The sequence below is a fragment of the Pedobacter nyackensis genome, assembly GCF_900176505.1.
Classification (GTDB): Bacteria; Bacteroidota; Bacteroidia; order Sphingobacteriales; family Sphingobacteriaceae; genus Pedobacter; species Pedobacter nyackensis.
The window spans coordinates 55,618-162,957 of sequence record NZ_FWYB01000013.1 but is presented as its reverse complement, the minus strand read 5'-3'; the positions used below and the strand labels follow the sequence as shown (position 1 = coordinate 162,957).

88 protein-coding genes, 1 tRNA gene and 2 rRNA genes (1 of these 91 only partly in view) are annotated in these 107,340 nt (G+C 39.6%); 64 read left to right on the top strand and 27 right to left on the bottom strand.

Annotated elements, in window-relative coordinates:
• The 4 genes from B9A18_RS19855 to B9A18_RS25205 form a co-directional block, all read left to right on the top strand.
• Positions 1-260, top strand: a 23S ribosomal RNA gene (locus B9A18_RS19855); the annotation flags it as partial.
• A gap of 130 nt (positions 261-390) precedes the next feature.
• Positions 391-502, top strand: a 5S ribosomal RNA gene (gene rrf, locus B9A18_RS19850).
• A gap of 426 nt (positions 503-928) precedes the next feature.
• Positions 929-2,515, top strand: a complete 1,587-nt coding sequence (abc-f, locus tag B9A18_RS19845) for a ribosomal protection-like ABC-F family protein (protein ID WP_084291288.1) — start codon at positions 929-931, stop codon at positions 2,513-2,515.
• A 6-nt stretch (positions 2,516-2,521) separates the two neighbouring features.
• Positions 2,522-2,662: a hypothetical protein gene (locus tag B9A18_RS25205; protein ID WP_159452707.1), complete on the top strand. Its 141-nt coding sequence runs from the start codon at positions 2,522-2,524 to the stop codon at positions 2,660-2,662.
• A 144-nt stretch (positions 2,663-2,806) separates the two neighbouring features.
• On the opposite strand, the gene B9A18_RS19840 is transcribed toward B9A18_RS25205, so the two are convergent.
• From B9A18_RS19840 to B9A18_RS19830, 3 genes are all read right to left on the bottom strand, one after another.
• Positions 2,807-3,679: a pirin family protein gene (locus B9A18_RS19840; protein WP_084291287.1), complete on the bottom strand. Its 873-nt coding sequence runs from the start codon at positions 3,677-3,679 to the stop codon at positions 2,807-2,809.
• 403 nt (positions 3,680-4,082) lie between these two features.
• Positions 4,083-4,955, bottom strand: coding sequence for an urea transporter (locus B9A18_RS19835; protein WP_084291286.1), 873 nt, complete (start codon positions 4,953-4,955; stop codon positions 4,083-4,085).
• An 80-nt stretch (positions 4,956-5,035) separates the two neighbouring features.
• Positions 5,036-5,108 (bottom strand) — tRNA-Thr (locus B9A18_RS19830).
• A 203-nt stretch (positions 5,109-5,311) separates the two neighbouring features.
• Between B9A18_RS19830 and B9A18_RS19825 the strand changes: the two genes are divergently transcribed.
• Entirely contained in the window at positions 5,312-6,082 is a 771-nt protein-coding gene (locus tag B9A18_RS19825; RefSeq protein ID WP_084291285.1) for a dienelactone hydrolase family protein, read from the top strand.
• Here the strand turns inward: B9A18_RS19825 and B9A18_RS19820 are convergent.
• The 3 genes from B9A18_RS19820 to B9A18_RS19810 all read right to left on the bottom strand — a co-directional run bounded on the left by B9A18_RS19820 (position 6,079) and on the right by B9A18_RS19810 (position 7,824).
• A complete protein-coding gene (locus tag B9A18_RS19820) occupies positions 6,079-6,810 on the bottom strand; it encodes an outer membrane beta-barrel family protein (RefSeq protein ID WP_159452706.1) in 732 nt (243 codons plus the stop codon). The genes B9A18_RS19825 and B9A18_RS19820 overlap by 4 nt on opposite strands.
• Before the next feature lie 61 nt (positions 6,811-6,871).
• On the bottom strand, positions 6,872-7,336 hold the full coding sequence (locus tag B9A18_RS19815; protein WP_084291283.1) for a MarR family winged helix-turn-helix transcriptional regulator: 465 nt from the start codon (positions 7,334-7,336) through the stop codon (positions 6,872-6,874).
• The gene (locus B9A18_RS19810; RefSeq protein ID WP_084291282.1) at positions 7,333-7,824 is read right to left on the bottom strand and encodes a GNAT family N-acetyltransferase; all 492 of its coding nucleotides are present in this window, start codon (positions 7,822-7,824) and stop codon (positions 7,333-7,335) included. The genes B9A18_RS19815 and B9A18_RS19810 overlap by 4 nt, the downstream gene beginning before the upstream one ends.
• Before the next feature lie 192 nt (positions 7,825-8,016).
• Here B9A18_RS19810 and B9A18_RS19805 point away from each other — a divergent pair, with 192 nt between their 5' ends.
• From B9A18_RS19805 to B9A18_RS19775, 7 genes are all read left to right on the top strand, one after another.
• Positions 8,017-9,543 carry a malate:quinone oxidoreductase gene (locus B9A18_RS19805; protein ID WP_317048254.1) on the top strand — a complete coding sequence of 509 codons (1,527 nt, stop codon included), beginning with the start codon at positions 8,017-8,019 and terminating at the stop codon, positions 9,541-9,543.
• A 108-nt stretch (positions 9,544-9,651) separates the two neighbouring features.
• A complete protein-coding gene (locus B9A18_RS19800) occupies positions 9,652-12,084 on the top strand; it encodes an AsmA family protein (RefSeq protein ID WP_084291280.1) in 2,433 nt (810 codons plus the stop codon).
• Between the two features lie 42 nt (positions 12,085-12,126).
• Positions 12,127-12,540: an OsmC family protein gene (locus B9A18_RS19795; RefSeq protein WP_084291279.1), complete on the top strand. Its 414-nt coding sequence runs from the start codon at positions 12,127-12,129 to the stop codon at positions 12,538-12,540.
• A 106-nt stretch (positions 12,541-12,646) separates the two neighbouring features.
• Positions 12,647-13,681 (top strand): glutamate 5-kinase, encoded by a 1,035-nt coding sequence (gene proB, locus B9A18_RS19790; protein ID WP_084291278.1) that lies wholly within the window; start codon positions 12,647-12,649, stop codon positions 13,679-13,681.
• A 3-nt stretch (positions 13,682-13,684) separates the two neighbouring features.
• Positions 13,685-14,932 carry a glutamate-5-semialdehyde dehydrogenase gene (locus B9A18_RS19785; RefSeq protein WP_084291277.1) on the top strand — a complete coding sequence of 416 codons (1,248 nt, stop codon included), beginning with the start codon at positions 13,685-13,687 and terminating at the stop codon, positions 14,930-14,932.
• Between the two features lie 178 nt (positions 14,933-15,110).
• Positions 15,111-16,187, top strand: a complete 1,077-nt coding sequence (locus B9A18_RS19780) for a sensor histidine kinase (protein ID WP_235005386.1) — start codon at positions 15,111-15,113, stop codon at positions 16,185-16,187.
• Between the two features lie 48 nt (positions 16,188-16,235).
• A complete protein-coding gene (locus tag B9A18_RS19775; protein WP_084291275.1) occupies positions 16,236-16,676 on the top strand; it encodes a response regulator in 441 nt (146 codons plus the stop codon).
• An 8-nt stretch (positions 16,677-16,684) separates the two neighbouring features.
• Here B9A18_RS19775 and B9A18_RS19770 read toward each other — a convergent pair whose 3' ends face one another.
• On the bottom strand, positions 16,685-18,421 hold the full coding sequence (locus tag B9A18_RS19770) for a phospho-sugar mutase (protein ID WP_084291274.1): 1,737 nt from the start codon (positions 18,419-18,421) through the stop codon (positions 16,685-16,687).
• Positions 18,422-18,593: 172 nt separating this feature from the next.
• Here B9A18_RS19770 and B9A18_RS19765 point away from each other — a divergent pair, with 172 nt between their 5' ends.
• The gene (locus tag B9A18_RS19765) at positions 18,594-19,907 is read left to right on the top strand and encodes an aspartate kinase (protein ID WP_084291273.1); all 1,314 of its coding nucleotides are present in this window, start codon (positions 18,594-18,596) and stop codon (positions 19,905-19,907) included.
• A gap of 192 nt (positions 19,908-20,099) precedes the next feature.
• A complete protein-coding gene (gene lysA, locus B9A18_RS19760; protein WP_084291272.1) occupies positions 20,100-21,254 on the top strand; it encodes a diaminopimelate decarboxylase in 1,155 nt (384 codons plus the stop codon).
• Between the two features lie 64 nt (positions 21,255-21,318).
• Here the strand turns inward: lysA and B9A18_RS19755 are convergent, their stop codons facing one another.
• Positions 21,319-21,699 (bottom strand): SRPBCC domain-containing protein, encoded by a 381-nt coding sequence (locus B9A18_RS19755; protein WP_084291271.1) that lies wholly within the window; start codon positions 21,697-21,699, stop codon positions 21,319-21,321.
• Between the two features lie 5 nt (positions 21,700-21,704).
• Positions 21,705-22,895: an acyl-CoA dehydrogenase family protein gene (locus B9A18_RS19750; RefSeq protein ID WP_084291270.1), complete on the bottom strand. Its 1,191-nt coding sequence runs from the start codon at positions 22,893-22,895 to the stop codon at positions 21,705-21,707.
• Positions 22,896-22,994: 99 nt separating this feature from the next.
• Here B9A18_RS19750 and B9A18_RS19745 point away from each other — a divergent pair, with 99 nt between their 5' ends.
• Complete coding sequence (locus B9A18_RS19745) at positions 22,995-23,369, top strand: dihydroneopterin aldolase (RefSeq protein WP_084291269.1); 375 nt, start codon at positions 22,995-22,997, stop codon at positions 23,367-23,369.
• Here the strand turns inward: B9A18_RS19745 and B9A18_RS19740 are convergent.
• A complete protein-coding gene (locus B9A18_RS19740; RefSeq protein ID WP_084291268.1) occupies positions 23,366-23,854 on the bottom strand; it encodes an acyl-CoA thioesterase in 489 nt (162 codons plus the stop codon). The two genes, B9A18_RS19745 and B9A18_RS19740, sit on opposite strands and share 4 nt — an antisense overlap.
• Before the next feature lie 75 nt (positions 23,855-23,929).
• On the opposite strand from B9A18_RS19740, the gene B9A18_RS19735 reads away from it, so the two are divergent.
• Positions 23,930-24,364, top strand: a complete 435-nt coding sequence (locus B9A18_RS19735; RefSeq protein ID WP_084291267.1) for an Hsp20/alpha crystallin family protein — start codon at positions 23,930-23,932, stop codon at positions 24,362-24,364.
• Positions 24,365-24,466: 102 nt separating this feature from the next.
• Here B9A18_RS19735 and B9A18_RS19730 read toward each other — a convergent pair whose 3' ends face one another.
• The 6 genes from B9A18_RS19730 to B9A18_RS19705 form a co-directional block, all read right to left on the bottom strand.
• Complete coding sequence (locus B9A18_RS19730; RefSeq protein WP_084291266.1) at positions 24,467-26,014, bottom strand: serine/threonine protein kinase; 1,548 nt, start codon at positions 26,012-26,014, stop codon at positions 24,467-24,469.
• A gap of 9 nt (positions 26,015-26,023) precedes the next feature.
• Complete coding sequence (locus B9A18_RS19725) at positions 26,024-26,818, bottom strand: FHA domain-containing protein (RefSeq protein WP_084291265.1); 795 nt, start codon at positions 26,816-26,818, stop codon at positions 26,024-26,026.
• Positions 26,819-26,823: 5 nt separating this feature from the next.
• Positions 26,824-30,822, bottom strand: coding sequence for an FtsW/RodA/SpoVE family cell cycle protein (locus B9A18_RS19720; protein WP_084291264.1), 3,999 nt, complete (start codon positions 30,820-30,822; stop codon positions 26,824-26,826).
• Between the two features lie 57 nt (positions 30,823-30,879).
• Positions 30,880-32,244, bottom strand: coding sequence for a PP2C family protein-serine/threonine phosphatase (locus tag B9A18_RS19715; protein WP_084291263.1), 1,365 nt, complete (start codon positions 32,242-32,244; stop codon positions 30,880-30,882).
• A 98-nt stretch (positions 32,245-32,342) separates the two neighbouring features.
• Positions 32,343-33,293 (bottom strand): hypothetical protein, encoded by a 951-nt coding sequence (locus B9A18_RS19710; protein ID WP_084291262.1) that lies wholly within the window; start codon positions 33,291-33,293, stop codon positions 32,343-32,345.
• A gap of 222 nt (positions 33,294-33,515) precedes the next feature.
• Entirely contained in the window at positions 33,516-34,907 is a 1,392-nt protein-coding gene (locus tag B9A18_RS19705) for an arginine decarboxylase (protein WP_084291261.1), read from the bottom strand.
• 102 nt (positions 34,908-35,009) lie between these two features.
• Between B9A18_RS19705 and B9A18_RS19700 the strand changes: the two genes are divergently transcribed.
• Together B9A18_RS19700 and argS are read left to right on the top strand one after the other, a co-directional pair.
• Entirely contained in the window at positions 35,010-35,960 is a 951-nt protein-coding gene (locus tag B9A18_RS19700; RefSeq protein ID WP_084291260.1) for an arginase, read from the top strand.
• A gap of 22 nt (positions 35,961-35,982) precedes the next feature.
• Entirely contained in the window at positions 35,983-37,764 is a 1,782-nt protein-coding gene (gene argS / locus B9A18_RS19695; RefSeq protein ID WP_084291259.1) for an arginine--tRNA ligase, read from the top strand.
• Positions 37,765-37,806: 42 nt separating this feature from the next.
• Here argS and B9A18_RS19690 read toward each other — a convergent pair whose 3' ends face one another.
• On the bottom strand, positions 37,807-38,940 hold the full coding sequence (locus B9A18_RS19690; protein ID WP_084291258.1) for an AI-2E family transporter: 1,134 nt from the start codon (positions 38,938-38,940) through the stop codon (positions 37,807-37,809).
• A gap of 94 nt (positions 38,941-39,034) precedes the next feature.
• Here B9A18_RS19690 and mnmE point away from each other — a divergent pair, with 94 nt between their 5' ends.
• Positions 39,035-40,405: a tRNA uridine-5-carboxymethylaminomethyl(34) synthesis GTPase MnmE gene (mnmE, locus tag B9A18_RS19685; RefSeq protein WP_084291257.1), complete on the top strand. Its 1,371-nt coding sequence runs from the start codon at positions 39,035-39,037 to the stop codon at positions 40,403-40,405.
• Between the two features lie 108 nt (positions 40,406-40,513).
• Here mnmE and B9A18_RS19680 read toward each other — a convergent pair whose 3' ends face one another.
• Complete coding sequence (locus B9A18_RS19680) at positions 40,514-40,933, bottom strand: cupin domain-containing protein (RefSeq protein ID WP_084291256.1); 420 nt, start codon at positions 40,931-40,933, stop codon at positions 40,514-40,516.
• A 266-nt stretch (positions 40,934-41,199) separates the two neighbouring features.
• Here B9A18_RS19680 and B9A18_RS19675 point away from each other — a divergent pair, with 266 nt between their 5' ends.
• The 6 genes from B9A18_RS19675 (at position 41,200) to ric (ending at position 46,318) form a co-directional block, all read left to right on the top strand.
• Positions 41,200-41,796, top strand: coding sequence for a Crp/Fnr family transcriptional regulator (locus tag B9A18_RS19675; protein ID WP_084291255.1), 597 nt, complete (start codon positions 41,200-41,202; stop codon positions 41,794-41,796).
• A gap of 126 nt (positions 41,797-41,922) precedes the next feature.
• The gene (azu, locus tag B9A18_RS19670) at positions 41,923-42,453 is read left to right on the top strand and encodes an azurin (protein ID WP_084291254.1); all 531 of its coding nucleotides are present in this window, start codon (positions 41,923-41,925) and stop codon (positions 42,451-42,453) included.
• A gap of 377 nt (positions 42,454-42,830) precedes the next feature.
• Positions 42,831-43,646 (top strand): DUF2249 domain-containing protein, encoded by an 816-nt coding sequence (locus tag B9A18_RS19660; protein ID WP_084291252.1) that lies wholly within the window; start codon positions 42,831-42,833, stop codon positions 43,644-43,646.
• The gene (locus B9A18_RS19655) at positions 43,643-44,935 is read left to right on the top strand and encodes a hypothetical protein (protein ID WP_084291251.1); all 1,293 of its coding nucleotides are present in this window, start codon (positions 43,643-43,645) and stop codon (positions 44,933-44,935) included. The genes B9A18_RS19660 and B9A18_RS19655 overlap by 4 nt, the downstream gene beginning before the upstream one ends.
• Positions 44,922-45,257, top strand: a complete 336-nt coding sequence (locus B9A18_RS19650; RefSeq protein WP_084291250.1) for a metal-sulfur cluster assembly factor — start codon at positions 44,922-44,924, stop codon at positions 45,255-45,257. The genes B9A18_RS19655 and B9A18_RS19650 overlap by 14 nt, the downstream gene beginning before the upstream one ends.
• Positions 45,258-45,355: 98 nt before the next feature.
• Positions 45,356-46,318, top strand: a complete 963-nt coding sequence (gene ric, locus B9A18_RS19645) for an iron-sulfur cluster repair di-iron protein (protein ID WP_084291249.1) — start codon at positions 45,356-45,358, stop codon at positions 46,316-46,318.
• A gap of 57 nt (positions 46,319-46,375) precedes the next feature.
• On the opposite strand, the gene B9A18_RS19640 is transcribed toward ric, so the two are convergent.
• Positions 46,376-47,608 (bottom strand): hypothetical protein, encoded by a 1,233-nt coding sequence (locus tag B9A18_RS19640; RefSeq protein ID WP_084291248.1) that lies wholly within the window; start codon positions 47,606-47,608, stop codon positions 46,376-46,378.
• A gap of 162 nt (positions 47,609-47,770) precedes the next feature.
• On the opposite strand from B9A18_RS19640, the gene B9A18_RS19635 reads away from it, so the two are divergent.
• The 8 genes from B9A18_RS19635 to B9A18_RS19600 all read left to right on the top strand — a co-directional run bounded on the left by B9A18_RS19635 (position 47,771) and on the right by B9A18_RS19600 (position 56,160).
• Positions 47,771-48,250: a c-type cytochrome gene (locus B9A18_RS19635; protein ID WP_084291247.1), complete on the top strand. Its 480-nt coding sequence runs from the start codon at positions 47,771-47,773 to the stop codon at positions 48,248-48,250.
• Positions 48,251-48,262: 12 nt separating this feature from the next.
• Entirely contained in the window at positions 48,263-50,257 is a 1,995-nt protein-coding gene (gene nosZ, locus B9A18_RS19630) for a Sec-dependent nitrous-oxide reductase (RefSeq protein ID WP_084291298.1), read from the top strand.
• Positions 50,258-50,320: 63 nt separating this feature from the next.
• A complete protein-coding gene (locus B9A18_RS19625; protein ID WP_084291246.1) occupies positions 50,321-51,355 on the top strand; it encodes a nitrous oxide reductase accessory protein NosL in 1,035 nt (344 codons plus the stop codon).
• On the top strand, positions 51,352-52,590 hold the full coding sequence (gene nosD, locus B9A18_RS19620) for a nitrous oxide reductase family maturation protein NosD (protein ID WP_084291245.1): 1,239 nt from the start codon (positions 51,352-51,354) through the stop codon (positions 52,588-52,590). The genes B9A18_RS19625 and nosD overlap by 4 nt, the downstream gene beginning before the upstream one ends.
• Complete coding sequence (locus B9A18_RS19615; RefSeq protein ID WP_084291244.1) at positions 52,587-53,291, top strand: ABC transporter ATP-binding protein; 705 nt, start codon at positions 52,587-52,589, stop codon at positions 53,289-53,291. The genes nosD and B9A18_RS19615 overlap by 4 nt, the downstream gene beginning before the upstream one ends.
• 3 nt (positions 53,292-53,294) lie before the next feature.
• Complete coding sequence (locus B9A18_RS19610) at positions 53,295-54,062, top strand: ABC transporter permease subunit (RefSeq protein WP_084291243.1); 768 nt, start codon at positions 53,295-53,297, stop codon at positions 54,060-54,062.
• Between the two features lie 25 nt (positions 54,063-54,087).
• Positions 54,088-55,362 (top strand): acetyl-CoA hydrolase/transferase family protein, encoded by a 1,275-nt coding sequence (locus B9A18_RS19605; RefSeq protein WP_084291242.1) that lies wholly within the window; start codon positions 54,088-54,090, stop codon positions 55,360-55,362.
• A 609-nt stretch (positions 55,363-55,971) separates the two neighbouring features.
• A complete protein-coding gene (locus tag B9A18_RS19600) occupies positions 55,972-56,160 on the top strand; it encodes a hypothetical protein (protein WP_084291241.1) in 189 nt (62 codons plus the stop codon).
• A 227-nt stretch (positions 56,161-56,387) separates the two neighbouring features.
• Here the strand turns inward: B9A18_RS19600 and B9A18_RS19595 are convergent, their stop codons facing one another.
• Positions 56,388-56,918, bottom strand: coding sequence for a DUF4142 domain-containing protein (locus tag B9A18_RS19595; RefSeq protein WP_159452705.1), 531 nt, complete (start codon positions 56,916-56,918; stop codon positions 56,388-56,390).
• A gap of 250 nt (positions 56,919-57,168) precedes the next feature.
• Between B9A18_RS19595 and tal the strand changes: the two genes are divergently transcribed.
• Entirely contained in the window at positions 57,169-58,260 is a 1,092-nt protein-coding gene (gene tal / locus B9A18_RS19590) for a transaldolase (RefSeq protein ID WP_084291239.1), read from the top strand.
• A gap of 84 nt (positions 58,261-58,344) precedes the next feature.
• Here tal and B9A18_RS19585 read toward each other — a convergent pair whose 3' ends face one another.
• Entirely contained in the window at positions 58,345-58,722 is a 378-nt protein-coding gene (locus B9A18_RS19585) for a hypothetical protein (protein WP_084291238.1), read from the bottom strand.
• Positions 58,723-59,450: 728 nt separating this feature from the next.
• On the opposite strand from B9A18_RS19585, the gene B9A18_RS19580 reads away from it, so the two are divergent.
• The 11 genes from B9A18_RS19580 (at position 59,451) to B9A18_RS19530 (ending at position 71,797) form a co-directional block, all read left to right on the top strand.
• Positions 59,451-59,813 (top strand): hypothetical protein, encoded by a 363-nt coding sequence (locus tag B9A18_RS19580; protein WP_084291237.1) that lies wholly within the window; start codon positions 59,451-59,453, stop codon positions 59,811-59,813.
• 31 nt (positions 59,814-59,844) lie between these two features.
• The gene (locus tag B9A18_RS19575) at positions 59,845-60,354 is read left to right on the top strand and encodes a hypothetical protein (RefSeq protein ID WP_200816404.1); all 510 of its coding nucleotides are present in this window, start codon (positions 59,845-59,847) and stop codon (positions 60,352-60,354) included.
• A gap of 148 nt (positions 60,355-60,502) precedes the next feature.
• Positions 60,503-61,087, top strand: coding sequence for an RNA polymerase sigma factor (locus B9A18_RS19570; RefSeq protein WP_084291235.1), 585 nt, complete (start codon positions 60,503-60,505; stop codon positions 61,085-61,087).
• A gap of 75 nt (positions 61,088-61,162) precedes the next feature.
• Entirely contained in the window at positions 61,163-62,263 is a 1,101-nt protein-coding gene (locus B9A18_RS19565; RefSeq protein ID WP_084291234.1) for a FecR family protein, read from the top strand.
• A gap of 177 nt (positions 62,264-62,440) precedes the next feature.
• Positions 62,441-65,887 carry a SusC/RagA family TonB-linked outer membrane protein gene (locus B9A18_RS19560; RefSeq protein WP_084291233.1) on the top strand — a complete coding sequence of 1,149 codons (3,447 nt, stop codon included), beginning with the start codon at positions 62,441-62,443 and terminating at the stop codon, positions 65,885-65,887.
• A 16-nt stretch (positions 65,888-65,903) separates the two neighbouring features.
• Complete coding sequence (locus B9A18_RS19555; RefSeq protein ID WP_084291232.1) at positions 65,904-67,322, top strand: RagB/SusD family nutrient uptake outer membrane protein; 1,419 nt, start codon at positions 65,904-65,906, stop codon at positions 67,320-67,322.
• A 17-nt stretch (positions 67,323-67,339) separates the two neighbouring features.
• On the top strand, positions 67,340-68,134 hold the full coding sequence (locus tag B9A18_RS19550) for a DUF4843 domain-containing protein (RefSeq protein ID WP_084291231.1): 795 nt from the start codon (positions 67,340-67,342) through the stop codon (positions 68,132-68,134).
• 4 nt (positions 68,135-68,138) lie between these two features.
• A complete protein-coding gene (locus B9A18_RS19545; RefSeq protein ID WP_084291230.1) occupies positions 68,139-69,653 on the top strand; it encodes a PKD-like family lipoprotein in 1,515 nt (504 codons plus the stop codon).
• Between the two features lie 3 nt (positions 69,654-69,656).
• Entirely contained in the window at positions 69,657-70,850 is a 1,194-nt protein-coding gene (locus B9A18_RS19540; RefSeq protein WP_084291229.1) for a TlpA disulfide reductase family protein, read from the top strand.
• A 119-nt stretch (positions 70,851-70,969) separates the two neighbouring features.
• Positions 70,970-71,464, top strand: coding sequence for an SRPBCC family protein (locus B9A18_RS19535; RefSeq protein ID WP_084291228.1), 495 nt, complete (start codon positions 70,970-70,972; stop codon positions 71,462-71,464).
• A gap of 102 nt (positions 71,465-71,566) precedes the next feature.
• Entirely contained in the window at positions 71,567-71,797 is a 231-nt protein-coding gene (locus B9A18_RS19530) for a hypothetical protein (RefSeq protein ID WP_084291227.1), read from the top strand.
• A gap of 65 nt (positions 71,798-71,862) precedes the next feature.
• On the opposite strand, the gene B9A18_RS19525 is transcribed toward B9A18_RS19530, so the two are convergent.
• Both B9A18_RS19525 and B9A18_RS19520 read right to left on the bottom strand, forming a co-directional pair.
• A complete protein-coding gene (locus tag B9A18_RS19525) occupies positions 71,863-72,303 on the bottom strand; it encodes a carboxymuconolactone decarboxylase family protein (RefSeq protein ID WP_084291226.1) in 441 nt (146 codons plus the stop codon).
• A 66-nt stretch (positions 72,304-72,369) separates the two neighbouring features.
• Positions 72,370-72,945: a Crp/Fnr family transcriptional regulator gene (locus tag B9A18_RS19520; protein ID WP_084291225.1), complete on the bottom strand. Its 576-nt coding sequence runs from the start codon at positions 72,943-72,945 to the stop codon at positions 72,370-72,372.
• A 258-nt stretch (positions 72,946-73,203) separates the two neighbouring features.
• Here B9A18_RS19520 and B9A18_RS19515 point away from each other — a divergent pair, with 258 nt between their 5' ends.
• The 13 genes from B9A18_RS19515 to B9A18_RS19455 all read left to right on the top strand — a co-directional run bounded on the left by B9A18_RS19515 (position 73,204) and on the right by B9A18_RS19455 (position 92,934).
• Positions 73,204-75,519, top strand: coding sequence for a hypothetical protein (locus B9A18_RS19515; RefSeq protein ID WP_084291224.1), 2,316 nt, complete (start codon positions 73,204-73,206; stop codon positions 75,517-75,519).
• 184 nt (positions 75,520-75,703) lie between these two features.
• The gene (locus B9A18_RS19510) at positions 75,704-76,285 is read left to right on the top strand and encodes an RNA polymerase sigma factor (RefSeq protein ID WP_084291223.1); all 582 of its coding nucleotides are present in this window, start codon (positions 75,704-75,706) and stop codon (positions 76,283-76,285) included.
• Between the two features lie 100 nt (positions 76,286-76,385).
• On the top strand, positions 76,386-77,555 hold the full coding sequence (locus B9A18_RS19505; protein WP_084291222.1) for a FecR family protein: 1,170 nt from the start codon (positions 76,386-76,388) through the stop codon (positions 77,553-77,555).
• A 201-nt stretch (positions 77,556-77,756) separates the two neighbouring features.
• Positions 77,757-81,209 (top strand): SusC/RagA family TonB-linked outer membrane protein, encoded by a 3,453-nt coding sequence (locus B9A18_RS19500; RefSeq protein ID WP_084291221.1) that lies wholly within the window; start codon positions 77,757-77,759, stop codon positions 81,207-81,209.
• An 11-nt stretch (positions 81,210-81,220) separates the two neighbouring features.
• Positions 81,221-82,729, top strand: coding sequence for a RagB/SusD family nutrient uptake outer membrane protein (locus B9A18_RS19495; protein WP_084291220.1), 1,509 nt, complete (start codon positions 81,221-81,223; stop codon positions 82,727-82,729).
• Positions 82,730-82,740: 11 nt separating this feature from the next.
• Positions 82,741-83,589 carry a DUF4843 domain-containing protein gene (locus B9A18_RS19490; protein WP_084291219.1) on the top strand — a complete coding sequence of 283 codons (849 nt, stop codon included), beginning with the start codon at positions 82,741-82,743 and terminating at the stop codon, positions 83,587-83,589.
• A gap of 22 nt (positions 83,590-83,611) precedes the next feature.
• Positions 83,612-85,033, top strand: a complete 1,422-nt coding sequence (locus tag B9A18_RS19485) for a PKD-like family lipoprotein (protein WP_159452704.1) — start codon at positions 83,612-83,614, stop codon at positions 85,031-85,033.
• Between the two features lie 36 nt (positions 85,034-85,069).
• A complete protein-coding gene (locus B9A18_RS19480; RefSeq protein WP_084291217.1) occupies positions 85,070-86,212 on the top strand; it encodes a TlpA disulfide reductase family protein in 1,143 nt (380 codons plus the stop codon).
• Between the two features lie 106 nt (positions 86,213-86,318).
• Entirely contained in the window at positions 86,319-88,034 is a 1,716-nt protein-coding gene (locus B9A18_RS19475) for a trypsin-like peptidase domain-containing protein (RefSeq protein WP_084291216.1), read from the top strand.
• Between the two features lie 211 nt (positions 88,035-88,245).
• A complete protein-coding gene (locus tag B9A18_RS19470) occupies positions 88,246-88,545 on the top strand; it encodes an ArsR/SmtB family transcription factor (protein WP_084291297.1) in 300 nt (99 codons plus the stop codon).
• 13 nt (positions 88,546-88,558) lie between these two features.
• Entirely contained in the window at positions 88,559-89,665 is a 1,107-nt protein-coding gene (locus tag B9A18_RS19465; RefSeq protein WP_084291215.1) for an NADH:flavin oxidoreductase, read from the top strand.
• A gap of 136 nt (positions 89,666-89,801) precedes the next feature.
• A complete protein-coding gene (locus B9A18_RS19460; RefSeq protein ID WP_084291214.1) occupies positions 89,802-90,161 on the top strand; it encodes a DUF2200 domain-containing protein in 360 nt (119 codons plus the stop codon).
• Between the two features lie 217 nt (positions 90,162-90,378).
• Positions 90,379-92,934: an adenosylcobalamin-dependent ribonucleoside-diphosphate reductase gene (locus tag B9A18_RS19455; protein ID WP_084291213.1), complete on the top strand. Its 2,556-nt coding sequence runs from the start codon at positions 90,379-90,381 to the stop codon at positions 92,932-92,934.
• Between the two features lie 84 nt (positions 92,935-93,018).
• On the opposite strand, the gene B9A18_RS19450 is transcribed toward B9A18_RS19455, so the two are convergent.
• Positions 93,019-94,011 carry a Gfo/Idh/MocA family protein gene (locus B9A18_RS19450; protein ID WP_235005385.1) on the bottom strand — a complete coding sequence of 331 codons (993 nt, stop codon included), beginning with the start codon at positions 94,009-94,011 and terminating at the stop codon, positions 93,019-93,021.
• On the bottom strand, positions 93,995-94,210 hold the full coding sequence (locus B9A18_RS19445) for a DUF6965 family protein (protein WP_084291211.1): 216 nt from the start codon (positions 94,208-94,210) through the stop codon (positions 93,995-93,997). Before B9A18_RS19445 ends, B9A18_RS19450 begins: the two co-directional genes overlap by 17 nt.
• A 149-nt stretch (positions 94,211-94,359) precedes the next feature.
• On the opposite strand from B9A18_RS19445, the gene B9A18_RS19440 reads away from it, so the two are divergent.
• The 5 genes from B9A18_RS19440 (at position 94,360) to B9A18_RS19420 (ending at position 102,332) form a co-directional block, all read left to right on the top strand.
• A complete protein-coding gene (locus tag B9A18_RS19440) occupies positions 94,360-94,923 on the top strand; it encodes an RNA polymerase sigma-70 factor (RefSeq protein ID WP_084291296.1) in 564 nt (187 codons plus the stop codon).
• A 69-nt stretch (positions 94,924-94,992) separates the two neighbouring features.
• On the top strand, positions 94,993-96,126 hold the full coding sequence (locus B9A18_RS19435; protein ID WP_159452703.1) for a FecR family protein: 1,134 nt from the start codon (positions 94,993-94,995) through the stop codon (positions 96,124-96,126).
• A 121-nt stretch (positions 96,127-96,247) separates the two neighbouring features.
• Positions 96,248-99,775 (top strand): SusC/RagA family TonB-linked outer membrane protein, encoded by a 3,528-nt coding sequence (locus B9A18_RS19430; protein WP_084291209.1) that lies wholly within the window; start codon positions 96,248-96,250, stop codon positions 99,773-99,775.
• 28 nt (positions 99,776-99,803) lie between these two features.
• Entirely contained in the window at positions 99,804-101,186 is a 1,383-nt protein-coding gene (locus B9A18_RS19425; protein ID WP_159452702.1) for a RagB/SusD family nutrient uptake outer membrane protein, read from the top strand.
• 30 nt (positions 101,187-101,216) lie between these two features.
• Positions 101,217-102,332 (top strand): TlpA disulfide reductase family protein, encoded by a 1,116-nt coding sequence (locus B9A18_RS19420; protein WP_084291207.1) that lies wholly within the window; start codon positions 101,217-101,219, stop codon positions 102,330-102,332.
• An 85-nt stretch (positions 102,333-102,417) separates the two neighbouring features.
• Here the strand turns inward: B9A18_RS19420 and hepC (B9A18_RS19415) are convergent, their stop codons facing one another.
• Positions 102,418-104,397, bottom strand: a complete 1,980-nt coding sequence (gene hepC, locus B9A18_RS19415; protein ID WP_084291206.1) for a heparin-sulfate lyase HepC — start codon at positions 104,395-104,397, stop codon at positions 102,418-102,420.
• A gap of 14 nt (positions 104,398-104,411) precedes the next feature.
• Positions 104,412-106,394: a heparin-sulfate lyase HepC gene (hepC, locus tag B9A18_RS19410; RefSeq protein ID WP_084291205.1), complete on the bottom strand. Its 1,983-nt coding sequence runs from the start codon at positions 106,392-106,394 to the stop codon at positions 104,412-104,414.
• A 240-nt stretch (positions 106,395-106,634) separates the two neighbouring features.
• Here hepC (B9A18_RS19410) and B9A18_RS19405 point away from each other — a divergent pair, with 240 nt between their 5' ends.
• Positions 106,635-107,340: the start of a PNGase F N-terminal domain-containing protein gene (locus tag B9A18_RS19405; protein WP_084291204.1), read on the top strand. Its footprint extends 974 nt past the window's final position; 706 of the gene's 1,680 nt are visible here — the first part of the coding sequence; the start codon lies at positions 106,635-106,637; its stop codon lies beyond the right edge, outside the window.

Here is a 107,340-nt window from a genome sequence, read left to right as displayed (position 1 = left end):
CGTAGGAATTTTGAGTGGGGCTGACCTTAGTACGAGAGGACCGGGTTGGACTAGCCTCTAGTGAATCTGTTGTTCCGCCAGGGGCATTGCAGAGTAGCTACGCTGGGAATAGATAAGCGCTGAAAGCATCTAAGTGCGAAACTAGCCACGAGATGAGAATTCCATATAGGACCGTAGCAGACTACTACGTTGATAGGTTACAGATGTAAAGGTGGTGACATCAAAGTCGAGTAATACTAATCATCCGAAGCTTTCAAGAGCAGTAAACTGTTGTTTGTTCTTCCTAACTTAACTTCTTTCAATAATATGTCATTTGTTTAGTGTAACAGCATGCAAGGCGAGAGCTGCGCAATAAAAGCGAAAAGATATATACTAAATGATTAAAAATATTTAGGTGCCTATATCGGTGGTGTCCACCTCTTCCCATTCCGAACAGAGAAGTTAAGCCCACCAGAGCCGATGGTACTGCGGTAACACGTGGGAGAGTAGGTCGGTGCCAAATCTTAAAGAAAGCCGGTAGTCAATAGACTATCGGCTTTTCTTGTTTATAACATTTTGATGTTATAGGGATTTTTTACAGGTCTTGATTCTTCTGGAAATTACTGGGGTAAAAATTTTCCTGGATGCCGTGAATTACCTCTGAGTCTCTAGGATTTTTTCTATATACAGAATTTTCTGGAAATCAAAGCTCCTAGTTTAAAATCGCTAGCGGTTTTTTTGAATATCAGTAAAAATTGTAGCTTGGTTCAATTCTCCTGAATACAACTCTGGATAAGTACCAGGTATTTTTTGTTTACAACATAGTTTTTTCTATTTTTGTTTTAATAATCAAAAGCAGGCACATTAATGTAGGATATCATTTTTTTTTAGAAAATAACAGGTTCGGATCAGTATGTTTCGATAGTTTTTAATTTTTAAAGAAATAAATATGATACTACAAAGTGTTTCTTATATTCATTCAGATAGAGATTTATTGTTTTCTGATATAGATCTTAAGATAAATAAAAATGATAAAGCAGCCTTAATTGGCAACAATGGTGTTGGAAAATCCACGCTTCTTAAAATTTTAGCCGGGTATTTAGTGGCTTCAAACGGGGTTGTAAGCTCCGATTCACAACCTTATTATGTGCCGCAGGTTTTTGGGCAGTTTAATGACCATAGTGTTACCCAAGCACTTAAAATTGAAGATAAAATAAAGGCATTAAAGGACATTCTGGATGGTCATGTTACAGATGAAAACATGAGCCTTCTTGATGATGACTGGACAATTGAAGAGCGTTGTCGGGAAGCTTTGGAGGGCTGGGGACTTGGTGATTTAGACTTAACTCAAAAGATGGGTAGGCTAAGTGGTGGCCAGAAGACAAGAGTTTTTTTGGCAGGAATACTTATTCATCGTCCTGAATTAGTTTTGTTGGATGAGCCTAGTAATCATTTAGATACCATTGGTAGAAGCCTCCTGTATGATTATATCAGGTATACTAAAAGTAGCGTGCTGGTGGTAAGTCATGACAGAACCTTATTAAATCAGGTTAATATGGTTTACGAGCTCAGCAAAAATGGAATTACTGCTTATGGTGGAAATTATGATTTCTATGCCGCGCAAAAAAGGATTGAAAGTGATGCCTTAAGTCATGATGTGAAGAGCAAAGAAAAGGCCTTGCGCAAAGCCAGAGAAATAGAAAGAGAATCCCTGGAACGGCAACAAAAGCTTGATGCCAGGGGAAAGAAAAAGCAAGAAAAGGCTGGTCTACCCACAATTTCTATGAACACGCTAAGAAATAACGCGGAGAAAAGCACTTCCCGTTTAAAGGGCGTTCATACTGAGAAAGTTGGGACTATTTCACAAGAGTTGACTCAATTACGTGCTAACTTGTCTGATCTGGATAAGATGAAAATGGATTTTGACAATTCTGCTTTGCATATAGGAAAGATATTGGTTACAGGAGCGAATATTAACTTTGGTTATGGTGAAACTTTGCTCTGGAAAGAGCCTTTGAGTTTCCAGATTACAAGCGGCGAGCGTATTGCTATAAAAGGGCTCAATGGTTCTGGTAAATCAACTTTGATTAAAATGATTTTAGGCGCAGTTCAACCCAGGCTCGGAAACATGGATAGGGCTGATGTAAGGGCAATTTACATTGATCAAGATTACTCATTAATTAACAAAGACCTCAGTGTTTACGAACAGGCACAAGAGTATAATAGCGGGGAATTGCAAGAACATGAAATCAAGATTCGTTTAAACCGATTCCTGTTTAGTAAAGCATATTGGGATAAGCCCTGCAGCGCACTTAGCGGGGGTGAAAAGATGAGGTTGATTCTTTGTGCTTTAACGATTAGTAATCAAGCGCCAGACATCATGATATTGGATGAACCGACAAATAATCTGGATATACAGAGTGTTGAGATCTTGACTATCTCCGTGAATGAATATAAGGGGACATTAATAGTCGTATCACATGATGAATATTTTTTGAAAGCAATTAATTTTGAGCGTTCAATTGATGTAAATTAATTGGTTGTGGGAGAGGAAAGTGGGTGCCTACCTTTTGATAAGGCATATGCCAAAATTGATGCTGAAGTACAGTATGATGGATCAAATAAGTTCGGTATCATTCATCCACATGATCAGAACGAAACTGATTTGTTGGCGCCTGGATAGTATCTGATTGAGGTTAAACTAGTCCGTGACCCTGATTTCAGAGTAGAAACAAAGATTATAAAAGAATAATTTAAAACAGAACTCCGTCCGGAAAATATGGATTCCGGACGGAGTTCTGTTTTAATTGAATTATTGATGAGGCTATTAATCGGCTAGCACACCAAATTTACCCATGTTAAAATCCGCGATAGCTTGATGGATTTCTTCTTCTGTGTTCATTACGAAAGGACCATAGCTTACGATTGGTTCATTAATTGGCTCACCGCTCAGCAATAAGACAACGCTTTTCTGATTGGCTTTGATATGAATTTCTTCACCCTCATTTTTAAATAAGATAAAACTATGTTCAATTGCCATTTCACCATTTACTTCTACACTACCATTCACCACTAATAAAGCAGTATTGTGTCCGAATTGGATAGACGTTGTTACTTCAGCGCCTTCATTCAATTTGATATCAAACAAATTAACAGGGCTATAGGTTGCAGCTGGACCTGCTACGCCATTAAAGTTACCGGCGATCACATTCACTACCCCTGCATTGTCTGGCAGTTCTACTTTACCCATACCTGCAGCTGTTAGCTCCTGATAATGTGGAGTAACTGATTTATCTTTTTTAGGAAGATTTACCCATAATTGCACCATCTCGAAAGGTCCGCCTTTTTTAGAAAATGCTTCCTCATGGTATTCTTTGTGTAAGATACCATTACCTGCTGTCATCCATTGTACATCGCCGGAATTGATAATTCCTTGACTGCCAGTGCTATCATGATGTGCTACCGAACCTTTGTAAGCAATAGTTACGGTTTCAAATCCTTTGTGCGGGTGAACGCCCACGCCTCTAAGATGATCTGAAGGACCGAAATCATATTCAGGATTAAAGTCCAATAGTAAAAACGGACTTATTCTCTCCTGAGGAATACCTGCACCTGGAATGTAGTTAAACACCCTGAATCCGTCACCAACCATGTGTGGCTTGCCAGAATTTGTCACGATTTTTTCAATTAGCTTTTTCATTTTATTTCTCTTTTTTTAAGCAATATTAAAACAACCTCTTTTGTTTGATTCAAAACAAATTTCTATATAAGTAGTCGTTTCATTTATTGTACACAAAGATACTCTGGTTTAATAATCGCGGTATTGATGTAGGATAAGATCTGCTTCAGCATCAAAGGTGTAGAATCCTAAACTTACAGATCCGGAGGTGGCGTCTGTTACGATTACAGCAAATCAGGTGGATATTTTGGCCAAATTGAAATCTAAGAATGCAGAACTTCTTAAGTTCGCGGAAACCATGTCCACCGATCATAAGCAATAATTGCTCAGGTTGTTGCTTTGGTAACCAAATTGAAAGTAACCCCTAAAGACAATGCCGTAAGTAAAAAGTAGTATTGAGGATGATTACAATTTTTTGGGGTTTTTAATTTGATGGGGCAGAGGCGCTGAGTTTATTTTTCAATAAGAGTGTAATGCAGGTTGCAGCTACAAATGGAAAAGTGAGTTGGGTAAGTCCCTTTGCCGACATCAATAAGCCTATAGCTAAAGTTAAAGCTACAGAAATACCTACCCAGATTCCGTCTCTGACTCTATCTCCTGCAAAAAAAATAGCACATAACACCGCATTATAGCCAAACAAGCCCATTTCTATGGTCTCTGCAGGAATAGCGAACTGCATAGCAATCATCCCACCAAATATGGATGCAGCGAGCGCATACAAAGCCGAAATCGGTGCATTAATAAATACACCAATAAAAAATGCGATACCTGCAAATAGACTGCCCTGGAATATAACCTGGCCAAAGCCTTTTGTCGCAGCGCTGAAATCATAAGTTATGTTTGTTTTTATATTGAGTAAGGCAGAGGTTGGTACCGGATATACCTCATAAAATATATACAACAGTATCCAGGTAACCAATACAAAAGGCAAGGTGAAAACGGGTATTTTTTTAACGATAAAAAAGTGCTGTATGATGGTTGCCAGCATGGAGCCAACTACCACGGCCACCCAGGTGATTACTACAGGTTCAAAGTAAAAAGGAAGCGCTACGCCAACCAGTGCTGCACTAAAACCATATAAGCCCTGTTGTATTTCTTCTCTATTGTACTGAAGGGCTTTTGCTGTCATTGTGCCGCATACTCCTGCTAGAATGGCGCCAAGGCCCATAAATATAGAACCGTAAAAGATTCCGGCTAAAAAAAGGATGCCAGTTATTGCATTTTCCTGAAGCATGATTTGTCCGATACCTTTTAAAACCGCTAATATAAAAGGGAACCTTTGTTCGATTTCTTTCATAGAAATAAATCTACGTAAAATTATAACAGAAAATCGAATATGAAAATGTAGGGTTTTTACAATGTTGAAGAAATTTAAAGAGCCTCCTATCGGAATCGAACCAATGACCTACTGATTACAAGTCAGTTGCTCTACCAGCTGAGCTAAGGAGGCTTTTAATATTTCAAATTTGCTATCGGATAAGTTAATTATTCCTTGTTAGCAATGAGGCTGCAAAATTAGAACTTTATTGGTTTATACCAAATTGTTTTTGAAAATATTTTGGTGTTTTTATGGATGATATTCTGCGTCAGGTAGATAAGTTTTTTGGGGCTAAACATTTCCATATTTAATATGTTGTTCCTTTAAAATTTGTTATGAAACCTTTAATTTGTCTCACTGTACTGTTATTCATTACTATGCAAAGCAACGCACAGTTAAAAGCCAGAAGCTATACTGATGGAGCGCAGAAGTTGAATGGTTTGGCTATTGGCCCATCAGGTCAATCTAAAAGTAAGGGTGGAATACTGATTCTGCCAGCCTGGAAAGGAATTGACCAGCATTCAAAAAACGTAGCGTTGGAATTATCAAAGTTAGGCTATCATGTATTTATTGCCGATATATATGGTGAAGAGAACTATCCTACAGATGTAAATAGTGCCGGAAAGATGGCTGGATATTACAAAAGTCATATAGATGAATACCGTAAGCGTATTAGCCTTGCCCTGGAGCAGCTTGTCAAAACAGGAGCCACACCATCAAAAATTGTTGCGATTGGTTACTGCTTTGGTGGGACGGGAGTGCTTGAAGCTGCCAGAGCTAACTTTCCCATTAGGGGAGTTGTTTCCTTTCATGGCGGACTTGACAGGGATACCTCGAAAGCAATTGTTCCAATAAAACCGGAAATACTGGTTTGCCATGGAGCAGATGATCCTTTTGTACCACCTACTCAGGTAGCAAGCTTTCAGCAGGAAATGAGAGACGCTAAAGCAGATTGGCAAATGATTTATTATGCAAATTCAGTACATGCTTTTACTGAACCTGAAGCGGGTAATGATAGTAAGGGTGCTGCATATAATGAAAAGGCTGATAAACGCTCCTGGCAACATTTTATGTTGTTTTTGAAAGAAGTTTTAAAGGGAGATTAACTTCCCCCTTTAACTCTGTTTTGAATATCTTCACTTGCGCTTTTGCGCTCTTTTTTGCTCAGGTTTTGATTCCCAAATCTGTAGGAGAAGGATAACATAATCCGGCGACTGTCGGGCCTTTTGTCCGTTTGCATATCAATGTTCTGAAACAGTGTTTGCTCTTTGTATCTGTTGCTTTGAAAAATATCATTCACCATCAGCTTTATACTGACTTTATCATTCCATATCGTTTTTAGTGCACCGGTTGACACCGCGTAATTTGCTTTATAGCTTGATATCCAATAAACTGAACCAGAATAATAATAGCCACTTAGCTCAAAACTATAGCTACCCGCTTTAAAAGAGTTCTGTGAATTAAAGCTATAACTGGTTACCTTGTTGTCCAGGTTCCCATTTTCTACACTTCCTTTGTATTCATTACGGAGTACATTGGCAAAGTGAGAACCTGTCCACCAGTCGAAAATAGCAGTTGAGGCTGTAAAGCTAACACCGTAATTGATGAGTTTACTCAGATTTTTCGGCATCTCGAAAGTTGTATTTATCGCATCAATCTGACCACTTATCCAGGTGATTACATCAGTAGTTTGATTATAGCTTACTGCTGTGGTATACTTGCCTTTAAAGGTGTGGCTCAATTGGAAGGTATTGATCAGTTCCGGTTTTAAAAACGGATTACCTTGATAATATAGTAATGGATCTCTGAATAGTATAGATTTGCTTTCAGACAAGACTCGTTTGTGGTTTGTTCGGCAGCAAATTTAGATTATTTGTAATTAATCTAATGAATCTTTATTTTTTAGTCCTGTCCATAAAGCTTTTGTCATTCAGCTGTGCTTCCACTTCTTCTATGGCCTTCATGATGTTGTTGCTGGTATTTGTTAATTCCGTTAAAGCATCAACCATAGTTTGCCATACCGGTTGCATTTGCTGCAATAGCTTTTTCCCCTTTTCCGTGAGCAATATCAGCCGCTTACGCTCATCCTGCTTGTCTTTTTTCGAACGGATAAGCTTCTCTTTTTCAAGTTCTTTCAACAGGCTAATGGTAGATGGGTGGGTATAGCCAATTTCAGCAGCAAGTTCAACAACACTCAACACAGGTTTGAAGTGCAGGGTATAAATCACCGGAAACCATTTAGGTTCAAAGTCGATACCATTTGCTTTATAAATCTGGAAGCCATCTCTTCTTAACTGCTCACTAAGTCGCTGGAGCCGGGTAGATATACCCAAAATACCCGATTCATTTATAACGTTCATATGTGAAAATGATAAAATACATCATCGGCCTTCATTCTGGGGAAATAGGGAGGGAGTGCATCAGCGCTGATTTTACTAAAGCCATTCTTTTCATAAAAGCGGTGAGCTGCTTTAAGCATACTTACAGTGCCCAGATAAATATCGGTAATGTCATTTGCCGAGCAGAACTGAATCAGGTTATCTAATAATAGTTGCGCTATGCCGTGTTCTTTCCCTCTGAACTCCTTTTTCACAAACATTTTGCGTAGCGCGCAGGCCTGATGACCGGTATTGATCAGCGCAATCGTACCTACCAGTTCATCTCCATACTTTGCGCCAAGAAAGGCACCGCCGCCCTGGAGATAGTTTGCCTCAATGTCCAATAGATCAGGTTGATCTGCTAAAGTTACAGGGACATTAAATTCAATCTGCTGTATTGGTAAAATCAGGTTGATGATTTGCTCACAATACGAATTATTTAAGGGTTCGATGGTGACGGTAATGCTCATTTTATACTGGGGTTATGTACAAGTATACGTAGTTAGCTACATATATTGAAGATTTTGTAATAAAATTTAAAAATCATTTTTATGTAATAAAATCAGGGAAAAAGTAGTACGTATTTCAAAACGAGCGAGTTGATTTCAATAAAAGTGTAAAAAATGTAGATTATATTTTGAGATTGCATGTAAAATTTAATTTTGTGTTGTACTTTTGCGGAAAATTTCAATGAAATGACTCGAAAAAATAGTAATCCAGACAAAACTGTGGATGTTGTGTTAATTGGAGCTGGTATTATGAGCGCTACCCTAGGTATGCTACTTAAGGAACTCCAGCCGGATATCACTATCGAAATTTTTGAAAGACTTGATGTAGCTGCTGCCGAAAGTTCTGATGCATGGAACAATGCCGGTACAGGGCATTCGGCTTTTTGCGAATTAAATTATACACCTCAACAGGAAGATGGATCTGTTGAAACTAAAAAAGCGATTTCAATTGCTGAATCATTCGAAGTATCTAAGCAATTCTGGTCCTTCCTTGTTAAAAGCAAGCTGGTAAATAGTCCTGAAACATTCATCAAAAGCATTCCTCATATGAGCTTTGTGTGGGGAGAGGAGAATGTAGATTTTTTGCGTAAACGCTATGAGAAATTGCAGGAAAGCGACTTGTTTAAAGGGATGATTTATTCTGAAAATTTTAAACAGCTTGCAGAGTGGATGCCTTTAGTAATGAAAGACCGTAGTGCAACTGAAAAGGTTGCTGCAACAAGAATGGAATTGGGTACTGATGTTAATTTCGGTGCACTAACCAGAATGATGTTCAGTAAATTACAAACCAAACCTGATGTTAAACTTCATTTTCACCATGACGTGAAAAAGTTGAAACAAAAGAATAATTTGTGGGAGGTAAAAGTTAAGGATGAAACAACCGGACAAAAGAGAACAGTAAAAGCAAAATTTGTATTTATTGGTGCCGGTGGTGGATCATTACCTTTGCTTGAAAAAGCAGGTATCCCCGAAGGAAATGGCTTTGGTGGTTTCCCTGTTAGCGGACAATGGCTTAAATGTGTTAACCCAGATATTATTGAGCAACACAATGCAAAAGTGTACGGGAAAGCTTCAGTAGGAGCACCTCCAATGTCGGTACCGCATCTTGATACCAGGATGATCGACGGCAAGAAAGCATTGCTTTTCGGTCCGTATGCCGGATTCTCAACCCGTTTTTTAAAACATGGTTCATTGTTGGATCTACCTTTATCGATCAAAGCAAATAATATCCGTCCGATGATCTCGGCAGGATTAGATAATATCCCTTTAACAAAATATCTGATTGGTCAGGTTCGTCAATCACCTGAAGATCGCATGGCTGCTTTAAGGGAATATTTCCCGGGAGCAAAAATGGAAGATTGGGAACTTGAAACTGCAGGACAGCGTGTGCAGGTAATTAAAAAAGACGAAAAGCATGGCGGTATTCTTGAGTTCGGTACAGAAGTAGTAACTGCTGCAGATGGTTCTATTGCTGCTCTTTTAGGTGCTTCACCAGGTGCTTCAACAGCGGTTTCAATTATGATTACCTTGATGGAGAGTTGCTTTAGCGATAAAATTAAAACACCTCAATGGCAGCAGAAGCTTAAACAGATGATCCCGTCATATGGTGAATCTTTAAACGGTAATTTGCAGCTTACAGATAATATTCGAACGCAAACTACGCATGCATTGGGCTTGTAGATATTAAAATCTAATTATATTCAAAGGCTATCCTCAACAGGGTAGCCTTTTTTATTTGTATATTTAGAAATATCTGATCAATTATTAAGCTAAATTTAATCATTGAATATGCCTCGCTGGTCTAAAATTATCCTCAAAATATTCGCAGTACTTATTGTATTGATCCTGCTCCTTTATGTTGCCGTAGCCCTGTATGTAAATGCCAATAAAAAAAGTCTGCTGACCAGCATAACCAAACAACTCAATAAAAACCTAAACGGTACGATGAGTATAGGAAGTATGGATCCGACTTTCCTTAAGGGTTTCCCCGGGGTATCGTTAACCCTCAAGGATGTGATGCTGAGAGACAGTTTATGGCATACGCATAAGCATGATTTGCTTAATGCTAAGGCACTTGATATCTCGGTAAACTTATTTGGCTTGTTAAAAGGTAATGTACAGATCAGTAAAATAAGCACTAGTAATTCTAGTATTTACCTTTTTACGGATACCAATGGATATAGCAATACCACGGTTTTTAAAAAGAAAGGCCCTAAAGAGAAGACTACAGCCGATGGATCATCCCCGGCAGAAATCAATAAATTCGTTTTGAATCATGTAGATTTTGTAGTAGATAATAAAAGAGGGAACAAGCTTTTTCACTTCGTCATAGATGATTTAAAAGGGAAAATCGATTATCCTTTTGGAGGCGGATGGGATGCCGATATTAAATTAAAAGCCCTCGCGAAAAGTCTAGCATTCAATACCCTCAAAGGAAGTTTTATAAAAGACAGATCATTGGAAGGATCGTTTAAGGTGAGTTATAATGAAAGTAATGGTATTGTTGATGTAGCTCCTAATAAGTTACTTATTGGAGAAGATACTTTTATTATAGGAGGCAGATTTGATACCTCAAAAGAGATTACTGATTTTACCATTAATATTGAAGCACCAAATATTCTTTGGAGAAGTGCCTCTGCAAACCTGGCTGCTAATATTACGGAAAAACTCAATATGTTTAACCTTGATAAGCCAATCTATGCCAAATGTACGCTTAAAGGAAATATGGGCCCCGGTGGTGATCCAGAGATCAACGTTGAAGCTTTGATTAAGGACAATGTGCTCACGGTACCGGGAGGTGTGATTGATGATTGTAATTTTAAAGGGACATTTACTAATAATCACATCAAAGGGCAAGGCTTTAGCGATGAGAATTCGGTAATTAAGCTCTATGGTTTTGAAGGTCGTTATAAAGAAATGCCTTTTTCTATAGATACTGCTTTCATCAATAATCTGGTAAAACCAATTGCTACCGGTATCTTTAAATCACAGTTCGAAATCGCTAAGTTAAATCCTGTAATTGGCAACGAAACTTTAAGCTTTAGCAGGGGGACTGCAAATGTGAACCTGGCTTATAAAGCAGACATTGTAGATTTTAAATTGAACAAGCCTTTGGTCTCGGGATCGGTTACTGTTAATGGTGCCGACATAAGCTATATTCCAAGGAAGCTTAATTTTAAGAACACCTCTGTTCTACTGAATTTTACAAATAACGACCTGTTTATAAAAAACATACGTCTGCAAAGTGGTAAAAGTGTTGTTTTTATGGATGGGGTAGTTCGTAACTTTCTGAATCTCTATTATACTGCACCTGAAAAGATTTTATTGACCTGGAAAATTAGGAGTCCACAAGTGCATCTGGGCGAATTCCTAGGTTTTCTTGGCGGTAGAAGGTCGGGGGCTAAAGGGAAAAATAAAAAGAAAAGCACCTTCTCCGACGACTTGAATGAAGTGTTTGATAAAAGTAACGTGAATATGCATGTTACAGTTGATAAACTCTATTACAATAAGTTCTTAGCTACCCACGCCAATGCTGAATTGCTTCTTTCGGAATCTGGTATATCCTTAAAGAACGGAAGTGTAAAACACGCTGGTGGCTCGCTTAAAATCAACGGACACCTTAGTCAGAAAGGTAATTTGAACAGGTTTACTATGAATACTATTTTGAGTAACATTGATGTACGTGATTTCTTCTATTCATTTAATAATTTTGGGTTGACAAGCCTCACATCAAAAAACTTAAAGGGTTATCTGTTCTCAAAAACAAACCTTTCCGGAGGCATAACAGATCAGGGAAATCTTGTTGCAAATTCGATCCAGGGCGACCTGGTGTTTGACCTTAAAAAAGGAGCCTTGCTTAATTTCGATCCGATTATCAATGTGGGGAAATTTGCTTTTCCTTTCCGCGACCTCAACAACATTACTTTTGATAACCTGAATGGTAAATTCAATATTAAAGGTCATAAGATTACCATTAGCCCTATGCAAATTAATTCAAGCTTGTTAAATATGGATGTTGCAGGCGTTTACTCCTTGTCCACAGGGACAAACATATTGGTAGATGTTCCTTTAAGAAATCCTAAAAAGGATGCTGAAATAACTGATGTTGATGAGAAAAAATCCCGCCGTATGAAAGGGATAGTATTACATTTGCTAGCCACTGATGGTGAGGATGGAAAGATTAAAATTAAACTGAATAGAAAGCGGGAACAAAGTAAGTAAAGAATTATATTTGAGTAAATCTATAACCCCAAATTATACAATATGAAACGTAATGCAACTGCCGTTTGGAATGGCACAATCAAAGAAGGTTCCGGTCATATTACTACTGCCAGTAAAGTGCTCGACCAGACTCAGTATTCTTTTAATAGCAGATTTGCCGATGGTATTGGTACAAATCCTGAAGAATTGATGGCGGCAGCGCATGCAGGCTGCTTTACCATGAAGTTAAGTTTAGATTTAACTGAAGCCGGATTTACACCAGGTACCCTAGAGACAACAGGTACAGTTACCATAGATAACGGTGTAATTACCAGTTCAAAATTGGTGTTAAAAGCAAGTATTCCTGATATCAGTGAAACTCAGTTTCAGGAAATTGCAGCAGGAGCAAAAGCAACCTGTCCGGTAAGTAAAGCCTATGCCAGTATCGACATTACATTAGAAGCATCGCTGGTTTAAAAAATATTTCTATAAAATCTATCAATTATCCTCCTGTTTATTTCATAGATAGGAGGATTTTTAGTTATTTTCGGGCTTCATTACTCATTTTCAACCCGAACCACAAATGAACAAGCCAATACTTGTTTTGAAATTAGGTACTGCCTCCATAACCACAGCGAAAGGTGAACTTGACGAGGAGGTAATTGCTGATGTTGCCAGTCAGGTAGCTAAAATTGCAAAAGATTACCATCTGATCCTTGTATCATCAGGCGCAGTAGCCGCCGGAAAACAGTACATTAAAAACTATAAAGGAAAAATTTCTGAGCGTAAAGCTGCTGCCTCCATTGGCAACCCGCTATTGTTAAATACCTACTCTAAACATTTCAACCCCTACGGCATATCTATCGCTCAAAGTCTTTGCGAAAGACAACATTTCTCTAACAGAAAGCAGTTTTTGCAATTAAAGGAGACCTATGAAGAGTTATGGAAGAACGATGTTATTCCTATTGCTAACGAAAATGATGTAGTTAGTAGTCTGGAATTGAAGTTCTCTGATAATGATGAGTTAGCGACGCTACTTGGTGTTGGTTTTGGTGCTTCTGTGATTTTATTGGGTACTTCCGTTCCCGGAGTACTGGATAGGGAAGGTAAGGTGATTGACAGGATTGAAAGCATCAACAACGATATATTCTCACTGGCCGATAAGAACAAATCAGATCTTGGTCTGGGTGGGATGATATCTAAGCTTACTTTTGCCCATCTGGCCTCTGTTATGGGTATTAAAGTGGTTATCTTTGGTGTTCGCACACCGGAAGGTATTGTTAAGGCTGTTCATGAGCAAACGGGTACAGTATGTGCGCCAAAAAACTGTAGCATATCTGCCAGAAATAAATGGCTGGCCAGCGGTAGTCTGGTTACCGGACGCATAATGGTAGATAGTGGTGCCTGTGAAGCCATAAGAAAGCGTAAAAGCCTGCTTGCCGTAGGTGTGCTTCAGGTGATCGAAAAATTCAGTGATGGCGAGATCTTCGAGATCACAGATGATCAGCTGAATATAGTTGCCGTTGCCCGGGCCAAAACTTCTTCGGAAGCAATTGTTAAAGATTCAAAACAACATAACCTGGAAATTGCAAACGCCAGTGATATTGTAATACTATAAATAATGGAAAACATTCAACAACAGTTAATTAATGCAAAGAAAGCACAGCAGTCTATTTCTTCGCTAAGCGATGAGGGCAAACAAAACCTCATCAATAGCCTTGCTGTACTGATTAAGGCTCAGTCTGAACAGATTATTACAGAAAATCTAAAAGATTTAGAAAAAATGCCCGCATCAGATCCCAAAAGAGATCGCCTGTTGTTAAATGAATCCCGCATACTTGATCTTGCATCCAGTCTTAATGATGTAGCGCTGCTTCCGGATCCAACCAATAAGGTGCTTTCTGAATACACCCTCGCCAATGGCTTGTTTATTCAAAAGAAAACAGTACCTCTGGGGGTAGTAGGTGTCATCTATGAATCCCGACCAAATGTTACGATCGACGTTGCTGCTTTGTGCATCAGATCAGGGAATGTTTGCCTATTGCGTGGTGGTCAGGATGCTTATCATACCAATCTGTTTATCGTATCCTTAATTCAACGTGTTTTAGTAGAACAAGGCCTTGATAAAAATGTAGTACAGCAACTTCCGGCAGATAGAAAGTATATTTTAGATATTCTTCAAGCCGAAAAATATATCGATGTGATCATCCCACGTGGCTCAAATCAATTGATAGAATATGTACGCAAAAATTCGCTGGTTCCGGTTATCGAAACCGGAGCAGGAGTTTGCCATACGTATATAGAAAAGACGGCAAACCTAACCGAAGCCGCGGCCATTGTAGTAAACGCCAAGGTATCCAGACCTTCAGTTTGTAATGCACTGGATACGGTGGTGGTCGACAGCGCTATTGCTGAGCCATTCCTCCATATCCTGGCTCCATTGCTTTCGCAACATCAGGTAGAACTATTTGCTGATGAGCATTCTTTCTCTATTCTGAGTAGCTTGAATTATCCAATGGTAAACCAGGCAAGTACTGAGGATTTTGGTAGAGAATTTCTTGATTTTAAATGCTCCGTAAAGATTGTCGAAGGACTTGATGAGGCGCTGGAACATATTGCTCAGTTTTCTTCAAAACATTCCGAAGCTATCATCTCTGAAGATCCTGCTAAAAGTGAAAGATTCTTAAATGAAGTTGATGCTGCGGTTGTCTATCTGAATGCCTCCACCAGATTTACCGATGGGCAGGTGTTTGGCTTAGGAGCCGAAATAGGTATCTCCACACAAAAACTCCACGCACGTGGTCCGTTTGCACTTGAAAAACTTGTTACCGAAAAGTGGGTAGTTAGGGGTGAGGGGCAAGTGCGTTAACCTTTCGCCAAAAATCTGCTTGCGATATAATTCCCCGATTTGGGAAAATATTGTATCGTGAAAATTGATGTTGCAACATTAATGCACCTTGTTGTATCTCCATTTGCAGGGCTTTATTTGGCCTGAATTTTGAAAATACTTAAGTCTGGATTCCACCAGATATATTAAACGCAAGTACTTGAGATCAGACAGCTTACTTAGAATGCTTGAAGTAATAGATGATTATGCTATTCTCTTTTTAGACAGGCACGGAAATATTGAGAATTGGAATAAAGAAGCGGAGAAGATTAAAGGATACACGGCCGAAGAAATTATAGGTCATAATATCAGTGTGTTTTATAATGAAGAGAGCAAAAGAAACAGATTACCCGAACTCCTTATAGAAGAAGCAAAATTAAAAGGCAGGGCTCAGCATGAAGGCTGGCGTATAAGAAAGGGGGGTGAGCTGTTTTGGGGCTTCATTACCATTTCTGCTATCTACGACGACAACCATCAGGTAGTCGGGTTCTCTAAATTTGTGCGCGACCTTACGGCTAAGCGGCAGCTGGAGAAAACAACAGAAGAATACGCCAGGGAACTGGAAATCAAAAATAAAGAACTGGAGCAGTTCGTGTACATTGCCTCACATGATTTACAGGAACCACTCCTTACTGTTAAGAATTTCGTTGAATTGTTTAAGGATGAATACCAGGATGTTTTTGATGATAATGCGAGATTGTACCTGCAGTTTATAGATCGTTCCACGGAACGAATGCGAAATCTTATAAAAGGTTTGCTGGATTATGCACGACTTGGAGGTCAGCAAGCTAAATGTTTAGTTGATTGTAATCAGTTAATGGATAGCTTGCAAAATGATCTGTTTGGTAGTATCAATGCTACGGGAGCTGAGATATATTATAAAGATCTTCCAATTGTTTATGGTTTTGAAACTGCATTAAGACAACTTTTTCAGAATTTATTGAGTAATTCATTGAAATTTAAAAGACCAGGAGTTGCCCCCAAAATCTTTATCTCTGTAGTTGGTAATGATAATTTCTGGCATTTTGAATTTAAGGACAATGGTATTGGGATTGAAGAGCGCTACAAAGAAAAAGTGTTTATCATGTTCCAGCGTTTACATAGCACAACCGATTATGAGGGCTACGGTATCGGATTGTCGCATTGTAAAAAGATAGTAGAACTGCATGGCGGTACGATTAGTGTGGAATCCATTTTAAATGAAGGAAGCACTTTTAGCTTCACGCTTAAAGTATAAATTTTATAAAAACTTAAGGGAGCCGATAGTAATAATTGATATATATGTATGAAAAAGTATAAGGATCTTGATTGCGTATTATTAGTTGATGATGATATTTCTACAAACTTTATCCATCGTAGGATCGTAGAAAATGCTAAAATAGATGTAAATGTTAAGGAAATTACATCTGCAAAAGAGGCATTGGACTACCTGACCTATTCTGGTAAGTATGAAGGACAGGAAGATGCTCCTAAAGCGGGGATCGTCTTTTTAGACATCAATATGCCTGGCATGAATGGCTGGGACTTTATCGCAGAATACAAAAAGCTGGATGAAAAACACAAAGCCAGAATTGTGGTGGTGATGCTAACTACCTCACTTAATCCAGATGATGAGCAGCATGCTGCTATGGTTGAAGAGATAGCTACTTATCTGCATAAGCCCCTAAACATAGGAGCTTTTGCAGAAATCGCAAGTAAATATTTTGAGGAAATCAAAGAGGAATAATCCTGAGGTTAGTATACCTCAAGATCATTCATTACTGCTTTAATCTTATCGCCAAGACTGACGTCTGTTTCTTTAAAACTCTGTTTATCCTTTAATGGCGCATTTACACTGCAATAGAACTTAATCTTAGGCTCTGTTCCTGAAGGACGTGCGGAAATGATACTGCCATCTTCAGTGATAAATTGCAATACATCTGATTTCGGAAGTTCCAACGCTGTTTTTACACCTGATTTTAAGTCCGTCTGCATGCCAAGCTCGTAATCTTTTAAGGTCTCGATCTTCGATCCACCTAAAGTCGCAGGAGGGTTATTTCTGAATTTCTCCATCATCGCTTTAATGTCCTCAGCGCCACTTTTTCCTTTTTTAGTAATGGATACCAATTCTTCTTTATACAAACCGTATTCTACATACATATTTAATAAAGCATCATAAAGGCTACTTCCTTTATCCTTATAGAAGGCGGTCATTTCTGCGATAAATGCGCAGGAAACTACTGCATCCTTATCCCTTACTAAATCGCCAATCAGGTAGCCGTAGCTTTCTTCGCCACCACCGATAAAGGTTTCTTTACCTTCCAATTGCGTCATAACCTGGCCTATCCATTTAAAACCTGTTAAGGTATTGTAGTAAGTTACATTTTTAGCTTTAGCAATGGCTTCAATTAAGTTCGACGTCACAATCGTTTTAACGATATATTCTTTTCCTGTAAGTTTTCCTTTTTCCTGCCATGCGGTTAACAGGTAATTGATCAGTAAACTTCCGGTTTGGTTTCCGTTTAACAGCACAAACTCGTCATCGTTGTTCTTTACAGCGATACCTACACGATCCGCATCAGGGTCGGTGGCCAGTACCAGATCAGCATCGATCTCTTTTGCTTTCTTCAAGGCCAATGTAAGTGCTTCTTTCTCTTCCGGGTTAGGATAAACCACTGTAGGGAAATTACCGTCCGGTTCACTTTGCTCTTCAACTACAGTTAAGTTGGTGAAGCCAAATTGCGCCAATGCTTTAGGTACCAGGGTAATTCCTGTTCCATGAATAGGAGAGTACACAATTTTAAGGTCTTTCTGACGGGCGATTGCATCCGGGGATACCGATAATGCGGTTATTTTATCCAGGTATAACTGATCAATTTCTTCGCCAATTGATTCAATATTACTTTCTACACGATCAAATTTAACTTCATCAATACTTTTGATCTTTGCCACTTCATCCATTACCAGGGTATCGTCAGGTGCGGTGAACTGACCACCATCAGCACCATAAGCTTTGTAGCCATTGTACTCTTTAGGATTGTGAGAAGCAGTAAGCATAACACCGCTTTTACAGCCCAGGTGACGAATGGCAAACGACAATTCGGGAGTAGGTCTTAAAGCTGAAAAGAAATAGACATGTATGCCATTAGCTGAGAACACATCAGCGGTGATTTGAGCAAAGTAATCAGAATTGTTCCGACTATCGTGTGCAATGGCCACCTTGATTTTTTCTCCCGGGTATTTATTGTTCAGGTAATTTGACAATCCCTGAGTTGCTGTACCTATAGTATATTTATTGATCCTGTTTGATCCGGGGCCCATTATCCCGCGTAACCCTCCGGTTCCAAATTCCAGGTTTCTGTAAAATGAATCTGTAAGTTCAGTAAAAGCTTCCTTATTTAAAAGGCTCTGTACCTCTTCTTTGGTGTTTTGATCGTAATTTCCATTAAGCCATTCGTTAATTGTGCTTTGGGTAGCTTGTTCTAATTGCATATATAATTGTCTTTCCAGATTTTATTTCGTCTATTTTGCGTTTATTATGCGTGTTTTACCTAAATTCACGCCCGATTACAAGTATATGACCATTTTGGTTAAAAATAAAATACTTGAAGCAAATAAATATAGCTATTTATAGCTTCAGAACAACTAAAACAATTAAAGAACTATGAAAGTATTAAAGTTTGGAGGCACTTCTGTTGGAAGCCCTGAGCGCATGAAAAAATTGCTGGATATCATTAATCCTGCAGAAGAACAAATTGTGGTATTATCGGCTGTGTCTGGTACAACCAATAGTTTAGTAGAGATTTCAGCCAAACTTTTAAAGGAAGATAAACAGGTTGCGTTAGATTTAATCAACGCATTGCACCAGAAATATAACGAGTTCGTGATTGAGCTTTTAGCTGAAGGCGATTATCGCGAGCAAGGACAGGAAGTTGTAGATTACCATTTCAACTTTTTGAACACTTTGGCTAACGATATCTTTACACCTGTTGAAGAGAAAGTTGTGCTGGCACAAGGGGAGCTGCTGTCTACTACCTTATATCATATCTACCTGAAATCAATTGGCGTACCATCTGTATTATTGCCTGCGTTGGATTTTATGAAGATTGATGAGGACAATGAACCCGATGTTCCTTATGCAACCAAGCATTTACAACCGATTTTAGATCAACATAAAGATATTAAGTTATTCATCACACAAGGATTTATTTGCAGAAACAGCTTTGGCGAAGTAGATAACTTGCGTCGCGGAGGTAGTGACTACACTGCATCTTTGATTGGTGCAGCTATCTTAGCTGAAGAAGTACAAATCTGGACTGATATTGACGGAATGCACAACAACGATCCAAGGATCGTAAAAGGTACAAAACCAATTTCTCACCTTTCATTCGATGAGGCAGCGGAGTTGGCTTATTTCGGTGCGAAAATTCTGCATCCGCAATCAGTATTCCCTGCACAGAAATACAAAATTCCTGTTAGGTTATTGAATACCATGGAGCCGAAAGCTGCGGGTACATTGATCTCAGCAGAAAGTGAAAAAGGAAAAATCAAATCTATCGCTGCAAAAGATGGTATTACGGCTATTAAGATCCAGTCGAGCCGCATGTTATTGGCTTATGGTTTCCTGAGAAGGGTATTTGAAATCTTTGAAAGATATAAAACTCCGATCGACATGATTACTACTTCAGAGGTGGCGGTATCCTTGACAATTGATTATACAGAGAACCTGGATAAGATTGTCGAAGAGCTGCATGCTTTTGGTTCTGTAGAAATTGATAGCGACCAGTCGATCGTTTGTGTTGTTGGTGATTTCAGTGCGGAGAAACATGGTTATGCTGCGCGTGTATTGGATGCGATTAAGCACATTCCATTAAGGATGATCTCTTACGGCGGAAGTAATTATAACATCTCGTTGCTGATCAATACCTCAGATAAAACGGAGACTTTAAAAAGTTTACATAACAGATTGTTTGAATAGGAATCAGGTAGGGGTTAGCGTCTTTTTATCCAGACAAGGATCCCTATCGATATCAAAATGAGTACGAGAAAGAGCTTGGTTCTTCTGTCGTACTCTTTTTTACTGATATTCTGATTGCCAAGATCTATACGGTTTCCTATGTAGATCAAGCTTAGTACAATTACAAAAAATATAACAAGATATTTAAACATTATGTTTTCTAATAAAGATATATCACACTTCGCAAACTTAGAAACACCTTTCTATTATTACGACTTAAATCTGCTGCAGGATACATTGAATACTTGCGCAGCGGCCGCGAAGTTATACAATTTTCATGTGCACTATGCCATGAAGGCGAATTTCAATGCTAAAGTTTTGCAAAGTATTAAAGCCGTAGGTTTTGGTGCAGATTGCGTAAGCGGAGGCGAAGTAAGTAAAGCTATTGAAACCGGTTTTGACAAAGGACAAATTGTATTTGCCGGAGTTGGTAAATCAGACAAAGAGATTAACCTTGCATTAGATCAGAATATTTTCTGCTTCAATGTTGAGTCTGTTCAGGAATTGGAAGTGATCAATGAACTGGCAGCGAAAAAAGGTAAGAAGGCAAGCGTTGCCATTCGTATCAATCCAAATGTGGATGCGCATACCCATCATAACATTACTACCGGTTTAGATGAAAATAAGTTTGGTGTAAACTCATGGGATTTGCCGCAATGTGCGGAGATGTTAAGAGCATCAGCAAACCTTGAATTTGTTGGTATCCATTTTCATATCGGATCACAGATCACTAACCTCGACGTATATAAAAACCTTTGTGTACGTGTAAATGAGTTTGCTATCTGGTTTGAAGAACGAGGCTTTGCTGTTAAGGTATTGAACGTTGGTGGTGGTTTGGGTATTGATTATCATAACCCTGATCAGCAGATACCTGATTTTGCCAACTACTTTAAAATATTCTCCGATTTTCTGGATATTAAACCTGGTCAGGAAGTGCATTTTGAGTTGGGTAGGGCTTTAGTTGGACAATCTGCTTCATTGATTAGCAGGGTGCTATATGTAAAGAACGGTAAGAAGAAAAACTTTGTTATCCTGGATGCCGGGATGACCGAGTTGATGCGTCCGGCTTTATATCAGGCTTACCATAAAATTGAAAACTTAACCAGAGGTAATGAAGCTACTTTGAAATATGATATTGTAGGACCTATTTGTGAAAGTACAGACTGCTTTGGAAAAGAGGTAGAGCAACCTGAATCATTCAGAGGTGATTTGTATGCCATCAGAAGTGCAGGTGCTTATGGCGAAGTTATGGCTTCAAAATATAACCTTCGTGATGAAATCAGATCGGTTTATAGCGAGGAAGCTTAATACTTAATTATAAAAAAAAGCGGGCATTTCATAGAAACGCCCGCTTTTTTATTTGCTTCAGATTTTAGTCTTCAAAGAAATCAAGTAGGCCACCCAGGTAATATTCATCCAGGCCTTCTGTGAAGTCATCATAATCCGCTTCAGGGATATTAGTTTGTACAAACTCCAACGACGTTCCTCTTTTATCTTCATGCAGTTTAATGGTAACAATAGAAGGTTCATTTCCTTCGCCAAAGTACCATTCCTGTACGATTTTCTTGCCATGATCAAATTCCAGGTTCTTACCTACAATATCTCCGTCCCAGAAAGAAAACTCTGTATCTGGCTCTTCTGTAAACTCAACTTCTGATCCTGTCCACAATTGAATGCTTTGTGCTTTTGTTAAGGCTAAATATACTTCTTCAGGAGAAGCAGGGATCTGATAATATTTTTTAAAAGTCTTCATTAATTTTATTTAAATGCATTTATTCCTGTAACATCCATCCCTGTAATTAACAAGTGGATGTCGTGTGTACCCTCGTAAGTTACCACAGATTCCAGGTTCATCATGTGGCGCATGATTGAATATTCGCCTGTTATACCCATGCCACCGAGCATTTGTCGGGCATTTCTGGCTATATCCAATGCAATTTCTACGCTATTTCTTTTGGCCATTGATATTTGTTCAGGTGTAGCTCTGTTTTCACTCTTAAGGACACCTAATCTCCATACTAACAGTTGTGCTTTGGTGATTTCGGTAATCATTTCGGCCAATTTCTTTTGCTGTAACTGAAAACCTCCAATAGGTCTGTCAAATTGGATGCGTTCTTTGGAATAGCGTAAAGCTGTATCGTAGCAATCCATTGCAGCACCCAAAGCACCCCAGGCAATTCCGTAACGCGCCTGGTTTAAACAGCCCAGTGGACCTTTTATACCGGTAATGTCCGGGAAAATATTCTCTTTAGGTATCTTCACATTGTCGAATACCAGCTCGCCAGTTGCAGATGCCCTAAGGCTCCATTTGTTATGTGTTTCAGGCGTAGTAAAACCTTCCATGCCACGCTCTACAATCAATCCGCGTATCTTGCCCGATTCATCTTTTGCCCATACCACGGCGATGTCCGCGAAAGGAGCATTGGAGATCCACATTTTTGCACCGTTCAGCAAGTAATGATCATCCTTATCTTTAATATTGGTAACCATTCCACTTGGGTTCGATCCGTGATCGGGCTCTGTTAAACCAAAACAACCCATTAACTCACCTGTAGCCAGTTTGGGTAAATATTTCTTGCGTTGTGCTTCTGTGCCGTAAGTATATATAGGATACATCACTAATGAGCCTTGCACTGAGGCGGTAGATCGGATACCAGAATCTCCACGTTCAATTTCCTGCATTATTATGCCATAAGCGATATAATCCAGGCCAGCACCGCCATATTCCACAGGGATAGTAGGACCAAAGGCACCGATCTCTCCTAATCCTTTAATGAGTTGCTTAGGGAACGCTGCTTTTTGGGCATAATCTTCAATAATCGGACTTACTTCTTTTTTAACCCAATCTCTGGTTGTGGAGCGGATTAATTTGTGCTCCTCAGACAACAACTCATCCAATAGATAATAGTCGGGGGCCTCGTAAAGGTCTTTTTTTGCAGATTTGTTCATTGTTTAAACTATATTTGGTTAAGCAATCGGCTGTCCATTCAAAGGTACTAATTTCGGGGTATGGCTGGTTAATACCTAATAAAAAATTAATTTCGCCACATGGCTCAAGATCGTAAATATATTCAGACCGTTGCACTTAAAGATGTTAAATGCTTTGCCTTACATGGCTATTATCCTGAAGAACAGTTAACCGGTATCTACTTTCTGGTTGATGTTGTAGTGGAGTTTAGTCGTTTTGGCGATACAGAGAACCTGCAGCATACCGTAAATTACGAAATTCTGAATACCATTATATTGGAAGAGATGGCCAGAACCCAGAAAATGCTGGAGACGGTGGTAAAGCATATTATAGACCGTTGCCTTGACCATTATCCTTTTTTGCTTAGTGCAACAGTGGGGATCAGAAAATTGAACCCGGCTATGCCGGGTCAGGTGGGACATTCGTTTGTGCAGTTAAGTTATAAAGCTGTTTAGCGTTCCAGCTGCTCAAAGGAAATCATTCTTTCTTTTTCATGGTGTGGGATGGGGAAGGAGCTTTTACTGGCATAATCAAAAGCCACGCAGGTGGTTTTTCCTCTATTGCAAATTTCCTCTTTTCCATGTACCAGCTTTACAAGCAGGTACTCCAGGTCAAAACTACTGGTACCAATTCTCGAGGTACGCACATAAATGCTGATTTTATCTTCTATAAAAACCGGTAAAATATATTCCAGCGAAGCTTTAGCAATAACTACCCCGGTTTTTTTCCAGTCCCATTGTATCGCATGGTTCCAGTATTTGGACCTTGCTATTTCCATATAGGTAAAATACTTGGCGTTGTTTACATGGCCCATCATGTCGAAGTCCGTGAACCGTGTTTCTATAACAGTTTTATACTTAAAACTGTCTAAACTATTGATGATCTCTGTCGTTTTGTCTTGTTTTTTTATTTGTTTACGCCAAAATGTCTTAAATATCATAGGTAAAGGGGTTGGTATGAGAGTTGAATATAGGGTTAATATAAATAGTAAACTTAAAAATAGGAGAAAATAGCAATGACACTAGTAAAATTTAACAACAGAACCAGAAACACTGCGCCTTATTTTAACAATGTTTTCGATTCATTGTTTAGCGAAGCATTAAATAAGAATTTAACCATTAACAAAATACCGGGTGTAAATATTCTGGAGTCAGAGACCGATTACAAAATTGAATTAGCTGCGCCGGGGTTAACTAAAGAAGATTTTCAGATTAACCTGAAAAAAGATACGCTATCAGTTTGGGCCGAGAAAAAAACGACCGAAATTGAAGAGAAAAAAGATTATACAAGAAAAGAATTTGACTACTACTCTTTCGCAAGGTCGTTTGCACTGCCTGAAAGTGTAGATGGAGATAAAATTACTGCTGAATATGTGAACGGCATCTTAAACATTACGATTGGTAAAAAAGATGAGTCGAAATCAGCTACAAAGGAAATAAAAGTTTCATAATTTGGTTTATTTGGTTAAGGTTGATAAGGGCATGTCGTAAGACTGCCCTTATTTTTTTTGATTGGAATTATTTCAATAGTCCTGTTCTCCGTTTGGCGCCCCTTATTCCTTCACTTCTTTAAGGTCGTTTTTATTTAACCAGCCTTTAGTAACCTGTCCGTCTTTATTGGTATGTATTACATAAATAAAGCCGTTGTCCTCCTCAATTACATTAAACTTGGCATTGTTCCATAGACCCAGTACACCGTTTCTTTGCGAAGTACCATTTGCAGCTTCATAAAAGTAAACAGTTCCTTTCGGTAGTTGATACTTCTTACCTTCACTAACAATTACAGCAGTATTTTCCTTTGCCTTAGCTTCAGCTTCCGCACGTTTTGCAGATGCGGCTATCTGTATATCATATTCCTTTTTAAGACTATCAATTTCAGCCTGCTGAGCGGCCGTATCAATGGCTACCGGTTGGATTTTTGCAGTTGTATCGGGCTCGTAATGTGTTTGAATGCTACTGGTGTCCACTGCCGCTGTATTGCTGGAATCAGCTATAGCTTCCTTATTAAGCTTTTGATCTGTATTCATGAACAGGCCATATGCGGAAAGCATTCCCAAAATAACTATAGATAATATCATTATTGCAAAAACAGGTCTCGATATCATAATCTGATCTGTTTTTGGAGGTACACTAGCTGCTTCTTTTTGAAATAATGGAGCAGGTTTGGCCACCGCTTCGGCAACAGGCGCTACTGCATCCCCACCTCTATGTATAATGGCATCCTGCAAAGCAACACCATTGGTATATCTCTTTTCAGGGCTCTTTTCTAAACATTTTTTAATGATGTTTAAAAGCCACAGCGGTACATTGGTCTCTTTTTTCCGCTTCTCTGCATCCCAGCTTTCAGGCAATCGGTTTTTGCGTAGTGCCATCAGATCAGGTACCTCAGCCTCTATGTGCGAAACCATAACCTGGTTGCGTGAGCTCTCGTTTTTATTGATTAGTGGGAACGGTACGGTTCCGGCAAGTAGCTCGTAAAGGATAATACCATAGCTGTATATATCCGTCTGGAAAAACATCTCACCATCGTGCTGCTCTGGTGCCATAAACTCGACAGCACCGGCATGGCGCAGACTGGTGCGACGTTGCTCGTCGGACATAATCGCTAAACCAAAATCCAGCAATACATAATTGCCAGTCTCCGTATTGAATTTTACGTTGTTACTTTTTATATCGCCATGCTTGATACCAACGCGGTGGCAATGTGCAAGCGCATTAGCCAATTGTTCGGCCAGTTTAATTACCTCATGAATGGTGAAAATAGGATTATGAGGCGGCATTAAAAGCTTCTCCAGATCAGGTCCTTCAATGTATTCCATCTCAATGAAAGGGAAGGAGCCGCTCTCGGTAAGTCCTGAGCCCAATATTTTTACTACATTGGGATTCGGCACTTCATTTACCTTCTTTAGCTTCTCTACCTCATTTTTAAACTTGATGAAGTTCTTATCATCCTCACTTTCTGTATGTATGGGGGTGGGCATAATCTTCACAGCCGTGATGATGGTGCCTATGCGTTTACCCTTGTATACAGAACCCTGGCCGCCGGTACTTAGGGCACCCAGATTTTCTAATCCTTCTGTTATCGTAAAAACTTTACTCATTATACAATATTAATTATTATTGACTTCAATATAGCTAAATTCCAAAACTGCCAGTTCACCTAAAATGATTTGATCGCCTTCCTGCAGCACATGGCCCAGTTCGGCTACATTTAATTTTACAGGTGTATGGTCCCCCACTGATCTCATTCTTACCTTGTTGCGTGGCGGTATGCCACCTTCATCAGCAAACAAAAGAAAGGTTCCAGTGTTGCTGTCCCATTCAATATGGGCATGCTGCCTGCTGATAAATTTATTAGCCTCATTTGTACTGCCATCAGGAAAAGCAATGTGGTTAATCCTGAAAAAGCCATCACTTACCTGTACTTTATGCTCTCTGCCGATGTTGATCTTGCCATCTGAAGCAGTAATCTTATATTCCTTTTTCTCCGATTCTCCATTCAACGTACGGATATAGGCTGTCTTTGACTTCGTAACCACTACATGTTCGGGCGTTTTGATGTAAAGCGCCGCGTTTATCCTGGATAATTTTATTGCGTCTGCAGGCAGTTCATCAACAAAATTGATCTGCATAGTCCAATTTTCAGGTAAATCTATGGCAAAATCATCAATTATGCGTTGGATTTCATTTTTAAATCGTGCTTCATCCTCAAAATAAACAGCCGATTCATACATGTACTGCTCTGCAGGTAAACAGGCTATAAGCAAAGCAAGGCCTTTAATTTGTTTTCCCTCACCACCCTCAAGCTTTTGTAATTCCTGTTTTATGGCGGTAAGTAATAACTCACGTACAGTTTTTACATCCTGTGGTGGCTCTTCTTTGCGTTTGTTAAATAGATTAAACATATAGTCTAGTTTAAAATTTGCTTGGTTTCTTTTTGTTCTTTTTTTAGGTAGCCCAGTTTGAGCAATGCTGGTACCACATGCTGACCTGCAAGACGTACAGCTTTACTGGACCCTCTGGTAGATTCTATCCTGATACAGACCACAATATGTCCTTTACCGTTTGCCTTTGGAGCAAAGAAGGTGTACCAGCCATCGTTTATTTTTCCATCTTTCCAGATCCTTTCAGGCGTACCTGTTTTACCCGCTACTTTTAAGCCAAGTGTATAGGTTTTGTTTGCACTTTGCTTTAGCATATAACTACTAATCAGATCGGCATATTGCGGGTCGTTGGCAATCTTAATGGCTGGGTTGACCGAAGTAGCCGAATCACTGATCTTTAACACATAGCGGTTGGCCACCAGTTTGCCTTTGTTGGCTACACCTGAAACCAATCGGGCAATAGCAGCAGGTGTAGCGATCAGCTCACCTTGTCCCCAGGCCATTCCGGAAATACCTTTTGCTCGTGTTCTACGGATACGCGCAGGATCGTATTTAGGTTTTGTATTGAATTCTGTTTTCTCCCAAAGCGCTCTCCATTTGGTCTCCTGCTTAATATTACTGGTGTCTCTGCCATAATAATACCCACCTACACCATGTAAAAACATACCGGTTTTTAAGTATAAGGTTGCCATTTCATCCTGCAAATGTGCTTCATTCGCTATTTTGATGAAGTAAACGTTGTTTGATTTTACAATTGCACTTTCCAGGGTGATGCGTCCGGTTTCATCGGGCTCAATACCTTTGGTCCGGATCCGCTCAGCCATGTTTACTGTAAAGGTTTTCTTAGCTGCATCAGGCCCCAGTTTATTAAATGCGGCCATAGTCGTAAGTACTTTTGCAGTCGACCCTGGTGGCGTAGCAGTAGTAAAGCCCAGGTCGGCAGTGGTATACCATCCGGCCAGCTTATTCTGCTCTGTGGTGGTCATATTTAAAAGATCCCAGTTTTTAACAGGTGGCAGAGGGTAAACCGCCGAAGTCAGCACATCGCCTGTAGCATCTTCCATAATAACGACAGATACACGGCTGTTTCTTATGGCTGTATCCTGAGCCATGGTATTTTGAATGGTGGTCTGTAAGGCAGCATCAATGGTTAGCTTCACATCTCTGTTGCGCTTCTTAAATGTCTCAACGTCATTGCTGTTAATACCCGCCAGCAGAAGAGGAGCGAGTGCTGCATAATCTCTTTTGCTTACGGTCATTTCTTTTACACCTCTTGGCAAGAACCTGTTTTCGCGGTATTTGTTGGCATGGGTATTAAAAGATACCGTGGGCGTTTGAAAGCCTCTCAGTTCTGCTGCATGTTCGTATTCTGCAAAATAACCATTCGTACTGCCGTTAAAAACGCCCGTATTGTTGTCGCCAATCCAAAAGAATGTTTGCTCTTCAAAAGGATAATACCTGTCCACACGCTTATGTTCTGCTGAGTCGAGGTTATAACTGACACCTGCGGAACTTAGTTGATGGGCTTGTTTTTTGATGTGTTCCGGTTTACTGGTTGCCAGGATGCGACCATTTCTGTCGTACAAATCCCCAGCCGCCAGTTTGTTCATTAAGATGGCAATACGCGGATTGTAACTGAACATACGTGCGCCACTTCTGTCGGCCACCAATGCAGGTTGAACTACCCATTTTTTATTGTGAGTGATGTAGTTAGATACAGTTATCGTAAGTAATAGTATAGCTATACTGGCTGCAAGCAAGGCCGGTACAAGGTTTTTATCCTGCTGCCTGGTGATGTAAGCCATTTGTACATCTGTGCCCTTTACCTGTGAGACTGAAAGTAGAAAGCCGGCTGCCAGCATATTGGCTACCAACGACGAACCTCCGTAACTGATAAATGGAAGTGCTACACCCGATAAAGGCAATGCGCCTGTAGAGCCCCCGGCAATGAGCAGGAACTGTATAAATAAGCTGATACCCACACCAGCACATAAATAGAACAAGAAGGGCATACCCGTTTGCCGCCCAATGAGAATAGCCCGGTGTAAGAATATCAGGAACAGGATAAATATACCGATAATGCCTGCCCAACCAAATTCTTCACCGATAGCCGGTAAGATCATGTCGGTATGTGCTTCGGGGATGGTCTTGGCAAAGCCCTGGCCAACACCCTGACCGCTAATGCCACCACTTGAAATAGCCCAGATACCATTAGCTACCTGATCACCGCCATATACTTCATTGTTCCATGGATCCTGCCATATCGACTTACGCTCGCTAAGTCTGTTTACAGGACCTGGAATTAGTTTATCCAAATAAGGAACCTGATCGATCAACAGAAAGGCAGCCATTACTACAATGATCATTATAGCCGATTCACTCGTCTTTTTATTGATGACCATGATCAACGACACCAATGCAGCGGTAACTAAAGTGGCAATCCATACATTGAGGAACCAGGCACTAAAAACGTAGATAATGATTGCAGTAAGCATCATCATAAAATCGCCCCTTGAAAAAGAGAAGAGGATGATGAAGGTAAAGCAAACCACCATTGCCGGGCCCAGGTCGCCTAATAGCAAATACATGAGTATGGCAACCAGAATGGCAATTAAGGCGAAAGAGAAGAAGAACCAACGTTTTTGCCAGCTGCTGTATTCGGTAATGAACCGTTCGTTTGAAGCGAAAAATCCGGCCAGAAAAAGGATGATGCCGTATTTTACAATTTCGCTGGGCTGGACACCGAAAAGGTTCACTTTTACACCGCTACCTTCAGGACCGGTACCAAATACTATGGTTAAGGCCAATAAGCAAAGTGCCACTATGGCCCATTGCCATCCTTTGGCTTTGCTGAATGCGTTTCTTACCAGAAGCATGCGATATAAGCGGGAGTCGACATTGAACTTGCGCATGTTTAGCGAAAGCATAATTCCAATGCTCAAAACTCCTAATCCATAAAACACAAGGCTATCTCTGGCCAGGAAGCGATCGCGTAGTGGATCTTGCAAACTTAATAGCGTAAGGAAAGAAAGTCCCGTCATCATGATGATAATGGGCAATATCAATTGATCTGCCTGTGGATACCTGGCCTGTAATAGAAAATGAAGTAAGAAGAAGCCGGCAAAGAAGCAAGCTACAATGATCCAGTACCACTGGTTGTAGCTTTCGGGGGTACGTACAATCAATGATTTTTCCTTTTTAAGGATCTTGAAATCACGCGTTGAAAAGAGTTTAATGCTATGTGGCGATTGCCTGAAGTTAAGGGAGGCATCTTTATCAAGCTCCTGAAGTCCCTGCGACTTTCCGTATTGAAAGCCTGGCTTTAAGGGGAGCACTCCATAAGCTTTATTATCAGGCAAGTGTTGGAAATGATATTCCCCATTTGCATCCGTGCGTACATAGGCGATGAAGTCGTTCACCACCTCCTCCTCGGTATAAGCGGTGTCCTGCGGCAAGATCATTTGTAAGCGCACCAAAACCCCTGCAACTGCTTTTTTAGCGGTGTCAGTAATCTTTCCACTTATGCCATAACTGCCTTGCGCAAAATCTTTGACTGAGGGCAATTGCTGAGGCTTCTTTTGTTCCTGCTTGTATTTTAAAGAATCCGTTCCGGTAAAACCGAGCAATAGACGTGAAGCTATAACCCGTTCTTTGAAATTCTTCCCGCCATCAGCGAAAGCGATATCAGCAGGGACAAAGAATCTGCGTTTATTCAGTTCTCCGATATTGTCTATAGGTTCTTTGCTTATTGAAAACTGATCTGTAACTACATCTTCAATCAGGTCGATGTCTTTTTTATCTTCGAAGTAATATCCTTTAGTGAGTAATTTCTTAATCCTTTTACCTGGATCAGCATCATTTATGTTTACCATTGTACCCTCCGTCAAACGCGGGTTTACATCAGTAAAATTTTGCTGCTGGGTGTAATAAAGCGTAACAAATAAAGCACCCAATACAAGGGTAATGAGCAGTAAAAAAATACGCTCAACCTTTCTGTTTTGGGTAGTTAATGTTTGTTTGGCCATATTAATGATTAATTTAGATGATTTATGTTATGATTTGATTTGTAGTTATTTGGTGTTTTATTTTATTTGAGGATCAGTTTTAATGAATTGTACATTCTTCAGCAGGACACCTTTTTTCTGTAGTGAACTTACATCATCAAAATTCTCTAAAGTAAAGTTTTCCAATAGGGTACTTTTATTGGTCGGTGCGATTAGAAATGCGGGGCCCTTATAGCCGGTATCGCTTTTAATGACCAAGTTGTTTTCGGCCTTCAGATACAGACTATCTCTGTGGATTTTTATAGGTTCAGAAATCAGTATTGGCGATTTAAAAATTGCGGTATCCAGTATCAGTATATTTCCTTTTAGCTTGTTCAGCGTATCTTGAAGTTTAAAGGCCTGGGAGTTTTTGGCGTTTGCAGTAGAGTCGGTAATTTGGTTTCCTTCAGTTGTGGCATTTGTGTTCGACTGTTTCCAGAAAAAATAGACTATCGCTGCCAGTATTAAAAAGCCAATAAAAAATAGTAGCGGATTTAATTTATTGCTTCGCTTTGGCGATTGTTCCTTAATTGTAACTAAATCAGTTTTTAGCGCTGCCTTTTCTTCTATAGGATGGGAAGTTGCCGGAACAATTGTTACTGTCTTCTTTTTCTTCAGTTGAGAGATGGGTTTAGTCGCTTCATGTACAAAAGCAGCTTTATCATTTTTAACCAATACCACGGTAATGTTATCGCGGCCACCATTTGCATTAGCGACATCAATTAACTCAGTACTTTTTTGTTCTAGTGTAAGGTCTTTTAGCAGCACGTTCATGATGCCTTCTTTGTTCACCATATCCGATAAACCATCGCTACAAAGCAAGATCAGATCGCCAGGCAGAAAAGGAGAGTGTCCGGTTTCAATATAATCGTCCTGCACACCGATATTTCCAGCAAAACCGAGTGCCTTATTGATCTCGTTTCGTTTAGGGTGTTGCATAGCCTGTTCTTCAGTCAAGCGTCCGGAATCTTCCATAAACCCAACGAAGGACTGGTCCTTAGATATTTTAATTAAGGAATGGTCACGCAACAGGTATAATCTGGTATCGCCCACATGCGCATAATAGAACTTATTGTTTTTTAGATCAGCCAGCGCTATAGTAAGCACGCAAGCCATGTCTTCAAGTTCTTTATTCTGTTGCTTGGCTGCCAGAATCTGGTCGTTAGCTTCGGTAATGGCCGTTTGCATTAACTGCGAGATGTCGCCTTCAGGCATATCCATCAGTTCTAGTATCGTTTTTCTGGCAATGGCAGCAGCAACTTCGCCGCCGGTATAACCACCAACACCATCTATTACGCAGGCCAGGACAAAGTCTGTCCCCGATATTTTCTCGGCAATAAAGGTATCTTCATTATTGCTGCGTACTTTTCCAGTATCGGTTAGTCCAAAATAATTTCTATCCATCGTTTTTGCTGGTCGAATTTTTAATAGACACAAAGTGTGCGATGAGTAAGATCAAACATATAAGCAGTAAGGCTATAGAGAGGATTTGCGACATAGGGTTAAGCTTTAAATATGTTAACGCCAATAATGCCGTTGAGGATAATCCTTGAATTTACAGGAAGCTCTACCCATTTTGGATCATTAGGATTGCTTCTTTCTACAAGATTTTCGTTTAGAATTGTCTTTTCTCCAAATGAGGCAAGGAAAAATTTATCTTCTGTCTTGCTATACCTGATTTGCAGGTGAGGGGAGTTTACCCATTCAGATGGAATTTTGAAAATGTTCGCATCTTCTCTGGTTTCCTCATTACCTGAAACGGTGATGTCGTTAGACTTCATCAGGTATTCTAATTTTTGTCCGGAATATGCTTTATCAGGTAGGGTAGTTTCAAATCTGGCCAATAACACATTTTCCACGACTGCTTCATTTTTCGGCGCAAATTTTAAATTGGCCAGGTATGGGATTTCATAATAGCCTTCGCTGTAAAATATAAAATCCTTTAGGATGTCGTTGCTGATGTCGAACGTTTGAGCCAGGCCGGTTTGTCTGGGTATAAAAGTAACTCTCAGATTTTCCTGTTTTTGCCCACCATCTGGCATTAATTTGCCAATAAAGCCTTTGTCGCCGGCCTTATAGTCGGGGTGTGAAACAAAGCGGAATACCCATTTATTGCTGGATGGTTCGACTCTTTTGCCAGTAGCGGCGTAGTCGTTCAGTATTTCATAAAACTTCTTTACAGATTCCTGCGCAATTAACCCGAAGAGACCGTTCCTGTTGTCCATAAATGTACGGTAATCATCAGTGTTCAGGCAGATGATAAACTCATGGTAGAAAACCACGCGCTCGGCAAATGAAAGCTCCGCAATAGATTCTTTGAACTTCTCAATGATGTAAGTATAAACAGTATCGGGTGTAAGAGGCTGTGCTTTAGCAACCGGATCGGTATTGTTGTTACTCAAAAACCAATCTTGTATACCTATTCGCTGCCAAAAAGAAGGTTTTTCTTCCATTTATAAACGTTTTTGTCGTGTAGATTTTTATATAACGGTAAAGCTAGTTATTTCTTGTAAAAAATAACTATTCTCTTCAATTGCTGGGGGGCAGTGTTTGTAAGTCTATGCAGATTCTGTGTTATCCTGTAAGAAAACACAATAAATATTTCAAAACTACACAACAAAAAGCCCTGAAAATACTAGACTTTCAGGGCTGTAAAATTATAAGCTAATCAAATCCTAGCTATAACCCAGGATCTTCAATACTTGTTTACTATTTTGCTCTTCACCAAATACTTCAAAGTTGAAAGTTTCATCTCTATTTCTTCTGATGATCACATGCTTAGGACTAGGCAACAAGCAATGGTGTATACCGCCGTATCCGCTCAGTACTTCCTGGTAAGCTCCGGTATTGAAGAATCCAAGGTATTGTACTTTACGTGTTTTTGGCATAAACACACTGTTCATATGCGCTTCCTGGTTATAGTAATCCTGTCCATCGCAGGTAATACCACCAAGGTTTACTCTTTCGTATTCTGCATCCCAGTTATTGATAGGAAGTAGGATGTATTTTTGGTTCAAAGCCCAAACGTCAGGTAGGTTGGTGATGAATGAACCATCCAGCATCAGCCATTTCTCTCTGTCGTTCTGTTGTTTACGACCCAATACCTTGTATAAAATACCAGAAGCTTCAGCAACAGTATATTTACCAAATTCGGTAATGATATCCGGTTCAACTACATCATGCTCTGCACAGATCTCTTTGATTCGTTTTACGATCTCATTAACCATGTACTCGTAATCGAAATCAAATACCAATGAATCTTTAAATGGCATACCACCACCGATATCAAGCGTATCTAATTCAGGATTGATCTTTTTGAATTTGCAGTATAAGGTTACATATTTCTCTAACTCGTTCCAGTAATATGGAGAGTCGGTAATACCAGAGTTGATAAAGAAGTGCAGTAATTTAACTCTGAAGTTAGGATTTGCAGAGATTTTATTATTGTAAAAATCAATCACGTCTTCCATACGGACACCTAAACGGGAAGTATAGAATTGTGAGTCTGGCTGCTCCTCTGCTGCGATACGAATACCCAGGTTACAAGGTGTATCCATTTCAACCTCATCATCAAAAAGGTTAAACTCCTCTTTGTTGTCCAATACCGGGATGATGTTTTTGTAGCCATCATGCAACATATCAATGATATATTGTTTGTACTGATAGGTTTTAAAACCATTACAGATTACGGTAATGTCTTTGGTTAATGCACCTTTTTTCTCCAGGGCCTCAATCATCGGCATATCAAATGCAGAAGAAGTTTCGAGGTGGATACCATTTTTAAGGGCTTCTTCAACAATATGTCTGAAGTGCGAACTTTTGGTGCAATAGCAGTATTTATAATCGCCACGGTAGTTGTTCTTGATGATCGCTGTTTGGAACAATAACTTAGCCTGCTGAATTTTCTTACTGATCATAGGAAGGTAAGTGAAACGCAATGGTGTACCATAGGTTTCAATCATCTCCATCAGATTGAGGTCTTGAAAATATAATTCGTCGTCTATTACGCTGTAACCTTCCTGAGGGAAACCAACACTTAGATCAAGAAATTCGGAGTAACTCTGCATTTTTTTATTTTTGAACTATTATTTATAAGGTTTGGCAAATTAAAATAAGTTAATTTTGGGCTCAAAGATAAACACTTTATAAAATACACCCGTATTTTTTTTATGACTAAGACTTTAAAAATTATAGAAGTAAAATCCGAGATCGGCGCCGGCACACGTGGAGCAAGTTTAGGAGTGGATGCAATTAAGATTGCAGCCCTTGATTTTGGAAGCAGATTTTTTAAAAAGCATAAGTCTGTAGAGGTTCCTAATGAGAACCATTTGTTGCTTGAAAGTACCGGTAGCCCCTTTGCGAAGCGGATTTCAGGAATTCTTACGATGGTAGAGCGGGTGAGTGATCAAGTGAGCGAGACACTTAGTAAAGGCGAGTTTCCGGTTGTATTGGCTGGTGATCACAGTACTGCTGCGGGTACCATTGCCGGCATAAAAGCGGTGCATCCGAAGTCGAAATTAGGGGTGATTTGGATAGATGCGCATGCAGATTTACATTCCCCTTACACAACACCGTCGGGAAATATGCACGGAATGCCGCTTGCGATGGCTTTGGATGAAGACAATTTAGAGGCAAAAGTGAACAAGCTGGATCAGGAAACGATCAACTACTGGTATCAACTTAAAAACGTGGGTAAAATAGCACCTAAGATCAATTATCAGGATTTGGTATTGATCTCGGCAAGGGATATGGAGCGGCCGGAAGAAATGCTGCTTAAAAAGCATAAGGTTAAAATCGTTACTACTGCCGAATTGCGGAAAAGAGGAGTAGAGCGGACGGTAATTGAAACGCTTCAATACCTGGAACACTGTGATATCATTTACGTTTCCTTTGATGTGGATTCATTGGACCCTACAGCCTCAAGAGGTACGGGTACACCAGTAGCACAAGGTTTAACGGAAAGAGAAGCCGGTAAGTTAATGTCGGGATTGATTACCAATCAGAAGGTTTGCTGCTTTGAAATCGTCGAAGTAAACCCAACATTAGACCGGGAGAATCAAATGGCAGAGCATGCATTTGAAATTTTAATTAAAGCGACTAACGCTTTCAGAAACGAATAGTAGATTTGTGGATTATTAGCATATGAACATCGAACAACATATAGTAGCTGCAACAATTGCAGCTGTAAAAGAATTATATAGTCAGGAATTGCCTGAGAACCAAGTGAACTTACAAGATACCAGGACTGAATTTGAAGGACAAATTACCATAGTGGTATTTCCTGTAGTGCGCTTCTCTAAGAAATCACCGGAAGCAACAGCTACTGATCTGGGCGAATATTTAGTAAAACATATCGAAGAGGTTACTGCATTTAACGTAGTAAAAGGCTTTTTAAACCTGAGCATTGCAGATTCATACTGGGTAAATCTGTTTAACACAGCTTTGTTGAATCCAGAATTTGGAACCTTTAAACCGAATGGTAAAAAGGTAATGGTTGAGTATTCTTCGCCAAACACCAACAAGCCTTTGCACTTAGGTCACGTAAGAAATAACTTATTGGGTTATTCTGTTGCAGAATTGCTTAAAGCCAGTGGTTATGAAGTGACTAAGGTGAATCTGGTAAATGACAGAGGTATTCACATTTGTAAATCAATGCTAGCCTGGCAGAAATGGGGTAATGGCGAAACGCCTGAAAGCGCGTTGATGAAAGGTGATCACCTTGTGGGTAAGTATTACGTTATTTTCGATAAGGAGTACAAGAAAGAAATTGAGGCTTTAAAGCTGGAAGGACAAACGGAAGATGAAGCGAAGAAGAATGCGCCTTTAATTAAGGAAGCGCAAAAAATGCTTCAGGACTGGGAAGCCGGAGTTCCGGAAGTGATTGAGCTTTGGAAGAAAATGAACGGATGGGTATATGACGGTTTTGCCGTTTCGTATAAAAACCTGGGCGTTGATTTTGATAAATATTATTACGAGAGCAATACCTATTTATTGGGTAAGGATACGGTTGATGAAGGATTGGCTAAAGGCGTTTTCTTTAAAAAACCTGATGGTTCGGTATGGATCGATCTTACTACTGATGGCTTAGATCAGAAGCTTGTTTTGCGTGCTGATGGTACTTCAGTATACATCACTCAGGATTTGGGTACCGCCCAGATGAAGTATGATGATTTCAAGATGGACGAATCTATCTATGTGGTAGGTAACGAACAGGATTATCACTTTAAGGTATTGTTCCTGATTTTAGAGAAACTAGGCAAAAGCTGGGCTAATGGCCTACATCACTTGTCTTACGGTATGGTTGATTTACCAAGCGGTAAAATGAAATCTCGTGAGGGTACAGTTGTTGATGCGGATGATCTGGTTGCAGAGATGATAGAGACAGCAAGAGCTAAGACTGAAGTGTTGGGTAAAGTGAACGATTTTGATGAGGCAGAAAAAAAGAGCTTATACTATAACATCGGTATGGGTGCTTTGAAATACTTCCTGCTGAAGGTAGAACCGAAAAAGCGTTTGCTATTTGATCCTGCAGAATCGATAGATTTCCAGGGAAATACAGGTCCGTTTATACAGTATACGCACGCAAGGATTAAATCGTTGTTGCAGAAAGCCGGTTATGACTTTGCTTATGCTGGTATTGCTGATGCGGCGATTACACCTACAGAACTCGAAATGATCATGCTGCAGGCTAAGTATCCATCAGAGATACAAACGGCTGCCAGAACGCATAGTCCGGCTATTTTAGCTAACTATCTGTATGAGGTTGCTAAGATGTTTAATAAGTTTTATCATGAAACGCCACCAATTATTAAGGAAGAGAACGATGCAGTTAAAAACCATCGTTTGAATCTAAGCTTTGTAACGGCTAATATATTGAAAGATGGGATGCGCATTTTAGGAATTGCGGTTCCGGAGCGTATGTAATATCTGTGTTTGTACACATAGTGTAAAAAACAAAAGAGAAGGTTAATCCTTCTCTTTTGTTTTTTCTACCCCTGCCTTCGCTGGTACTGGTTTCTTTTTCCTGAAGGATGCAAATGTCATCGGACTTTTAGCAGGTCTTTCATCACCCAATAAAACACCCCACTGTCTAAATACTTCCGTTCTATCAAAAATAACTTTTAGTACAGCAATAATGGGCATGGCGAGGAACATCCCTGAGACCCCAGCAATATGTCCTCCTATGATCACACCTAAAATCGCAAATAGGGCATTAATCTTCACCTTAGAGCCTACAATTCTAGGCATCAGGATATTGTTGTCTAAAAACTGAACTATCGCTATAACACCTAAAACAGTAATTACCGGCCATAATTCCGTAGAGGAGGTAAGCGTAAGTAATACACCTATAATGTTACCAATTAAAGCACCTACATAAGGTATCAGGTTTAGAATGGCAAAAATCACACCTATTAGCAAGGCGTGTTTTATGCCTATTAATAATAAAATTCCACCGAGCAGGATGGTCATATAGGTAACTTGAATAAGCAAACCGACCAGATAATTCTTGATAATAGCCTCGGTTTCAAAAATAGCATCCTTTACTTTTGGATGGTGGTCTGTTTTAAACCACATGAAAATGAAACGTAGTAAAATGTCCTTATAAAAGAGCATTAAGTAAATGTAAATGGGAAGTAAGCCCACAAACACAAATATAGAACTTAAGGTAACAGCGGCTCCACTGGCGGCTTTTCCGGCCATCCCCAACAGATCATTACTTTTATCATTTATAAATTTAACTTGCTCAGTGGTTGAGAAATCACTGATGCTACTAATCCATTTGCTGATTGCGTTTAGATGGGAGCTCACGTTTTTCTTGATTTCCGGGAAATCTTCAACAAGCATACCTACCTGAGCAGAGAAAAACCAGACAATCAGGCCTAAAAAAATAGCGAGTAAAAGGATTGGCAGTAGGATAGCGGCAATTTCCGGGAATTTTTTATTGATTAAAAACCGATATACGGGCAGCAATAAAATGCTGATAAAGAAGGCCATGATAACGGGCATAATGATGTCACTTGCAATGACTAAAGTGGCACCAATTAACGCTATTCCGAGCAGTTCAATTGACCTTTTTACGGTAAGGGGCATGTCTTTCATTCGTAATTTGTTTGGTTTTGGGATGGTAAACTATAAAAGGTATCGAATGTTTGGCTAATTTTGTGCCACAAATCAAACTTAACAAAGATTGCCCATGATTACAAACGAGACTATAGTTGCCTTATCTACGCCACCCGGAGTGGGTGCTATAGGAGTAATCCGCCTTTCAGGAAAAGATGCTATTGCTATCACCAATTCAGTTTTTAGCGGAAAAGACTTGCTTAAGCAGGATTCTCATACCATACATTTTGGTTTAATTAAAGATGGTAATGTAGTTATAGATGAGGTTCTTGTGAGCTTATTTGTGGCGCCAAAATCTTATACTAAAGAAAATGTAGTGGAGATCTCTTGTCATGGTTCTAACTATATTATTCAGCAGATTATTAATTTGCTGATCAGGAAAGGTGCTTCGGCGGCTAAACCAGGCGAGTTTACTTTAAGGGCGTTTTTAAATGGAGGCTTAGATCTTTCACAGGCTGAGGCTGTTGCTGATCTGATCTCTTCTGATTCGGCTGCGGCGCATAGTGTGGCTATGAATCAGCTGCGGGGTGGTTTTAGTACCGAGTTAAACGTGTTGCGCGAGCAGTTGATCCATTTCGCTTCGATGATTGAATTGGAACTTGACTTTGCGGAGGAGGATGTTGAATTTGCTAACAGAGACCAATTACAGGCGCTGATAGATAAGATCACTATTGTGTTGAATAAACTAATCCGTTCTTTTGAATTGGGTAATGTAATCAAGCTTGGTATCAATACGGTTATTGCCGGCAGACCAAATGCAGGTAAATCAACTTTGTTAAATGCTTTGTTGAATGAAGATCGCGCGATTGTAAGTGAGATTGCCGGTACAACAAGGGATACCATTGAAGAGGTTTTAAATATCAATGGTATTAATTTCAGATTAATAGATACGGCTGGTATTCGCGAAGCTACAGATACGATTGAGGCAATAGGTGTAGAAAAGACCATGCAGAAGATTAACCAGTCGGCCGTATTGGTTTATTTATTTGATGTGGTTAACCTTACCTCTGAGGAGATCGAGGAAGATATTCAGCGCTTACACAAACCTGGATTCCCATTTTTGGCAGTTGCCAATAAAATGGATCTTTCGTATAGCGATAGGTTAAAGGAACTTAAATTACCAGCTGATATTACTTTTATAGCTATCTCAGCTAAGGAACTTCAACAGATAGAGGAGCTGAAGCAATTGCTGTACGATACAGCAGTGGGAGATAAGCTGTCTGACAACCATACCATGGTAACGAATATCAGACACGTTGAAGCATTGCAAAGGACCAGGACGGCTTTAAATAGCGTTGCCGAAGGATTGACTAATCCGGTGACTTCTGACTTCTTAGCGATGGATATTAAGCAAGCCTTGCATTACCTGGGGGAGATCACAGGGCAGGTGACTACCGATGATTTGCTGGAGAATATATTCAGTAAATTCTGTATCGGCAAATAATCGATGATAATTACTGCATAATGGGCTGTGCGCTAGTAGCGGGAGGCAATCGTTTCTTTGCGGACTTGCCCTTTGCTACTATTGCAATGATATTTATATAATACTCAGTTAATTAGATTCTGTTTTTAACGAAAGGGTTAAAAGAAAAACTGATTCTGTTTTTGCAATAACGCTATGAGGAATTCCGGCATGGAGCACAAGCATTTGACCTGTAGTACGGTCGGCCGTTTTTTGATCTGTTTTGAAGGAAATATGTCCCTCAAGCACCTGAACACTAATCATACCCGGAGCTTTATGCGTTTTCATTTCGGCGCCCTCATGAAGCGCAACTAATACAATGCGCATACCTTCAGATTTAAAAATTGTGATTGCATTACGATCACTATTTTTATAAGATTCTTCTTCTTTGATTTGTGTTTTTAAGGAAAACAAATCCATTGTTACCATAGGAGCATCAAGGTCACGTTCTCCCTCGGGGCGTAACGGAGTAGAATTATTTGATTTTCTTTCTGTTGGATTGGTTTCCATAATTATATTAATTAGTTTTTGAAATTTACGAAAAATAAAGTGCTTTCTTAAAGTGAATTATTGATTAAGATCAGATTTTTAAACGATGTTAATCATCAAGCCTGATCTATTTAGTCGTTACTTTTACCCTTAGAATATGGAGAGCGATAACAGGATGAAACAAGTAGTAAGTATCGTGTTAATTTTACTTTTAGGTGCCCAATGCTGGAGGAATATGTAAGGCTTGTTGACTTTCAAACTTTAAATAAATACTATCCTTAAGAATTATGATTGATGAAAATTTATTGATGCAGTTCGGATCCAAGCTCGCCAGTTTTGACAAGGGGGAAGTTTTATTTAATAAGGGCGATATGCCCAGGTATTATTTTCAAATCCTTAGCGGAGCTGTAAAGATGAATAATTTCAATGATGAGGGAAAAGAATTTGTTCAGGGGCTTTTTAGTGAGGGTGATAGTTTTGGCGAACCTCCACTTTTTCTTAAAGACACTTATCCTGCCAGCGCAGTAGCGATTGTATGTTCGAGAGTTTTTCTTTTACCAAAGGATAAATTTATGGAATTGCTGAGGGCTAATCCAGAGATCCATCTCAGTATGACTACCAACCTTGCCAGAAGACTTTATTATAAGTCGATTATGGCTTCAGAAATTTCTTCACAGGAACCTGAACACCGGGTGTTAAGGCTGATTGATTATTTTAAAACGAAGATAGATAAAGTGCCTTCAGACCAGAAGTATAAGGTGGAGATTACCCGGCAGCAAATTGCTGATCTCACTGGTTTAAGGGTAGAAACGGTCATTCGGTCTATAAAATCGCTTGAAAAGAAGGCTGAGTTGATCATCCGCAACCGCAAAGTTTTCAGGTAAATATCTCCTCAAATATCACGCTTATTCTTTCTCCTTTTTATGATCTCACTCATAAAAACTGGACTCCTATGGCTATAACTTTGAGGATAATTTAGAACTATTAATCATCATTAAAAATCACAAAAAATGAAACAATTACTAAATATCTCAGGATTAGCCATTGCTTTTATGATTACGTTTTCTTCATGCGGAGGAAATGCCGAAAAAGAATCTACAACAACACAATCTGTCGAAACATCAACGCTGGAAGCTGAACCTATAAAACCGGTTGAGGCTAAACTGAACAATGTGGTAGCCCTGGAAGGAAATGATCAGATGCAGTACAGTCAAACAGAGTTTAAAGTTGCCGCTGGACAGGCGATTACCTTTACGCTCAAACATACCGGTAAACTTGAAAAAAATGCCATGGGCCATAATTTCGTTTTGCTAAAGCCAGGTACCGATGTAAATACTTTCGCACAAAAGGCCTTGGGGGCTAAGGACAATGATTACATTCCTAAATCAGCAAGTGCCAGTATTATTGCACATACCAAACTTCTTGGTGGTGGAGAATCAGACACCATCACTTTTACAGTTACTGAAAAAGGCACCTATGACTTTATCTGCTCTTTTCCTGGCCACGTCTCTATGATGAAAGGTAAACTGATTGCGGAATAACAGAAGGTCTAATTTAAGTGAATAGAGAACGAAAACTTTGGATCGGATTTGCGCGATAAATTTGAAGAGATAACAGGTTCCGATTTATTTGAGAATTTTGGACGCACTTTAAGTTTTTTAATCGCATCGGAGCAAAAATTTGAAGTGCGGACCACTATTTGATTAACGAGAAAGATTTTGGAGAGATGGTCCGGTACCTGAGCTTGATGAAATATACAGGTACCTATTATATCCAGAACTTCCTTAATGGTGTTCCTACAATTGGCAATTTAGGTTACTCTGTTAACCAATTGAAAGGCATTGCTTGGTCCAAGCACAATATGAAAGTCGTTTTCAGGTAAACACAGCAGATAGCAACCATCATAAAAATTATACTGATGAATATCAATTTAAACACCCGGATAAAAGCATTATTGGATGTGGACCGGGAAAAGGTAATTGACAGTCTTATAAAAATAAATCGCAATTTCTCAAAGCTGCGCAATCCTGTCTTGCGTAATTTACTGGCCCGTCGTGTAACTATTGCAGAGGCCTGTAAAATTGCCGGTTGTAGTCCGAGTGATTTCTTTAACAGCATGAAAGCCATTGGTTTTGTTATTGATGAAAAGATGAAAGAGCCGGTAATTGCAAAGGTAAATACCATCGATTTTGAGCTGCAGACAAATGTCTATCAACTGGATGTTCGTCCGCTGCTTTCCAAAGATCAGGACCCGCTCAAAGAAATTCTTAACCTGGCTAAACGAATTGGGCCAGGAGAACGTATGAAGATCATCAATTCTTTTGAGCCAGTACCATTAATAAATTTACTGGCCGAAAAAGGTTTTTTGCATTTTACTGAAGTTGTGAGTGAAAAATTAATCATTACCTGGTTTGAAAAGACCGCGCAAAAAATTGCATTAACAGCCTTACCTGTTGAAGCTCATGATGAAGCTCCGCAAGGACTATTTGGTAAGGTATTAAGCCGGTTTCCTGTACACAAGATTACATATATCGACGTTCGCGGGCTAAAAATGCCCCAACCGATGATTCAGATTTTGGGACAACTTGAAAAGCTGAATGCCGATGAGTTGCTATACATTTACCATAAAAAGGTACCTGTATACTTGCTTTCCGAACTCAATAGAAGGGGGCTGCTGTCCTTGCTTAACCGTAAATCAACTGATGAAGTGGACATGCTAATTTATAGATCATGAGCAATATCAACCACAATAACCCACTTTATAGAATTGTATCAACCCATTATTTAATTGCAGGTCTGTTTTTTTTGGTGCTGGCCGGAATGCTCTTGTTTTCCCTTGAAGCCTTGTCCGGTCATTACTTTCAGCCTAAAATTCTGGCTATGACCCATACGGCTGCTTTAGGATGGGGCAGTATGATTATTTTTGGTGCTTTGTATCAACTACTTCCCGTTATCCTGGAAACAAAGTTATACAGTATCAAACTAGCCTGGGCTAGTATTACTTTCTTTGTGCCTGGAATTATACTTCTGGTTTATTGTTTCTGGATTTTCGATCCGGGGAGGTATATGCAAATTGCCGGAGTGTTGGTGTTTACCGCAATTACATTGTTTAATGTAAATGTTTTTTTTACGGTTAAGCATAAAAAACAGGAATCCATTTTCCAGGAATTTATAATTACAGCCTGTTTATGGCTTACTTTAACGGCACTGCTTGGTCTGTTGATGGTTTTTAATTTCCAATATTCATTCCTGCAAAAAGACCATTTACATTTTCTGAGATTACATGCCCATATGGGAATTGCGGGTTGGTTTCTGATGCTTATTATCGGTGTCAGCGCTAAATTGCTACCTATGTTCCTGATCTCTGGATATGAAAAAAAACACTTACTCTTATTAGCCTATTTTTCCATTAATGCAGCATTGTTATTGTTTTTACTGGACGGCTATCTTCATGGGATTAGTGGTTATACTTATTTGGTTTTGTTATTGGGCCTTACCGGAGTTTGCTTTTACCTATTTTATATTTTCAGATGTTTTCAGTCCCGCATTCGCAAGGATGTTGATTTGCCCATGGTAAAGAGTTTGCTTTCGTTTGTTTGTCTTGCTGCAGGGATATTGATTTTACCATTTATATTGTACTATCATTTAAAAAATGATGCTTTCGCAGTAAACCTGTCCACACTGTATGGAAGCCTGGTTTTTATGGGCTGGATCAGTCTGCTGATATTAGGTCAGACCTTTAAAACCCTGCCGTATATCGTATGGGTAAAGCACTATGAACAGCTTACGGGAAAGGTTAAAACACCCCTTCCATCTGACCTGATCAACAAAGGCTTACTTTATGTACAATCTTTTGCTTTCTTTCTTTTCCTGCTGGCATTTATTTCTGGTTTCCTTTTTAATTCTTTTACGCTTAAAAGCATTGCTGCAGGCAGTCTGTCGGTAACTGCATTAAGTTATTTTGCACACCTTATTGTCCTTCTTTTACATCAAACAAAGACAGCAGATTATGATCACATTTGATATTCCTGAATTTTTATTTGTCATGAAAATTACAGTTGTAGATGCTTTAAAAACAGTTATCGATCCTGAATTGCACGCCAATATTGTTGATCTGGGCTTAATATATCATGTCAAGGTAGATAATATAAATAAGTGTATCCTGATCGAAATGACCTTGTCCTCCAGAAACTGTCCCATGAGTGAGAGTATTTTATCGGCTGTTAAAAATTGCATCATACGTACTTTTCCGGATTATCAGGCTGAGGTGTCACTGGTTTGGGAGCCAGAATGGAACTACAGGACTATACCAGAAGCGGGATTAAGGAAACTTCGGGGCCTTTGATTTACATAGATTATTTCAATGTGATTGAGATCATAAACAGCGTGCATCATAGCTGGTAAATTTGTATTCATATAATAGAGTCACCTAAAATTAATATTATGGAAACGATGAACACATTAAATGTGACGGCTTTGGAGCCACGCTTAAAACATCCAAAAATTTTCGAAATGTATGACGGTCTAAACCCCGGACAGGCTTTTGTAATTGAAAATGATCATGACCCCAAGCCCCTGTATTATCAGTTTCTGGCAGAGCGAGGACAAACATTTTCCTGGGATTATCTGGAAAATGGGCCTGAAATTTGGAAAGTGAAAATTGCAAAAAAGGAAACTCAGGGTAATGAAGAAACTATAGGTGAAATTGTAACTAAAGACTATAGAAAAGCCCATGTGTTTAAGCGCTTTGGTATAGATTTTTGCTGTGGAGGAAAAAAGACTATTTCGGAGGTTTGCGAAAAAAAGGGAATTGATGCGATGGAAGTGCAAGGAGCCTTAGCATTGCTTACCGGTGAGACGACAACAACTGAAAATGATTATCTCAGATGGGACATTGGATTTTTGACAGATTACATCATCAATACACATCATCAATACGTAAAAGAGAATACCCCATTTATTATGGAACTCGCTAATAAGGTAGCGAAAGTACATGGCAGTCAACATCCAGAGACCCTCAGGATTGCCCAGCTCTTTAGTCAGGTGGGGGCAGACTTAATGTTACACATGAGCAAAGAGGAGAGAATCTTATTCCCCTTTATCAAGGAATTGGCGGCAGTTCAGCACCATGGAGGTTCAGTGCCCACTAGTGCTTTCGGAGAAGTATCCAATCCCATCCAGATGATGGAATCTGAGCATGAGCAGGCCGGTGAAGCATTGCAGACGATACGCGGAATCACCAATAATTTTACCCTGCCACAGGATGCCTGTAACTCCTATACCATACTCTACAAAAAGCTTGATGAATATGAGAACGATTTACATAGACATGTACATCTGGAAAATAATGTGCTGTTTCCTAAAGCTATTGCAGCAGAAAAGGCACTGCAGATAACTGCAGATTGATATTGAATAACCTGATTGTTGAATGAGCCAAGCAACCCGAATGCTTGGCTTTTATTGTTAAATACTTTTCAACCGCCTAGTTTTAATCAACATAGCCAGACCGCTTGCCATCGCAATGGCGGCGATGAATAAAACGATAGGTGTATTGGCCGAGGTTTGACTCATCATTACATCTAAGGCCTGGACCATTAAGACGACCTCTTGTAAGATTACCCCGAATATAAAAATCAGCAATCCTGATTTGTTTAATTTAATACCTTTTCTGCTTAGTAGCTCATGGAGATAACCAAGAATGAAAAATGAAATCACACCGAGAAAACACAGATGGAGATAGCCAATGATTACTGGCCTGAGGGCAAAGGCAAAATTACCAAAATAAGGAATGATGGATAAAGCCTGTAAAGTGATTTTGAGTGCAAATGACATGTAGGCCAGGCTCCATAAAAGAGTTGTCATTTTTTTGATAGCAATGTCCGCACTAGTGCTGATTGCTTGTAAAAGTTTGTAGCTATAAAAAAGCGCAGCAAGTTGAATGGTAGCGGAAATTGTTCCAATCCAAAATAAGTAACCTGGAATTTTAAGACCGAATATAGACAGTAGATAGTTTGGTATAACGGTTATGGCCAGGGTCAGGAATAGACATTTGTTGATTTTTATAAAGTGTAGTTTGTTCTTTTCTCTTAAAAACGAAAATAATAACCCAAAACAGGAGAAAATGAACCAACCGTTGTATTGAAAATGCAGAAAAAAATAGATGGCTGCAAAATAAAGCTCCTGAACTACGGTGCGGTTGGCCATTAGGTAAGCAAGTCCAAATACTCCAATGGAAGAAACAGCCCATAAAATTAAGGCTGTTTTAAACCAGATACCTATATGTTTTTCCTCTTTAATCTTGTTGAGATCCTTCCAGTAGTGATAGATAAAAAAATAGGATACGAAAATCGATAAGGTGGAAAAAGTAATTGAAAATAAAGCATAGCCCTGTAAGATAAAGGCAAACAACATGCCGTATGCCGTTGCCGTATTGGCGATCAGTAACCAATGGTATTTCCTATAATTGGTTACAAGACCGGATCTAAGGAGATGATTTACCATCAAAGCCATTAAAGCGAGCGTTACCCAGCCAACAAAAGCAAAATGGGAGTGACCGTGTAATAAGTTCTTTTGATTAATTAAAGGTAATGGGAAATTGATCTTGTACCGTAAAATGACACCTGCAAGGGCTACGATAAAGAAATTGATCAGTGCAATTCCGATCCACCTACTGCTATTGAATTGAATAGTTGCCATAATGTGGGACAGCGCGAATCTGCTGCTTTAAAATTTCTTGAAGTAAGACAATAAATGTCATTAAAAATATGATCACAATCTAACGTTAATATGATTGAAATCATATTCTGAGGATGGGGTATTCCGTAACATTACACTATAAAAATAAATCAATAAAATGTTATGAAAAAGCTGTTTTTGATGTTTTCAATAGCCTTGTTTGTCGCGGGATGCGCAGGTGGAGGCAATTCTGATTCCAACGGTTCGACTGAACAATCTGCTGCTGACGAGACAAAAACTCCTGGTACGGAAGCTTATGATCCGAATAGAGGGGAGGGTAAATTCAAAGATGTAAAGATTAATGATAAACTGGATGCGGAAATGGCCGACCGTGGTGAAAAACTTGCGGACCTAAAATGTATTTCCTGCCATAAGCTTACCAACGAAAAATTGGTTGGGCCGGGTTGGGCGGGTGTTACAAAACGCCATACGCCGGAGTGGATCATGAATTTTATGACCAATACTGATGCGATGATAGATAAAGACCCTAAGGTACAGGCTATGCTTGAAATCTGTATGGTACGAATGCCGAATCAAAATCTAAGTGATGGTGATACAAGAGATATCCTGGAATTCCTAAGGAAAAATGATGGTGTAAAATAATAAATGATAGATATGAAAAGAAACTTATACATTTTGTGTTCATGTGCAGCATTGTTAATGCTGATGAACCTTTCAGGTTGTAAACCAAAAAATGCGGGTGACGCCACTGGTGGTGATGCAGCCGGAAGGGTGTATGTTGCGCCAGGAAAATATGATGAACTTTATAACTTCGTTTCCGGTGGCTTTAGCGGTCAGGTTAGTGTTTATGGGATTCCTTCCGGACGCTTGTTAAGGGTGATCCCGGTTTTTTCCGTTGATCCTGAAAAAGGTTGGGGGTTCAGCGAAGAAACTAAGTCCATGTTGAATACCTCTCATGGAGAAATCCCTTGGGGAGATCAGCACCATCTTGCACTTTCTCAGACTAATGGAGAGATAGATGGACGCTGGTTATTTGCAAATGAAAATAATACGCCACGTATTGCCAGGATCGATTTAAAAACCTTTCGTACTACAGAAATCATTGAAATTCCAAACAGTGCGGGAAACCACTCTTCACCTTTTATTACCGAAAACACGGAATACGTAGTTGCTGGAACACGTTTTAGCGTGCCTATGGATAATGAAGATGGAGATGTGCCAATCGATTCATACAAAAAGAATTTTAAGGGTACTTTAAGCTTCGTAAGCGTTGCTCCTAAAGAAGGTGAAATGAAAGTTGCTTTTCAGATGGTGTTGCCCGGTATGAATTTCGATTTGAGCCATAGTGGTAAGGGGCCAAGTAGTGGATGGTTCTTTTTTAGCTGTTACAATTCAGAACAAGCGCACACCTTGTTAGAAGTAAATGCCTCTAAACGAGATAAAGATTACATTCTTGCGGTAAATTGGAAAAAGGCAGCGGAGTATGTTAAACAAGGTAAAGGAAAAAAAGTTAAAGCCAATTACGCACACAATACCTTTAGTGAAGTTACACATAGTGCAACATCAAAAATGGAGACCGAAACTACCCTTATTGATGTTAAAGATTTTCCAGATCTGGTTTATATGATTCCATGTCCGAAATCTCCGCATGGCTGTGATGTGGATCCATCTGGTGAATATATAGTAGGTAGTGGTAAATTGGCGGCACTTATTCCGGTGTTTTCTTTTAGTAAGATCCAGAATGCTATTGCAAATAAAACATATGATGGTGATTACGGTGGGATTCCTGTGCTAAAATATGAAGCTGCATTATATGGGGAAGTTAAGAAACCAGGACTTGGACCTTTGCATACGGAGTTTGATGGTAAAGGAAATGCTTATACTACTTTCTTTATCTCTTCCGAAATAGTAAAATGGAATATCAAAGATTTAAAAGTTTTAGATAGACAGCCAACTTATTATTCGCCAGGACACCTGAGTATTCCAGGTGGTGATACCAAAAAGCCTTATGGAAAATATCTGGTTGCTTATAACAAGATCACAAAGGACAGGTTCTTGCCTACTGGGCCAGAACTCTCTCAAAGTGCCCAGCTTTTTGATATTAGTGGTGACAAGATGAAATTGTTGCTGGATTACCCAACTATAGGTGAGCCGCATTATGCTCAGATGGTTCCTGCAGAATTAATTGCTAAGAATTCTCAGAAAATTTTCAGATTGGATGAGAACAAACATCCTTATGTTACCATGGGAGAGAAAAATTCTAAAGTGGTTAGAGAAGGGAATAAAGTACACGTTTATATGACTGCAATGCGTTCACATTTTTCTCCAGACAATATCGAAGGAGTAAAAGTTGGGGATGAAGTTTACTTTCACGTAACTAACCTGGAGCAGGATTGGGATGTACCTCATGGTTTCGGTGTAAAAGGGAATAAAAATGCTGAATTGCTGATTATGCCTGGAGAAACTACTACCCTAAAATGGGTTCCTGAGAAAGCGGGAATGTTCCCAATCTATTGTACCGATTTCTGTAGTGCTTTACACCAGGAAATGCAAGGTTATGTTCGGGTTTCCGTAAAAGGATCGAAAGTGCCGATTTCTTTTAGCCTTGGTAAAAACTCTGAAGCAGCAGAGGAAATGCTTAAAAAGTAGTTTTGAATAGCCCAGCTGATGCTTCATGCATAGCTGGGTCTATTTTTATGTGATCCTATAATTATGAAATCTAGAGAATTAACTGGCATAAACAGAAAAATAGTATTGGTATGTGGACTTGCTTTAATTGTGGTTCTTTTTGTTCCACTATGGCAAATAGAGTTGGCTGCACCACAATATCCTGAGGGACTTGTGTTAAAAATGTATCCCAATAAATTAGCTGGAAATGTTGACATCATCAATGGACTTAATCATTACATCGGGATGAAGACACTCCATACGGAAGACTTTCTGGAATTTACCGTGTTGCCATATATCATTACTTTCTTTGCTGTGTTTTCGCTGGCAGTGGCCATCTTTCTTCGAACTGCTAAATGGTTATTGAGTTTATTTACCCTTTTTGTAATTTTTGGAATTGTTGCAATGGCCGATTTTTGGCGATGGGAGTACCAGTATGGACACGATTTGGATCCCAATGCGGCCATAAATGTTCCCGGGATGAGTTATCAGCCTCCACTTATTGGTTATAAGCAACTGTTGAATTTTGGAGCTTACTCGATTCCAGACATTGGTGGCTGGATATTTATTGGTGTAGGAATAGGTTTGCTAACGGCAATAATACTTCAATTTAAGCATCAAAAAAACACGGCTGTTATGAAATGGAAAACACCAGCGCCCTTGTTTCTTTCACTGATCTTATTGATGGCTTCATGTAGTGTTGAGCCTAAACCTATTAAAGTCGGTAAGGATGCCTGCGTTTTTTGTAAAATGGGGGTCATGGATAAGCGCTTTGGAGCGGAATTGATTAGCAAAAAGGGAAAGATCTATAAGTTTGATGATCTCCATTGCCTGATGGAATTTAGCAAAGAAGCAACAGTTAAAAATGTGGATATTCAGGGTATGTATCTGGTGGATTATGAGAATCCTCATGGTTTCATTGATCTGCAGAAAGCCTTTTTGTTTAAAAGTGAAGCACTTAGATCGCCCATGGGAAGTAATATTGCTGCTTTTCTTACAGAAGAGCAATTAAAAGCAACTACGCAATCTATAGAAGGGAGAGTGGTACAATTGAATTCACTGATGCCAACGCTTAAATGAAAAAAGTCTTATATCTCATACTGATCAGCTACTTTGCAGTTTTCTCTGCTGATGCCAAGGTTATCAAGGTTGGTAAAACGAGAAGTGTAGCATTTATACAAAGGGCGGTAGATCTTTCTCAAAATGGGGATACTATCCTTGTTGATCCGGGATTATATAAAGAAAAAAATATCATCATTCAAAAATCGATCACTTTAAAAGGTATCAATTATCCGGTGCTGGATGGCGAAAATAAATATGCGATCATTTCAATAAAAGCAAAGAATACAACCGTAGAAGGGTTTAAATTACAGCATACCGGACGTTCAGAGATCAGGGATCTGGGGGCAATAATGATTTACGACAGTTACAAGGTATCGGCGTTAAATAATATTTTAGAGGATACAAATTTTGGTATTTACGTTCAGAACAGTAAACGCTGCACTATAAAAGATAATTCGATAACGGCTTATGGGAAAGATGAAGTTCAAAGTGGAAATGGTATCCATTGCTGGCGCTCTGATAGCTTGATTATCATTGGTAATAAAATAAAAGGGCACCGTGATGGGTTGTATTTTGAGTTTGTAAAAAACTCCCTGATCTGGAGAAATGTAAGCACACAGAATGTACGGTATGGCATTCATTTCATGTTTTCTAACCGCAATACTTATGTGAGCAATATCTTTGAACGCAACGAAGCAGGGGTTGCTGTAATGTATAGTAGCAACATTCGCATGTACAATAACCATTTTTTAAACAATTGGGGAGACGCAGCCTACGGAATTTTATTGAAGGACATTACAGATAGTGATATCTCCGGTAATCATTTCACTAAAAACACGGTTGGTTTACACATGGAAGGCTGCAGCAGAATTAAGCTTTACAAGAACATCTTTAATAACAATGGTTGGGCGGTTAAAATTCAGGCCAGTTGCGACAAGAATGATTTCAGCAGGAATAATTTTATTGGTAATACGTTCGACATTGGGACAAATGGATCCCTGGTACTGAATACATTTACTGGAAATTACTGGGACAAATACGAAGGATACGATCTTTTTAAGGATAATATTGGTGATGTGCCTTATCATCCGGTTAGCATGTATTCTATGATTATAGATAGCAATCCGGCCGCTCTAATGCTATTTAGAAGTCTAATTGTTTCCTTATTAGATAAAACAGAAAAAATCCTGCCGGGTGTGACTCCAGAAAATTTAAGAGATAACAAACCGGTAATGAGACCTATATCTTTATGATAGTAACAAAAAATATTACGAAAACCTTTGGTAAATTAAAGGCTTTAAATGACATCTCTGTTTCTTTTAATAAGGGGGAGTGTATAGCTCTGCTGGGGCCAAATGGCTGCGGAAAAACCACGCTAATCAAATCTATTTTAGGAATGGTCGTGCCAGACAAGGGGTCTATTGAATTCAATGGCCGGTCTATAAATCGTGAGTGGTTATATCGAAGTCAAGTGGGATACATGCCACAGATTGGTCGTTACCCAGAAAATATGACCATTGCAAATGTTATCGAAATGATGAAGGATTTCAGAAAAGACAGTAAGGTGCATTTAGATGAGGATCTTATACAAAGCTTTGACCTGGGCGCATTAATGAATAAAAAAATGCACACCCTTTCAGGTGGTACCCGACAAAAGGTGAGTGCTTGTCTGGCATTTCTATTCAATCCTGATGTTTTAATTCTGGATGAACCTACTGCCGGCCTGGATCCTGTATCTTCTGAAAAACTGAAAGATAAGATCATTCTTGAGAAGGAAAAAGGAAAATTGATTTTAATCACCTCACATGTTTTAAGTGAATTGGACGACCTGATTACCGAGGTGTTTTACATGCAGGACGGACGGCTGATGTTTTATAAAAAACTTTCAGAATTAAAGGCGGATACCGGGGAAGAAAAGCTGTCAAAAGCAATTGCTAAAATTATGGTCGCTTAAAACATGAAAAAAATATTAAAATACGTAATTGTAGATATCATTCAGAACAAGATAGTTTTAATCTATACCTTTCTGTTATTGTTGATTTCATTAAGTGTCTTTAACCTGGAAAGTAATGCTGCAAAGGGCTTGCTCAGTCTTTTAAACATTATACTCATATTGGTCCCCTTAATCAGTATTATTTTCTCGACAATTTATATTTACAATAGCTCGGAGTTTATAGAGTTACTGGTTAGTCAGCCTGTCAAAAGAAAGTCCATTTGGCTAAGTTTATTTGGTGGATTGGCGGCATCATTGTCGCTCGCTTTTTTTATTGGAGCGGGCATACCAATCCTGATGTATCATGGCGATGCAACGGGTATCACAATGATTTTAACTGGACTATTTTTAACGGTTATTTTTGTAAGTATAGCTATGTTAGCTGCGAGTATTACCCGCGACAAAGCAAAAGGGATAGGGCTATCCATATTACTATGGCTCTATTTTTCTCTCATCTTTGATGCACTGGTCTTATTCTTTTTATTTCAGTTTCAGGACTACCCGCTGGAAAGCGCTATGGTGTTTTTTAGTTTTCTTAACCCAATTGATTTAGGCCGCGTTCAAATCTTGTTGCAAATGGATATTTCTGCGTTAATGGGCTATACAGGGGCAATATTCAGGGAGTTTTTTGGGAACCAGGTTGGAGTGGCACTTTCTTTTTTTGGATTATCTATCTGGATTGCAATTCCACTATTTATATCACTGAAGAAGTTTAGTAGGAAAGATTTATAGAAAAAGATATTAATTTATAAGTAATATGGAATCAAAAATTATTCAAGCTGCCGAGGCAGTTAAATTTATAAAATCAGGAAATAGGGTTTTCATTCACGGTGGAGCTGCAACCCCGGTGTGCTTAGTTAAGGAGATGCAACAAAGGTCTGCTGAGCTTGAAAATGTTGAGCTGGTTAGCATTACCTCTTTGGGAGATGTTACTTTTGATCTGCCCGAACACAGGAGGTCTTTCTTTTTCAATTCATTATTTGTTTCTGCCGCAACCCGCGCAGTGGTAAATAGTGAACGTGGAGACTATGTGCCGATATTTTTGAGTCAGATTCCTCAGCTATTTCGAAAAAACATCTTGCCGATTGATGTAGCCCTTGTACAGGTATCTCCACCTGATATTCATGGATATTGTTCATTGGGTACTTCGGTAGATATAGCGAGAGCTGCAGTCGATATGGCGAAGGTTGTGATTGCCCAGGTAAATAGCCGAATGCCCAGGACGCATGGTGAAAGTTTTATTCACGTCGACAGGCTTAATGCGCTGGTTTATCATAATGCTGAACTGCCTGTCGTAGATTATTCTTCAGATGTTAATGATGTTGTAGGGAAAATTGGATATAATGTGGCATCTCTTGTCGAAGATGGTGCTACCTTACAATTGGGTATAGGAAGTATTCCGGATCAGGTTCTTAAAAATCTAAGCGGTCATAAAAACCTTGGTCTTCATACCGAGATGTTTTCTGATGGGGTTATAGACCTGATCCATAAAGGCGTGATCAATAACAGTGAAAAGAAATTGAATATAGGAAGATCTGTAACCTCATTTTTAACTGGTACCAGAAAGCTATATGACTTTGTTGACGACAACCCATCGGTTCGCGTAATGGATATTAGCTACGTGAATGATACAAGCATAATCCGGCAAAATCCTAAGGTAACTGCAATCAACAGTGCTATAGAATTGGATCTGACTGGTCAGGTATGTGCCGATTCGATCGGAACATACCAATATTCTGGTATTGGAGGTCAGATGGATTTTATGCGTGGTGCCTCATTATCAGAAGATGGAAAACCCATTATAGCCTTACCTTCTCAAACTCAAAAAGGTATCAGTAGGATTGTTCCATTTCTTAAGGAAGGCGCTGGTGTGGTTACCACCCGGGGGCATGTTCATTGGGTAGTAACTGAATATGGAATGGTAAATTTATTTGGCAGATCTCTGAAGCAAAGAGCAAGAGCACTGATTGAAATCGCGCATCCAGATCATAGAGAAGTTCTAGATCGGGCATACTTTAGCAGGTTTAAATGATAGTATTTTGGTTTGCTGTCGTTGTTTAATCAAATTTTGAAGCAAGGTGTAAAAAATGCGCTTATAGCAGTTGATATATTGAGGCGCTAAAGTTCCTAGGAAAAAAACACCTTGACCGAATGATTTTTCGGTCGCCCAAATGATTCATAAATCTGGATTTAGGACGAGTGGCGCGAGTGGGATACCTATAAGCCTGCCATCGCGTGTATCGGGATTGTTTTTTTGAACTAATCCCTTTTAAGATTGTTCTATAATTGTCGTTTTTCAGAGTAGTCAGATGTATGTGTTTGAGTTGTGGCGCTGTTTTCTGTGTGCTTGTCGCTTGATGGTAAGGAATTTAATTTTGAACAAATGACTACTCGGAGAACGACCTAGGACAATACGCAGTTATATCTTTTTCAATGTATCTATCATCACAGAAATTTATGTTGTGGAATAACCGAGAGGCTAGCTTGGGGATTAAATTCAGAATTTGTAAAGCAGGCTTTTACATTGTGTAGAAATGTGGAATGACTATAAACAGGTATTTATTTTTTAAAAACCAGTATTTATTTGCTAAACAGAGTTCTTTGATTGTTGTTGTAATACTGGTAATTAAATTGAATGTAAATGAAAAAGCTGATTTTCTTTGATGGCGGAAAAGAGACATTTATTGATTTTTCCCAGGAACGCGAACTGGTCTATTGGTCCACCGTTTTAAATGTTAAACCCGAAAGTATCAAAAGCGCTGCGCGGGCGTGTTGTAGTAATGAGGTAAGCCAAATTACAGCGTATTTGAAACAATCAAATCGAAAGTAAATCGGGTACATGGGTATTCTATTTAAGCCATAAAATGCTCCACCCTCCGCCATAACTGGTGCATTGGACTTCTCCAATCTCAATTATTCAGTATACAACAGCATTCTTTGAACTTTTTTCAAAAAATAAATATAAATCATTGAACAATCTCAGTTTTAGTGTGTTGATGGTATTCGCGGACCAAAAAGGTCTATTAGGAATGCCATTGCAGCCTACGACTATTTTTATTACGAATTAAAACAGGATTCTTCCAGATTCCTTCTGAATACGGCTAGTTGTTTGTTTGAAAAGTTTGCAATTGCGGTATCGCTGAACATGGTGCCCTTTTCCATTAAGGCAATAACCTGGTTATGGTCTTCAATGGTAATGGATAGATATTGTTTGTCAAAATCCTTGCGGCCAGCTTTTTTTAAAGCGGAAATGAGTTCATCGGGAACAAAAGTTGTCGAATCGGCAAGCGTAATATTTCTGGGCTCTGCAAATGGCTTTAAGTCTGAATAAAGCAGAATGCAAGCATCTATAGCTTTTATGGCATATTCCCTGACTTTTTGATTTTTTGATTTCTCTTTAGCCAGTTTTGAAAGGTTGATTTCTTTCGCACTGTAAATCGATAATTGTTTTATGAATTGTTCAATGCTGACTGTATCCTTTTGTTGGCTGACAAATATGTTTGTTGTTCGTGTTTTGTTATTTGCACTGCTTAGTGCTATTGTGCAGGCTGCTAATGCTGCGATTGAATAGTTTTTAAAATTTTCCATGATATACAGATTAAAAAAATGAATGTTAATCCAAGTTAAACAAGAGTTAAATTCAGATAGTGGCATTGCGTTGCGGCATTCCAAGACGATTAAACAATCGGTTTTGGTTTTGGTTTTGGTTTATTTTTTTTGAACTAATCCGGACCCGGATTGTTTTTAAACAGTGTCTGACTAAGCTCCTGAAATTGAACCATGATGGAGGTTCATTAAGAAAGTCCCATAGAACGGTTATAAAACGAGGAAACGACTTATGGAAACAAGTAGAATAAAACAATTACATGAATTTGGCCAGAGTATTTGGCTGGATTTTCTTGACCGCAACCTGATTGACTCTGGTCAATTAACAAAACTCATTAAACAGGACGGTTTGCGCGGAATGACCTCCAATCCGGCTATATTTGAAAAGGCAATCACAGGAAGTACTGCCTACGATGCGCAAATCAGGGATCTTGCTGCTACTCATCAAAATAATGAAGAGATTTTTTATCAACTTGCCATAACTGATATCCAAAATGCGGCTGATAAATTCGAAGCTGTTTTTGCGCAGGAATTAGATGGATATGTTAGTCTGGAGGTTTCTCCTCATCTGGCTAATGATACGAATAGAACTATCGAACAAGCTATAGAGCTTTGGAAAAAACTGGATAGAAAAAATGTGATGATCAAGATACCGGCAACAACTGAGGGAATACCTGCGATCCGAAAAACAATCAGCGAAGGTTTAAATATCAATGTTACCCTGCTATTTGGCCTGGAAAGATATGAACAGGTAGTTGATGCTTATTTATCAGGAATTGAAGACCGGGTAGATGCAGGCCGACCGGTGGATGAAATTGCTTCAGTTGCGAGTTTTTTCCTAAGCCGGATTGACGTACTTGTTGATCCGCAATTGGAAGCTAAAGGATACCCTGAAATGAAGGGTGAGGTGGCCATTGCATGTGCCAAACAAGCTTATCAGATTTACAAACGTATTTTTAGTAGTGATCGTTTTTTTAAGCTGCAAGCGATGGGAGCAATGCCTCAACGTGTGCTATGGGCAAGTACCGGAACTAAGGATCCGTCTTTTTCCGATGTCAAATATGTAGAGGCCTTGATTGGGCCAGAGACCATCAATACAATTCCTTTAGAGACGCTGGAAGCTTACCGCGATCATGGTTGTCCGGCCAGTCGCCTGGAGCATGATATAGATAAAGCTATCTCAACTCTGGAGCACTTGCAAAATATTGGGATTGATCTCAGGGTTATCAGCAATCAGTTAGAAAATGAAGGCATCGAGAAATTTAATCATCCTTATGATAAGTTGTTAAAGGCTATTGAGGAAAAAAAAAGATCACGATTTTGACTTTACTTGGTAGGTGATAGAATACTTCCACCACACTAAGAAAGACCCGGCCGATATATCAATGATGAACTCCTTAAGCGCACCTTAAGCTGGAACCACGATGCTTACACCAGTTTCATTAAGATCCAGGAGAAGGTCAGAGATTGATCGTTTCGGCAGCTGACCGAGCAAGGCTAAGTGAATTTCGTCTTGTTTGTTTGGATTGATCACTCTTGAACAATATTGGCTGCCATCTGGATAGCAAAAGCTAATTAAGACGCGTTCACTGGGGTGGTCTATGTCTGGAAGGGTTGATAGTTCTGCATATAAGTTAGCATAAACCATTTTGATGTCTTCATGCTTTGGCAGGATGAATAATATTTCATCTCTTCCGCGCTCAAAATTATTTTTTACCACCCAGTTTGTCTGGTTGTAGTGGGTTTGGAGGTTTTTTTGAAGTTGGATTTTGTAGGGGTGTTTCATGTTTGGTTTGGTATGCGCTACTAAGTTATCATTTTATTTAATGCATTAAAGGGGGGGCTGCTGTTAAGTTAACTTACAAAGTTATTAATAGATAAATTGGAATCCGTTATGACCTAACCGTGTGCAGACCTAAGTGGTGCTTAATACCAATAAGTAGCTTGTAGGTACCCGCTAGGTACCTGATTGGTACCTCATTAGTGTAAAGACCAACAAAGTAGGTAGGAGGTACCTATGAGCTGGGAAAGGCTATGCCAGACTTCTTACAAAGAGCTAAGAGCTATTCATCGGCTCGTTACAATGATAATTTTAATGTATCTGTTGAAGATAAGTCAGGAAAGTGAGGCCAGTATGTCGGTTTAGAACTGTTCGACCAGCCTCCTAGTACGAAAGGGTGATTAAAGGTTCATAATAGCGAGTTTAAAGGATGTTCATAGGACACGTAGCCCTTTGAGTACCCTTTAATATACCTGTTTAGGACCTATGATTTAAACGGTGTAGTAAGAGGAAAGTACAGCGACACTTTTGTTGATCCTAAGGCGAAGTTTATCATTGATAACCATCTTTTTGTCAATGATAACACTTGTTCTTTCTGAAAACAATCTTGCGTTGGCATTTGTAATAAGATGACCAAGAGGATCTAGATGATGAAAGCTATAAAAGACAAGTCCCACAGCCTTATGGAGTGTATAGTTCAGTAAACTAAAGTTTAAACATTAAACCTAATTGTGATGAACGAAGAAAATAATCAAAGTGGATCCCTGCTTTCAGGGCAGGACCCACACCAAAAAGAAGATATGGATCAGGCGACAAGAGCTAGTGCTGCTTCATTTAATCTGGAGCCTGAAAAAGGGATCAGCCCGGACCCTGATGAAAATATAAATGTTAAGGAAAAAACTAATATCAAGGAAGGGCGACCAAAGGGGGACGAGAATTTCACTGGTGATATTTCGAGTAATATTGAGGAATTGGATGACACCCCGGATTTAAGCGAGGGCGAGTTTGACGTTACTCCCGAAGATCTGAAAAATCTGAATGCGCAGGACAATGACCAGGACAAAGGGGAGCAGGATGAGATTATTGGGCTTTCTTGAATTATAAAAAGAAAATCATAAATACATGCTTATGAACCGAATCCCTGAGATTTATCACTTTACTGACGATGGTATTATTCCCAATAGCAGGCATCCGGTATTGGTGTTTCGGCAGGTTTTTAACCTTGATCCTGATTTGGGTGCGGACTGGCTGGAAGGTCATTTTGCAGAGAATGGCTGGACAAATGCATTTCGTTGGCGTGTCTATGATTACCATCATTATCATAGCAATACACACGAAGTTTTAGGTGTTTACGCTGGGAATGCTTCATTACAGTTGGGTGGCGAACATGGACAGCAGTTACAAGTTGGTATCGGGGATGTAGTGATTCTACCTGCTGGAACTGGGCATAAATCTGTTTCACATAGTAAGGATTTTGCAATTGTCGGCGCCTATCCGGATGGAAAAGAACCGGATCTTATCCGTTTGGAAGATGAGCGTCCAAAGGATGTGCGTGAAAAGGTAGACACGGTGCCTTTACCTGAAAATGATCCCTTGTCTGGTAAATCTTCTGAAGGTCTTTTGAACTTTTGGAAATGAGTGTACTGCGTGTGGTCTGGGCTGGGTTCGGTTCAGGGATCGGGTACAGTGTACGGAGAGGAGAATAAGACCCGTAATTTGCAATTAACATGGTCAATTGCAATAATTTCCTTTGCTGCTATAAAATTTCTGTAAATTGCGTCGGGGAATGAACATGAAGGATTACAGCGAATTAACCGACCAAATGCTCGGGCAACTGATCTTGAGGCAGGATAAACTTGCGTATACAGAAATTTACAAACGTTATTGGTCACTGCTTTATCAACATGCACGGAGAATGCTGCAGAACGATGAAGAAGCAAAGAATGTTGTACAGGATGTTTTTTTAATGCTTTGGTCACGTGCGCCAGGTTTGGAACTGTCCGGTTCACTAGCATCTTATCTTTATGCTGCTGTACGTAATAAGATTCTTAATATTTTCCGCAAAAACAAAATAGCTAATGAACATCTGGCATCCCTGGAGGCATTTGTTGATCAGGGAGAAAATATCACTGATTATCAGATCAGAGAACGTGAACTTTCCCAAATTATAGAAAAAGAGATAGCTCGCTTACCTGAGCGTATGCAGCAAGTATTTTTAATGAAAAGAAATGAAAATCTGTCTTACAAGGAGATCGCAACTGCGATGGGAACTACAGAGTTAACGGTCAAAACCCAGATGACTAACGCCCTAAAGGTACTGCGAAAAAAACTTGGTGCGGCTAATTTTCACAGCGCTTTCCCCTTTTTATAAATTTATTTTTAATTCGGATACAGCAGAGTATCTACTGAAGTGTCTTTACTATAATAATGCATCAATACAAATAGTATGGGCTATAATAAAGCGAACAACCTGATTGAAAAATATCTGGGTAAGAAAGCAACTTTAAAGGAGGAAGAAACAGTTGAAAGCTGGTATATTAACTATGCGCGCAACAAAGAAGACAAACTTCCTGAACCGGATTATGAAGCCGTTGAAGCCGAAGTTTGGTCTATTTTAGAGCCAAAGCCTAAGCGCAGCTGGTCATGGCAGAGGATTGGCATCGCCGCTTCAGTAGCGTTGATGTTAAGTCTGGGCATCTATTTTTATAATTCAAGTGATAGAAAAATGGCTTCGAAAGCTAAATATGCAACTGATATCGTTCCAGGTAGAAACAGAGCAATCATAAGGCTGGCCAATGGTAAACAGATTTACTTAAGTGACTTGAAATCAGGGGTGTCAATTAAAGGTAAGCAACTGGTTTATGATGACGGCTCAAACATTGAGGCCATCCATGCGAAAGATGCTGAAGTTTTGACCATAAGCACACCCCGTGGCGGACAATATAATGTTGAACTGCCGGATGGCACCCTAGTTACCTTAAATGCAGCCAGCACACTCAAATTTCCTTCAACATTTTTAGGAGCATTGAATAGAGTTGTTGAACTGGATGGTGAAGGCTACTTTAAAGTGGTAAAGAATAAAGATCATCCATTTATTGTGAATACAACTAAACAGGATGTTAAAGTACTGGGCACGCATTTTAATATTAGTGCTTACGCAGATGACCCAACTACACTAACCACTTTGGAAGAAGGCTTGGTAGAAGTCAGATCAAAAAATGGAAGTAAGGGAACGCTATTAAAACCAAACCAGCAATCCATATTAACGGCTTCCAATCGCATCACAGTAAAAGAGGTTAACGTTACGGATGAATTGGCTTGGAAAAATGGCCTTTTCATTTTCAATGAGGAGAATCTGGAAAGCACTATGCGTAAAATATCCAGATGGTATGATGTGGAAATTTATTATCAGGATAAGTTGCCCCCGATGTCTTTCCTTGGGTCTATATCCCGCTCAAAAAGCTTATCTACCGTCATTAACCTGCTGGAAAAATCAGGTGGTGTTCATTTTAAAATTGAGGGAAGGAGGGTGATTGTCATGAAGTAATTTTACGTTCCAGGCGGCAATCACAAAAAACCGGAATCCGACTAGGCATCGGAATCCGGCAACATTGGATTCACCCGTATAAAAATTGTGCTAACAAATTCAACCGTCCACGAAATGCGTATAGGCTCCATTGGAGCTATAATGTATCGTGGGGAATAAACCCAACTAAACAAATGTATGAAATTTTATCAGCTATATAGCCCGGATTACGGAAGCTATATAAACAACCAACTATTGCGTATTATGAAATTAACCGTACTCATAATTACCTTATGCTTACTCCAGGTAAGTGCCGCTACTAAGGCACAAACCATTACCTTGAATGAGAAAAACGCCCGGCTTGAAAAGATCATTAAATCAATCAGGGATCAAACTGGATATGATTTTATTGGCAATGCAGATCTTATTAAATCTGGAAATCCCGTCACCATAAATGTCAAAAATGCTTCAATAAATGAAGTTTTAAAGATCTGTCTGGGGAATCAGCCACTTTCCTATACTGTGGAGGACAAAACCATCATCATCAAAAAGATTGTTTCAAGCGTTGAGCTGATTGACCAACGTGCATCGCAGATTCAAGGGACCGTAATTTCAGATGATGGAGAGATTCCTTTGGGAAACGCGACCATCATTGCAGTAGGCACAGATATCAAAGCTTACACAGACAAAAATGGTAGGTTTTCGATCAACATTCCTGAATCAGTAAAAGTGCTGCGTATCAACTATGTCGGATATGAGTCCAGGGATTATAAAATAGATGCGAACACAAAAAAGGTAGTGATCAGGCTTTCCCTTCAGAACAACTCCCTAAATGAGGTGGTTGTGAGAACCGGTATTTACAAAAGACCAGTAGAAAACTTCACAGGATCGGCAAAAACCATCACCGCCGAAGAATTAAAAAGAGTAGCTCCTTCCAATATTCTCGCAGCAATTGGTATCCTGGATCCTTCATTCAGAATGCCTGAAGACATCAGTTTAGGTTCAGATCCAAACAGGTTGCCTGATATAGAATTGCGGGGACAGAATAACTTTCCGGATCAGAGTGTTAACCAAAACTCTTCCGCCACATTGAGGAATGTATTTGGAGACAAACCAAATGCACCTTTATTTGTGTTGGATGGATTTCAGGTAACTTTGCAAAGAATCTTCGACCTGGACATGAATAGGGTTGAGCGGATTACCATTCTAAAAGATGCAGCAGCAACTTCGATTTATGGTTCGCGTGCTAGTAATGGTGTGGTGGTCATAGATACGCGCCAACCTAAAGAAGGTTCCGTAAGAATTTCTTACCGCGGTGGCATTACGGTAACGGCCCCCGACCTGAGCAGCTACGACATGATGAATGCTGCTGAAAAACTTGCGTTCGAAAAAGAAGTTGGCTTTTATAAGGATAGCGGGGCATGGCCATATTTGCAGACACTGCGTGATGCAGAATACAACGAAAGATTGAAAGCAGTAACCAGCGGGGTAGATACTTACTGGCTGTCTCAACCCTTGCAGACAGGTTATGGCAATAGCCATTCTCTTTATCTTGAAGGGGGCGATCAGGTAGTGAGATACGGAATAAACCTAAGCAGTCAGAATGATGTGGCAGTGATGAAAGGTTCTGGCCGTGATCGCATAAGCGGTGGGGTAAACCTTACTTACCGTAATTCAAAACTGTTATTTGGGAACGATCTGAGCATCAATAACGTAAAAGGAACAAACAGCCCTTATGGCAGTTTTGCTGATTATACAAAACTCAACCAGTATTGGTCGCCATATGATGAGAACGGACAGTTTGCCAGATTTCTCGGTGAACCAAGAAGAAACAACACCGGAGTGCTATACGCTTACTACGGAAATCCTTTATACAATGCAGCGTTGCCTGGTAAAAATTTTAATGAGCAGCTCGGTTTCACCAATAACTTCAGATTTGAATGGTCTGCGTTGAACTGGCTGCGCTTCATGGGTGGGATAGGTTATACACATAACAATACTTCATCAGATTATTACTTATCGGCTAGAAATACAGCATTTGAATCGCAGCCGATCACAGAACGCGGACGATACACTAAAAGCACAGGTAAAACAGATCTGATAGATGCCAATCTGGGTTTTGACATCAGGAAAACATGGAAGAAAAACCTCGTATTCTTTACCGGGAGCATAAATGCTAACGAGGGAAAAGAGCAAACTTTCAATACTTCGGTTATAGGCTTTCCTAATGAAAAAGTGGCAGAATTGATATTTGCCAGCAAATACGATCCGATAACAACAAAACCCTCCGGAAGCCAGGGAATCAGTCGACTGATCAGCGGAAGAATGAATGCCAACTATGCTTACGACAACAAGTATCTGCTAGATTTTTCTGTCAGTCTGGACGCTTCATCACAGTTTGGAAAAGACAGAAGTGTGGCTCCTTTCTGGTCGGCCGGTATGGGCTGGAATATTCACCGTGAAAAATTCATGGAGGATGTAAAGTTCATTTCTTTTCTTAAAATCCGGGGTTCTGTAGGTACTACAGGGGATCAGAACTTTCCTCCTTATATGGCATTAAGTACCTACACTTATTTTACTGATCAGTTTTATCTGAATCAGCTGAGTGCTAGCTTATTCGGGTACGGAAACTCGACTTTGGGATGGCAAAAAAGCTTGAAACGTGGTGCGGGTTTAGATGCTACTTTATGGAACAACAGGATCAGTTTCTCCGGTGATTTTTATTACAATACCACCAACGACCTCATCCTCGACATTACCACTCCACCTTCATTGGGTTTCAGCAGTTACAAGGAAAATGCAGGTGCATTGAGGAATATAGGATGGCAGGGTAGTGTTAATGTCAACATCATCCAAAAGCCTAAAGAAGCTTTTTACTGGAGAGCTGGTTTATCAGCTTATGGAAATACAAATACCATTACTCAGATATCAAACACTTTGAAGAAGTTGAATGATGCGGCGAATTTGGCAGACAACGATGTAAAAGACATAAACAGGAAAAAACCAAAAAGCTATTATCAGGAAAACCAGTCATTAACAGCCTTATACGTGGTAAGAAGTTTGGGCATTGACCCGGCAAATGGCCAGGAGATCTTCCTGGATGCAAATGGCAATGCAACTTATGTATGGAACTCCAACGACAAAGTTGCTGTAGGTGATACCAGAGCACGTGTGTCCGGAACACTGAGCACGGGGGTGGATTACAAGGGCTTTGGGGTTAATATTTACATGACCTACCGCCTTGGAGCCGATCTGTATAACCAGACATTGGTAGACCGTATAGAAAATGCCGACATCACTTACAATTTGGATCGCCGGGTATCCAGCGACAGGTGGAAAAAACCTGGAGATCGAACCTTCTTTAAAGGTATTATCGGTAGTGCGGATGGTAAAGCTGTAGTGGAAAGTACACTCGCAACTTCAAGATTTGTACAAAAGGAATATATGATTGAGGCTTCAAGGGTATCATTTAGCTATCAGTTTCCTGAGCATTTGAAATGGCTTAAACAAGCGCGCCTTTCCAATACCAGACTGGAGCTGTATTTCGCAAATCCTTTCCAGATCTCTACGATCAAAAGGGAGCGTGGATTGGACTTTCCATTTGCACACAACTTTACTTTCAACATATCCACAAGTATATTTTAATTAAAACTATAGCTTTATGAAAAAGCCACTATATATCTTACTATTCTGCCTCCTTGCAACGGGGATTTCCTCCTGCAAAAAATGGCTTGATGTAAAACCCGGCACCCAGGTGATTCAGGACGAAATGTTCAGTACCGAAGCAGGCTTTAATCAGGCTTTACTGGGTTCTTACCTGCAAATGGGGACTGGGCTCTATGCAGATAACCTGACCATGACAACCATCAGTGCCATGGGACAGAACTATCAAACCACCTCAACTGGCCATCCCTTGCTGGAACATACCAGATACAATTATACAGCTCCAGTGGTAAAATCAACCATAGCAACAATATGGAGCAATATGTATAAGGCTATTGGTGGGGTAAATAATATCCTCGACCACGTAGACCAGGCCAAAGGTGTATTCCTGAAAAACCATTATAACCTGGTAAAAGGTGAGGCTTTGGGTTTAAGGGCGTATATGCATTTTGATTTACTGCGTATGTTTGGACCTGTTCCTGTAAATGGGGGTTCAGTAAAAGCCATTCCGTATATTAAAACATTCAGCAAAGAGGTAAGCCCATTAAGCACCACCGCCGAGGTTATTGAGCTTTGTCTAAAAGATCTGGATGAAGCAGAACAACTGTTATCCGTATATCAGGAAATTGTATACAACACAGAGGCGAGTGCCGACGAGTTTACCAACTATACACGTAATCATTTTAACTACTGGGCGGTAAAGGCGCTGAAAGCACGTATCTACCTGTACGCAGGCGATAAAGTAAAGGCACTCCAATATGCGAAGGAAGTCATCGCTTCCGGTAAGTTTCCATTTGTAAACCGTAGTACTTTTAACCTGACGGCCAACCAGGACCGAACCTTCTCTACCGAGCATGTGTTTGGACTGAATTTGCCTTTAATTAAAACGCTTGTAGACATCCGTTTCCGTCTGGAAGGAAATACAAGTTTCCAGGGTTCTACTTTCTTTCTGACTACTGCAACCATGAATACGGTATTTGATATTGCTCAGGGTGGTTCTACCGATTACCGTTACCTGTATCATATCAGAACATCTAATGGATTCGCGTATAGCAGCAAGTTCTGGCAGGATGGTATTACCAATCTGCAGCTCAGCAATCAGGTGCCATTAATCAGGCTTTCAGAAATGTATTATATAGCCGCTGAAGCTACCACAGACCTTACGGAAGCAAGAACCCTGGTTAACGAAATCAGGATAAATCGCGGATTGGCAGCATTGACTTCCACTTTTAATGAGACGATCAGAATGCAGGAAATTGCTAAAGAGTACATCAAAGAGTTTTATGCTGAAGGACAATTGTTCTTCTACTACAAACGTTTGGGGACACTTCCGGTTCCGAGGTCGACAGTGACTATGACTGCGGCAACCTATGTGTTTCCACTACCTGACACTGAAATTGAATTTGGTAACAGATAACCTTAAAGCAACGAAAAATGAAAACTATATTTCACATTCATAAAATTCAATTCCTCTCACTCATCTTGCTGCTAATTATGGCTTCCTGCAAAAAGGAAGAATTGATGTATGAAGATAAGGCGGGCATTTATATTGACAAAGAAAAATTTGTTGGGGTTAGAGATAGCACTAGCTATTCCTTTGCTGAAAAGGCCAATACGGTAATGTTAGATACCATTTACATTCCTGTAAAAATTTCGGGTAACATGTCTCCGGTAGATCGTATAGTTCCACTGAAAGTGGACGAAAACTTAACTACGGCTCTTGCCGGAACACACTATCAAATACTGGAGACCAAAATTAAAGCAAATGAGATCACCGGAAGGGTTCCTATTCTCATCAAAAGAACAGCAGACCTCAAAGCGAAGCAGGTAAGGCTGTATGTGAAAATTGCGACCAGCGCGGAGTTTCCACTCCAAATTATGAATACCAAAACTAATAATACATTCAACGGAGAACCAGTCGGTACGTATGTGCCCGGTTACCTGATCAAGTTGAGTGATCAGCTTTTAAAACCTGATACCTGGGATGCCTCCGGCAGTTGGTTTAAGCTCTTTTTTGGAACCTACAGTGCCACGAAATACAAATTTATAATTGACATCACAGGAAGAGTAGTGTGGGGCCCGAGAGCCCGTGATAGTGCAGAATCTCCTACGGCAGCACAGATGTATATTTATCTGGCAAAACTTGTTTCAGCACTATATGAGTATGAAAAAGTAAATGGGCCAATGATAGACGAAACAGGCAATCAGGTTACATTCCCTAAACTATAAAAAAATGAAATCTAATATATTATCATTACTAAGCTTTGTGATCCTTTCCATGCTACTTGCAGCATGTATGAAAGACAAGAGCAACTATGATTTAAAACCAATCAACGAAATTAAAGTTACTGCGTTGAGCACAGGCGACAATATAGATATATTGCTGAGTGATACACTTCGTATTACGCCTACAGTGACACAAGACAATGTTACCAATGGTATGTATACCTATAGCTGGTATATGTTCAGCGATGCTTTTGGGCCTAAAATTGAACTCTCTGATAAAAAGGACCTGAAGGTTGCCATGAATGCGCCATTGGGTTGTTACACACTGATGTATGTAGTAAAAGATGTCAGTACAAATATTACCTCGACAGTTCAAACCCACCTTACTATCATATCTAGGTTTGGAAGTGGTATTGTAGTATTGGAAGAAAAACCACAAGGAGGCGATATCAGCCATCTGGGGCTTGATGGCACAATTTTCAGAAATCTATATAGTGAGGCTAACAAGGGCAGCTACATTCCTACGCCTGTAGGCCAGTTGACGGGTTTTTACTTCAAATCAGGAGAGCAGATCCAAAAACCATTTTACGTGTTCGTATCTGCTCCCGGCAGGACTACCATGCAATTGGATCCAGAAACTTATCAGGATGCCGGTCCTTTTTCCGGACTATTAGCAAGCCCTCCACCTGCACCGGTAGAGTTATCGGCAATTCAGGGATATTGGAGCGGAAATGCGATTTATGCGCTGGTAAATGGCAAAGTCCAATTCGGTGCACCAAGTGCGAGTACACCTACTTTTGATGGCGCATTGCTTGGCGATTATGAGGTAGCACCTTTCATCATCACCTCTACAACCGCAGGGAAAGCAAACACCCCCGCGATTACAACAAACTTCATTTGTTATGATCAAAAAAACGGACGTTTTCTTTGGTTTACAGGTGGCAGCGTAGGCCAATTGAATACCTACAGCACAGATATGTCAAGTCCGGGAGCATTTGATCCGAATAACGTAAAGAAAAAATGTGTATATGCCTGCTACTCTAACCAGTATGCCTATTACAACTGGCTAATGAAGGATGACGCTGGAAAAATGTATTTCTATCAGATATATCCAATAGGTACACAAAAAGCAGCGGCAGCGTATGCTGAAATTCCTGCATCTGCAGCGATGAGCAGTGCGACAATCTTTGCAGGTTCTACACAACTTCCGCATATCTATTATGTTTCTGGAAACAATGTAATGGTATATGATTATAAGTCCAATACTGCTACAATAGCTTATACAGCAGCTAGCGGTGAACAAATTACAGATATGAAGTTCTCTGTAAGCAGGGTAGCAGAATTCAGTACCTCTTATCAGATTCTGAGAACAACAGGTAAATTGTATATATCAACCTATAACGGAGCCGAAGGAAAAATAAATGAGTTTGATGTTTCTCCCACAGGAGCATTGGGCAGTCCGGTTAAGACCTATTCGGGCTTTGGAAAAATAACAAGCATGTTCTATAAAGAAAAAAGATAACCCATGAAGAGTAAATATATATATGTTTTTGCGCTTATGCTAGCGCCATTATTTGGCGCTGCACAGATGGGCAATCCTTTCACTTTAACAGGTAAGGTGTCTGATTACAAGCGTGCAGTAGATCAAACCATTTATTTGAAATTTAAACAGAATGGCAAAGAGATAAAAGACAGCACAAAGTTGATCAATGGTACTTATACTTTCAAAGGCCGGATCTCTTATCCCGCTATAGCAGTAATTCAGCTAAAAGTTGCAGATAGTGTAGAAAAATATTATGCAGTTACACGCATGCTAAAAGATTATGTCCATGAGTTTTACATCGATAAAGGAAAGCTCAGTGCAAATGCGGTTCAAAAACTAAACAGCACGATCGTTAAAGGCTCAAAGGCTGATGCAGACAGACAAGAACTGAAGGCAAAGTTAGATCCATATTATGCTACCAATACTAAAATGTATAAGGAAGAAGGGGCCCATGCGTATAAAAATAAGGATAGCCTAGGTATAGCCAACTATACAAAGAAAAGGTCTAAAATTGATTCCCAGATAGATTCAGTGAAGAAGACTTATCTGTTTAACCATCCACAATCCGGCACAGCGTTGAACATGCTAAGAGAGTATACCCAATTGATCTTAGAACCATCTGAAATAGAACCTTTGTTTAAGCAGTTCCTACCGGAAATTAAAGCTTCAAACGAAGGACAGGCCTATGCAAAGCGCATGGAGATAGCAAAAGTAACTGCCCTTGGTGCTACAGCTACTGATTTTATCTTAAAAGATAGAAATGGTAAAGAAGTTAGTCTGGTTTCACTTAAAGGTAAACTGGTATTGCTTGATTTCTGGGGCAGTTGGTGCTTTCCATGTCGCCAAACCCATCCGCACTTGCGTAAATTATATGCGGAATATAAAGACAGAGGATTGGAGATTTTAGGTGTCGCAAATGAACACGGAAAGCCCGAAGACAATTATAAAAAATGGACTGTAGCATTGGATCAGGATCAGATGAGCTGGATCAATGTTTTAAATGAGCAAGTAGAAAAGGGAAAACTATCTGTGACTGAAAAATATAATGTCAGTGCGTATCCAACTAAAATACTGATCGATAAGAATGGGATTATTATCAGGAAATTTGTGGGTAGTGGCGAAGGAAATGCTAAAGCTCTGGATGATTTGATCGCCCAGATATTGTCCAAATCATAAAAAAGCTGTCTCTATCTCATTGATAAAATATTTAATAATGAGCCGATTATTTCAGGTAATCGGCTCATTGTTTTTGTTATATTTGAGTTGATTATATAAACAATTTTTATTACTCGTTTATGAATAATTTTGATTGGACCTCCTTTACAAAAACTATCGCAATTAAGGCTCCTTTAACAGCTATTTACAATTCCTGGACTAAGGGCCAGGAATTGGAGAAGTGGTTCCTCAAACAAGTGATTTTTACTAATGATACCGGGACACTGATTGGGTCCGAGCTGAATGTTACCGCCGGGTGTGCTTATACCTGGTTTTGGTATTTATATGAGGATCCAATGTCTGGAATGATTATAAAGGCAAATGGTAAAGACTTTTTGCAGTTCAGCTTTGAAGGAAAATGCATTGTAGATGTGAATCTGACGGAGCAAGCTGGTTATACCATCGTGAAACTAAGGCATTATAATATACCTGAAGATGATCATTCTAAACAGTTCATCAGGCTTGGCTGTTCAAGTGGCTGGGCTTTTTATTTGGTTAACCTAAAATCTGTTTACGAGGGCGGGCTCGATCTTAGAAATAAAGACGAACACTTGGAATCTATGATCAACAATTAGAGGTATAATTGTTGATCACTGTTTTAAGTAATGCAGCGCTACAATAAGATTTATATAACAACGAGCACAATAAAAGTAAATTTCTGACGCTATATTTGCATTATGAGTTTACCGATGCGCATCAACTTTGATGAAAAGGATTATACCTACATTATCATCACGAAGGGAATAACAAAAGAAACCAGTTTAATCCAAATTAACCTGGATGGCAAAGAGTATCAGCTTGCTTGCAACTCAAAAGGGGACTGGGATGCTGTTGATGCTACTGTAAGCGATCATCCTGGACTACTTAAAGCCATAGGAAGAAATATCAAACTTCGGTATAGGTTGTAAAAAATAGAAGTGTTAGTAACCACTTTTATATACAAAGGCATATAGAAGTGGTTACTAGTGTTGTTTTATTTTCCGGGTTTCAACTCCGTACTTATTGCAATTCTATTCCATGCATTTATGGTTACGATTGCCATTATAATTTGAGCGATGGTATTTTTATCAAATAACTCTGCTGCTTTTTTGTATGTTTCACCAGATAAGCCTTGGTTATTAATTAATGTAATTTCTTCAGTCATGGACAAAATCACTTTTTCTTCTATAGTAAATAAATCTGTCTCACGCCAGGCATTAAGCAGAAAAATACGTTGAGTGGTTTCTCCATATTTCAGCGCGTCTTTTGTGTGCATATCAATACAAAATGCACACCCATTAATTTGAGAAGCTCGAATTTTTATTAGTTCTTTAAGTGTTTTAGACAATTGGGTTGTTCCCAGATAACCTTCCAAAGCAAACATAGCTTTATATGCTTGTGGCTCAATTTCGTTGATGTTTATTCTATCTTCCATTTTTATTTTGTTTTAAATGAACAGGACAAAATTCGGAAATAGAAAATGATAAAAACTTAAACCAGTTTAAGAACGTTTTTTATTTCTGATTTCACTTAAATATTCTGGGGTAAATCCTAAAAAAGATGCGACTAAATATTGTGGAATCCGCTGTACAAATTCAGGTTGACTTTCACACAGGTGATTATAGAATTCTTCTTTGGTTAAGTCATACAGATATTTAATTCGTAGCTGTGATGCTGCATAAGCTCGTTGGTAGATAAAACGAAAATAGCGTTCCATTTTCGGGTATTCTATCAATAGTTTTTCCTGGGACTGACGGTTAATGATTAAAATCTCCGAATTTTCTACTGCCTGAATGTAAAATTCGGTCGACAGGCCTCGTTCATAAGCAAAGTTGTCTGTAATCCACCAATTTTCAATCGCAAATTCAGTAGTTTGTTCAATACCTTTTTTATTTATAAAAAATTTTCGCAAGCAACCCTTAAGGACAAAATAATGAGATTTACAAATTTGTCCTTCAACAAGCAAATTCTCTTTCTTCCTGACCTTTTTAATCTGAAAAAAAGGTAAAATACCTGCGAATTCTTCTTCGTTTATTTCGATGAATTTTTCTAAATGACTTTTAAATATTTCTGACATGATTTTTTTTCAAGGGTTTTAAAGATTGTGGAAAAAAGTTTTTGAAGTTATCTACTTTTCTAAAAGCTTTTTTCAGTTCTTCTTTTGAAAAAGGTTTAAGTAGGTAATCAATACCATTTGCTTTGGTGGCATAAAAGTAATGGTAAAATCTTAGGAGCGGCTAAGGCTGTAAATTAAAAATTTTAATAAGCTAATTCTAAAGGAGCGTATGATAGTATTGCCAGGGATAAGCATTATCTTAGTATAAGAAAATAAGCCATGACACTGATCAGGACCGATTTCCAAACTCCATTTCAAATGCAATTTTCGTTTGAGTCAGTAATTTTAAAAATTGAACAGCTGGCAGAAACAGAAAATAATGGGGATTCAATGCGTAGAAAGCAATTGCTGGAACGAATTTCAGCCTTTCCTGAACTCAGAACCGGGATTTCAGATACTGCTATATTCGAAAAGCAGGTTCCGTTAATCACTGAACTTTTGGCTGACTATTTCCCTGTCCAGCTTACGCATAATGAGATCAAAGCAGTAGGCTTACCTTACAACAATCTGATTTTCAACCAGACGGGGCGCTTTAAATCTATTCTTAAAGAAGCCGGCCAGGAATTTGAATTAAATATCAGAGATTTTGATGGGCTGCAATTGTATATCATGAGCTGCTGTATCATTCTGAATAAATTTTATGGCACCCGACTTGATTTTGGAAAACCGCTGTTTTACGATATTCCTACCTCTGAAGGCATTATTAAGCATTATCGAATCCTCTATAATGCTGATTTTTTGGACATTATACCTACAGATAAAGCGGTTCCCCTGACCAGTGAGGACATGAATAAGTTAATGGATAATTACGATGACTTGAGCTTGTGGCAGACTAAATTTCCATCGGAAAGCTATGTATTGAAGGGTTTCACAATCATTACGCTTTTTGATGCGACGATAGAAAATGCGGTTTCCATTTTCAAGGGAAAGCTTTTGGATTTTGAATCTAACGAGTTTCAGCAAAGCCTTAATTCAATTTTTAGCTCCATATTCCGTTTGAGTGATCTCAGCGTCGGCTATGTGATGTTTTGTCATGAAGGAAATAGGCTCAATGAAATGACCATGGTCCAACGTAAACACAGTATTATTTTACCTGGAAAGACTAATCCAGTTGAGGATTTCCTGGTATTGGAACAGTATTGGCAAATGATTTCCGGCAGACAGTACCTGGCAATTTCTGATATCGGGGAATTTGTTTCAAAGCATCCAGATCATTCAATTGTTCGGCCCTTGCTCGACAGTAAATCCGGTAGTTTCATTTTGGCACCTGTAGTTAAAAATGGCATTATTCTCGGGGTTTTAGAAGTCTTGTCGCCACATGTCAAGGTACTCAATAGCATTACTGCACGCAAACTTGAAGTGGTGATGCCTTACCTAAGTGATAAGCTGGAAAAGATAGCCATTGAAATGGAAAGTAACATCCAGGCGATGATACAACAGAAATATACATCACTGCATCCAAGCGTAAGCTGGAAATTCCGACAGGCGATTAAGGCAGAATACAATGAAATACCTGGGGAAGGACAGACCAGCGAACAGGAAATCATCTTCGAAAATGTCGTCCCTTTATATGGACAGGTTGATGTAAAGGGATCATCAAAGTCCAGAAATCTTAGTGTAGAGAAAGACCTCGAACTGCAACTTAATTCAGCTCTTTCTCTAATACAACGTATTAAGGAGGATAATCATACAAAACAATATGCTCGTTTTAACAAGGAACTCAATGAGCTGTTAGTTATCGTGAAATCCTTTTTTCGGGCCGATACTGAACAGCGGGTTACTGATTATTTAGCAGGTACCATTCAACCTTGGCTTATGACTATTCGTGCTGATCAATATAAGGAGGCAATAAAAGAATATACAGAAGCCTTAGACAAACAAAACGGTGTGTTCCATACTTACCGGCGGAAGTTTGATCAGACTATCAGCCAGATCAACGGGTACTTTGGTGATACCCTTGACGAAGAGCAGGTAAACGCCCAGCGTATTTTTCCACACTATTTTGAAAGATTTAAGTCGGACGGTATTGAACACAATCTCTATGTCGGACAATCTGTTTCCCCTAAACTAAAATTTGAACCGGCTATGTTGTCTGATTTGAGAATCTGGCAGCTAAGAACGATGTGCAAGCTCGAGCATATACATCATTCAAATTTGTCAGAATTGCCTTATCCATTAGAGGTTAGTTCTTTGATTTTGGTATATAGTACACCAATAGCGATTCGCTTCAGATTGGATGAAAAACGTTTTGACGTAGATGGAACTTATAATGCCCGCTTTGAGATGGTTAAAAAACGTATCGATAAGGCACACATCAAACATACTACAGAAAGGATCTCACAGCCTGGAAAGATAACCATTGTATACACTTCTGAAGTAGAACAAAGGGAATACCTAAAATACATTAGGATTTTGCAGCAAGAAGGGAAACTCTCTTCAGAGTTGGAAAATTTTGAGGTCGAAGAACTGCAGGATATTACAGGTTTAAAGGCACTACGAGTTGGGGTTATTTACAATTCATCGCAAATATCCTAATGATACCCTTTGGGATATAACATGTTCCTGCTTCTTCTGTTTACCTTTTGCAGATGTTATGGTTTTTTTTGTTGTAGGGTGAAAAATTAAAAATGTTAATTCTGTGTGGGCTATTTTGGGTTTTGTGACATACCTGTATAGGTAATACTATAAATATTTATAGATTTGGCTGTTAAAGGTGAAGATGTACGCTGAAAGTTTAAATAGTGTCGGGGACAATGAGCTCTTGCTCCAGCTGAGTGAGGGGAGCAGGGATGCTTTTGATGTTTTATATAATAGATACTGGAAGTTGGTTTTTAATACCGCCTTTAAAAGGTTGAATGATATGGAACGGTCTCAGGATATTGCTCAGGATGTATTTACTCAGCTTTGGGTTAGGGGCAGCAAAAGTCCAATTGAAAATCTTCCCGCTTATTTAAATGTGGCTGCCAGAAATGGTGTATTTAAACATCTAGAGAAAGAAGGCAGATATGCTGCACTTCCTGATAACGCAGGTGACCTGGAAGGTACCCTGGGTAATGCCGACGCAAAAATATTGCATGAGGAGTTTCTGGAAGCCTTTCATCAGTTGATTGAAGGACTGCCTACACAACAACGTATTATCTTTAAAATGCGTTTTGAAGAAGATTTGAGTAGTCAGGAAATTGCTGATAGGTTGCAGATTTCTCCAAAAACAGTAAGAAATCAATTAGGTAAGGCATTAAATAAGCTTAGAACTTCGCTAATGCTGTTTTATGCGGTCATTTTATATTATCAGGCACGATAAAAACTCTGGTTTTTTTGTTGTTGTAGGCTGAAAAAATAAAAATTTTAATTCTGAGTGGGCTATTTTGGGATTTGTGACTCATATAGGTATAACAAGGATAATGAAAAGCGCTTACAAAGATTATTTTAGAGGAATTCTCACAAAATACAGGCAACAGAAGGCCAGTTTAGAGGAAACAAAGTTCCTGGAAACTTATTATAATATGTTTGATGTCAAAGAGGATCTTATTAATGATGAAAATGAACCATTGTTTTCTGAATTAAAAGATGACATCAAGGCAAAGATAGATCAGCGTATTGCCGGTCCAAAGATTAAGAAGCTAAGCTATAGCTGGATCAAATACGGAGCGGCAGCAGCAGCACTGTTGTTTGTTTCTGTTTCAATTTACTTTTTTGTTTACCAACAAAAAGATGATCCTATAGCACAAATGGACCGTGCGATTAGTCCTGGGGGGAACAAGGCTATTCTTACACTGGCAAACGGGCAGCAAATTGTACTGAATGATGCCGCTAAAGGCGAAATTTCTAAGCAGTCGGGGATTAGTGTCAGCAAATCTAAGGATGGTGAACTGATTTATACAGTAGTTGACGCAAATGAAAAGTCAACAGAAAACGCACGGAATACAATTTCTACTCCTAAAGGCGGGCAATATACCATCATGCTTTCAGATGGAACCAAAGTAATGCTCAATTCCGCTTCCTCTTTAACTTTTCCTACATCTCTTAACGAGCAGGATCGTATTGTTGAGCTAAATGGTGAGGCTTATTTTGAAGTTGCGAAGCAGAAAAACAGGAGGTTTAGGGTGGTTTCAGGTCTGCAGACTGTAGAAGTATTGGGGACCCATTTCAATGTGAATGCCTATGCTGATGAACAAACCATAAAAACAACATTGTTGGAAGGTGCTGTAAAAGTTTCTACAGTTAAAGAATCAACCTTAATTGAACCTGGAGAGCAGGCGGTGCTGGATAGGGCTTATGGAAATACTATCGCTAAACATCGTGTTAATATAAACAGGGAAACCGCCTGGATCAATGGTATTTTCTCCTTTGAGGGCGATGATCTTAAATCTGTAATGCGACAGATTGCCAGATGGTATGATCTCAATGTAATATATGTAGGCCCGATAAGCGAGGAAAAATATTTTGGAGAAATCTCCAGAAGCAGTAAACTTTCAGAAGTGTTTAAAATACTGGAACTCAATAATGTAAATTTTGATGTTGTAGGGAAAACCGTTAAAGTGTCGTATAACCAACGACCATCCCAGCAATAGTTCCAAAATCAATAAAATAATGAACCTAATCTTTAACCGACTAAACCAACCACAGATGATAAGAAAGCTACAATAGATTGAGAACCACAAAAGATTTGACTAAAAAACCGGAAGTGTCTCACCACTTCCGGTCAAAAAAAAGTCAGCAGCCAGATGTTGAGACCGGGTTGCTATTTATTCACTTAATTCTATTCCAAAAGTATGAAATTAACTTTTCTTTACAACCCCGTATTTTCTATGTGGCGGGTAAAGTACAAATTACTAATAGTGATGAAATTAACTGCTATTTTATTACTGATCGGCACGATGCATTTATCTGCTGCTAGCTATTCACAAAGTGTTACTGTTTCCAGGAAAAACACCACACTTGAAACCGTTTTCAGGGATATCAAAAAACAAACAGGGTATCTGTTTTTCTATAGTGGGAAGGTTAACCTGAACAGGCAAATGTTGAATGTAGAATTGAAGAATGTTCCTTTGGAAGAGGCACTTAAAGCATGTCTTACTGATCAGAATTTAACCTTTAACATCGTCGACAAGACCATTGTAGTCAGAAATAAGGTGGTTGATAATACTATAGAAACCGCCAGCAATTGGATCGACATCACAGGAAAAGTGATTGACCCTCAAAAGCAGAGTGGAATTCCTGGTGTAAATATTACCATTAAAGGGAATAAAAGTGTAAGGGCCCAAACCAATAGTAAGGGAGAATTTAAAATTGATGCACAACCAGGAGATATAATCATCTTCAGTTACATCGGATTTAAAGAAAAAGAAGTAAAGGTAGGAGACTCAAAGTTTTTAACGGTGAGCATGGAAGATCAGGTAAACCTGATGAATGATGTAATTGTTACCGGTTACCAGACCATTAAAAAGGAGAGTTATACGGGAAATGCCATCGTTATTCAGGGAGAAGACCTGAAAAGAACTAACCCGCAAAATGTACTGAAAGCTATTCAGTCATTCGATCCTTCCTTCAGATTGCTGGATAATAACCTTGCCGGATCAGATCCAAATGCCCTGCCAAGAATCAATGTACGGGGTGCTACTGCACTACCAGGGATCCCCGAAACTAAGGATGACGTGTTGGACCGGAACAATTTATCCAGTTCATTTAATTTACCGGCTTTTATATTAGACGGTTTTGAAGTCTCTCTGCAAAAAGTAATAGATCTGGATATCAATCGCATTGCGTCTATAACACTGCTTAAGGATGCAGCTGCAACAGCGGTTTACGGATCAAGAGCGGCCAACGGGGTTATGGTTATAAGCACAAAGGCTCCTGTGGCGGGTAAACTGCAATTGGGATATAACTATGAACTTACTTTTTCCGGACCAGACCTTTCCGACTATCAGGTGCTCAATGCCAAAGATAAAATAGCTTATGAGCAGCTTGCCGGGATGTACAAAACAGGCGGATCCAGCGGCGATACTCCGCAAGATGTATTAGATGCACAGCTGTTTTCCAGATTAAGAAATGTTGCTAGTGGTGTGGATACCTATTGGTTATCACAGCCACTTCGTAATAGCTACGCACAGAAACACTCGCTTAATGCCCAGGGTGGAGATGAGACTTTTCGTTATGGCATTGATGTCAGGTATCAGACCCAGCCGGGTGTAATGAAAGGTGCCACAAGAGATCGGTATAGTGGAGGTATGAATTTCACGTATAATCCTTCTCCCAAACTGATCTTGAGAAATGATCTTTCCATCAACCAGACCAATGCTGTGAATTCTCCATATGGCAGTTTTTCTACCTATGCCCTAATGAATCCATATTTTCCTAAAGCAGACAGTACTGGTCGTGTTATTCAGGAACTGGCGAACTGGCGTGTAAACACATTTAGAAACCAGGACAATCAGTATAAAAGTGTATATGTATTTAACCCCTTATTTGAGGCCGGGTTAAGCAATTTCAATAAGGAATCCTATCTGGAAATAATCGACGCCTTTTCTGCTGATTATAAATTATCATCCAGTCTGCGCATCAAAGGATTGATCAGCTTAAATCAAACCAATTCAAAAGCGGATATATTTCGTTCACCTTCCAGCAACGAATTTTATGAGTATGCTACGGATAAATTGAATAACAGAGGAACTTACCGATATACAACGACCAACAGAACTGCCATTGACGGAAATTTAACCATCAATTATAACAAGCAGGTTGGAGACAATTTTTTCAACCTTGTACTGGGGGCCAATGCCCTTTCTGCCAAGTCTGATTTTAAATCGGTTGAAGCGCAGGGATTCTCTAACGACCGGTTTACCAATATTGGTTTTGCCCGGATTTATAAAGAAAATTCAGGCCCTGCTGGCAATGTGCTAATCAACAGGACGGCGGGAGCATTCTTTTCCGGTAACTATTCTTATAAAAACAAATATCTGTTTGATGGATCGTTCAGGATGGAGGGATCTTCTGCATTCGGATCAAATAAACGTTTTGCTCCTTTCTGGGCAGTAGGTACGGGATGGAATATTCATAATGAAGATTTCCTTCAGGGATCGGCGGTAATTAGTCAGTTGAGGCTAAAAGCCAGTACAGGAACACTTGGTTCTGTAGGGTTTGAACCTTATATGTCCAGATCTATGTATGGATACTATTCGCAAAACTGGTATTCGACCGGTATTGGTGCCGCTCAGCTCGGTTATGGTAATAGTAATCTGCAATGGCAAAAGACAAACACATATGATGCCGGACTGGATATCGGATTTTTTAAGGATCGCATAGTCCTTTCCCCACGCTACTATTACAAACTTACCAAGGGATTGATTACGGATATCAGCCTTGCCCCATCTACAGGTTTTACTACTTATAAGGAAAACCTGGGCGATATGGCGAATAAAGGATACGAGATCTATCTTACGGCTAATGCGCTTAATGCTTCGGGTTGGAATGTCAACATAACCGGTAACCTGGCCCACAATACCAATACATTGGTCAAACTTTCAAATTCCTTAAAAGTTCTGAATAATAAGATCGACGATCTTCAGAGTGATCCTGCCTACAATGAAAATGCTGCAAATGGCTTGTTATCAATGCCCTTACTGCGCTATAATGAAGGTCAGTCGCTCAATACCATATATGCAGTAAAATCTTTAGGAATTGATCCGGAAAATGGTAAAGAGATTTATGTAAAAAGGGATGGGACTTTAACCTACGACTATGATATTAAAGACACTCAGCCTGTGGGTGATAGTACACCTAAGGTTGCGGGTAATCTGGGTAGTAATATCAGTTATAAGAATTTCATGGTCAGTTTTAGCTTTTACTATCGCATGGGAGGGGAGATTTATAACCAGACACTGGTAGACAGAATCGAAAATGCTGATCCCCGCTTTAATGTAGATAGGAGAGCATTATCGCAAAGATGGGTTAACCCGGGAGATCCTGCTTTATACAAAAACATACAGGATCTGTCATTAACCAGGGCAAGTTCAAGGTTTATTCAAAAAGAGAATTTAATAGACCTGCAGTCGGTTTATATGTCGTACGATTTTAAAAAGGATTTCGTTCGTAAAGCCGGGTTCCAGACTTTAAGAACAGCGGTTACCATGAATGATATTTTCAGGGCATCGACCGTAGAAATAGAGCGGGGTATAGATTCACCTTTCGCCAGAAGCATCACATTTTCTTTACAGGCCACCTTCTAAAAAACAGCCACATGAAATCATTAAAATTAGCTTATATATTTATTATCTGCTTGCTGGTTTGTACTTCATGCAAGAAATTTCTTGATGTACAGCCAGAGTCCGATGTAACAAAGGAACAATTATTTACAACCGAGGAGGGTTTCAAAGAAGCATTGAACGGGGTTTATACCTATTGTGCCACCCGCGATTTATACGGTGGTAATCTTACCGTGTCTAATCTGGACATTATGGCCCAAAATTATACGCTTACAGATCTTAATCTGCAGAAAATTGCCTCATTTAAATATACCGATCAGACGCTGATCAGCAAATACGATCAGATCTGGACAAATTGCTACAAGGCTATCAGTAATTGTAACGCCATACTTGAAGTGATCGATCAGAGGAAAGCCGTTTTCCAGGATAAAAACTTTGAGCTGATCAAGGGAGAAACGTTTACTCTGCGCGCTTACCTGCACTTTGACTTGTTAAGGATGTATGCGCCGTCATTTAAAAATAATCCAAGCGCTCCGGCAATTCCTTATGTAGCTGCGGTTTCTATAAAAAGCACCCCTTTTTCTACTGTAACAGAGGTGTTGGATAAAGTAATTGCCGACCTTTCTGCAGCTAAAGTGCTGCTTCGGACCTCTGATCCTATTTTAAGTCCAGGCTACATTATTGGTTACCCTGGAAAAGTCTATCCGGATGGTACACCAGAAGCAAAGAAAGCAACTGAGACAAATAGTTCTTCCCTGTTTCTTCAGAACAGAAGGCACCGCATGAACTATTATACGGTATGCGGCCAGCTGGCCAGAGTCTATCTGTATAAAAATGACCTGCCAAATAGTTTGCAAAATGCCAAAGAGGTGATAGACGCTAAAAAATTCCCCTGGACCCAGAGCGCAGACTTTAACAATACAAATCCGGAACAGAGAGATAAAGTTTTTTATCCGGAGCTGATTACGGCCTGGTTTGTTTCACAAGACAATAACCAGGTTGATCATTTCGCAGCTTTATTTTCAAAAAATGACGCGATGTACGTGCCTTCCATTACACAGAAGGACTTAATCTATGAAAAAGGAACAGTAGGTGCGGATGACTGGCGTAGGGCACAATGGTTTCGCGATGTACCATCATCCAATAACGCTGGAAAAGCTTTTTTACAGAAGTACACGACAAATTCCACTCCTTTAAAAAACCTTCACCCAACGGTAACGCCGGGTTTACGACTATCGGAAGTTTATTACATTGCTGCGGAAGCCAGTTTCGACAGCGACCCGATCAATGCAACTGCCTTAGTAGATACGGTACGTAAACACCGTGGAATTGGTACGCCATTGCCAAAGAACATCACCAGAAGCGAATTTATAGATAAGCTTGTGGGTGAGGCACGAAAGGAATTTTACGGCGAAAGCCAGATTTTCTTTATGCATAAAAGGTTAAATAGGGACGTAATTAATGCCAACGGGCTGATCTATCCTGCCTCTAACAGCATTTTTGTTTCCCCAATTCCAGTTGACGAACAAGCTTATAGAAACTAAACACAGCGATTATGAAAATGAACATATTTTATGTTTTTATACTGGGCACATTGCTACTTGCCTGTAAAAAGAACGATATATCCACTTACGAATCCATTGATAATATTTACTTAAATTATTACGATAATAAAGGCGTTTTTGATACGGCTGCAGTCCCTTATTCCTTCTCTACCAGTCCGGGATTGGCAAAAGACACCATTTGGGTACCGATTGTGGTATCAGGTAAACGTGAGAAGCGTGACAGACAGTTTATTTTAACTGTCGTAGATACGGCCACGACCGCAGAAAGGGATAAGCACTACGAACCACTCAAACCTTTTTACATCATGCCTGCTGATTCGGGCAAAATAAATGTTCCGGTGATCATCAAAAATATCGATCAAAATTTAACCAGTAAGTCTGTCGCCTTAACATTTAGGCTTATTGGAAATGCTGATTTTAAACAGGATTTGCCGGTTAAGCTGCGGACAAAAAAAATAGTTTATTCTAACAGACTGGAAATGCCGTCATGGTGGATGTTCTGGCAAGGACAGCTGGGACAATACAGTAGGGTAACCCATCAGTTGTTTTTGATTTCCGGTGGAAAGGATCTGGTAAACCCAACAATGCCAAATGCATATCTTGAAATCCCCAGAACTTTGTACTATCTGGAAAATGTAAGACTGTTTGTTAAGGATCCCTTTACCTGGGTTACCAGAAATCCACAGTTAGGATATGCCCTTACCAAGCGTACAGATGGAACTGAGGATTATGATTTCTACAATACTGCATCGCCTGCAATCAAATTTTATGTAAAATTCTTTCCTCAGGTAAACGGCTATTTCTTTATCAATGAGGCTGGGAAACAGATCATCATGTAGTTCACGCATTAAAAAAAAGATCATGAATTTGAAATATATATATGTACTGGCGATCACAGCCATATTTTATACATCCTGTAAAAAGGATCTGGGAAACTATTCCTATTCACCTCCTTCAGCGCCTGTTGTAGAAGGGGTTAAGGATGTTAACTTCCCGGCACTTACCGGCGATACGCTGGTTATACAACCTAAAGTCAGTCTGGACGGAGCGGACCCGCTGAAAGATCTCAGTTTTGAATGGCGGATATTTGTACTGGAGGAACTTAAGGATATCGTTTACACCGGTTATCCATTAAAAATGCTTTACGGATTAGGTCCCGGCGAAAGACCCAGTACTTTGATTGTTACCGATAAAAGAAATGGCCTTATTTATAAGTTCAAGTTTAAGGTAACAGGAACCACACAATTTTCTACAGGGACTGTAGTATTGAGTAGTGACGGCGGCGTCGCAAAATTGTCATTCGTAAAGCCAGACAATACGGTGCTGCCAAATATCTATCAAAACCTTAACAACCAGTCTTTAGCCAGCAATCCGGTGCAGTTATACTATTCAAAGCCACTGCCTTTTCAGCTCCTGAGCAAGGAAGAATACTGGGTGTTATGCAATGATCCTACAAAGGGGAGTACAGTAGTTGATGCGAATACTTTGCTGCACAAAGATAATTTCAAATCGCAGTTCTTTTTACCTCCTTCAGTAGTTTCTCCCGGACGCATTGAGCCGGTAATGGGAACCATATCAAATGGAGTCATCAACAATAAATTATACATCGGTATATCGAGTACGGCGCCATTTGCACCTGATTATGGGAAGTTTGCGAATGAACAGAATGGCGACTACCAATTGTCGAACTTTTTTACGCATGGCAGCTCATTTTATTTTGGTTTTGATAACAAAGCAAAAGCGTTTGTCATTTTTGGTGGAGATGGGAGCTACCTTGGTACAACCTATCTGGTTAAAGAGACCAGTATATTCAATCCTAAAGCCATTGGTCTGCAAAATCTAATCTTTATGAAAGCAGGGGAGTCGGGTACTTCTTATGCATATTTTAAGGAGGCCGACGGGAATACCTACGAATTAAAATTCAGCTACAAACTTACCGGAACTGATAAGGAAATTATTCCTGAGCATAAGCGTCTGTTTAAAGGCTCATCATCGGTAAATGCAGATTCAAAATGGGTTCGTAACAACCTGAATGTATTCTATTTTTCATCGAATGATAAAATATGGCGGTATAACCCGGTAAACGAAAGCTTAACCGAATTGGTTGCGAATTTTAATGGTAAAAAAGTCACAATGCTGAAAATTAGTGAAGATGGAAATACGCTAACCGCAGGTACCAATGGCTTTGTTTATGTGCTCGATGTAACTGTCGGCAAGGATGGCAACATCACTAAAACCATAAGCGGTATTCCGGGTGATGCAGTTGATGTAGTAGTCAGATAATAGAACCAGAATTAAATAATTAAACACAAATACATAATGAAACTAAAATTATTGATAGCCATCGCCATAGCACCTTTTATGGCAATAGCACAAAAACCGGATTTTACCATTACAGGTAAAATAGGTAACCTGAATGCACCTGCAAAGATCTATATTGACTATAGTTCAGAAGGAAAGGGAAAATCGGATTCCGCAACCTTTGTGAACGGAACATTCAAATTTACAGGGAATATAGCAGGAATTGCCTCTTCCAGGATGACCTTATCCCGTGAGGGCATCAGAGATAAAGAAATTTATGGTACCAAAGGCTTGGGGGATGTAATTTACGTTTCCTTTGGTAAGGAAAACATCCAGATCAATTCTGCGGATTCACTTTACAATGCGAGATGGACAGGCTCTAAGGTTTATAATGAACTACAGGCTTTCGATAAAGAAGTCGGTCCTACTGTGATGACCGTACACCACAATGCCAATGTAGCCATTAGCAGGGCCACACCTGAACAACAAAAAGATTCACTTTATTTCAAGTCCCTTGACAAACAAGTGCAGGCATTCAGAAAATCAAGAGGTGAAAAGATGCTGGCTTTTGCAAAAGTAAACCCGGATTCTTATTTTGCGTTACAGGCTTTGTCAGAATCTGTTAGCGGATATGGTATCAAATCAGACGTTATATTGCCATTATTTAATAAACTAAGTGAGCCGCTTAGGTTATCTTATACTGGTCAGGGTCTTTATAAAATTCTAAATTCCACTACAGTAACTGCTCTGGGCTCAAAGGCGCCTGATTTCACACAAAAAGATGTAAATGGTAAAGCCGTATCACTATCAGATTTTAAAGGGAAATATGTGTTGGTTGAGTTTTGGGCCAGTTGGTGTTCTCCATGCCGTGCTGAAAGTCCTAATTTGCTGAAACAATATGCAGTATATAAAGATAAGGGATTTGAGATTCTGGGTGTTTCTGTAGATCACGATAAGGCCAAATGGATTGAGGCCATTAAAAAAGATGGCTTAACCTGGCCTCAGGTTTCCGACCTCAAAGGATGGGAAAGTGACGCACGAAAGGTGTATGGTATATCGGGCGTACCGGCTAACTTTTTAATCGCGCCGGACGGTAAGATCATTGGCAGTCATTTAATGGGTGAAGTGCTCAATAAAAAACTAGCTGAATTACTGAATTAATAGATACTTCTGCCACTGCATACTGCCCGGACAATGCTATATGACATTGCCGGGCTAGTAATGCCCAACATATAATTAAATCAAAGGGTACCTTTTAAAACTGTAAATGATAGTTATTAAAAATACATTTAAAACAACTGTATTCTTGCTGTTGCTATGTGCCCAATCTTATGGTCAAAATTTTCATCCCAAAAAATTACAAAAAACACTACGCATAGCTATAGAAAAAGCCTATGGTGCCAGTGTAAGAATATGGGGTTTTGATACTTTAAAAAAAGTTCAGACAAGTGCGCAGTTTAGTGGAGTTGTTGTTACTGCCGAAGGCCATATATTAACAGCGGCACACGTGAACCAGCCGGGTAATACTTATTTAGTCACTTTCCCCAATGGGAAATCGCATATTGCATTAGGGCTTGGTGAAATTGAGTTTGCCGAAAATAAGAACTTCCCTGATGTTGCTATCATGAAAATGATCGGGGAAGCTGTTTGGCCTCATGCCGAAATGGGCTGGTCATCTTCGTTAAAGTTGGACGAACCATGTTTAAGTATCGCTTACCCGGAAACATTAAATCAACCACTGCCCACCATTAGGTTTGGCCGGATTACTAATAAAAAAAATGAGTTTGGGTTTATACAGTCTACGTGTATCATGGAGCCGGGAGACTCTGGAGGTCCGTTGTTTGATCATTTAGGACGGGTTATCGCTTTACACAGTGCAATCGGAATCGTTGAAGATGATAATTATGAAATCCCCGTCGACTTTTACCGAAAGTACTGGACAGCCTTAAACATCCTTAAAACCTATAGCTCACTCCCTTCAATTGAAGATGCTATTGGCAATGATCCACATCGATCAGCTATTATGAATAGCCCTGGTCTCAAAGATCTACAGCTTAGCTTTGCACCTCAGTCTACTCAGTTAAAGGTGAGTTGTTTACGTATCAGCAGTATGATGAACGGCAAAGAACAACATGTCAATGGAACTTTATTATCCGTGCCTCAAAGGTCTGCCGGTAGCAATATTTTTAGTAGCCTTATAATCAGCAAAAGTTCGTTAATCGGCGATCATCCAATTGTATTAGCCGAAAACAAATCTTTTGTCCTTAAAGTTATTTCGCGTGACCCCGAAAATGACCTTGTTTTGTTGCAGCCGCTATCCACAATTAAGGGAGGGATACAATTAAAACAGTTTAATAGGGATAGTTTAACATTTCAGAAACTTGGTGAATTCCTGATTTCTCCACAATCAGATCAACCTGATCAGATCAGTATTATCGGAAGTATGCATTTTAAATCTCCAAAAAGATTTAGTATTGGATATTTAGGTGCTATGGCGACATTCAAAGAGGCCAATATTGTGATTACCGCGGTGCAACCCAATTCTCCAGCCGGAGTAAGTGGTATAGAGGTAGGTGATCAGGTCTTAAGTATTAATGGAATAGCTATAAATAAGCCCGAAGATTACGGAGCAGAGCTTGTGAAGTTCTGGCCATATGATCATCTTAAATTTAAAATAAAGCGTTCGGATAGTTTGTATTCGAAAAACTTGACTTTGGACTTCTATAGGCCACCTTTGTCAAATCATCCTGCAGAACAATTCTCAGGAGGTAAAAGCATAAGGCGTGATGGATTTAACCAGGTATTTAGTCATGATGCCAAAGTCAAACCTGACGAATGTGGTGGTCCCGTTTTTGATATTAACAATAGTTTCCGTGGCATTAATATCGCGCGTTCCAGTAGAACAACCACACTTGTTATTCCTGCAGTCGTGGTACTAAGGTTGATTGGGGATTATCAAAGCAATCTGATGGCAGTGCCATAGTACTGTGTGGCGATAGCAATGGTTGGTACGAAACCGGATCGTGTAGAGATATTCACATCTCTGCTGTTAAAGAGCGGATTAATGCGAGAATCATAAGATTCAAAAAGAAACCGCTCGTATATCGGGAATATCCGATATTATCATCGGGCTGTCATCTCTTTATACTTAATAGGGATATCGGAAAAAGTCGATGTACATTTGTGTTATGAATATAAAACAGTTAGAGGTATTTAAAGCACTTTCCAATAAGACTAGGTTGGAGATCCTTCAGTGGTTGAAAGATCCTGAAGTGAGTTTTCCGGCGCAAGTTCATGCTGGATTTGAAGTTGGGGTTTGTGTTGGAGAGATCCAAAAAAAAGCAGGACTAACCCAATCTACTGTTTCTGAATATTTATCTATTCTTCAACGGGCTGGCCTGGTCGAATCAACGAGGGTAGGACAATGGACTTATTACAAACGTAATGAAGCAGCCTTTGAGGAGTTGAGCAAAATTATCCAATCCGATATTTAAATAATATATGCATATGAATACTGACAATTTATTCAGACCGTTTAGTCTGAAATCATTAAATATAAAGAACAGAATTGTAATGGCCCCAATGACGCGGTCCTTCTCTCCAAATGGAATCCCTACTTCAGATGTGGCCGCTTATTATCAGAAAAGAGCGGAAGGTGAGGTTGGCCTGATTCTTTCTGAAGGAACAGTGATTGACCGGATTGCTTCTTCCAATGATGCTAATGTCCCTCGTTTCCATGGAACAGCGGCCCTATTCGGATGGGAGAACGTGATTAGAAGCGTTCATTCAGCAGGAGGGAAAATGGGGCCTCAGATCTGGCACATGGGTATTATGGACAACCACCATTCTGGTTGGCTGCCATCTGAACCTTTTGAAGGTCCTTCAGGCTTGAACAGGCCGGGCTTTAACAATGGAAATACCATGACTGAAAACGACATTACCGAAGCGATTCTTGCCTATGGCCGGGCAGCGGCTGATGCAAAACGTTTGGGATTTGATACTGTTGAGATTCATGGTGCCCATGGTTATTTGATTGATCAGTTCTTCTGGGAGGGCACAAATCTGCGCACAGATGGTTATGGAGGTAAAACCTTGCAAGAGCGCAGTCGTTTTGCGATTGAAGTGATCAAAGAAGTGCGGAGACAAGTGGGGGAAGATTTCGCAATCATTCTTCGTTTGTCGCAATGGAAACCTGCCGATTATACCAACCAAATGGCAAAAACACGGGAAGAATTGGAAGCCTGGTTAACCCCCATGGCTGATGCAGGAGTAGATATTTTCCATTGCTCACAACGTCGTTTCTGGGAACCGGAGTTTGAAGGTTCCGACCTGAACTTCGCCGGATGGGCAAAAAAAATAACCGGAAAGGCAACAATTACAGTGGGTTCTGTAGGTTTGAACGGCGAATTTTTAGCTGCTTTTGCAGGAGAAAGTTCTGAACCAAGTTCATTAGAGGAATTGATGCGTCGTATGGATAGAGGTGATTTTGACCTTGTAGCGGTAGGAAGGCCATTGCTGGCAGATCCAAATTGGGTAAAGAAAATTAGAGGAGGGCATTTAGGTGAGTTAAAAGGCTTTACCAAAGCTGCGCTTAGTGAGCTGGTTTTAGATTAACCAGTATTTTTAAAACAAGTAAAGACCGTATCACATAATTTGCGATACGGCCTTCGTTTAAAAAAGATTTTTGTTATGTTGATTAGGTAGAATTACATAAATTATAAGCGTAAATTGAGAATTAATAACAGTTACAATGAATAGTAATAATAACACAAGAGTATATAAAATGTCTTTTGCAGGTGTTTATCCACATTACATTCAAAAAGCGGAGAAAAAAGGACGCACAAAAGCTGAAGTTGATGAGATCATATTTTGGTTGACAGGGTATGATAAAGAAACATTGCAACAGCATATCGACAATAAAACCGATTTTGAAACCTTTTTTACCCAGGCACCACAAATAAATCCAAATGTTTCAAAAATTATCGGTGTAATCTGCGGTTATCGCGTGGAAGAAATTGAAGACCAACTCATACAAAAGGTGCGTTATTTAGATAAGCTGATTGATGAATTGGCAAAGGGTAAGGTGATAGATAAGATCTTAAGGAAGTAATAGCCTGGAAGATTGGTTGTTAAGGTTTTAAATGTAAGTTTTTTATTTTTGTAGTTTTAAAAATTTGTAAACTTTTTGTAATCTTGAAAAACTTAAATAATTAAAGAACAAAGAGTTGTGTGATTTTTCTTGAAACTTTAAAAATATAGTTCTTGCGTTCGGTTGTCAAATAAGTATCTTTGTAATCTATTCTTTACTTAAAAAAACGCTAAATATTATGAAAGCCGAAGCCCTGGAACAAGCCCAAGTCACTTACACTACTGATGAAGCCTATCGCAAATCTCTTGACTATTTTCAGGGCGATGACCTTGCGGCGCGTGTATGGGTAAATAAGTACGCACTAAAGGATTCTGCTGGTACAATTTATGAAGGCACTCCTGATGATATGCATCATCGAATTGCAGGTGAGATAGCTCGTATAGAGGAAAGATATCCAAACCCTTTATCAGAAACCGAAGTGTTTGAATTGATCAGGAACTTTAAATATATCATTCCCCAGGGTAGTCCGATGACAGGTATTGGTAACCCGCATCAGATCGCCTCACTTTCCAACTGTTTCGTGATTGGTAATGATGGCGATTCCGACTCTTACGGAGGAATCATGAAAATTGATCAGGAGCAAGTGCAGTTAATGAAAAGACGTGGTGGCGTGGGGCATGACCTATCACATATCCGTCCTAAAGGATCACCTGTAAAGAATTCAGCATTAACTTCTACTGGTATTGTTCCTTTTATGGAGCGTTACTCTAATTCTACCCGTGAAGTGGCACAAGATGGCAGGAGAGGTGCACTGATGCTTTCTGTTGCGATTAAACATCCCGATTCGGAAGATTTTATTGATGCAAAAATGGAGCAGGGAAAAGTAACCGGTGCAAATGTTTCGGTGCGTATTGATGATGCATTCATGAATGCTGTGGCTTCCGGTGAATCTTATCAGCAACAATATCCGATAAACAGCAGTAATCCCGTTTACCAGAAAAATATAGACCCAACACAATTGTGGAAGAAAATTGTCCACAACGCATGGCGTTCAGCAGAGCCTGGTATTCTATTCTGGGATACTATTTTAAGAGAGTCTGTACCAGATTGTTATGCAGATCTAGGTTATCAAACGGTTTCTACTAATCCGTGTGGTGAAATCCCATTATGTCCTTATGATTCCTGCCGATTGCTGGCGATCAATCTCTTCTCTTATGTAGAAAAACCTTTTACTTCCGAGGCTTATTTCAACTGGGAGTTGTTTAAACAACATATCCATGCTGCGCAACGTATGATGGACGACATCATCGATCTGGAGTTGGAGAAGATTGATGCAATTCTTGAAAAGATAGCTGAAGATCCTGAAAGGGAAGAACTTAAGCGTACTGAGATGAATCTTTGGTTAAATATCCAAACCAAGGCTAAAGAAGGAAGAAGAACAGGTATTGGCATTACTGCTGAAGGCGATATGCTTGCTGCAATGGGACTACGTTATGGTAGCGATGAAGGAACGGCATTTGCTGTGGAGATCCACAAAACCATCGCCCTTGAAGCTTACCGTTCTTCTGTAATCACTGCAAAAGAAAGAGGTGCCTTCACGATATTTGATGCTAAACGGGAAGAGAATAACCCATTTATACAGCGCCTGAAAATTGCTGATCCCGGTTTGTACAACGATATGATAGAGTATGGCCGACGTAACATTGCTTTGTTAACGATTGCACCTACTGGAACAACCAGTCTGATGTCGCAAACCAGCTCTGGAATTGAGCCTGTGTTTATGCCGGTATACAAAAGGAGAAGGAAAGTAAATCCGAACGACAAAGATGCACGTGTGGATTTTGTAGACGAGGTGGGTGATTCCTGGGAAGAATATGTGGTTTTCCACCCTCGCTTTAAGCAATGGATGGAAGTAAACGGTCATGACCTTACCAAAAACTACGCGCAAAAAGAGTTGGATAAGCTTGTCGAACTCTCCCCATATTATAAATCTACTTCAAATGATGTTGATTATTTGAAAAAGGTTAAGATGCAGGGTGAAATCCAAAAATGGATTGATCACTCCATCAGTGTAACGATCAATATGCCTTCAGATGTAACTGAAGAATTGGTTGGCGCAGTCTACATGGAAGCTTGGAAATCAGGGTGTAAAGGGGTGACTGTTTATAGAGATGGTTCACGTTCGGGAGTCCTTATTTCTAATGACGCACCTAAAGCTGAAGAGACACAAGCGGAAAGTCAACACACATTTTCAACTACAAGACCGACAATTTTGGCAGCTGATGTAGTGCGTTTTCAGAACAGTAAAGATAAATGGATTGCCTTTATCGGCTTAATAGATGGAAAGCCTTATGAAATATTCACTGGATTTGTGGATGATGAAGACGGTATTTTATTGCCAAGATGGGTTAATGATGGTGTAATCATTAAAAGTCGCGAAGCCGATGGCAGTTCACGATACGACTTTCAGTACAAGAACAAACGTGGTCATAAAACAACAATAGAGGGGTTGTCTTACAAGTTTAACCCTGAGTATTGGAATTATGCCAAATTGATATCTAGTACATTGAGACACAGTATGCCTATTGAAAAAGTGGTAGATCTAATTAACAGTCTGCAGTTGGATGAAGCCATAAATACCTGGAAAAATGGGGTTGCTCGTGCGCTAAAACGCTACGTTCCTGATGGAACTGCTGCAAATAAGCAGCAGTGTCAGAATTGTAACTCTACCAACCTGCATTACCAGGAAGGATGTCTGACTTGTAAGGATTGTGGTTCGTCAAAATGTGGCTAGTCCTCAAGTCTAAAATTTCTCAAATAAAGATTATGAAAAAGTACCCTTTCCAGTTGGTAGGGGTACTTTTCTTTGGAGTTTACCTCACTCTCCATTAAACCTTAATCCTACATGAGCACGCACTTTATCCAGCATGGCTATCATTTGTCTGGACATATCATGATTGATGACAGGACTTTCTAATATGTTGTTGTTGATCAGTTGACAAAAATGCTCTATTTCGTAATTAAAACCACCCGCTGCAAAGGGAATATCCAATTCAACGATGCGGCCGTCCCGATAGTCAATGGTGGCTAAAGCAGGGTTCCACCAGTTTTTGTGAATAGTTATGTTTCCTAAGGTGCCGCAAATGAGGGCATCGCCTTTACCATGCAGATCAAAGCCAGTATAAAATTGTCCGTAACCGCCTTCATGTTCAGTTTGAAAAATGGAAAACATATCAACCGCTGTGCTGCCGAGTCTGCCCATCGCCTGAACTTGTTTGGTATCGCCAAGCCAGTCAACCGCTAAAAAAGCCTCATAAATTCCAATTGCCATGATACTGCCTCCAGCAAGCTCATGACTTAAGCTTGGATGGCCTTCCTTGATATCGGTTACAGAAGATCCAGCCCGCAAATATCCTATTTCACCAATTGGGTCCGTTAGTAGATGTTCTTTTATTTTCCTGTACAACGGATAGAATGGGGGTTTCATTCCCTCCATAAACAGAAGGTTTTGTTCTTTAGCTACTTTGAGTACCTCTTCTAAATTAATGAGGTTTATAGATGCCGGCTTCTCACATAAAACATGTTTGCCGGCCTTCAGTGCCGCAATGCTATAGAAAGCATGACTGTCAGGCAGGGTGGCTATGTAAATCGCATCAATATCGCTTGCCAACAACTCATCAATATTCGAGCAGGTTTTACCTCCATATTTATCAACAAAAGATTTTACGGATTCAGGACTTCTTGACCAGGTTGCTGCCATTTGCGCATCTGGTATTTCTTGTAATCCCTGCATAAATCGATGCGAAACGCTGCCACAACCAATAATACCCCAGCGAATGATCTTATTAAGCGATTTACTCATTAATTCCATTAGCTGCATTCACAATATCCAATAGCCTTTGCAATCGCCAGCCCACAGGTTCGCATACCCGGGCATTACCTCCTCTTAAGATGGTGAAAGATTTCTCCAAAAATCCCTGAACATCGGTGATTATAACTCCGGTATCTAACTGTGCTGTTTCTGGTAATTCTATGCCGTGGAATGCTGCTTCCCAATCTTCTGCTGTCATAGGGGCGAAGTTAAGAAAAAGCCTTTATATTTACTTTTTTTGGAACAATGGCGGTATTGCGATTGCTGTTTGTTTGGGGAGATGGATGTCTGAAACCAATTTTTTATAAGTATTGCGAGTTTAACTCAAATACAATAAGTTTGCTGCTTATGAGTTTAAGTTCCGCTACTGATCTGGAGCTACAGTCTTTCTTAAAGCAAGACAGTAGGGAGGCTTTTGAAGAAATTTATCATCGTTACTGGCGACATATGTACCAGGCAGGTTTTTTCATTTTGAAAGACAATGACTTAACGCGCGACCTGGTACAAGAAATTTTTATCAAATTTTGGGAACATCGCTATCACATTGAGATTACTTCTTTAAAATCATACCTGATGAATGCTGTTAAATATAAAGTGGCTAACAGCATTCGACATGAAAAAGTGAAAGAAGTGTTTTTTACGGAGGCACAAAAAGTAAATCTGGATTATTATTACCCTGATGATCAGCTCGAATTGTTACAATTGAAACAGTTTATCCATCAGGCTACCTCTTCTTTACCTCCAAAGTGTCGGGAAATATTCTTTTTAAGTAGAAACGAGCATTTAAGTAATAAAGAAATTGCGTTAAAGCTTGATATTTCGGAAAAAACGGTAGAAAACCAGATGACCATTGCTTTAAAAAGATTAAAAAAGGCATTAGGTAATCTATATTTCTATTGTTTTTTGGTGTAATTCTCTTTAAATAAAAAAAGTATTTATTTTTTTTGGGGGGTATGCTGTTTTGAAGTGACTTGTATGTATATGGGGAAAATACATCTTGACAAAACAGAAATTCTTAATCTGGCATCACGGATTAGTGAAGGTGCTGCGACTGATGAGGAAATCAGGAGATATAATGTAATTTATCGTCAGTTTCAGCAGTCAGAGGCTACTCCAATGGATACAGAAGGAGTAAATCTGTTGAGAGAACAAATGATAGAAAATATTAATCAGCAGCTAATCCCTCCGGCAAGGGCCAATATTCGTTTATGGATAACCAGGATTGCCGCTTCGATAATTTTAATTGGCTCGGTTGCTGCTGGTTTTTATTTCCTGAACAGTTCGCAAAAGGATTTAGCTAAACAAGCGGTTGTTGTCCCGGGAGGAAACAAAGCTATATTAACCCTAGCCGATGGTAAAAGGATAATTCTGGATACGGCCCATGGTCTCATTAGTAAGGAGGCAAATATTGCTGTGTCTAATGCTGCCAATGGCATTATTAGCTATGAAAAATTAAAGTCCGCATTAAATGGAACCCAACTGGAGTTCAATAAGATTGAAACACCCAGGGGCGGAACTTATAGGGTTAACTTGTCTGATGGAACGAGAGTCTGGCTAAATTCAGCATCCACATTACGTTATCCTGTGGCATACTCAAAAGAACAAAGAGTGGTAGAGTTGGAAGGTGAAGCTTACTTCGAAGTAGCAAAAGACCGCAGTCATCCTTTTAAAGTAAAAAGCAAAGGACAGATAGTGGAAGTGTTAGGTACACATTTTAACGTGAATGGATATGATGATGAACCATTTACAAAAACGACGCTGTTAGAAGGATCAATCATGGTATCGACAGTTAAAAATAAAATGGTATTAAAGCCAATGCAGGAGAGTCTGAATAGTAATGGAGTACTTTCCGGACAGCAAACTGTCGATGCTGATGAAGCAGTAGCCTGGAAGAACGGATATTTCCAGTTTAACGATGAAAATCTGGAAAGTGTAATGCGACAGATTTCCCGCTGGTATGATGTCGAAGTGGTATTTGTTGGGAAGCCTTCAAATAAAAAGTTTAACGGGATGATTTCCCGTTCAAAAGGTATAAAAATAGCGCTCGAAATTATGGAAGCAACCGGAAACGTAAGGTTTAAGATGGAAGGGAGGAAGCTTATTGTAAAGACTTAATCCCTGTCCCACACATGAAGCTTTAAAAAATCAGAGGCGTTCGAACCGCCCCTGATCAATTAGGTTTCATTATTAATTATTGCTCGTAAACAATTATCAATCACACTAAACCTAATAACAAATGTATGAAATTTTACATGCTATAAAGCATGGGATGAAGCCCTATGCCTATAAAATACTGTTGACTATGAAGCTCACCACTTTGCTGATTTTTTTTGGCTTATTACAAGTTAACGCAACCTCACGTGCCCAGATTACCATAACCAATAAGCAAATTACGCTGGAAAGGGTTTTTAAGGAAATCCAGAAGCAAGCCGGATATGATTTCTTTTACAACAATGACCTGATCAGGAAGTTACCGCCTGTTTCTCTGAACGTGAAAAATGCTAGTCTTGCAGCTGTGCTAGAGGAAAGCCTTGTGGGACAGCCTTTTCAATACAAGGTGGTCAATAATTCTGTAGTCATTACCGCCAGAATAATTTCAGCACCGCTTGAAAAACATGTGCCTGTTAGAATAGAAGGAACGGTTAGGGACGAGAAGGGCAAACCAATCCCGGGGGTAACGATTATAGTAAAGGGAAAAAGTGCTACCGCCACCAAAACGGATAAAGATGGACATTATGTATTGATGAGTGTAGATGATGAGGATACCCTTATATTTCGTTATCTAGGATATGCTGTTAAAGAAGTAGTTATTGGTAGCAAAAGAACCATTGACGTGAAGCTTGAGCCTGTTGAAAGTAAGCTGGATGAGGTGACCATCTCTACCGGTTACCAGCAGATCAAACTGGAACAAAGCACTGGTGCAGCTTCAGTTATTGGACATAAAGAATATGATAGCCGTATCAATACTACTGACTTTTTAACGGGATTACAGAGTAAAATTCCTGGTTTGCTGATTAACAACGATATCGAATTTGAAGGGAATAGTCTTTTTCAGATCAGGGGGATTTCTACCATTAATGGAAGTAAGCAACCATTGATTGTGATGGACGGCTATCCTACTGAACTTTCCCTGGCTACGATTAATCCGAACGAAATTGAATCTGTCACGGTTCTAAAGGATGCTGCAGCTTCAGCTATTTATGGTGTGCGAGCTTCTAACGGTGTCATTGTCATCGAAAGAAAAAAAGCCAAAGTGGGTAAAACAAGTATCGGTTTTCGTTCTACACTCAGTCTCACACCCAAAGAGAATTATGAGCGTTATCGTTGGGATAAGGATGGGGCAAATATAGCTGTTAATTTTGCCAAAGAAACCAATGGAACATCGGCCTTATTATCCTGGCTTTTGATGAACAATGTCGCTGCAGGAAGTATAAGTATCTTTACTCCTCCCGTAAACATCATGGCGCAGCAAGCAGCAGGTGTAATTACTAAAGAAGAAGCAGACAGACAATTTACCAAACTTGGAAATTATGACAACGCCGCAGAGTATGGGCGTTTGTTTTTGCAAACGGCAGCTACTCAAACTTATAATTTAGATTTTTCAGGTGGCACGGAGAATGTACTTTATTACATCACTGCTAATTATAACGATAGCGACTTATCACAAATTAAAAATGGTAATAATCGTTTTGGACTGTCAGGTCGTTTGAACCTAAAGTTTTCAAAACGATTTTCGATGGAGTTAAATACTAATTTTCAAGAATCAAAATCAAATTCAGTTCCTATACCAAAAATCAACAACCTCTATACCTATGAGCGTTTGCAGGACGAGAATGGGAATCCTATGCCTATATTTTCAGGCTCTTACATGAATCCGTTTTATAATAAAATGATTATGTCTTTGGGGTTATTTGACAACATGAATTATCCTGTAAGAGATATTAATGAGGTTAGCGATCGCATCCATACGGTCAATAACAGAGTGACCACAAATTTTCGTTATGACTTGGGACAAGGCCTAAATATTAACCTTGGAGCAGTATACGAAACTGCACGTACAGATACCAGGCATTTGGCTAGTGAAAATTCGACCCAGGTAAGGCAATTCGTTAACCGTTATACAGAAAGTGGAACGAATGGATTGATTTATAATTTGCCTAAAGGAAGCTATTTAAGCCAAATTGCGGCAAGTACCGAAAGTTATACCATTCGCGCTCAAGTCAACTATAATAAGCGAATCACTGAAGATCATTCGCTTAACCTGATATTTGGTTCAGAAGTAAGACGTGTACTAAATAAATCGAATTCGAGCGGTAACTTTGGTTACAGCGATGAAACCTTACTGCAAAGGCCTGTAAATTATATTACCATACAAAATACGGCTTTTGTTACCCCTTACGCAAAATCGAATCCAGCTATTTCCTATGACGGCTTATTTGCACAGACTTATGACGAAGACCGCTTTCTTTCAGCTTATTTCAACGCGGTTTATTCTTTTAGGAATAAATATTCGCTGACCGGAAGTGCACGTATTGATCAATCTAACTTGTTTGGCTCCGACCCGAAAAACCGTTATAAACCTGCCTGGTCTATCGGAGCTGGATGGAATATTGATAGAGAAAAATTTATTCAGAACCAAGAATGGATCAATTCCTTTAAAATCAGATCGGCTCTGGGATTTAATGGAAATGTCGCGAAAAATGCGCTGCCTGAAGTGATTGCCAAAGCGGGGTTAAATCAGTTTGACAATACGCAAGCCATGCTTTCTCTTTTATCACCGGCAAATAGCAGGATCCGTTGGGAACAAACCTACAATTTAAATATTGGTATGGATTACCGGATATTCAAAAATATTACGGGCAATATAGATTATTACATTAAAAAAAGTAAGGAACTACTGGCGAGTAATCTAATTGATCCAACTAAAGGTATAAATTCAGCGATTATCAATGAGAGTTCGATCCGGAATAATGGTCTGGAAATTAGTTTGCATGCTGACTGGATGAATCGCAGGACATTTAATTGGAATACAGGGTTTGTTTTTTCACATAACAAGAGCAAAATATTAAAGGTTCACAATGCGAGTATCCTGCCTAATGCCAGATCCTTTATGTATGCTACGGGTGGCAGGACCAGTTACCTGAAAGGTTATGCTGTCGGAGCTATTTTTAACTATCGCTATGCCGGAGTAGACAGTAAAGGAGAGGCTTTAATTTATGATAAAGATGGTAATACCAAGAACTTTTATGTGAATGATGCGGGATTAGATGATGTCGATTACGTAGGTCCTTCAATTCCTGCTTATAACCTGGGTTTAAGCAATAGGGTAGATATTGGAAATTTTTACGTTTACGCAATGCTCAATTATTTCGGTGGTTTCAGTGTAAAAATACCAATATTGGATCCTTCCGTAACCCGCCCACTGAAAGGCGCTGGCAATTATTGGAGAGTGGCAGGAGACGAAAATATACCGGGTGTACTTCCTGCATTAAAGTATCGTAACTATAATAATTACATGCAGGCTACTGATCGGTTCAATTTAAACGGGGCCTATGTTACACTTGGCGATCTTACGGCTGCCTATAGTCTGAGGGGTACCCAGCTTTTGAAAAAAGCAGGACTTTCTAACCTTGAAATCAGGGCGCAAGCTTCAAACCTTTATACTGTGGCGATGAACAAGGAAAACTACAGTGCTGCTACACGTAGTTATGAAAAATCTTATCTAACGCCTACCTATACGATGGCGCTAAATGTTAATTTCTAATTTTTTTCAAATGATAAAATTTAAGGCAATGAAACAAAATATACATCATCGACTGACAGTAATGGCTTTGTTTGGCCTGCTATTGATGTCCTGTAATAAATACCTGGATGTAACGCCCAAAGGGGTGCAAATGTTAAGAACAGTGAGAGACTATGATTTATGGTTGAACAATACTGAACTTGAAACATCTTTTCCTTCAGACTTAAACCTGCTATCTGATCAAAATGACAAACCTGTTATTTCGACTGCATTAACCAGTACTGAAGATCGAGTGTACACCTGGCAGGCGCAGTTTATAGTGGAGGCTCCCGGAAACGCTGCTTTGTGGCAGAATTACTACAAGGCTATTTACTTATATAATACTCTGATTACCGGTATTGATGCGGCTACAGGAGGAACGGATCAGGAACGGAAAAAGCTGAAAGCAGAAGCTTTACTGGGCAGGGCCTTTGAATACCTTGGTCTGGTAAATTTGTATGGAAAGGCATACAACCCAGCCACAGCAAGCCAGGATCTTGCCGTACCTTTTGTGACATCTATCGATGTCACTGAGCCAGTACCCGACCGAAGTACAGTACAGCAAATTTATGATCGTATCGTAGGCGATATCACTGCCGCAATTCCGGATTTGCCAATAAATAATAATATAAATCGTTTCCGTGGTAGTGTTTCAAGCGCATATGGTGTGCTTGCAAGAACATACCTGTATATGGGGAATTATGCAAAAGCAAGTGAAAGTGCACAGTTGGCACTGAATAATGGCCCCAATATCATCTTAGATTATACCCCTTTAGCCGATGCAAAAGGTATTCCACACCTCATCAAAAGGTCGGATGCTATTTATGCAAGACTTGGCGGAATTTCCTATTTGGGCAGTGAAATTCCCACACTTGATTTTTTGAAATCTTTTGATAAAACAGACCTGCGTTTAAAGCTCTACTATCGTCTTCTTGGAGACTTTAGTTTTACTGTGAGAGGCAGAACTACATTTTGGCATGCTGGTGCAATTGCAGGCGGCTATATTAATTGGGGAATTTCGGTGGCTGAAATGCGGTTAATAATCGCCGAGGCCGCCGCGAGGGTGAATGACTTAACCAAAGCGTGTGACGAACTTGATGCGATACGGAAAAAACGTTTCCCTGTTGCCGGTTATCAGAAATATAGTTCGACGGATAAAGAACAGGTATTTCAGAAAGTAATGGCCGAAAGAAATTTTGAAATGGCTTACACCGGAACACGCTGGTTTGACATGAAACGGTTAGATGCCCAAGGGCGCATGCCAGTTGTAAATAGGTACAACGGCTTGGGGGAGGTTATTGCAACCTTATCACCCGGCAGTAACAAATATACGCTGCAGATACCAGTACAGGTTATGTATTACAACTCCGACTGGACGCAGAACCCACTTTAAAAAGTAACAATTACATTGAAAAAATAATACATGAAAAAAATATTGATTTATATAATGCTGTTCGTACCCGGTACGTTAGTGGCACAAAGCAAAACATATATACTAAAAGGTAAGGTAGGTTTAAATACGGGTGCCAAAGCCTATTTGAATTGTCCACTTCCGTTCATTAGCAAGTCAGTCGACATAAAGGACGGACAGTTTGAATTTACAGGGACAATTGAAGAACCTGTCTTAGCTACTTTAACAATCAACCGTAAAGGCACAGGTTTTAGCAGTAAATCTGAGCGGTTATCTGTTTATTTAGATGCCGGGACTATCCAGGTGATCAGCCCTGATGATGTCATCTCCAATGCAAAAATTAGTGGCTCAAAAGTCAATGCCGATTATGAAAAACTTCAAAATGCATTAAAGCCTGCAAATCAGAAAATGGTCGTTGTTGACGAAGAATATAATCTGATCTCAGTTGACAAACGAAAAGACAAGGTATTCATGGCAGATCTGGATAAGCGGAATGATGCGATTAAGGCTGAACAAAAAGTTGTTTATCTCGCCTTTACGAAAGCTAATCCTAATAGTTTTATCAGTCTGCATACGTTAAGTAAGTATGGCGGCCCTATTCCTGAGTACAGCGTTGTGGCTCCGTTATATGCGAAATTATCGCCGCAGGTAAAAGCGACAAAATCTGGTAAGGAATATGCGGGACAGTTAGCGGGTATGAAAGCAACGGCCATCGGACAAATGGCTCCGGAGTTCACGCAAAAGGATACTGAGGGTAATCCAGTGAAGTTATCCGACTACAGAGGCAAATATGTACTTGTTGATTTTTGGGCGTCCTGGTGTGGGCCTTGTCGTGCCGAAAACCCCAACGTGCTTAAAGCTTATAATGCATATCATCCTAAAGGACTCGAAATTCTGGGTGTGTCCCTAGATATAGAGATGATGAAGGACAACTGGTTAGCGGCCGTAAAAGCTGATAAACTGCCATGGAAACAGGTGTGTGATTTGAAAATGCCGAATGAGGCAGCTACGTTATATGGAATTAACGCTATTCCGCAGAATGTATTGGTTGATCCCTCTGGGAAGATCATAGCAAAGAACCTGAAAGGTCAGGAATTGCATGATAAACTGGCTGAAATATTAAAATGACTATAATGAAAAGATTAATATTAAACTTAATCCAAAATAAAGTCTAAAAAAGAGCCGCTGAGCAAATGCTCAGCGGCTCTACTCATTAACGATTGAGTTTTGCTTTGATTTGTTGCTGCTTCCCGTTTATATTGAGGGTAAGGTCGATATTCCCCTTTTCATAATCGTTTCCAGCATTTTCTTTGATACTGATTTCTGGCACTTTATCGCCATTGTAAGGATAAACTACGGAAACAAATTTTTGTGAGTTGGTATCCTTTTTAAGTTTTTCAAATACGAAAGCAGGTCTGGCCATCTCTTTATTGTACACATAAGATACCTTGCCTTCTTCTTCATTAAGAGCTACTTTGTCAGCATTTAGCGATTGAATTAATAAATTATTTCCATCTCCGTAAGTGGTATGAACCCTGTTCTTGGTCTTGTCAAAAATGGGTTTGCTATCTTCCTTCAGTTGCCAGTGTACGCCCAGATTTCCGGTAGCTTTGCCGATAGCATTGTCAATGATCAGAAAATATTGCTGATTAATGAACAGCATGCTGCGCTGATGGTTAAGTTCCGGGTAGCTTGGGTTGGTAAAAGTAAGGACATCAAGGTTTTTACCAGTTTCCCATTTGTTTTCCTGGGACTTGGTAATGACCATATTCTGATTGTCAAGGGTTAGTGTGCTATGTATACGGGTTTGGCGATACCAGTTTCGTAGTTTCATAATCGCTCCGTCTCCACTGTATACAAATACGCCGGCATCAGGCGTGAAGTTCCTGCCCTTTATAAAAAGTTCGAAAGTTCCATTATCTGGCTGGGCATGAAATTCTCCAGGGGGACTCGCTTTTAACACCATAACAGTAGCATTTTTATCCCATCCATTTCTAAATGTATAAAAGCCCGAATTGCTTAATGCTTTGGATAAAAAGTTTGGGGCCTGACCTTCTCTGCCATCAGTTGCCAAATACTTTATGACCTTGTTTGTTGGAAAAACCTTATTCCAACTAGCAAATTGTTCCATCCTGAATTTTTTATCGATAATCCAGGAATCGCCAAACATAGGCGTGTTATAATCTGGCAGGGTAATACTGATTAGTGCCGTAATCATATTTTCTACAGTTTTGACGTAGGATTGTGGAAATTCTTTTTCCAGGTTAACCCTTTGTGCAGAGCGGTAAGCTTTTAGAAATATATCTATGGCCGCTACATGGTAAATCGGCGAGAGCTCAAACTGCATCCCATCTGCAAACACCTGTTTTTTGATTTCGGTGTTAAGCACTGTTATGCCACTTTGTCTCCATTTTTGAGCGTCTTTAAACTCAGGAAACGACACACCGGCAAATAAGACACGTTGTGCTTCAAATAAGCGATGGTTTCCCACTTCAGCATAATTTGAAGGTAAATAATCTGCCTGTTGATGGTAGCTTTTTAAAAATTCCATTAAAAAGGCCGGACTGAAATTGGGAGAGTTTACAAACAGACTAAATGTTGGGGGCAGACTTTGTACTCTGTCCGAAACTTCGAGTGCGCGCCATACAAACCTATCGTTATCCTTTGAGAGGCCCAAAGGATTTTTTCTAACCCAATCACTATATTGGAATACCCATTCTTTAGCATATTTTTCATCGGCTGTGGCGTGATAAACAAGGGCCATTGGTTGCCACCATTTTACACGGTGCAACTGCCAGCGTACTTCATTGTCCTTTACGGGCCACATTTGCCAATTGATATCCTTGCCATAATCAAAATAACCGTAGCCCTTGTGGGGCTGAAACTGGTGGATTAAAGCTTTGTCGGCCATTTCCTTTGTAGCCTGCTCCACAGGTTGGTGTATATTAGCAGGCTTCTCTGAATTGCTGAAATCAGGTTCTTTAGCCTTGCTTTTTTTTCGATAGTACGCGAGTAAGGCTTTAGCGGCATCATCATATTTGCCTGCCGTAAAAAGCTGATTTGTTTTTTCCAGACCCGGATGGCTGAGATTAATGGGGTCAAAGCTTTGTTTTGTGATCGGGGAATCTTGCGCCTTACCGAGTGCTGCACAAATAAGCAGACTGCAAAGACTTATGGTTTTTTTGAGTTGCATGCTGGTTGGGGATTTTATAGGTTTAAATCTTGTTTGATAGCATTGATTTTTCCATTGATGTTGATGGTCAAATTGATTTTTCCGGCTTCTGGATCGTGACCTGTGTTTTCCGTAACTTTTATATTGGGCACTAAACTACCCTGGTAAGGATACAATAGGGAAACAAAACTTTGGGTATTATGGTCGTTCTTAGGCTTTTCAAATACAAAGGCAGGCCGTAGTGTTTCTTTTTGGTATTGATAGGATACGAAGCTTTCTTCCTCATTTAAATTAACCTTGTCTTTATTCAATAATTGGATCAAAAGATTATTGCCATCGGCGTAATTTGTGTTTACCATGTTTTTCTTATTGTCGCAAAAAGGCTTGCTATCTTCTTTTAGGGTGTAATGAATACCCAAATTTCCTTTAGCGGTTCCTATAGCCTTATCAATGATCAGAAAATAAGTTTGATCAATGAATAAAAAGGTACGCTGATGGTTCAGATTGGTATAACTTGGATTAGTATAGCTTAAAATACCCAAGTTTTTTTCGGTTTCCCATTTGTTCAATTGGGCCTTGTTGATCAGTGTATTGCTGTTGTCCAGCGTAAGTGTTTGGTGAGCTTTTGTAGAGCGGTACCAGTCCCTTTTTACGTTTTCCTGGTTGCCAACATTGGCATATACAAAGCTACCAGCATCCGGGGTAAAATTGCGGCCTTTTACCCATAGTTCAAACGTACCATTATCTGGGTGGGCATGAAATGCTGCCAGCGGCCCCGCTTTTATCTGCATTACGGTTGCTTTTGCATCCCAACCGTTTCTAAATGCATAAAAACCGGCGTCAGGTAGCCGACTGGATAGATAGTCGGGCTTTTTTCCGGAAGATCCATCAGTAGCGTAATATTCAATCACCTTGTTCTCTGGAAAGACCTGTGCCCAGGTTTTATAGCTTTTAAGCATGGCGTCTTTGTTTGTTAAAAAAGCATTTCCATACAGAGGAAAAGTATAGTCAGGGAAAGAATATTTGCCAACGGCCATCACCATTTTTTCTACCAGGTTACGGTAGCTTGCCGGAAATTCATTTTCAGCACTGTTCATTTTGGCAATCTGCAATGCATCCAAAAATATTTTTATGCTGCCTATATGGTAGGAGGGAGAAAGCTCAAATTGTACGCCATCAGGCAACACTTGTTTAGGAAGTTCTTCGTTTAAGACGGCGATCCCGCTTTTCCGCCAGACTGCAGCTGTCTTCATTTCAGGAAAAGTACTGCCTGCGTACATGAGGTGCAGGGCTTCGTACAAGCGGTGGTTGCCAATATCAGTATAATTGGCCACTACGTAATTAGCCTGCTCGTTATACGAGTTTAAAAACTCCATTAGAAACTGCGGAGTAAAGTTAGGGGAGTTGAGGAACAGGTTGAAATAGCCGCTCCAATGGTTTAGCCTAAAGGAAACGACAAAGGCTTTCCATGCATATTCCTGGTCATCAGGATAGGCACCCTGTCTATTTTTTCTAACCCAGTCGCGCAGTTCAAAAATCCACTCTCTGGCATATCGTTCATCGGCTGTTTGGCGATATGCAACCCCCAGGGGCTCCCAAAATGCGGTTCGGTGTAAAAAAGTAGTGAGCAATTGGTCTTGCACGGGGCGGTATTGCCAGTTGATGTTTTTGCCGTAATCATAAGCGGGATAGCCCTTGTGGGGCTTAAATTTGTGACGCAAAATATCATTGGCCAGATCCAGCGTATTCTCGTTTACTTTTTTGCCTGCAAACTTTTGCGCATCGCCCGGATTAAAATCAAGATGTTTCACACCGGTACGATTGCGGTAGTATTTTAAAAGTTCTGTGGCTGCATCATTGTATTTACCGGATAAAAAGAGTTGATTGATTTTTTCCAGTCCCGGATAGTTCAGGTTAACATGGTCAAACTGCGCTTTAGTAATACTTGTTTTTTGTGCATAGATCCCTCGCGAACACATAATTAAAACAGTGAACAGAATAATTCTTTGTATGTGCATGAGGTTAGTGGTTTTCTAATTGTTGTTTCATACCAGCTATTTGGTTTTAAAAGTGAAGGTAGGGGAGAATACAGGAAGAGTCTTTTAAATTCCTGCAGAAATGTTTTGAAATTGGTTAAATTGTTAAACCGTCCTATCTAAATACAGCACAATGGGCAATTTTACGCCCTGGGATGCTGCGTATATCTCTACGTTACATAATTTTCAATTAGTTTTACAATAATCCTTAACTTAGGCCTTATGAGGGCACTTTTACCAGGGGTTGCTATATTTTTAAGCAGTATCCCATCATTTTCACAAATCAATACGAAAGCTACTGAGGCTGTGGTTACTTACGGGTTTAAAAACAATGGTAAGGAATCAAAGGCTGAACAAAAAATGTTCGTTAAAGGGAATCAGGTACACCTGGTACCTCAGGGTCGTCAGACGGAACAGCAGTATCTTCAGTTGGTTCAAAAAGCCAGTTACCAGGTACAAAATAGTAATGGTGTCGCTTATACACTTAAGAAGAACTTTTCTGAATATGTAAAAGCTGAATTGCTTCCTGGAATAGATACCATACTCGGTATTCCCTGCAAAAAAGCAAAAGTATTTATTCGCTCAAACACCATAGAGGTATGGTACACAAATGATCTTAAAATTAAAGGAACGCCCAGCATTTCTATTGCTCCGGGAATAGGTTTGGTACTTAAAACGATTCGCAATGGAAGTTCTGAAACTATTGCAAAGCACATTGAGTATCGTACAGTGACTGCAGAAGAGCTGGCCTGGCCAAAGGGTTGGGGTACTGTGTTAGACGAACCAGCTTACCAGCGACAAATAATTGAAAGTCGCTATACAACAGTTACGATTTTCAACAACGAACAGATAAGCTTTGGCAACAAAACAGAAAACCCCAAAGGAGAGCAATCAAATGTTACCTATCATTTCTCCGGTGGAACAATTA

Excerpts from the sequence above, each read along its gene's own strand:
- abc-f (WP_084291288.1), top strand. The coding sequence starts at position 929 with ATGATACTACAAAGTGTTTCTTATATTCATTCAGATAGAGATTTATTG.
- B9A18_RS19840 (WP_084291287.1), bottom strand. The coding sequence starts at position 3,679 with ATGAAAAAGCTAATTGAAAAAATCGTGACAAATTCTGGCAAGCCACAC.
- B9A18_RS19835 (WP_084291286.1), bottom strand. The coding sequence starts at position 4,955 with ATGAAAGAAATCGAACAAAGGTTCCCTTTTATATTAGCGGTTTTAAAA.
- B9A18_RS19825 (WP_084291285.1), top strand. The coding sequence starts at position 5,312 with ATGAAACCTTTAATTTGTCTCACTGTACTGTTATTCATTACTATGCAA.
- B9A18_RS19815 (WP_084291283.1), bottom strand. The coding sequence starts at position 7,336 with ATGAACGTTATAAATGAATCGGGTATTTTGGGTATATCTACCCGGCTC.
- B9A18_RS19810 (WP_084291282.1), bottom strand. The coding sequence starts at position 7,824 with ATGAGCATTACCGTCACCATCGAACCCTTAAATAATTCGTATTGTGAG.
- B9A18_RS19800 (WP_084291280.1), top strand. The coding sequence starts at position 9,652 with ATGCCTCGCTGGTCTAAAATTATCCTCAAAATATTCGCAGTACTTATT.
- B9A18_RS19795 (WP_084291279.1), top strand. The coding sequence starts at position 12,127 with ATGAAACGTAATGCAACTGCCGTTTGGAATGGCACAATCAAAGAAGGT.
- proB (WP_084291278.1), top strand. The coding sequence starts at position 12,647 with ATGAACAAGCCAATACTTGTTTTGAAATTAGGTACTGCCTCCATAACC.
- B9A18_RS19785 (WP_084291277.1), top strand. The coding sequence starts at position 13,685 with ATGGAAAACATTCAACAACAGTTAATTAATGCAAAGAAAGCACAGCAG.
- B9A18_RS19775 (WP_084291275.1), top strand. The coding sequence starts at position 16,236 with ATGAAAAAGTATAAGGATCTTGATTGCGTATTATTAGTTGATGATGAT.
- B9A18_RS19770 (WP_084291274.1), bottom strand. The coding sequence starts at position 18,421 with ATGCAATTAGAACAAGCTACCCAAAGCACAATTAACGAATGGCTTAAT.
- B9A18_RS19765 (WP_084291273.1), top strand. The coding sequence starts at position 18,594 with ATGAAAGTATTAAAGTTTGGAGGCACTTCTGTTGGAAGCCCTGAGCGC.
- lysA (WP_084291272.1), top strand. The coding sequence starts at position 20,100 with ATGTTTTCTAATAAAGATATATCACACTTCGCAAACTTAGAAACACCT.
- B9A18_RS19755 (WP_084291271.1), bottom strand. The coding sequence starts at position 21,699 with ATGAAGACTTTTAAAAAATATTATCAGATCCCTGCTTCTCCTGAAGAA.
- B9A18_RS19750 (WP_084291270.1), bottom strand. The coding sequence starts at position 22,895 with ATGAACAAATCTGCAAAAAAAGACCTTTACGAGGCCCCCGACTATTAT.
- B9A18_RS19745 (WP_084291269.1), top strand. The coding sequence starts at position 22,995 with ATGGCTCAAGATCGTAAATATATTCAGACCGTTGCACTTAAAGATGTT.
- B9A18_RS19740 (WP_084291268.1), bottom strand. The coding sequence starts at position 23,854 with ATGATATTTAAGACATTTTGGCGTAAACAAATAAAAAAACAAGACAAA.
- B9A18_RS19735 (WP_084291267.1), top strand. The coding sequence starts at position 23,930 with ATGACACTAGTAAAATTTAACAACAGAACCAGAAACACTGCGCCTTAT.
- B9A18_RS19730 (WP_084291266.1), bottom strand. The coding sequence starts at position 26,014 with ATGAGTAAAGTTTTTACGATAACAGAAGGATTAGAAAATCTGGGTGCC.
- B9A18_RS19725 (WP_084291265.1), bottom strand. The coding sequence starts at position 26,818 with ATGTTTAATCTATTTAACAAACGCAAAGAAGAGCCACCACAGGATGTA.
- B9A18_RS19720 (WP_084291264.1), bottom strand. The coding sequence starts at position 30,822 with ATGGCCAAACAAACATTAACTACCCAAAACAGAAAGGTTGAGCGTATT.
- B9A18_RS19715 (WP_084291263.1), bottom strand. The coding sequence starts at position 32,244 with ATGGATAGAAATTATTTTGGACTAACCGATACTGGAAAAGTACGCAGC.
- B9A18_RS19710 (WP_084291262.1), bottom strand. The coding sequence starts at position 33,293 with ATGGAAGAAAAACCTTCTTTTTGGCAGCGAATAGGTATACAAGATTGG.
- B9A18_RS19705 (WP_084291261.1), bottom strand. The coding sequence starts at position 34,907 with ATGCAGAGTTACTCCGAATTTCTTGATCTAAGTGTTGGTTTCCCTCAG.
- B9A18_RS19700 (WP_084291260.1), top strand. The coding sequence starts at position 35,010 with ATGACTAAGACTTTAAAAATTATAGAAGTAAAATCCGAGATCGGCGCC.
- argS (WP_084291259.1), top strand. The coding sequence starts at position 35,983 with ATGAACATCGAACAACATATAGTAGCTGCAACAATTGCAGCTGTAAAA.
- B9A18_RS19690 (WP_084291258.1), bottom strand. The coding sequence starts at position 38,940 with ATGAAAGACATGCCCCTTACCGTAAAAAGGTCAATTGAACTGCTCGGA.
- mnmE (WP_084291257.1), top strand. The coding sequence starts at position 39,035 with ATGATTACAAACGAGACTATAGTTGCCTTATCTACGCCACCCGGAGTG.
- B9A18_RS19680 (WP_084291256.1), bottom strand. The coding sequence starts at position 40,933 with ATGGAAACCAATCCAACAGAAAGAAAATCAAATAATTCTACTCCGTTA.
- B9A18_RS19675 (WP_084291255.1), top strand. The coding sequence starts at position 41,200 with ATGATTGATGAAAATTTATTGATGCAGTTCGGATCCAAGCTCGCCAGT.
- azu (WP_084291254.1), top strand. The coding sequence starts at position 41,923 with ATGAAACAATTACTAAATATCTCAGGATTAGCCATTGCTTTTATGATT.
- B9A18_RS19660 (WP_084291252.1), top strand. The coding sequence starts at position 42,831 with ATGAATATCAATTTAAACACCCGGATAAAAGCATTATTGGATGTGGAC.
- B9A18_RS19655 (WP_084291251.1), top strand. The coding sequence starts at position 43,643 with ATGAGCAATATCAACCACAATAACCCACTTTATAGAATTGTATCAACC.
- B9A18_RS19650 (WP_084291250.1), top strand. The coding sequence starts at position 44,922 with ATGATCACATTTGATATTCCTGAATTTTTATTTGTCATGAAAATTACA.
- ric (WP_084291249.1), top strand. The coding sequence starts at position 45,356 with ATGGAAACGATGAACACATTAAATGTGACGGCTTTGGAGCCACGCTTA.
- B9A18_RS19640 (WP_084291248.1), bottom strand. The coding sequence starts at position 47,608 with ATGGCAACTATTCAATTCAATAGCAGTAGGTGGATCGGAATTGCACTG.
- B9A18_RS19635 (WP_084291247.1), top strand. The coding sequence starts at position 47,771 with ATGAAAAAGCTGTTTTTGATGTTTTCAATAGCCTTGTTTGTCGCGGGA.
- nosZ (WP_084291298.1), top strand. The coding sequence starts at position 48,263 with ATGAAAAGAAACTTATACATTTTGTGTTCATGTGCAGCATTGTTAATG.
- B9A18_RS19625 (WP_084291246.1), top strand. The coding sequence starts at position 50,321 with ATGAAATCTAGAGAATTAACTGGCATAAACAGAAAAATAGTATTGGTA.
- nosD (WP_084291245.1), top strand. The coding sequence starts at position 51,352 with ATGAAAAAAGTCTTATATCTCATACTGATCAGCTACTTTGCAGTTTTC.
- B9A18_RS19615 (WP_084291244.1), top strand. The coding sequence starts at position 52,587 with ATGATAGTAACAAAAAATATTACGAAAACCTTTGGTAAATTAAAGGCT.
- B9A18_RS19610 (WP_084291243.1), top strand. The coding sequence starts at position 53,295 with ATGAAAAAAATATTAAAATACGTAATTGTAGATATCATTCAGAACAAG.
- B9A18_RS19605 (WP_084291242.1), top strand. The coding sequence starts at position 54,088 with ATGGAATCAAAAATTATTCAAGCTGCCGAGGCAGTTAAATTTATAAAA.
- B9A18_RS19600 (WP_084291241.1), top strand. The coding sequence starts at position 55,972 with ATGAAAAAGCTGATTTTCTTTGATGGCGGAAAAGAGACATTTATTGAT.
- B9A18_RS19595 (WP_159452705.1), bottom strand. The coding sequence starts at position 56,918 with ATGGAAAATTTTAAAAACTATTCAATCGCAGCATTAGCAGCCTGCACA.
- tal (WP_084291239.1), top strand. The coding sequence starts at position 57,169 with ATGGAAACAAGTAGAATAAAACAATTACATGAATTTGGCCAGAGTATT.
- B9A18_RS19585 (WP_084291238.1), bottom strand. The coding sequence starts at position 58,722 with ATGAAACACCCCTACAAAATCCAACTTCAAAAAAACCTCCAAACCCAC.
- B9A18_RS19580 (WP_084291237.1), top strand. The coding sequence starts at position 59,451 with ATGAACGAAGAAAATAATCAAAGTGGATCCCTGCTTTCAGGGCAGGAC.
- B9A18_RS19575 (WP_200816404.1), top strand. The coding sequence starts at position 59,845 with ATGAACCGAATCCCTGAGATTTATCACTTTACTGACGATGGTATTATT.
- B9A18_RS19570 (WP_084291235.1), top strand. The coding sequence starts at position 60,503 with ATGAACATGAAGGATTACAGCGAATTAACCGACCAAATGCTCGGGCAA.
- B9A18_RS19565 (WP_084291234.1), top strand. The coding sequence starts at position 61,163 with ATGGGCTATAATAAAGCGAACAACCTGATTGAAAAATATCTGGGTAAG.
- B9A18_RS19560 (WP_084291233.1), top strand. The coding sequence starts at position 62,441 with ATGAAATTTTATCAGCTATATAGCCCGGATTACGGAAGCTATATAAAC.
- B9A18_RS19555 (WP_084291232.1), top strand. The coding sequence starts at position 65,904 with ATGAAAAAGCCACTATATATCTTACTATTCTGCCTCCTTGCAACGGGG.
- B9A18_RS19550 (WP_084291231.1), top strand. The coding sequence starts at position 67,340 with ATGAAAACTATATTTCACATTCATAAAATTCAATTCCTCTCACTCATC.
- B9A18_RS19545 (WP_084291230.1), top strand. The coding sequence starts at position 68,139 with ATGAAATCTAATATATTATCATTACTAAGCTTTGTGATCCTTTCCATG.
- B9A18_RS19540 (WP_084291229.1), top strand. The coding sequence starts at position 69,657 with ATGAAGAGTAAATATATATATGTTTTTGCGCTTATGCTAGCGCCATTA.
- B9A18_RS19535 (WP_084291228.1), top strand. The coding sequence starts at position 70,970 with ATGAATAATTTTGATTGGACCTCCTTTACAAAAACTATCGCAATTAAG.
- B9A18_RS19530 (WP_084291227.1), top strand. The coding sequence starts at position 71,567 with ATGAGTTTACCGATGCGCATCAACTTTGATGAAAAGGATTATACCTAC.
- B9A18_RS19525 (WP_084291226.1), bottom strand. The coding sequence starts at position 72,303 with ATGGAAGATAGAATAAACATCAACGAAATTGAGCCACAAGCATATAAA.
- B9A18_RS19520 (WP_084291225.1), bottom strand. The coding sequence starts at position 72,945 with ATGTCAGAAATATTTAAAAGTCATTTAGAAAAATTCATCGAAATAAAC.
- B9A18_RS19515 (WP_084291224.1), top strand. The coding sequence starts at position 73,204 with ATGACACTGATCAGGACCGATTTCCAAACTCCATTTCAAATGCAATTT.
- B9A18_RS19510 (WP_084291223.1), top strand. The coding sequence starts at position 75,704 with ATGTACGCTGAAAGTTTAAATAGTGTCGGGGACAATGAGCTCTTGCTC.
- B9A18_RS19505 (WP_084291222.1), top strand. The coding sequence starts at position 76,386 with ATGAAAAGCGCTTACAAAGATTATTTTAGAGGAATTCTCACAAAATAC.
- B9A18_RS19500 (WP_084291221.1), top strand. The coding sequence starts at position 77,757 with ATGAAATTAACTTTTCTTTACAACCCCGTATTTTCTATGTGGCGGGTA.
- B9A18_RS19495 (WP_084291220.1), top strand. The coding sequence starts at position 81,221 with ATGAAATCATTAAAATTAGCTTATATATTTATTATCTGCTTGCTGGTT.
- B9A18_RS19490 (WP_084291219.1), top strand. The coding sequence starts at position 82,741 with ATGAAAATGAACATATTTTATGTTTTTATACTGGGCACATTGCTACTT.
- B9A18_RS19485 (WP_159452704.1), top strand. The coding sequence starts at position 83,612 with ATGAATTTGAAATATATATATGTACTGGCGATCACAGCCATATTTTAT.
- B9A18_RS19480 (WP_084291217.1), top strand. The coding sequence starts at position 85,070 with ATGAAACTAAAATTATTGATAGCCATCGCCATAGCACCTTTTATGGCA.
- B9A18_RS19475 (WP_084291216.1), top strand. The coding sequence starts at position 86,319 with ATGATAGTTATTAAAAATACATTTAAAACAACTGTATTCTTGCTGTTG.
- B9A18_RS19465 (WP_084291215.1), top strand. The coding sequence starts at position 88,559 with ATGAATACTGACAATTTATTCAGACCGTTTAGTCTGAAATCATTAAAT.
- B9A18_RS19460 (WP_084291214.1), top strand. The coding sequence starts at position 89,802 with ATGAATAGTAATAATAACACAAGAGTATATAAAATGTCTTTTGCAGGT.
- B9A18_RS19455 (WP_084291213.1), top strand. The coding sequence starts at position 90,379 with ATGAAAGCCGAAGCCCTGGAACAAGCCCAAGTCACTTACACTACTGAT.
- B9A18_RS19450 (WP_235005385.1), bottom strand. The coding sequence starts at position 94,011 with ATGGAATTAATGAGTAAATCGCTTAATAAGATCATTCGCTGGGGTATT.
- B9A18_RS19445 (WP_084291211.1), bottom strand. The coding sequence starts at position 94,210 with ATGACAGCAGAAGATTGGGAAGCAGCATTCCACGGCATAGAATTACCA.
- B9A18_RS19440 (WP_084291296.1), top strand. The coding sequence starts at position 94,360 with ATGAGTTTAAGTTCCGCTACTGATCTGGAGCTACAGTCTTTCTTAAAG.
- B9A18_RS19435 (WP_159452703.1), top strand. The coding sequence starts at position 94,993 with ATGGGGAAAATACATCTTGACAAAACAGAAATTCTTAATCTGGCATCA.
- B9A18_RS19430 (WP_084291209.1), top strand. The coding sequence starts at position 96,248 with ATGTATGAAATTTTACATGCTATAAAGCATGGGATGAAGCCCTATGCC.
- B9A18_RS19425 (WP_159452702.1), top strand. The coding sequence starts at position 99,804 with ATGAAACAAAATATACATCATCGACTGACAGTAATGGCTTTGTTTGGC.
- B9A18_RS19420 (WP_084291207.1), top strand. The coding sequence starts at position 101,217 with ATGAAAAAAATATTGATTTATATAATGCTGTTCGTACCCGGTACGTTA.
- hepC (WP_084291206.1), bottom strand. The coding sequence starts at position 104,397 with ATGCAACTCAAAAAAACCATAAGTCTTTGCAGTCTGCTTATTTGTGCA.
- hepC (WP_084291205.1), bottom strand. The coding sequence starts at position 106,394 with ATGCACATACAAAGAATTATTCTGTTCACTGTTTTAATTATGTGTTCG.